Origin of the sequence: Marinimicrobium hydrolyticum (assembly GCF_030848505.1) — a bacterium.
Classification (GTDB): domain Bacteria; phylum Pseudomonadota; class Gammaproteobacteria; order Pseudomonadales; family Cellvibrionaceae; genus JAVDDU01.
Genome location: NZ_JAVDDU010000009.1, coordinates 57,672 through 145,227 on the forward strand (window position 1 = coordinate 57,672; position 87,556 = coordinate 145,227).

Here is an 87,556-nt window from a genome sequence, read left to right on the forward strand (position 1 = left end):
TCCGCGCAGGAAGGACGGAAAACAGTTCTGCTCAATCGTGAATTGGTGGAGTCCCTTGATAGCGAACTGACTTTGGGTGTTGACGTGATGACGGAACTGCGTGAGCAATCACAGCGCATTGGGTCCATCGTCTCCGTCATTCAGGATATTGCCGAGCAAACCAATCTACTGGCTCTGAACGCAGCCATTGAAGCGGCCAGAGCCGGTGATCAAGGCCGTGGGTTCGCCGTGGTTGCCGACGAAGTACGGGCCTTGGCCAGTAAGACCCGGGCTTCGACCTCTGAAATCAACAATATGGTGGAATCGCTTCAAGACTGCGCATTAAAGGCAGCCGATATCATGTTCCGCAACAAAGAAAAAGCCATACAATGCGTCGAGCAATCGGATCTCACGCGAGATTCCTTCCAAGGGATCCTGTCAGAACTACAACGCATCAAAAAAATGACTATAGGCATCGCAACAGTCGCTGAAGAGCAGAGCCGCGTCACCAGCGAAGTGGCCAAAAGTGTCGTGATCATTTCCTCCGTGTCAGACGGTGTGCAGAGGCACGCGGTGGACCTAGAGGAGTCCAGCCAACGGCTAACCACCATGGCCACAACTCAACAAAAACTGACCGCCAAGTTTTCAATGTAGTTACGGTCCCAGCAACTGCTTTTAGATGCAGTATTCTTTCAAAGGCGGAAAGCCGTTGAACTCAATCGCGCTGTACGAAGTGGTGTAGGCACCTGTGGACAGCCAGTACAAACGGTCACCTATGGCCAGGTTCAAAGGCATGGGGTACTTGTAGTTCTCGTACATAATGTCCGCACTGTCGCAGGTTGGACCGGCAATAACCGACTCCTCCACCTCGCCTTTCTTTTCCACGTAAATGGGAAATTTGATAGATTCATCCAGGGTTTCGATCAGCCCGGAAAATTTGCCTACGTCGGTAAACACCCACCGATGCAAAGCGGTGCGGGATTTTCGGGAGATCAGCACGACTTCACTTACCAGAATGCCCGCATTAGCGATCAGGGAGCGGCCCGGCTCGATAATAATTTCGGGAAAGTCCTTGCCGAAATCCTCTTCGATAAAACGGGTAATCTCCTGCGCATAGGTCTCTAGCGTATTGGTGCGGGTAATGTAGTTGGCCGGGAAGCCGCCGCCCATGTTGATCATTTTCAGTTCGATGCCGTCTTCTTCCCGAAGGCGCTCAAAAATGACCTTCACTTTGCCCAGGGCTGCATCCCAACTACTGATTTCACGCTGTTGAGAGCCCACATGGAATGACACGCCGTAGGGGATCAAGCCCAGGTCGCGCGCCAGAATGAGCAGATCCATGGCCATGTCGGTTTGGCAGCCGAACTTGCGGGACAGGGGCCAATCAGCCGTGAGCGTACCTTCCGTCAGGATGCGCACATAGACACGTGAACCTGGCGCGGCGCGCGCAATGTTGCGCAGATCCGCCTCGGAGTCGGTGGCGAACATGCGCACGCCCCGCTCGTAAAAATAGCGAATGTCTTTGCTCTTCTTAATGGTGTTGCCGTAACTGATCCGATCCCCCGTAACCCCCAGGTTCATTACCTTGTCCAGCTCGTAAATGGAGGCAATATCAAAATTGGCGCCCCGGTCTCGCAACAGAGTCAGGATATCCACCGCAGGGTTAGCTTTAACCGCGTAGTAAATGCTGGCGTAGGGGAAGTTATCTTCCAGCTCCTGATAGGCCCGGCTGATAGTGGCCGTGTCGATGACCACAAACGGAGTGTCCTTTTGATCGGCGAAAGACTTCATCCGGGCGAAGGTGTCGGCCGCAAAATAGTCATCAATCTGGATGTTTGGCGCGTTGTGGGTCATGAATAGGCCTCGGGGATTAGAGCGGAGGATGGGGCCGACGGAACGCCAGGCCCGGAAAACCGCGGATTTAACCTCGCCAATGAATAATCGGCAAGCACTATTTTGGCTTTTTTTGAGGCCCTCCGCAAAGTCCGTATGAAGCGGTCCGGCCAAAAAAAAGCCCGACCATAAAGATCGGGCTTTTACTGCGTTAGAACCGAAGCAAGTGCTTACAGTTTGTCGCCATGGGTGCTCAGGTAAGCCGCTACACCTTCGGGCGAAGCGTTCATACCTTTGTCACCTTCCTGCCAGCCGGCGGGACATACTTCGCCGTGCTCCTGATGGAAGGCCAGAGCGTCAACCATGCGCAGCATTTCGTCCACGTTGCGGCCCAGCGGCAGATCGTTAACAACCTGGTGACGAACAGTGCCGTCTTCGTCAATCAGGAAGGAGCCGCGGAACGCCACACCACCTTCAGACTCAACGTCGTAGGCCTGGCAGATGTCGTGCTTAACGTCGGCCGCCAGAGTGTAGCGAACCGGGCCAATACCACCGTCGTTGACCGGGGTGTTACGCCAGGCGTTGTGGCTGAACTGGGAGTCGATAGATACACCCACTACTTCCACATTGCGCTTTTTGAACTCTTCGATACGGTGGTCGAAAGCAATCAGCTCAGAAGGACATACGAAGGTGAAGTCCAGCGGGTAGAAAAACAGTACCGCTTTCTTGCCTTTGATGGCCGCGTGAAAGTTGTAATCGTCGACGATTTCGCCATTTCCCAGTACCGCTGAAACCGTAAAATCCGGTGCGGGTTTGCCTACTAATACGCCCATAGTGTTTCTCCTAAAGGGTTGGTTTGTGGGTAACTACTCTACATAGAGCCGAATGGTAAAAGATCAAGGGGTCGCCCCAGGTAAAACCAGGCTCGAAGAGTGACTTCCGAACCAACAACAAGGTTTTACCAATTAAACTCTGTGTCGCTGATAGCAGTTAGCTATGATACACGTCTGTGTCTAGGTGTCCTATTGATTTTGTATATAGCTACGAAAGGTTCACACTATATAGACTCACCCTATTAGCCTGACTTTACTTATAGCAACAAAGATACAAATCATTCTCAACAGTTATTGACATAGATTCTCATTATCGATATCGTTTGGACGTTCCCGCGACTTTTCTCCGAGGTCATCATGTACGTCTGCATCTGCAAAGGCATTACCGATCATCAAATCCGTTCAGCGGTTAATGAAGGCGCCACATCCATCGGCCAGTTGCGCCGGGAGCTGGGCGTGGCCAGCCAGTGCGGCAAATGCAGCTGCCTAACCCGGGAAATTGTTCAGGAAGCCCTCAGCGAGTCAATGCCAACGGCCGAAGGTCTGTTTTATTCAGCCGTCGCCTGATTCCATCTCCGCCAGGATGCAAATGGAAATAACTCGCCATTGCATTCTCTTTTTTCTTTAAAGTCAATAACTTAGCCTTGACAGGCTAGGTGCCTGTACTCAGAATGTGGCCAAGTACGACCTCCCTGGGCTTCAGCCCACCCCGAACAAGGAGCCACATCATGAAAGGCGACGCTAAAGTAATAGCCACACTCAACAAAATATTGGGCAATGAGCTCGTAGCCATTAACCAGTATTTTTTGCACGCCCGTATGTATAAGGACTGGGGCTTGAAGGAGCTGGCCGAGCATGAGTACGAGGAATCCATCGACGAAATGAAGCACGCCGATCAATTGATTGAGCGGATATTGTTTTTGGAGGGGCTGCCGAATCTTCAGGATCTGGGCAAATTGATGATCGGCGAAAACACGCAGGAAATGCTGGCATCCGATCTTAAGCTGGAATTAAAGGCCCTTCCCGATCTGCGAGAAGGCATTGTTTACTGCGAATCCGTTAAGGACTTTGTCAGCCGGGATTTGCTCAAGGATATTCTGGAGTCTGAGGAAGAGCACGTGGATTGGCTGGAGACTCAACTGTCTCTGATCGACAAGGTGGGCTTGCAGAACTACCTACAGTCAAAAATGAGTTAAACCGGCGATGGTGGTTTAGGTACAGCCCGGTAGCAGCATGATCAGCAGCGTACCCATGACCACCACTAGGGCCAGCGCCCAGGGCAGCACCGTACCCAATCGAGAGGCTTGTCCTCCTTCGGGTTCGATGCGATCCTCTGGCTGGGCCGCCAGGCCCGGCTCCGCCACATTCAGCTCATCCACTTCCGCCACGTCCAGCTTCTGTCCTTCGGCTTCCGGCATATCCAAGTCGAAAGGCGGAACCTCTTCCTGAGCCTGGGTCTGATCCGGGGTCTCGCCTGGCACTTGCTCCCCGGCGGATTGCTCTTCCCGGCTGGCTGACTTGGACCTATCCTCCTCCCCCTCGCGCATCAACGCCTCTTCACAAGCGCTCATGACCGCTTGCAACTGAGTTAGGGTAATCGTCGACAGGGCGTGCGCAAACTCAGCGCAAGACCCGTAACGATCTTCGGGATTCGGGGCCAACGTACGGTCAATCAAGGGCTGAAAGAACTCCAACTCCGGGCGCAGCTGGGGGCTTTCACCTGGCCGCATGGGCGGGTGTGGCAATAAATCATGCAGGAGTAACAGCAGCACCCGACCGAGGCTGTAGACATCGGAACGCTCATCCAAAGCGCCGCCTTCACGCTGCTCGGGGCTCAAATAGGTGTTCCAGTCAGCATCGGTGCCCGCCGACCAGCCCATGCCAAAGTCCAGAACCATCGGACGGCTGTCCTCGGCATGCAAGATTATGTTCTCGGGTTTGAGGTTGCCGTGTACGCAGCCTTGCAGATTGGCCGCATCCAGCGCGCGCGCGACCTCCTCTAGAATGCTCAGCTGTTCGGGCAGATCCAGCTCGAAGCGCTTGTGCCTCAAGTTTCGGCCTGGAACATACTCCATGGCCAGGTAGAATCGCCCACCGTGGCTGCCCTGCTCATACACTGAGGCGATGCTGGGGTGTTCGAGTTCACTCAGTAGCGACGCCTGGCGCGCAAACTGCTCACCGAAGGCCTTGTCGGCAGAAACCTGTGCGGAAAAAACTTTGAGCGCTACTTCCCGGTCGGCGTTTTCCACAAACGCCAGATAAACCGTCGCCGAACGCCCCTCTCCCAAAGTGTCAACAATGTTATAACCCGGTATTTCCATGGCACCACCTGCCGCTGCCGACTCAGGTTTTTTCAAGCATGTTTACCAAATTGCGAAAGGTTTCCCGGTTGTTTTCGTTTAAGCTCATCAAAATTTTGTGCGCCTCCAGAACCTTGTCTTTTACCCTACTCTCTTCAATGGCCTTGTCGGGCAAGGGCGTGTCCGCGCTCACAGGCGGTTCTAAATCATTCACTATCTTTAAAATTTCGTCAAACCCCATCGTTTCCAGCAGGCGGTTGATACTGGGGTTCGAGGAATACACAACCGGTATGACGTCTCGCTGCTCCCTTCCCTGCAAAGCAATTTTCGCCATCAGCCCCAACGTTGTGCTGTCTATGGCTTCTGCCTCGGTCAAATCAAATAACACGCCGGAGAAGTCAGCCTGGCTGAACATGGCATCAATAAACTGATCGAACGAGATACACAGGGTCAAGCGAACATCGCCAACCATTTTGATGACGTAAACACCTTGGTGGTCTGCAACCAAAATCTGACCGGGGCGCATACAGACTTACCTCTTAACGATGGTCAACACTGCAATGTCGTCAGGTGTGTCGCTTACATCCCTGATGCCCAAAACGTTGCATACACTATCAAGGCTAGCACTGTTTTGAGCCACAAGCTCGAGTAACCGAGTTTCTTTTTCCTGCAAGCTCTTGGCGGAGATTAATTCCAGCACGCCATCGGAAAAACACACCAGAGAAAAGGCATCCGGCAAGGTCCGGCTGTGCACTTGCCATTCCACGTCGCTAAAAATGCCCACGGGCTTACCGCTCCCTGCGAGAAATTCCGCACCCTGTGATGTCACCAGTATCGGCATAGGTAAATGACCCGCCACCACGTAGCGCATTTGCTGAGTGTGGGTGTCTACTACCCCGACAAAAAAAGTAAGGTGGTGGTTCAGCCTAGTTTCGTTAAGTTCTTCGTTAATTCGCTGCAGCATGATATTGGTGCCATGCTCGAAGGACTGTTGGTCACCAAATAACCCTTCTTCGCGCACCATTCGACTGACCAAGTGCTTTAACCATATGGTGACGAATGCCGAAGAGGCGCCGTGGCCCGAAACGTCCGCTAAATAGAACGCCAGATAACGTTGATTCAGATAGGCGTAATCGACGAAATCGCCGCTGAGGTACAACGAGGGAGCGATGTGGTGAGCGGCATGGTAGCCTTCTGGGGTGGCCAGGGGTTTGGGCATGAGGCGCTGTTGAACCTGGCGACCCGCCAATTGATCCCGCTCCAGTACACGCAGGTTCTCTTTCAGGCCGCGGTTGGCATACTCCAGCTTGTCCCGGTAGCGCTGATTTTGCAGTAGTAAATCCCGCCGCTCCAGGGCCTTGCGCACTGAGTGCACCAGTACTTCCATGTCCACGATTGGCTTAATGAGGTAATCACTGGCCCCCAGGCGCAGGGCTGACACCACATCGCCCATCACGCCAGCGCCGGAAACCACAACAACCGGGGTATCGGGGGCTTGCTCGTGAATCGCTTTGAGCACTTGCAGCCCATCAAAGCCGGGCATGCGCAAATCGGTAATGACAAGCTCGGGGAGGTGGTCACGAAAGGCTTCCAGACCGGAGGGGCCGTCTACGGCTTCAAGCACGTCAAAGCCACTGTCCTCCAAGTACGCCACAATACTTTGGCGAACAGGCGCGTCATCGTCGATGATCAGCAGTTTTCTGCTTTCGTCGGTCATTCGCTCTGTCCAGCGGCGGAAAAAAGGGGGGTCATTTAAGGCGCATTACACTACTCTCTTCCCTTCGCCGGCGCAAGTTCACATGCCAGAATCCGCACCTGTTTCAAGCCCGCACCGAGCCCCAGGCCCGGCACGGACTTTTCTCGACCGACCACCTGTTCAAGCCTCAGTTTTTGGCGTAGATTTGGAATTGAGAGCGGTTTGGTACCTCTCTGCGGATTTCCGTCTGGAACTGCGAACAATGCCAATGGATCAAGGCTGAATGATAGGAGTTAGCTATGAGCTTAGGTGATCGAGCCTTCAGCGAGAAGCGAGACTTTATTCGCATGAAAATTGATACTCCCCTCAGAGCACAAATTACGGGAGACGGCATAGCAGTGGACGGCTTGTGTCATGAACTCAGTGGCGGCGGCATGCGCCTGGAAACCACCCACAGCCTGCCTCCCGGCACCGAGCTGGACGTGACCATCTCCTCGGAGCATGGCCACAACCCCACCCTGCGGGCCAAGACGCGCGTAACGCGCGTACATGCAGAACACAGCGGCTATGTATTGGGAATGGAAATTCTCGAAATCCTTGGCTAACGGCTGCTCGGAGAAGGGCCGCTGCGCGGGCATGGCGACTTAGAAGTCGTCATCGTAGTCCCCATAATCGCCAAAATCACCGTAATCACCAAAGTCACCACCAAAGTCATCTTCGACTTCCCCGTCGTGAATCAGGTACTCCCGACGCTGCAGGTAGGCATCGCGAATAAACACGTATCGATCCCCGATCACGTGCTCCTCCAACTCCATTAACTGCAAACGGTTGTCGATGTGGTAAAAAGCCACCACGCTGTAGCGCGTTCTCGTATGGTCAATATAGAAAAGCGGATCGGTAGCCCACTCCACGGGCAGCGCCACGGTGTCGCGCACGGTACTCGGCCCCAAGAAGGGCAATACCAAATAGGGCCCCTGACTGACGCCCCATACCGCTAGAGTCTGACCAAAATCCTCTTGGTCACCATTTTCCAGCCCCATGTGCTGAGCAACGTCCCACAACCCTCCCACACCCAAGGTCGAGTTAATCGCAAAGCGGCCCAAATCCCTTCCTGCCGAACCGGGCTTGCCTTGTAGCAAGCCATTGAGGGCACTGGGCACCTCCATAATGTTGGAAAACGCATTGGATACCCCCCGCTGTACAAAACGCGGCGTTACGAACTTGTAAGCGTTGGTAACAGGGCGCAAGACAAAACGGTCCGCCGTTTCATTAAACGCAAAAACTTTCCGATTGAAGTTTTCCCAAGGATCAACGTCCTCTTCTGCCCAGGCAGGACCGCTGGCGAGCACGAGCCCGACGCTCAGGAGCAACATCCTTAGTCGGCAGACCATTAAGCTATTCACCGGGGCTCACCTCGCAAAAGTGGAGAAACGCGCTATTCTGAAGGAACAGCCCTATTCCGTCCAGCATTCACGGCCTAGGCTAAACCGCTCCGGCGGGTAAAGTTTTACAAAATTTGTCGCCCGAATCCCAATTGTCGCCCCTATGATGCTTTGGGCGCCAAAGCGACAAAACCTCTGCTGCCCAACAATACAAAAGAGTCGCTTTTTTATGCCTTAGCCACTACATTTAACTACGACCTTCTGGTTTGCCTTGTACACTTACAGGCCTTACGACTTCGTTTATCCAGGTTGATTTCAGGTTGTCGAGCAGACGACCGATCACCGCAGTTGGCAATACGTGGAACGCTACATGGGAATACCACTTAGAGTGTTATTCATTGAAGACTCGGAGCTGGATGCGGAATTAACCGCCGCAGAACTGGCCCGTGGCGACTTCGAGCTCCAGATGGAGAGAGTGGAAACCGAAGATGACATGAGCGCGGCACTGGCCGACGCCGACTGGGATCTGGTTATCTGCGATTACCGTCTGCCGCGCTTTAGCGCAGAAGATGCCCTTTCAACTCTGAAAAACAGCAACAAAGACCTGCCGTTCATTATTACCTCCGGCGCCGTGACCGCAGAAGACGTCGTCAGCCTGCTCAAGCAGGGCGCGCACGACTTCATGGACAAAAACGCACTAGCCCGGTTGGTGCCGGCAGTGGAACGCGAGCTGCGCGATGCGAAGATCCGCGAGCAGCGCCGAGTGGCCGAGCAGCGCGTACGCGTCTTGTCTAGAGCCATTGAGCAAAGCCCAGTATCCGTGGTTATTACCGATCCCAAAGGCCACATTGAATACGTCAATCCCCGCTTCGAAGAAACCACCGGTTACACGTCCAGTGAAGCCATGGGGCGATCTCTCGGCTTTACCCTGCTGGACGAAGAAAGTGCCAGCGCCATGGATGAACTTTGGTCCACAGTCAGCAGCGGTGTGGAGTGGCGAGGCGAATTTTGCAATGTGAAGCGTGATGGCCAGCTCATCTGGGAAGCGGTCAATGTCTCTCCATTGACCGATCCCCAAGGCACCTTGACGCACTACGTGGTCATCAAAGAGGACATCACCGTCCGACGCAGTTACGAAGAACAACTGCTTCGCCAAGCGCACTACGATCATCTGACCGGCCTGGCAAATCGCGTACTGCTGATGGACAGGCTGACCGTCGCCCTGGAAAATGCCGCGCGCACGGGTCAACAAACCGCCTTGCTGGGTATTGACCTGGACCATTTTAAGAACGTCAATGACAGCCTTGGCCACAGCGTCGGGGACAACCTGCTGAAAGAAGCGGCGCAGCGCTTAAGCAGCTGCATTCGCGGCGGTGATACCCTCGCCCGCATGGGGGGTGACGAGTTCGTCGTGGTGCTGCCGCAAATCACCAACTTGCGGGATGTACACAAAATAGCGGAAAACATTGTTCGCCAGTTCGAGCGCCCGTTCACCATTATCGGCAAAGATTACTTTGTCACCAGCAGCGTGGGCATAGCGTTGTACCCGGAGGACGGCGGCAATCCGCATTTGATTTTGCGCAATGCTGATTTGGCCATGTACAAGGCCAAAGATTTGGGGCGTAACCAGTACCACTTTTTTACCGAAGACATAAACCAGAGATTAATGCAGCGCCTGGAGCTGGAAACCCGCATTCGTCACGTCATTACCAAAGACGAACTGCTGCTGCACTACCAACCGATTTATAACCTTAGCGACAACAGCGTCGCGGGCTTCGAAGCTCTGGTACGTTGGCGCCAAGCCGACGGTAGCTTACGTATGCCGGGCGACTTTATTCCCGTCGCTGAGGACATAGGCATTATTCAGGAAATAGACAGCTGGGTGCTGCAAGCCGCCTGCAAGGAGACATCGAGCTTACTGAACCAGCAACCTGGCGAACTGCGCTTGGCAATCAATATCTCGCCCCGGCAGTTGGAGGCACCCGGCTATGCGGACTTTGTCCGCCGCCAACTTTCCCTCAATCATCTCAAGCCGAGCCAATTGGAGCTGGAAATTACAGAGCGGGTATTGGTGAACGATGCTGAAGCCACCCGCACCAATATTGAGGCTTTATGCAATCTGGGCGTGCGGCTTTCCATTGACGACTTCGGCACCGGCTACTCGTCTCTTGGCTATTTGCAGAAATACCCGTTTCATACGCTCAAGATTGATCGAAGTTTTGTTTCCAACATTTCAGAAAATCCCAATGCTCGGCGGCTGATCGAGACGATCATCACCATGGCGCACGGTTTGGATATGGAAGTGGTCGCCGAGGGGATTGAGTCGGAACAGGAGCGACGCTTTTTAATGGAGCACGGCTGCGACCAGGCACAGGGGTTTCTGCTCAGTCGTCCGCTACCGCTACACGACGTTATCAGCAATATGTAATTGGGTGGTAAAAAAACTCCCGCCGATTCGGCGGGAGCTGGAGTGTTGCGAAAGCAACGAAGGTTTCTTTTAACTTATGCCTGGTGCGTGTCTAGGCCGGCATCACCACTCGCCAACCGAGTTCTCGAGCGTGAGACTCTAAACCGCGTCCCCCACCGACCACTGTGGCATTGCCTACGGCTTTGAGCATCGGTAGATCCGACAAATCATCTCCGTAGGCGTAACAAGTTTCGGCGGAAACTCCCTGTCCCGATAAGAACTGCTGGATCGCCTCCACCTTGCCATCACCAATCGTCTGCGGTGCCAGTATCTCCCCCGTGTAGCGGCCGTCTCGAACCTCAAGACGGGTACAGAGAATATGGCGTACTCCAAGCTCCTCGGCGATGGGCTTCAACAACGCCGGAAACGAACCCGACACAAACACCACTTCTCTTCCGGCTTTTTGGTGTGCGCGCAACTCCTCAACCACGGGGATGTGATAGAAGCTTGGGTGCTGTTCCTGCGCCCAAACAAACCACTCTTTCCCACGGCGAGTGACTTCCAGCTCCGCCCGACCGGCAAAGTGCTGATAATACAGCCGGTTGAGGGCATTCCAACAAGCCTGCTCGTGCATGTGCTCTCGCAGATCCGCCCGGTACCGCGCTTCGGCTTCACTATCGCCGGTTACTTGGTACCAGTAGTCCTGAAAGCTCAGCATGCTTTTCACTGAGATCAGGGTATCGTCCACATCAAAAAACACATAACTTCGATGCGTGACTTCAGCTTTCTGAATAACTGTCATGGTAAAACTCCCTAGTCAATCGTTATACGTTTTCCACGTGCCGCATGGGCTCGTCATACTCTTCGATGTTGCTTGCCAGGCTCGACAAGAACTCCCCTTGAGTTTTTGAAGCCTGCATGCCCTCACGCTTGCTAATTCTGGCTCTTTCCATAGCGCCAAACGACATGGTGAACTCAGACACAGTTTTGCCACATTGCTCCACGAAGGTCTCCGCGGCGAAGCTCAACCGACGAGGGTTATCCACCGATCGCTCCGTAATACGAGTGCGAATCACTGCACTTACCGGAAACGTATAGTGGCTGTAACTGACCGACAAGGCATTAAAGATAAAGGCATAGTCAATGCCGTTGTCCGGCATCAGGAACTGCTCAGTAACGGCGAGCATGGCCTGACGGGCCGCCTCGATCAAAACCATCCCCTGCACATGCTGACCACTGAGGTGGTCATTCATCAGCTCGCAGTCTTCGTCAATCATCAAATGCAGCTCAAAAGTATCCTCCGACAACTGCCTGGGCTCGGAAATCAGAGTGTTTCTCGGGTTGCGTTTATGAGAGACCTTGGATGAAGCCCGCTGGGGCAGGCTATGCCAGAGTGAGAAGTCAAAGTGGGACACGTTGGGAGAGGCCGCCGCATCCTGAAGCAACTGATTCACACAGTCATCTCCCATGCCCTGCCCCGGAACCAGCACAGTCCGGCTCTGGCTCGGCAACATGTGCACCGGCAAGCTCAAAAGACCTCGGAGCTGCGATACGGTAATCGCGTCCTTATTCTTTACATAGCTAGCAAACTTATCGCCTACAACTAATAGGATTCGGTTGTTCATAGGTATTTCCTCTAGGTTTTTGTTTTTGAGAGTTGGCCGGTCACCGCGGGAGCGGATCGCGTACCGCCCGAGTCCATCCGGAGTGGGATTCCCAAGGCGCTCCGCCAGTGCAAAAAGTATTCGCGAGAACGCCTTCACAGATTTATACTGTCAATGGTCACGCGTGACTAGCTTTCGGCTTGCCGACTGGAGTGAGCCCAAAAAACCAAGAAGAATTGAAAAGGGAGCAACCGTGCGCGCCCAGATGATTTGAGCGCCATGCGAAGTGAGTGCGTGAACTTGTGGGCTGTAAAAGGGCCTGACGACGGCGACCCGCCACTAAATCCAGTTGAAACGTTTAATCGCCCGATTTAGTCAGCGAATGGACCACCAATAAAAAAGTTTCGATTATTTGAGATAGGTTATGTTTAAAAGTTTTTCCCGCCCTCCGGCAACGCGACTGACGGCACTATTGATCGCGCTGTTAACCTTGAGCTCTAGCGGTGCTCTTCTTGCGCAGGACCCCGATACTCTGGAGTTGAGATTCATTACCATCGAAGTCGCTCCTTGGGCATCACACAATGAGCAGACTCAAAACCTGGAAGGTGCCTTCTTCGATATCATTCAGGCACTGGAGCAACGCACCGACTTTCGTATTCATGCCTCCATTACGCCTTTTGCTCGAGTTGACCGTGAACTGGAATCTGGCAACCACGACTGCACAATTTTGGTTCCTCGACCAAAGTCTCTGGTAGTTCCCGGCGCACTGGTGTTCAACCACGCACTGGGTGCCATTGCGCGTAAGGAGTTTGTTCTGGAATCGTACGACGACCTTCAAGATCTGCGCATCTCAGTTTTGCGCGGTGGTTCTTTGAATGAACAATTCGACACCGACGATAGCTTGATTAAAGAGTTCGATACCGATTACGTCATTGGCCTGAGAAAAATGGCTCGAGGGCGTATCGATGCCATCGTGGGCGCTATAAGCACACTGCTGTACGTGGCTGAAGAAGAAGGTTATTTAGATATTCTCGGTGAGCCTTTAGTCCTGCAAGAAATGTCGTTGTACTTCCAGTGCTCCAGAAGGTCCGAACACCTGAACGCTATGCCAGTTATCAACCGCGCCATCGAGGAGATGAGACAAGACGGAACCCTGGACGCCATTAAAACGAAACATCGCCTTTAAGAAACAGGCTTCATTATGAGCTTAGTTCGCTACCCAACCGCACTGGCTTCCGCCTTTGGTAAGCCAAGCATTGCCAAGCGGTTGCTGATTTCCATCATTCTATTCAGCTCATTGGTGACGCTGGTCGCCACGGCGATCCAGCTTTATACCGACTTCCGTCGTGACGTTAGCTCCATTGAGAGCCGGCTCACTGAAATCGAAGGCAGCTACCTTGCCAGCGTTAGCGCGAGCCTATGGAACCTGGACATCAATCAATTACAGATTCAGCTGGAAGGCATTTTGCAATTGCCGGACATTAATGCGGTGTTGGTGAGGGAGAATTCTGAGAACGTCGCCAGCCCCTTGGAGCTGAGCCTGGGCTCCTTGCGTGAGAGCCAAACCATCACTCGGAACTATCCGATATTTCATCAACTCGGCAACGAGCAACGGATGATAGGCACGCTTGTCGTACAGGCATCGCTCACGGAAGTCTATGCCCGCTTGTGGGATAAAGTTGTGGTCATCCTGTTCAGCCAAGGGGTAAAAACGTTCCTGGTATCGCTGTTTATTTTGTACATCTTTTACCGCTTGGTCACCACACATCTGACCAGCATTGCCCAGCATGTGAGCCAGTATCAATTGGGGCAACCAGCACAGCCGTTGCAGCTAAACCGGGAGAATCCCTCTCGCGAAGACGAACTGGATCAGGTGGTGAACGCATTCAACGGCTTGAGTAAAAATTTGCACCAAGCCTACGAGCACATGCGCGACGTCAACCAGGCGTTGGCCGAAGACATTATCGCCCGCCGCGAAGCCGAAGAGGAAGTGAGACAACTTAACGCTAAACTGGAACAACGGGTGCGTCAGCGCACGGCGGAACTGGAAGCCGCTAACGGCGAGTTGGCCAGCTTCTGTTATTCCGTCTCCCACGATTTGCGCGCGCCCCTGCGTCGCATCGAAGGTTTCCGGCGTATGCTAAATGACGAAGTGGCACCCAACTCTTCAAAGCAGGCTACGCACTACTTAGGCCGGATTGAAGCTGGCACAAAGGAGATGGCCGATATGATCGACAGCTTCCTAAGCCTATCCCGATCCACCCAAGGCGAATTGACGGTGGAGAAGATCAACGTCTCCGAGGAAGCTACGCGCATTGTGGACAGCCTTCGTGATCGCGACCCCGATCGTCAAGTGGAAGTCATCATCGAGAAGGACATTTACGCGGATGTGGATCGACGTTTCTTCGATATGCTTCTAGGTAACTTGCTGGATAACGCCTGGAAGTACACGGGGCAAAAAGAACACGCGAAGATTACTTTTGGTCACCGTAAACATAAGGGAAAAAGTATTTACTTTGTCGAGGACAATGGCGCCGGTTTCGACATGAAGTACGCAGACAGGCTGTTTTCACCCTTCACTCGCCTGCATAAAAACTCGGAATTTGAAGGAATCGGTATCGGACTGACTACCGTTCAGCGTATTATTAATCGACACGGGGGCCGCATCTGGGCCGAATCCAGCCCGGGCGAAGGCACCGTTTTTTATTTTAGTCTTTGGGAGAGGGACACGGAAGGTGGAAAGGAAGACGATTTTACTGGTGGAAGACAACCCCGACGAAGCGGAGCTGGCCCTGTTGGGGTTTGAACGGGTTAACGGACCATACGATGTGCAGGTGGTGAATAATGGCGAGGAAGCGATGGACTTTCTGCTCGCCTGCGGCCGCTTCTCCAAGAGGCAGCCTAACCATAAACCCAACCTGATTCTTCTGGATGTGGATCTTCCCAAAGCAAACGGCTTCGACGTGCTTAGGCGTTTGCGGCAGGAAGACGCTTATAAAACGACTCCCGTAGTGATGCTAACCACATCCGACGAACGCGCCGACTTACTGAGGGGCTATCAGTTAGGTGCAAACAGTTACCTGTGTAAACCCATGGACTTTGACAGCTTTACCGACCTTCTGAGTCAGATTACTCAATACTGGTTGGGGCCCAAGCCCGACCCGGAAGCGAACTCTGCATTGAACCGCGCTGTCGATGTCTCTGGCGGACGACGTTTTTAGTGGCTGACCTGCTCCCAAAGCTTGTTTAATCGCTTACTGGAAACGGGTATCCGGGTTTTCAATGTTTGAGCAAACAGTGATACCCGGAACTCTTCAATCGCCCACCGGTATTCCTGCAAAGCGTCATTCGTTTCCATTTGCAGCTCCCCTTCACGCTCCAGGTAGTTCTCCAGCCTCTCCCAGTGCGGCGCCACCTCCTCCAGTAATTGTCGATCTTTGCGGGGGTTGAGGGGCGCTTTCTCCAAGCGCTGATTCAAAGCTTGTAGATAGCGCGCGTACTGTCGCAGCCACTCTTCAGGCGTTCGATACACCAACCCCGGGTAAAACAAATTCTGCAACTGATGGTTGATGTCACTGAGGGTAAACGCCAACGGCAAAGTACGCCGGTGTTCCTTGAGGCGCTTTTTCACCGTCACCAGTTCTGCCAAGCTTGCGGAAAGCACCCCCGCCAGATCCTGAGCGTAAGCCACCAAGTCCGTTTTTACGCGTGCGTTCACCGCCGTAAACTGCTCATGGGTTCTCGGGAAAACAGCACCCTCGGGCAGCGCCAGCTGAGCCGCGCTGGCCAACAAGAGATCGTCCACCACCTGGGCTCGATTGCCTATGCCGGCAACCGACAACGCCAACTCATCGCCTTTCAACAGTTCCTTGTGAAGATACTTGGTTGTTTGCGCGTTTTCCAAAAACAGCAGGCGAGCCAATCCGCGCCGACTTTGTTGCTTTGCCTCTCGCTCGTCATCAAGTACTTGCAGCGCTACCGATGAGCTCTGGTCAACCAGCGCCGGATAGGCGCGGATACGAATGCCGCCGCGCTGCAGTTGTACGGCCTCAGGCAACTCGTCTATATCCCAACGGACTATGCCCTCCCGCTCCCAACCGCTGGCAGCGGATTGAATATTTTCCTGCACCCGCTCCCGGTAGCGAGTACGCAACTCGGGTAAGTGACGGCCGCGTGCAATCACCTTGCCCGCTTCGTCCAGCACCTGAATATTAAAACGATAAAAGTCATCCACTTCGCTGTCGCGCCAGGCGTCTTCTGGCACTTCTACCAGCGTTTGACGCTTCATCTGTTGGGCCAGCGCTTCGGTCAGAGGCGTATTGTCAGGCTTCATGGCCGCCAGGGCCTTGTCTACCACATCCGGTACCGGCACAAAGTGTCGACGCAGGGATTTGGGCAAACTTTTGATCAGACTGATGCATTTGTCCCGCAGCAAACCGGGCACCAGCCAGTCCAGGCGGTGCTCGGGCACCTGATGCAAAAGGCTTACAGGTACTTGCAGGCTCACGCCATCGTCCGGGTGGCCCGGCTCAAAATGGTATTTGAGGGGAAACACCATGCCCTTCCATTCCAGCTGGTCCGGGAACTGCGCCTGGGTAATATCCTCTGCCCCATGCTGCATCAAACGCTCGCGATCAATAAACAAAATACGCGCGTCTTGCTGCTCGGCCTGCTTTCGCCATTTATCAAAACTCGCGCGGCTGACCACGTCCTCGGGCAACCGCTCGTCGTAAAAGGCATACAGCTCTTCGTCATCAGCCAGGATATCCCGGCGCCGGGACTTGGCTTCCAAGTCGTTCAGCTCTTTAACGATTTGCTGATTGTGGGTAAAAAACGCCGGTACTTTCCGTCCCCGCTGGTCGGCGCCTCGTCCCTTTTGCTCACCCCCCTGCCCTTTTTGCAAATACCGGCCTTCCACCAGCGCCGAGCGGATAAACACTTGCCGACACACGGCGGGGTCAATGGTCGTAAAATCAATGCGCTGCTTTTCGACCAAGGTTAAGCCATAGAGCGTGATCTTCTCGTACGCTTTAACCCGGCCACTGCGCCGATCGTAGTGGGGCTCGAAGTGATTGCGCTTGACCAGGTGTTGCGCGGCCTCCAGCGCCCATTCCGGCTCAATCTTCGCCACCGTGTGGGCAAACAGCCTGGACGTCTCCAGCAGCTCGGCCGCAACCAACCACTTGGGGCGCTTCTTGAACTGGGACGAGCCGGGAAAAATCGTGAACTTCCGGTTGCGCGCACCTAAATATTCGCGCTCCTCCGTGTTAAAACCCAGATTGCCCAGCAAGCCGGTGAGCAGCGCCCGGTGTACGGTTTCATAGTCCGCCGGCTGAGTGTTTTCTTTCAGGTTCAAGCGCCGGGCAATCAGATGTAATTGCCGATGCACATCCCGCCACTCGCGCCACCGGAGGTAATTGAGAAATTCCTTCTTGCACTGTTTGCGCAATTGGTTCTGCGATAGCTCCTGGCGCTGCTCCTCGAAGTAGTCCCACAGTTTCACAAACGCGAGAAAGTCCGAGTGCTCATCCCAAAAGCGCCGATGCATTTGATCAGCGGCCTGCTGTTTATCCGCTGGCCGCTCGCGCGGATCCTGGCTGGACAAGGCACTGGTGATAATCATCACCTCACGCATACAGCCCAACTCGGCCGAGGCCAACAACATACGCGCAAGCTTCGGGTCCACGGTCAGCTGCGCCAGCTGCTTGCCCGTGCTGGTCAGACGCTGCTGAGGCGTAACCGCGTGCAATTCCTGCAGCAACTTGATGCCGTCGTTAATAAGACGGTGGTCCGGCGGGTCAATAAACGGGAACTGGTGAATATCGCCCATGCGCATTTGCAGCATTTGGAGAATCACCGCCGCGAGGTTGGTACGCAGTATTTCTGCATCGGTAAATTCCGGGCGGGAGAGAAAATCCTCTTCGCTGTACAGGCGAATACAAATGCCCGCACTGACCCGACCGCAACGCCCTTTGCGCTGGTTGGCACTGGCCTGGGAAATGGGCTCGATGGGCAAGCGCTGAACTTTGGTGCGGTAACTGTAGCGGCTCAAACGCGCGAAGCCTGGATCAATCACATAGCGGATACCCGGCACAGTAATGGAGGTTTCCGCTACGTTAGTGGCAAGCACCACGCGCCGGCCTTTATGCGGTGAAAACACTTTTTGTTGCTCCGCCAGACTCAGGCGTGCATAAAAAGGCAGGATTTCCAAATCCCTGAACTGGGCGTCCCTAAGGGCTTTGGCCGTTTCACGGATTTCCCGCTCACCGCTCAAAAAGACCAAAATGTCTCCGCCACGAGGTAGCTTCGCCTCGCGCTCGTGCTGATCCAGCTCCTCAATGGCCTGAATGATGGGCCGATGCGGATCGTCATCGTTGTCGTCCTCAACGGGAGGACGGTACCAAACATCCACATCGTAGGTTCGACCCGACACCTCCACGATGGGCGCCTGGCCGAAGTGCTGGGAAAATCGCTCCACATCAATAGTGGCGGAAGTGATAATCAGTTTCAGGTCGGGCCGTTTCGGCAACAGTTGTTTCAGAAACCCCAGCAGAAAATCGATATTGAGACTGCGCTCATGCGCCTCATCAATAATGATGGTGTCGTACCGGTTGAGGAACCGGTCATTTTGGATTTCCGCCAGCAAAATGCCATCGGTCATGACCTTGACCAAAGTCCGATCGCTGGATTGATCGGTAAAGCGAACCTGATAACCCACACGCTCGCCCAAGGGACTCTCCAGCTCCTCCGCGATGCGGTTGGCGACGGTGTGGGCGGCCACACGCCTGGGTTGGGTGTGACCAATCATGCCCGCCACGCCACGGCCCAATTCCAGGCAAATTTTGGGCAACTGGGTGGTCTTCCCGGAGCCGGTCTCCCCGGCCAGTACCACCACTTGGTGGTCACGAATCAGCTCAGCGATCTCATCCCGCTTTTGGGAAACGGGCAAATCCGGGTAGGTAATACGGGCGGGCAGTAGCGCCTGACGCTGCTGATACTGGTGCTGGGACTTCTCCAGCTGCTCGCGCCAGCGATCCAGTGCCGGATCACGCTTTTCCGGCGCAAGCTGTTGTATTTCTTGCCATCGACGCGCCAGACGATACCGGTCTTGGGCCATGGCGTTTTGCAGTTCTTGCTCAATGTTGGCGGGTAATGCAGTCATGCCTGTGGGGCCTCCTCGAGGGGACGCATGATACCAGATCTGCGCCCTACCCCGCCTGGCGCCAAAACTTGCAATCTGTCTCAGGATGCCTTTTCTGTTGGAAAAAGATAAATCACTTGATCCAATGGAGGTTCGATCGTTCACTTGGCGTAGCGACGACGCATCATCTCGTCGATGACTTTTTGGAGAAATGGCGATTGGCGCATAACGTAATATAACTACAACCAAAACACGATGGTTGTGATCAATTTTGAGCAGCAGCTCAAGCCCGGTACTAATGACCCCTCAATAAACTCATTGATCACCATATCGACCTCAGCGCTTTCTATGAAAATTACAAGAATGACAATGGCGGTCCCTCCGCCTATGATCCGTAAAGTACAAAAGGACACACTGGTTCCATGAAAAACCGCGCACCAGTTTGAGGTCAAAAGATTTTGCATAAAAAACAAAGAGTTAGCCGCCGACTCGCAACGGGTGAGGGGAAAAGGGGTATATCGCATAAGGTGACTTTTGCACGAGTGGCATTTTCTGCTGAAACATCGAATAAAATTCGTTAAATCAAAGGGTTAGCAACCAGCAGCACCCCGACCACTTAGAATATATACCGACACCTGTCCGAATTTTCCTGCAAAACAGACACAGTGCCCCAAATCCCGAAACAAAGAAATGCGCCATCCAGCGCAAGATGAGTGAAATCGCGCCTCTGCCATGCTATAAAGATTTTATTTACCAAATAAACGGACAGATGTCGGGTGATCCGGGCATACCTCGCTTGATGTCGTAGATTCAAATGTTACATTTCATAAGGTACCGATGGACACTGAGGCGTTAGTAAAACGAACACTGGAAGAGCACTTTAAGCTCAATGTCGAGAAAATACCTGAGTCGGACGCAAGAACACCAGATTTCCTTGTGCGCGACGGCACAAACGAATATTTGGTAGAGGTTAAGGAGAAAGAGGCAAATCCAGCACTTGCTGAAGCAAGAGAAGAGGCATTTTCCAGAGGCGAAATATTCGAAGTCTCTGAATCGCTTGCAACGAAAAGTGTGCTTCAAAATGTAGTGCGAGACGGCCGCAGACAAATCAAAGCGCATGTTACTGACGAATCAACTTTTAGGATAATTTGGGTTCATTGTGTTGGCCTTGCTTATGACGCAACACTAGAGCAAATAAATGCAGGGCTTTATGGTAGTGAAACCGTTGTAGACTTTAGCTCCGATGATGCTTTTGCTGTAATCTGCTATTACTTTGGCTTTAGTCAGTTCTTTAAGTATCGGGATTCAATAGATGCTGTAATGGTTACTGGTCGCAAAGGCGAGGCGACTCTCTGCATAAATAATCATTCGCCTCGGTATGAGAAATTAAAAGCATCAGCACTAGTCCACGCTATGCCAGTTGGTGTTAAAGATCCAATACATGAAGAAATGGAAGGCTGTGCATTTGTAGTCGATGGCGAAGTGGATCGTAGCAAGCCGGATGAAGTATTGAGTTATCTCCGGAAAAAGTACAAAACCGAGAAACTCAACGTAATGAACATGCGCCATATGGAGGTTCATATGGCGGCCCCACATAAATAAATGTAACAAGCGCAGGCACTGGGAAAAAATTTACGCTGCGCTTCAATTTCGCCCGTGCTGCGGGTGTTACGTGCGAATTAACTAGGAGTATATATGGACGAAATAGAATTTAGAGGTAATAAAATAGAAGAGCTTCCGGACGGAGGCGTTAAGATTACTACGGCCGATGGTCGTTCCTTCGTTATGAACAAAGATGGCAATATGAAGATCGACCTCCAGTCCATCAAAAGCGTAGGTTTCGAGAACATCGTCGACCTGAAGTCCCATGTGATTATGCGGGATGGAGATCTTACCGTTCATAAAGCAGAATTTCATGATGGAGGCCGCGTCACGCTGGCGTTCACTTCCCAGGGTAAGCTTGTTGAGTTTACAGGTTACAAAATTGGTCAAACAATTACGAAAGACAACGAAATTATAATTCGTAGCAGCACGGCCGCGAAAACCACGTAACAAGTCGCGCCAATCTGACAGCCGTGAGCATCGGCCTAAAAAGCAGGCCAATGCTCACGGCTGCAGCTGCGCTCTGCGTTAGGCCAGGAGGAGCGATGTCCGACTTCACGACGCAAGGCTTTCTTTCTGACGATGCGCGGAACGGTGTGAAGAGGCTCGAAACGGACTTTTCGGCTCTCTGGGCCGAAGCGCGTGTCGTGAATGAGTTTGCTCAAGCGTTCCAGTATCAACTAGAGATACATAAGCGATCTCTGGTTGAGATGCTGGCGGCAGTTATGTATGCGCGCGCTCTCTCGACTTACCAAGGAGTCCTGGTTGTGCTGGAGCGCGGAATGGAGCAACAGGCGAAGATGCTCCTGCGCTGTGGGTTTGAAAGCGTGTTTCCTCTAGTGGCGATTTCTAAAGACGCGGGATTCGCTGAGAAGCTGCTCGTGTCCGAGGAGCTGGAAAGGCTTAAGGGTCTCAACAAGCTAATACGATACTGGGAACGTTCTGGCGACAAAGACGGCCAGCTTGAGGACGCAAGGGCACTCGCTGCGGAGCTCAAAGGACAACTAGCCAAGGTAGATGGCAAAAAAATGAGCATAGTGGATGCGGCGGAGGCTGCAGGGCTGGTCGATTGGTACGACACCGCATACTCTTTCCTTAGCAATACAGTACATTCCTCTATCCGCTCGCTTGAAGAGCATCTGCACATCGGCACGGATGGCGACGTTGAGGCTGTGAAGAACGAACCTAGTTTTGAGGAAGCTGGCAAGCTCCTTGTCACAGGAATGGAGTCCATGTTTCACGCCTTGCGGGCGGCTGCTGAAGTCTTCGGCAAGGATGTCGGCGAGTTTGTAGAGCGCTCCTCGGAGCGTGTACGCGAGGCGCATCCCGCTAGTTAGAGCAGCGGGCGAGGAGATCAAGCCTAACTTCAAGTTGCAGCCGACGGCTTCGCCGCGGCTGAACTTCGCGTTATACCGAAGGGGACATATGCCAGACATTGCGGGTGACATTGAAAACAGACCAAAAGAACTATGGGATATTCCCAATTACGGCTGTTTGCCGGATCGACCTTTTGAGATCGACCTAGAAAGTGCCGTTGGGGAGTTCTTGGCGCAAGATATTTTCGATCTAGATGGAACTCAGCCGATTGAAGCTAAAATCATTGGCATATCCAAGAAATTTTTTGAGGGTCATCCGGTAATAGAAGTCAATCCATCCGAGGAGGCGATTGATTTCTATAGAGAACGTGGTGATACTTTCAAAATGATCAACGTTGTTGTATGTTGTCACTCGTTTCAGGAGAGGGATGGGAAGCTCTACGGGTTGCCTTATCATATTTCTTTGCGCCCAGCTCAGAAACGAGGAAGGCTAGCTAGTGTCGGCGTCGATTGGATAAAGAACTTTGACCTGGCTGGAGTGTTGCAGGGTAATCCACATTACATGGGGTATAACCCTTTTTCTGATGCTTTTGGCCTTTACGCTGTTGGCCCGGCACCCATAAACGAAAATATTTGTTCTGACACAATTGGTTTAGTCTATAACACGTACTTTCTAGCAGCAAAATATGACAAGAAAGATGTTTGCGACCCAGGGATGTGCACTTTCCTCATTGGCGAGAACAGGGCGTTGCTGGCTGACTATCGGAAGTTCCGTTTTTCCCGTTATTTTAAGGACTTCGAAACGACTAAGCCAATAAAAATCTGGGGCTGTGATTCGCCAATTGAGCTATTTCTCTTACAGGCCATGAGTCAGCTTGACCTTAATCCCAGGATTCAAACCCTAATATTTCCTGACGGATCAACGTTTCCATCTCTTCAGTCCATGTGGGAGGGTGGTCTACGAACGAAAAAGCAGGCCAAGATCATCACAGAGGCCGATTTCTTCTTCGAAAACGAAAAAGTAGCTGTCTTTTGTGATTCGGTGGCACACCACACCGCTGATCATGCTGTTGCTAAGGATTCCGCCATCGACCAGAAACTTGCCAATTTGGGGATTCGCTCTATTCGGATATCTGGAGCAGACATCATGGCTTCTCCGACCGAGTGTGCAAAAAAGGTACGAGAGTGTGTCGATGAAATGGTATAACCAAGCCATGCACCGGATGCAAAAACCTTCGCTACGGTTTTGTACCGGTGATGGCCGGCGTTATGCATAAAGGTGCTCGATGAAGCAGGAGCAGAAATACTACAAAGATCGTGCCGTTGGCTTGCTAACTAACTTTCAGCTCTTGGAGTTATCTCTAAAGCTGTATATTGGAACGTCCTATGACTACATCCGTATGCTTGTAGTAGACCATATTCACTTTGACTTTTCTATAAGCGATGTGGAGAACTACCCCCTAGAACGGCTTCTGAACATTTTTGGAAAGCTCAATGGCAATGAGGCGCTAAAGAAGCGCCTCAACAAGCTCAGGAATGAGCGGAACTACGTTGCACATGAAGCGCTTTTAGTCACTATCGGTTCGAATCCAAACATGGATACTCTTAACCAAAAAGCGAAAGACTTCTTCTACCTTGAAGATGAGCTAACAGAATGCTTAAAGCTAGTAACAGAAGAGTTCCGTAAGTTAAAAGTTAAGGGTGAACTGAGTAGGCTCATTTAAATGCATAACAAAGCCATCAAGTACGCGCACTTCGTGCGCCGGAGACCTCCCCCTGAACCTGCATCACCTTTCACGGACAGTAATTAACTGTCAACCTAAGTGGTGATAATATGGGAATAACAAGAAAAAAGCATTACGACAGCTATACGCTGGTGTACAAAGTACATGCGATCAAGATGACCCAACAGAAGGGCGTTAAGGCTCCAGGTTCCCCAAAAAAAGTAGACACATGCGGCGCCTGTACTCGTCATTAGGGTTTAATATCCCGAGTGAATATGAAAGTATGGTCGCATGAACAAACACTTGTCGGACGTCTATTTTTCGGGGGGAGGTTTCTTGCCATGAGCACAATGAGTGCGGCCGCCAGTCCCGTGCGCCTCGGTATCATCGGGCTCGGGAATATTGGCCAACAGCATATCCAGCACGTCCAGACAGGGGTCACCGGTTGCGAGATCACCGCCACCTGTTCCCGCCAGTCTAAAGTGATCGCGGGCCTTGATAAGGCCCAGCATTTCAGCGACTACCGCCAACTGATTGATTCGGGGCTGGTCGATGCTGTCTTAATCGCCACGCCCACCATGGCGCACTTTGAGCAAGCGAGCTATGCCCTGGACAAGGGGCTTCACCTGTTGGTGGAAAAGCCCATTGGGCTGTCCTGCCAGGAGGGTGAGCAACTTATCGCCAGGCATCAACAAAAACAACAGATCTTTGCGCTGATGCTCAATCAGCGCACCGACCCACTGTTTGTCGCCATGAAGGAGCAGGTTGATAGCGGCCGCATTGGCGCCATCCAGCGCACCCATTGGACCATGACCAACTGGTTCCGCCCCGAAGTGTACTTCCAGGTCAGCGACTGGCGCGCCACCTGGAAGGGCGAAGGCGGCGGACTGCTGGTGAATCAGTGTATTCACAACCTGGATATTTTTCAGTGGATCTGCGGCTTGCCTGTCTCGGTGCAGAGCTTTTGCAGCTTCGGCAAATACCACGACATTGAAGTAGAAGACGAAGCCACTGCCTACCTGCGCTACAGCAATGGCGCCAGCGGCTTGTTTGTCGGCTCCACCGGTGAGGCCCCCGGCATCAATCGCTTTGATATTGTGGGTGATCGCGGCACCCTCAGTTTTGACGGCGACCGACTGCAATTGCTCACCAACAACGAATCCACCAGCACTTTTTCAAAAGCCACGCGCGATATGTTTGGTATGCCGGCCACCACACGTCAGGACATCACCCCGGATCGTCAGGTCAACCAACACGCCCGGGTAATTCAGAATTTTATCGACGCTATTCGCGAGCAAACGCCACTGATTGCCCCTGCTGAACAGGGCCTGCATTCACTCGCGCTGGCCAACGCCATTTTATTGTCGAGCTGGGAGAATAAAGCCGTCGATCTGCCTCTTGACAGCGCCCATTACCAACAGGCGCTTGAGCAGCGCATCGCTCAGTCCAGTCTGCGCAAAAAAGCGGATATTGAAGTATCAATCGACATGACCAAGTCCTACCGGTAACACGCATTGATAAAAAGATGCGTCAATTAACACACTAATAATAATTTCGGTAATTTATGACTCACACATCGACAGCATCTACACCCGCCGATCAACTTTCCGAAGAGCGGGATCAACTGCACGCGGACATTGCCCAGCGCCCACCCGTGAGGCGAGCCTTTGCCTATCTTCGCCTCAGCGGCCCGGGCTGGCTGCAGGGGGCAATGACGCTCGGGGGCGGCAGTGCCATTGCCTCGCTGACCATTGGTGGCGTTTATGGTTACGAACTGCTTTGGGTGCAGCCCCTGGCTATGTTGATTGGCTGCATCATGTTGTTTGCTCTCTCCCACCAAACTCTGAGCACCGGCGAAAGGCCCTTTAAGGCGATGTGTCGTATTCATCCCGCCCTCGCCTGGAGCTGGGCCCTGGCAGCGCTGGCATCCAGTATTATTTGGGGGTTTTCACACTACCCGTTGAGTGCGGGTATGGCCGAAGAGGTCATTTCCGTCACCACCGGTTTTCGAGTTGGGGACGGTGGCGCACGGGAACTGTATTTGTTTGCCCTCGCTGTCATCGTCTGGGCCTTCTGCGCCTATACGGCCTGGCACTATGGTAAAGGTGGTAGCACGGTACGGCTGTTTGAAAACGGCATTAAATGGTTGAGTATTTTCACGGTACTCGCCTTTGCCTTCGTGGTGGCGACGGCCAGTTGGAACGGGCAAGTCGATTGGCTTCGGGTATTGCGGGGTTTTGTACCCGGCAGGCTGCCCACAGATTCGGAAGGCGTCACTACCGTAATGGCCGCACTGGGTGCCGCTGTGGGCATTAACATGACCTTTGTATACGGCTACACGCTACTGAATCGTGGTTGGGGCAAGGTGCAGCGGGAGCTGTCGCGCTACGACATTATCATGGGGTTGGTGCTCCCCTATTTACTGGTGACGAGTCTTATTTCTATTGCGGCCGCCGGTGCGTTGAGCAGTATCGACACCGATATCAGTGGCAGGCTCAGCCCCGCCATGGCGAGCCAGATTTTTGTGCAGGCAGGGCTCGGTGAAGTGCCGGCCCGGCTGATTTTTTCCATGGGTATTCTGGGTATGGCGGTGGGGTCATTGGTCATGCATATGCTGACCTGTGGTTTTGCCGCCAGTGAAATGTTTGGTTGGCCGACCAATAGCCTGCGCTATCGGCTGGCGTTGTTATTGCCCACCCCCGCGGTCCTCGGCGTGTTTGTCTGGAGCACCATGGGGGCCTATGTGGTACTGCCGACCTCGGCGATCTGCGGGGTACTCTTACCCATTGCCTATGTTGGCTGGCTGATCCTGAACAACCGCCGGGACTACCTGGGTGAGGATATGCCTCGCGGGGCTAAGCGCGGCCTCTACAATGCGGCAATGCTGCTGTGTATTCTCACCGTCGTTGCCAGTGTCATCTATACCACCTCCGTAAGGCTGGGTTGGTTGTGATCAACAGCAAAAGATTGAGAGTCGTGCAATGAAAAAGAATGTCGACGTCAAGGACGGTGCCAACTATGCGCCGTCTGCCGACAGTGTCAAAGTGGTGAAAGAAGGCGAGTTTTACTTTGCGGTCGCTCACCTGGACCACGGCCATATCTACGGGCAAACCAATGGCCTGATTGATGCTGGTGCCAGCCTGAAGTATGTCTACGACCCGGACCCGGCACGGGTGGCCGAATTTGTTCAGCGCTACCCCGGAGTAGAGGTCGTCAGCGACTTTCAAACCCTGCTCGATGATCCGAGCATACAGTTGGTGGCCGCTGCGGCGATTCCCAATCGGCGTGCCGACATTGGTATTGAGGTGATGCGCGCCGGCAAGGATTATTTTACCGACAAAAGCCCCTTCACCAGCCTGCAGCAACTGGAACAGGCGCGCCGCGTGGCCGCGGAAACCGGCCGTAAATACATGGTTTACTATTCCGAGCGGCTGCACAACGATGCCGCCTGGCGAGCGGGCGAAATGATCAGCGAGGGCGCCATCGGTCGGGTATTGCAAGTCTTAAACCTGGCCCCTCACCGATTGGCCAAGCATTCGCGGCCCGAGTGGTTTTTTGACAAACAGCAATATGGCGGCATCCTCACTGACATAGGCAGCCACCAGGTTGAGCAATTTCTCACCTATGCGAACTGCCGTGATGCCACCCTTAATTTTGCCCGGGCCAGTAACTTGAATAATCCGGACCGACCCGGCCTGCAGGATTTTGGTGAAATGTCCCTGACCGGTGATAACGGCTGTTCTTTTTACACCCGTGTTGATTGGTTTACGCCAGAAGGGTTAAGTAGCTGGGGAGACGGCCGCACCTTTATTGTCGGCACCGAGGGCAGCCTGGAACTGCGAAAATATATGGATGTCGCCCGGCAAACACCCAGCTCAAAACTGATTTTGGTCAACTCAAAAGAAGAACAGGAAATCGAGTGCCTTGATCAAAGCGGTTTCCCCTTCTTCGGGCAATTAATTTTGGACGTTATACACCGCACTGAAAATGCCATGACCCAGGCGCACGCCTTTAAAGCAGCCGAGCTGAGTTTGCGTGCCCAGTTGTTGGCGGACTCCTCCTGAGCCCGGGCGCGGGGTCAGGTTGGCACGTCGAGGGCCTTCAGTTGTAGCTGGCACAACCAACCATTAGTTTCGCGCTCTTCGCGCGCCGAACCTCGTTTCACTCGGCAACCAATGGCCGCCGTTATTGCAACCAAGGAGGATTTAACAAGGCAATGCACGCGGCAAACGCGTGATTGCGACGTTACATTACCTTCAACACCCAAGGAACAAAAATGACTGATGAAGTACAGCAAAATTGGATAGCTGGATTTTGGAGACGAATCGGTGCGCTTTTTATCGATACATTGATTCTTGGGCTAGTAGGTTTCCTATTGGGGCTAGCTCTTGGGAGTACGTTCGTTCAAGTCGGTGGTTGGGGACGCTTAATAGGCTTTGTAATCGCGCTAGTCTATTTCGGAGCAATGAACAGCAAGCTATTCAAAGGTCAAACTATTGGCAAAAGAGTACTTAACCTGAGGGTAGTTGATTCCGACAACCAGACAATTTCCTTGGTCAGGTCTGTTATTCGATACATTGTTTTAGCTGCTCCGTTTTCTTTAAACGGGGCTCAGTTCTCCAATGAGGCGTTACTTTCGTTTTTGATATACCCGCTATCGTTGATAATTTTCGGCGGGCTATTCTCGATAATTTACTTGTACATATTCAACAGGATCACCAGGCAGTCGCTCCATGATCTTGCGGTGGGGACATTCGTGGTCAATGCCAATATTGAAAAGCAAGAAGTCGGCAAAATCTGGAAAGGCCACTTAGTAGTAGTCGCAGTCTTTTTCATCGCTGCTGCGATTGTCCCGGTTTTTACAAGTAAATTGGCTCAAAATGAACCATTTAAAGATATGCTAGCGGTTCAGTCTGCTCTCTCAGATGAGCCGGGAGTAAATTATGCCACGGTAACTACCAGCACGACGACCTTCAGTTCAAAAAATGAAGGAGCAAAAACAACTACGTATGTAACTGCTCAAGCCTTTATCTCCTCCAATAACGTTAGTGATGTTGAACTTGCCCGAGAATTGGCCATTATTGTTATCAAAAACTTCCCCGAAGCCGTGAGAAGAGACGCTCTTAGAATTACACTAACATACGGCTATGACATAGGTATTTGGTCTCAGTGGTCAAACCATGCACATGATTTCAATCCGAGTGAGCTTGCAGGTGAAGAGCAAGAATAATCTAACAAACAGCTGTTGCCGGACGTTAAAGGGGCGGAGAGAGAAAAGTGAAATCATTCAGTAATATTCAGGCTATCTCTGTTTCGGTCGTTTTATTTATAACATTACATTTTTTATTGACGTTAGTATCAAATTATCTCTCTAAAAATTCAAGCAGTTTCTTGACATTGCTTCCTTGGCTAAATCTTCTAGCGTACTTGCTTTATCTATTGACAGGCTTCATTTCTAGCCTATTGGCAAAAAGCCGACTTATTATCACTGGTCTGGCAGCTGGCCTACTATCTGCGTTTATCGCAGTTTTGGCATTCGGTGTTGGCGGTGATATTTTTTGGGGGCTCCTTACTCTAGCTTTTGGTTTTATTTTGGGCGGTATCGGTGGCGGCATATCTATGTTGCTTAAAATGATAACTAGCGAAGCCCTTTAACAAATTGCTCAAATACACTCCGGGCTTTCGGCCCCTTGCGACGGCCTACACTTAGTTCCGGCCGGCCCTTAGCAAAAATTTATGTAACAAAGGAAGTCTAGTGCTAACTCTCAAGTGTACTAAGAAAGTTCAAGCTTATCTAAAATTGAAAGAAAGCGATCTTGCTGAGCCTGTAGAAGGTGAAGAAGGTTTTGGAGCTTGGTATGTAAATCAGTTCTACGTGGATCGGCGAAAATGCCTTATCTTCATGAATGAAAAGACTCTCTTATCGTTTTTCTTGTATGGTGTAAAGAAGACAAACACACGAAAAGATACTTTTCCAGAGCTCTGTCTTAACGGAGTATTTCAACTACTGAAGATTGAAGGCTTCTCAGGTAAATCTATTAGTCAATTTATGGATAACTCACAGGATTTTCGTTACATGAAAACTACTGATAGGAAAGCTTTGGGAAATCTTAACGATCTGATGTTTATGTATGAGCATATGATTTTGTCGGAAGGTGGCCTTGAGTACTGCGACCTTACTGAGATCATAAGAAAAATGAACAGAACTCCTCAGAAAAATATTGGCTGGGGATATTCTATTGATAAGGCTAGAGAAATATTAGGTGAAATTTCGTCATAACAATCGCAAGCAGTTCGGCCCCACGGGCCCGGACGTCGCTTCGCTCCGCCGCCGTTGCACGCGTTACATTCCTCGCATATGACAGACGATGCTGAAAAATTCTACTTTTTTGGGCGCATGAGATTGCCTCTTGCTATCTTGGTCGCCAGTCTATACTTACTTTTTGCTTGGCTTGTTTGGCCCGACGTCACTATGACGTTAGGGCTCATATTTGCCGGGAGTTTGTGGGTTTATACTATTGAAATTGGCGCGGTAGTTGAGATTAGTCCAAATGGAATATCGATGGGTAAGTTTTTCGAGCTAAAGTGGTCGGACATTAAGGCGGCGCGAAAAAGATCGTTTTTTGGTTTGCGATATCTTTATATTACTCCCTCGCGTGGACTTGCATGGTGGTTTCCACTCTATTACGGAGGTGACAGAGACGTGCTAAAGGCGATAGTTAAGAGCGCACCCGAAGGAAACCCCGTAAGGGAGTTGGCGCATACAGACGTTTGAGGCGGCGTTGGCGGTAACCCGCCAAAGTAACCAAGGCGCTGAACAACACAAAACCAGCGGGAGATAGCGAACCGCCACGTTTTGATGATTTACCTCCACCGGCACGATCATAGCCGGGCGTATCGCCACCACTATCACTGCCGCTGCTATCGGGTGTCGGTTCCGTTAGGGTTGGCGGCCCTGCAAATAAAGCTTCCGCTTGTGCAAACGCGGACTCCCCTACTCTAATACCTATTAAGCGGCCAGGTATGTCGTCGAGGGGAGGATGAATACCGCCCCAAATTCGGGAAAGACTGGTTTGGTCTGAAGCATCGCGGTAGGTGGCCCACTGTAAAACCACGTCAACGCTGGGGCCTTGTTCAAACACCAAATACTCGTTTTGACGGGCCACGAACTCCCCCATTCCGCCGGGAAAGTATTCATCGCCGGTAATTATTGTCAGCAGCTCGGCCGCGGCACGCGAAAATGTGGAGTGTCCGGAAATATAACCGGCGAAAGGCGGCGTGACAAACGTCGGGCGCTGATAAGGCCACCAGTTTTCCGCAAGAATCCACCCTACCCCCGCCATGTCCGTTTCGGGGTCTTGGATATAATCCGGACCTCGCCAAGCAAAGAGTTTTACCTTACCCACGTGCTCATTATCCTCGCCCGCCAGTGGATCACCTTCCTCAACCAGCTCAACGTAGCCCTCTTTCAAGGTGACGCCATCAATATGGTAATTCGGTAAGTTGGGATCGCTACTTTGACCCATTGAGCCCATGTACCGTATGGCGGATACCGGCCGAATATAGTCGTACCAACCCTTGATGCTCCAGGCGGCGATAGCCGCATCGTGGAGCGCCCCGCTCAATGCGAAGTAGGCTTTCACATCCCACTCTAGGTCATCCAACACTGGTCCTACGCCCATAAACCGTTTTTCGAACTGTGGATGATCATTCACCGCCTTGTTGAGTATTTCAAACCAGTGGCCAGGTGGCGTATAGGAATTAGGACCATCCGCCCAAAACTCGGCGAGCACCCGCGTGTAGTCGCCTCGTGGCACCCGTTGTTCCTCGTACGGCATGCCGGTTACCGGATTAATAGCATGCCCCTGGCCTAAACTGCTGCCATCATCCTCGTAGAATGAATTTAGCTCATCTATCGTAGTGGGTAACGGACCGGTGTTGCCGATGGTGCCCGGTGAAACATCCCACATGACCTCATCGGAAGGATCCAGATGAGAGGACCAGATCGACACGAGGAGGTGATTCCACTTATAGGCATCGGAATAGGATGATCCAAGCAAAGCGGGCTCGCCGGGATCATGATAAACCGCATAATCAACACCGTCGCGGGTATAAACGGTTCTGTCTTCGGGCTGCAACGCAAAGGGAGTCACATCGCCCCAATTAGCGCCCAAAAACGTTGGCGTATCGGTTTCGTTGCCGGATTGGTCAATGGTTATGTCTAAGCTCAACGGCTGCCATCGATTAGGGTCCACGATGCCGTGCACACCCGGCTCAACGGGGTTCAAGGAGCCATTGACAGGTTCATAACCTGAATTGGCGTAATCAGCCTGCTCATTGGCACCATCAGCGAGGCCGAATTCAATAATGCAATCGGCAAGATAATTTCCTAATGCCGCACCCGACCCGGTACTGAGGTCCGTGGACGTAAAGTTTCTGTCGTGGTCCATTGCCGAAAACATAGTGCGAATTCCCTCAATGGATTCTTCCGCTCCAGGGGAATTAGCAAAGCGATGTTCTAACACTCTAAATACCGCATAACTCAGTGCAGTTTCACGCGCCGCTTGCTGATCAGTTGCATTGTCCAACAAAGTTTCGCGCTGCTCCCATGTCAACCTACAATCGGTTTCGGCATGGGTTTTAGCCAACAGATAGGTATCGGCATTATCGTCATAGATTGCCCATGTGTCGTACATGGCGATGGCTGTGTGAAAGAGGTTCCGAGCATGCACAGTTGGGCGAGCAAAATCGCGGGAAATTGCCGCCAATGTCGCTTCGTTCCAATTGCGCGCTACCGACTGCGTAGGATCGTATTCGGGGAATGGGGTAAGGTGGTGGTCAGCATGTGCAGGAAGAGGTGCGCTCACTAAGCCGATAGCGCCCCAAAAAGGCAGCGTCGCCAAGACACGCACTGTGCTCTTAAGCGTGAAAAGAGGCATGAGTTAATTCCCTTTCGTCAATGCTCAAAAGAGGGGTTGGTAAACAAGGTGGCGCACGACTTCCACCCAGCAACCTCACTCTCAGAAAAAGTCCTTTTGGATGTATTCTCTCGCAGTGTGACGACGATCAGCCCCGAACCCTATTAGGTTCGGGGCGTATATCTAACGCTTTTTGACTCCACGCTGGTGCTTTTATTCCAACAAGCTACGCAGCATCCAGGCGGTTTTTTCGTGCAGCTGAATGCGCTGGGTGAGCAGGTCGGCCGTTGCCTCATCACTCACTTCTTCCGCCGCTGGAAACAGCGAGCGCGCCGTGCGCACTACCGATTCGTGACCTTCCACGGCGCGACGAATCATGCCTTTGGCGTCGGGAATGTCCTGCTCTTCTTTAATGCTGCTCAATTCAACAAACTGGCTGTATGTGCCCGGCGCGGGAAAGCCCAGAGCACGAATGCGCTCGGCGATTACGTCCACGGCTTCGGCCAGTTCCTGATAGTGTTCTTCAAACATGATATGCAACGTTTGGAACATTGGGCCAGTCACGTTCCAGTGAAAGTTGTGCGTCTTCAGGTAGAGCGTGTAGCTGTCCGCCAGTAAACGAGACAAACCGTGGGCAATGTCTTTGCGATTGCTTTCGCTAATGCCAATATCAATTTCCATTTCGTGCTCCTATCTGTCGAAACATAATGGGACTCTTACTCAATGCTAACACCAAGCTGAGAAAACGAATAGCTCAGGCAAAGCCGGGCGTAAAAGTCATCACTCAAGAATAATCATCTGGGTGCGGGAGCGAAATTTCAAGGGGCGAGTCACTATGACGCCCATAGTAACTTTTAATTTTGACCGCCTCGTCTGCGAAAAACACGTTGTTTGCTGGGCAGGCCGGCAAGTCAGTGGTTACTATTAAGGCTTATCCTTTTCCTGCTCTTGCTCCGGTGGCGCATCTGATTCTTCCTCGTCCAACTCCGCGCTGGCCCAGTCGTCCTCATCCAAGGGGAAGAGGGGCTCATCGGCGTCCTGATATTCAGGTTCGGATTCTGACTCGGTTTCCATCTCCGCATCAGGCGGTGGCTCTGCCTCGTCCTCAGGGGGCTCGTTCGACTCATCAGAATCGATGTCCTGCATGGGCGGCATCGCCACACCGCCCTGCTCAAGCTCTGGAGGTGACTCGGAGTCTTCAAAGACATCGGCATCCTCATCGTCCTTGCTGTTCATGAACATTCGGTAACCGAAGGCTATGAGAGCAAGCACCAGCAGATTGGCAACCAGCACGCTGCCGTAAATTAAAACTCGTGTAACGGCCTGCATGGCGCCATCGTTGGAAGGGGGAGCGCTAGGGGCAGAGGTGCGCTCTACAGGGGTGACTGGCTCGGGAAGCGGAACGGATGGCTCTTCAGCGTCCTGCTCAAGCCCTTGCATCAACGCCGCCAGAGCGCGCTCTTCAGGGCTTGTGTAGGGATCGCCGGGCTCTGGAAACTGGAAGTATTGGCTATCCAGACTCAGGCGCAGGGGCTCTTGATTCGGTGTTTTGCCGCTGACTTCCAGATCGATCCGATAACGCGCCGGCTCTTCCGGTGACAGGGTCAGATGCCAACGATTCTGGTCGTCCAGGGGCAAGGTGTGAACCGCGGAAAAACCGGCGGAATTTCTGATATGGGCGACCAGAGTGGTGTCGGCGACGCTCACCTGATCGCTATCGGCATGGACCAAGAGCTGGTAGTGCACCCGGTCTTCAGTGATGTTTTTTTGCAGGTTAACCGTAAAGGGGCTCTGTTCTAGCGTATCGGCCTGCCCTGGCGCGGCCATCAGCGCCAGGCAGAGCAGAGCCAGACTAATCAAGCCCCCCGGGCGCAGGCGCTTGCCCTGGCCCCACATGATTTAAACCAGCATATCCAGGCTGCGACGTCCTTTTTCGGTCAGATACCAACGAACCCCTTTCTTGGTGTTGATCCGGCCCGCTAGCTGCCGGTTGACCAGGACCTTCAGGGATTTCTCAAGGGTGGTTTCGTCCGCTTCCGCTTCTCGGCACAGGCCCGCCATAGAGCGGAAAATATGCCGGCCGCAACCCAGGGTTTTCAACACTTTGGTGCCGGCAATGTCCAGCTCTTCCTGGGGATCCAGTGGCCCGACGTTGTCGTCGATATCCAGGTCCTGCTCAGTTTCGGTGTCGATGAGGGGCAGAATTTCATCCTGCAATACGCGCAGCTGATGCTGTACGCCTTCCGCCTGAGAGCGCGCCATGGCGGCTTCACGCAAAATGCGCTTGGGAGTGCTTGTGAGCGCCAGACGCGAGGCAATGGCGACAATCAAGCAAAAACCGGTGTAAATAAGCAGTTTGGAAGGGTCAGACTGGATGTCGGTGATCAAGTCACTCTGAACAAAGAACAGAATCACCGGGACCAGAAACGACGCCCCTATGCCCATCACGATGCAACGCGGCAACGCAGCCTCGTCGTCCCGGTCCTGATTCATCTGATAGTAATTGATCAGGCCGCCAAAAACCCCGGCGATGCTCATCACTGCTGCCAGAATGAAAATAAGGTATGCCATGTGGATCTCCTGAATTGCCGGCCACACTGTGATGTGGCCAGCTTAACCGTTTTATTTGTTATTGCCGTTTGTTATAGAACAGTTATAGCATCTTTTGCGCCATTGGCAATCCAGATCGACGTGGAACCGCTTAGGACTGGGGGCTACGCTTGGGTGGGCGAACGCAGAATTGGTAAATCAGGGAGAGAATCAGCCCGACTAGCCACACGCCGAGAATCAGCATTCCCGCGTGCAGAGCGCCGCCGACATCGTCAAACAGCCCCTCCAGGACCAGCACAAACAGTGCGGGCACCAACACCAGCTCATCCATACCCGACAAAGCGGTAGGCGTCAGCAGCAGTGCGGCCACTGACACTAACAATAAGTGGCGCCAATCCCGGGGCATGCGGCGAGTAATGCGCCAACCGGTCAGTAGCAACCCGACTGCACCCAATAAATAGGCCCCCCAGGCCCACATGAAGCTGGCCGCTAAACCCTCTTCCATTGTCGTTACCTCTCTTCGTTAATTGTCGGCCAAACCGCAGGCCATCAAAGTCAATATACCCAGTGTACGATATGTTCTTCCCAATCCTGCTCTGGGACGTCAGTCTCTGAGCGGATTCGGCCCGCGACAGACACGCCCGCCGCGTGAACGCTGGCCGGGTCTCCCGACACAAGCGGGTGCCAGTCGTATAACGGTTGGCCTTCGGCGATCAGCCGATAGGCACAGGTGGACGGTAGCCATGGGAAGGCTTCAACGTCTTCCGGGCGCAGGACCACGCAATCGGGTACCCGCTCCTTGCGCTCACTATAGGCGCGGCATTGGCAAGACCCAGCATCCAGCAACTGGCAGGCGATATCCGTAAAATACACATCGCCCGTGTCCTCGTCTTCCAGCTTGTGCAGGCAGCATTTTCCGCAGCCGTCACAAAGCGATTCCCATTCTTGGGGAGTCATTTCAGCCAGCGTTTTGCGGCGCCAGAAAACGGTTTGGGACATGAAAGTGCCCGCCCCTACAGTTTGGAGTTGTGTTGGTGAATGAGTTGCTGCTCCGTGTCATGCGGGCCGCGCGGCGGCAATTGCAGGTAGTACCCGGGCTCTTCCAGGCTGGCCATAACTCGCTCCACGGGAACTCGCGCCAGCTTTCGCTCGGGCGTGAGCAATAGCACCATGGCGGGCTGGGGTGTACCAAAACGCTTCAGCAATTCTTCCGGCACTCGCTCCAGGCCTTCTTCTTTAGTCACGTACAGATACATGCCCTCTTCCCGGGGGCTGCGATAAATCTGGCAAATGATTTTCTTTTCAGTCATAAGTCTTCCGTAGGCGCAGAGTCCGCCGCATTTTCAGTACCCGTATCCGCCGGGCGTGTGGCCTCATGCTCGCTGGCTAACGCCAGCAAAGCTTCACCCACCACTGGATGGCGCCAGCCTTTCAAACGTTCGGGCAAATGGTAATCGCCGGAATCAAAGCCGGAGCGCACCAGCGCTTCGTATTCACGTTTCCGGACCAGCAACTCGGGCGGTACTTGCAATTGCTGGGCGCGTTCACGCACCAGGCGCTTCAAGGCTTTTAACAGCGACGTGTGTTCGCGCCCCAGCGGCGCTGGCAGGCGTTCCGGCCAGGCGCTCTCGTCGTCTTCTTCCAGGCCATTTTTCACAATCGCCAACAGTTGCTCGCCGTATCGGTCGAGCGTGCGGCTAGGTAAGTCATTAACTCGCTGCAAGGCGGCCAGCTCAGTGGGTTGCCAGCGGGCAATTTCCCAGAGCGCGTTTTCTTTGGCCAAGCGGTTGCGGGGAAGATCCCGGGCACGGGCCTCGACCTCCCGCCAATGACACAGTTGTTGCAGTATGGCCAACTCGCGGCGACGCAACTTCCAGGCGGAGCCCACTTTGAGGTAGTAGCTCAGAAAGTCCGGCTCTTGCCGGGCGTTGCGCACCAGTTCAGCACAGTCGTCGGCCACCCACTGCAAACGCTCTTTTTCGCGCAGGGTTTGTACTAACTTACCGTAAACGATTAGCAGGTGTGCCACATCCAGAGCGGCGTATTTCAGCTGAGCGACCGCCAACGGGCGCTGTAACCAGTCCGATCGGGTTTCGCTCTTTGGGATTTCGATATTCAGTAAGGCTTTGACCAGACCGGCGTAACCCAGGGAAAACCCCAGGCCGGCGAAAGCCGCCGCGATCTGAGTATCAAAGAGGGGTTCGGGCACTACGCCCAGCAGGCGTTGAAAGACTTCAAGATCTTCCGAGCAGGCGTGTAATACTTTGGTGACGGCCGGATTCAGCATTAATTGCCGGAAAGGCTCAAAATCCGTGATGGCGAGAGGGTCAATCAGGTAACAGCCCTTTCCATCCCCCACCTGTATTAGGCCAGCGATCGGGTAAAAGGTATCGCTGCGCATAAACTCTGTGTCTACCGCGATGGCCGCCTGTTGACTCCAGCGCTCACACAGCTCTGCCAAGTCGGCGTCCTGATCAATCCATATGGGGTCTGTGGGGATAATGCTCATAAACGAATTTGGCTACTATTGGCTACTAAATAACATGGTGCGCGAAGAGGTAGTGGTGCGAGGAAAGGGTGCCCGATGTTTGAATTACGCGCCGAGGGCAGGGGGCCCGGCGTTGCGAGACCCTCGGAGGCAGGACGCCGACGCGGAGCGTACAGGGAGGTATCCACAGCGTGTCTCGCAACGCCGGGCCCCCTGTCCTTCCCGCTTCGGAAGTCACAAACCATCACTTCTTGCTCTTGAAAAGTAAAATTGTTCAAAGCGCTTTACGGCTGGAAAAAGCGTGCGCGAGCGTGCCGCCATCGACGTACTCAAGCTCCCCACCCAAGGGCACACCATGAGCGATGCGGGAAACATTGACACCCAATTCGCGGGCACGTTCGCTGATGTAGAACGCCGTGGTTTCGCCTTCCACGGTCGGATTCGTGGCGAGAATTAACTCCTCCACCGGCTCCTCCTGTAGCAAACGGGTCAACTCCCCCATGCCGATTTCTTCCGGCCCTACCCCATCAATGGGGGACAGGCGACCCAGCAGCACAAAGTAGCGGCCCTGATAACCGCCCGCTTGCTCAATGGCCAGCATGTCAGCCGGTGTCTCCACCACGCATAACAGGGTTTGATCCCGCTTGGGGTTGGCGCAAATGCCGCACAGAGGTTGTTCGGTCAAGGTCCGGCAGCGCTGGCACCTGCCTACGCCTTCCACGGCTTGACTCAAAGCTTGAGCCAGGCGCCCCGCTCCGGGACGATCGTGCTCCAATAACTGCAGCACCATACGCTGGGCGGATTTGGGGCCCACGCCCGGCAGGCAGCGCAGAGCGGACATCAATTCGTCGATCAAGGGGCTAAACATAGGGTGCTTCTGCTATCAAAAATAGAGCGCCGGGGTCACCCGGCGTACACAAGGCTCGAACTTAAAACGGCATTTTGAAATCTGGGGGCAGGTTCATGCCGGACGTCATACCGGCCATTTTTTCCCGGCTGTTGGCTTCCACTTTACGTACCGCATCGTTAACGGCGGCGGCCAAAAGGTCTTCCAGAATTTCCTTGTCTTCACTCATTAAGGAGTCATCCAAGGACACTTGTTTTACATCGTAGCGACCGGTCATTACCACGGTCACCAAGCCGGCGCCGGACTGACCCGTTACTTCCGCCTGCGCCAACTCTTCCTGTGCCTTTTGCATATTGGCCTGCATTTCCTGGGCCTGTTTCATCAAATCGCCAAGACCTTTCATGGTAAAAACCTCATGTCTATTTAGTCAGGGGCTCTACGGTGTCTTCCCGCAAAGTCGCGTCGAACTGATCCATCAGCTGTTGTACCAGTGGATCGTTTTTAATGGCACTCACGGCGCCAGCTAAATTTTCCTGCCGAAGCCGAATTGCCATGGCGGCCGGAGTCTCACCCGGCACCGAGCCGGGCTGAATACGCACTCGGACGGGTTCGCCAAAATAATCGCTCAACTGATCACCGAGTCGTTGCTGATGACCTTCGTCAAACAGTGCGCTGTGTGCTTCGTCCAGAATAAAATCCAGCGCGTTGCCCTGGCGACCGACGAGTACGCAATTGGCGACCGTCGCCTGGAGCAAGCCGCCCAATTCCAGGCCGGCGTAAATCTGAACCCACGTGTCCGGCGCCGCTTGTTCCAGTGACAGGCGCGGAGCCCGAGGTTTGGCCGGCACTGGCGCCGCAGGCGCTTCAGGCTTTTTTGCCGGTTCGCCCTCCCCCATTTGTATCGGGGAGTTGGTCTGGTTTTCCGTCACCGTTTGGGGGCGCTCTACGGTTCTTTGAGCGTCAACCGCTGGGCGATCATAAGGCCCATCGAACGGTGCATCCTGCGCGTCTTGAGATTCATACTGAGGCGCGTCCGAAACCGTTTGAGCGGGTTTAGACTCTGCGTCGTCCGCTAGATTCCGAGCCGGCTCTGAAGCAACTTCAGGAGGAGTAGTTTCTTGGGGCTTAGCCGCAGGCGCTGAGGTCTGCGGTTCTGCCTGCGACTCCATGGGAGGCGCCGGCGGGCTTTCAGGTTCGGCAATGCGGTCCGCCAATTGGCTGCCGGGGGATTGGGGCTGAGCTTTGGGTGTTCCGCCCGAGGGCAAAGGTTTTGTGGGAACCTCCACGACACCTTGCGGCTTGAATGCCAACATGCGCAGCAGCACCATCTCCAATCCGGCGCGGGGGTCCGGCGCCAGGGGCAGGTCGCGCCGGCCCAGTAACGCTGTTTGGTAAAACAACTGTACATCTTCCGGCGCCAGCTGCTGCGCCAATTCCAATACCCGGTCCCGATCGCCGTGACTGTTATCCACTGCTTCGGGCAATGCTTGGGCAATGGCTATGCGATGCAACAGGGTGAGCAATTCCGCCAGTACGCCGGCGTAATCGGGCGCTTGTTCGGATACCTGCTCCACCGCTTCCAGCAGGGCCTTGCCGTCCAAATTCGCCAGGGCCGTGATCAGCGCGCCGATGGCGCCTTGATCAATGGTGCCCAGCATGGCGCGCACTTCGGCTTCAGTGATTTTGCCCGACCCGAACGCGATGGCCTGATCCGTCAAGCTCATGGCGTCGCGCATGCTGCCATCCGCGGAGCGACCCAACAGCCAAAGCGCGCTTTCCTCGAACGGCACCAGTTCTTTTTCCAGCACAAACTGCAGATGTTGAACGATGCGTTCCGGATTCATGTTCTTGAGATTGAACTGCAAACAGCGGGACAACACCGTCACCGGCAAGCGCTGAGGATCGGTGGTGGCGAGGAGAAATTTGACGTGCGGTGGCGGCTCTTCCAGCGTTTTCAACAAAGCGTTGAAACTGTGGGTGGAGAGCATGTGCACTTCATCGATCAAGTAGACTTTGTAGCGGCCTCGCGTGGGCGCGTACTGCACGTTTTCCAACAGCTCGCGCGTATCTTCCACTTTGGTGCGCGAAGCGGCATCCACTTCAATCAGATCCACAAAACGGTTTTCAGCAATTTCCACGCACGCTGAGCACTGGCCGCAGGGTTCGGAACTTACGCCGGTTTCACAATTCAGGCACTTGGCCAGAATACGCGCGATGGTGGTTTTACCCACGCCACGGGTGCCGGTAAACAGGTAGGCATGATGCAGACGATTGTGATCCAGAGCGTTGATCAACGCCTGAAGAACATGCTCCTGCCCGACCATTTCTCGGAATGTGCGCGGACGCCATTTGCGGGCCAGGACTTGATAGCTCATGCCTTCCTCTGATGGGGTGTTATCGAACGTGAGGGGATTATACCTGACAACGGAATCATCCGCCTGCGATGCGGCGAAAGCAGATCAAAAGGACTTCAAGGGGAAGAATGGAGGCGACCTAACCAGCCACACCCCGGCACACGACTGACTGCTACCGTTGCTCCCTTCCGGGCCTGGCGGGGTTCACAGCTGATCATTGCGAGGGGACCGGAAAGGCCACCATTTCAGCTCGACGGGTAGTGCTCCCGCCGGACCGGCATTATCCGTAGTTTGCTCAGCTAATGCAAGCCGGCGCGGCGGGCAAAACGCTCGCGTGTTGAAAGAGTAGCCAACACCGAATGTTTCAGCCAAGCAACATGGGCGCCCCCGGCCCCAGGGGCCATCCCAACCAAAACCAAGTGATTAGCAAACCGCTCCAGGCCACCAAAAACGCCAGGCTGTACGGCAGCATCATGGCCACCAAAGTGCCTATGCCGAAATCCGACCGATAGCGCTGCGCGAAGGCGATGACTACACCAAAATACGGCATCAGTGGCGTGATGATATTGGTGCTGCTGTCGCCGATCCGATAGGCCATTTGAGTCGCTTCGGGGCTGACACCCAACAAGTACAACATGGGTACAAACACTGGCCCCAGCAACGCCCATTTAGCCGAGGCACTGCCCACAAACAAATTGATCACCGCCGTAATCAGCACCAGCAACAGCAACAGCAAGCCCGGGTTGAGCTCTAAGCCCTGCAGCAATTGGGCGCCGGTAGCGGCCATAATCGTTCCCAGCTGGCTCCAGGCAAAGTAGTTTACAAACTGGGCGGCGAAAAACATCAGCACCAAATACGTTGCCATGGTGCTCATGGACGTTTCCATGCCTTGAACCGCGGCCCGGCTGTCCCGATACCGACCACTGACACGCCCGAACAGCCAGCCGGCGATTCCGGCGTATAAGGCGATCACCACCACAATACTCTGCAGCACGGCCGATGCTAAAAAACCGGGCCGCTCCGGATCGCGCAGCCAGCCACCCTCCGTGGCCGAACCCGCTGCCAGGAGCAGACCGAGCACCAGAGTCCAGGCCAGCACCGCCCATAACCCGCGCCGATCGGCCGCTGACAGTGGCGCAATAGAATCAACCGGCTTCTGGTTCTCGGCGCCCAAGTAAGGCACCACCAGTTTCTCAGTGACCCAAACACCGATTCCGCTCAACAACAACGTCGATACGGCGGCGAAGTAATAGTTGCTGGCGATGCCCACCTGATAGCCCTCGGCCACCAGAGCCGCCGCCTCCGTGGTCATGCCCGCCATTATGGCATCCACTGGGCCCAGAAGCAGATTGGCGCTGTATCCGGCGGAGACGCCCGCAAAAGCGGCGGCAACCCCGGCCAAGGCGGGCCGACCCGCCACGGCGAACAACATGGCCGCCAAAGGAATCAGCACCACGTAACCCGCGTCCATGGCCAGATTGGATAGAATCCCGGCCAGCACCACCACCCAGGTCAGCAAAACGCGCGGCGCCGCCAGCACCAGCCTTTCCAGCAGCACTTTGAGCAACCCGGAATGTTCCGCCACCCCCATGCCCAACATCACCACCAGCACCGAGCCCACCGGCGCAAAGCCAATAAAGTTGTCCACAGTGTTGGTTAACATCCAGCGCAGCCCTTCGGGGCTTAACAAACTTCTGGCGACTACGGGCTCGTCTCGTCCCGGCAAATACGCCTGGGTACCCATGAGCGTAAACAACCAGGAGAGCACCACCAAAAACAGACACAGCCAAATAAACAGCACGGCCGGAACCGGCAGCCGGTTGCCCGCGCGCTCCAGGCCACTCAGAAAATGCTGCCACCGGGAGATGTTGTTAGAAGTCTCGGTCATGATTATTCCGAACGATGAATGACTGGCCCGCGTTTGCGGGGTGCACATGGGCGCCCGCCTGGGTTAGACTGCGCCATGTCCAACCCCAAGGCCCTATTGGCCTGATCTTTGGTTTTCGCTATCGAAGCGGGATGTTTCAAAACACAGCTTCATTCTATCAAAGCGAAAGGAAAGGATAGCCTGCGGCAACCGCCGGACATCCTTTCCAAACACTCGAAAGCAACCTGCTTACATCACCCCCAGGAGCGCAACATGGCAACAGTGACATTGAAAGGAAATCCGTTCCAGACCAGTGGCGAACTTCCCTCCGTCGGCAGTCAAGCGCCGGATTTCACGCTCGTTATCTCCGATTTGTCCGAAGTAACTCTGAGTGACTTCAAGGGTAAACGCATTGTGTTGAATATCTTCCCCAGCGTTGACACCCCCACCTGCGCACAATCCGTGCGCGAGTTTAACGCCGAGGCCAGCAAGCTGGAAAGCACCGCCGTTATTTGCGTCTCTCAGGATCTTCCGTTTGCCCTCGCCCGCTTTTGTGGCGCTGAAGGCTTGGATCAGGTCGTTACCGCCTCGGCGTTTCGCTCCACCTTCCCGGAAGACTATGGGGTACGCATGGTCGACGGACCACTGACTGGCCTGGATGCCCGCGCCGTAGTGATTATCGACGAGCAGGGCAAGGTGCTTTACAACCAACTGGTCTCGGAAATTTCCGAAGAACCCAATTACGACACAGCGCTGAAAGCTCTGACCTAAGCGCGGAATGTGCTCACTTCTGAACTGGCCTGACACCGGGCAATTTGTTCAGGCAGTGAGCACGCACCAAAGCCAAAAAATCCTGCACAAAGGGCAGCCCGGACTGCTCTTCCCGCACGGCGGCGTATAGGCGTGGCCAAACGCCGTCCGGGCCGGCGGGACGCACGCAAATTAACGCTTGATCCACATACTCCGCCAACACCCAGTTTGGCAGAGCGCACACCCCTCGCCCACTGGCCACCAGTTGCACCATCATAAGTGTCAGTTCCGACTGTCGCACGGCGGCAGGGCTGATTCCCGCCGGATCCAAAAAATACTGGAAAATATCCAAGCGCTCCCGCTCCACGGGATAGGTAATGATGGTTTGATCGCGCAAATCCTCCGGCCTTAAATAGGCGCGACTCGCCAAAGGGTGATCCTTTGCCAAAGCAATTTGCATTTCATAACTAAACGACGGCTCGTACTCGATACCCTTCAGAGGTTGAGGGTCTGAGGTAACCACCAGATCCACCTCCCCCTGCACCAGAGCCGGTAGTGGTTCAAACATAAAGCCGCCGGAAAAATCCAACTCCACCGCCGGCCATTGGTTGCGAAACTCATTGACCGTGGGCATCAGCCAGTTAAAACAACTGTGGCACTCAATGGCCATGTACAGTCGGCCGGCTTCACCGTGAAACAGCTTGCGCAGATCCCGCTCGGCGGTATCAATCTGCTTGAGTACTTCCTCCGCCAGACGCAAAAGCCGCTTGCCCGCCTCGCTGAATCGCAGTGGCCGACTTTTGCGCACAAACAGCTCGCCCCCCAAACGCGCCTCCAGCTCTTTCAACTGATGGGACAGTGCCGACTGGGTAACACAGACCCGGTCGGCGGCCTCCACCAAACTGCCGGTGTCCCGCAGGGCGATCAGGGTCCGCAAATGTCGAATTTCCAGCATGGTGGCACCCCCAAGAAAAACATTAATCTAATTCATGATAATCCTGAACACAATCAGTTTGATTCATGTTACCACCAAAGCCACACTGTCCTCACCTTTTGAACTAGTGCAAACGTGATTACGAAGACAGGAGATCTTATGCACCCCATCACCACACACTGCCTCGGCTTTCCCCGCATAGGGGCGGACCGAGAGCTGAAAAAAGCTCTGGAGGCCTACTGGCAAGGCGACATTGACGAAATCGCCCTACAAAACACTGGCCGGGAGTTGCGCCACCGGCACTGGCGTTTACAAAAGCAGGCCGGGCTGGACTGGGTCGCCACCGGCGATTTTGCCTGGTACGACCAAGTACTCACGCTGTCCGCCACACTCGGGAATGTGCCCTTGAGGCATCGCCGGGAGGAGGAACAGGCAACAGCGCAAGAGCCGTACACGGACGTGGACCTGGACACGCTGTTTCGCATGGCCCGTGGCCGCGCTCCCACAGGCAACGCCACCAGCGCCAGCGAAATGACCAAATGGTTCGATACCAACTACCACTACCTGGTGCCGGAATTTCATCCGGACCAGAACTTTACTCTTAGCTACCAACAGATTATCGAGGAAACACGGGAAGCTGTGGCCCTGGGCTACGCCGCCAAGCCAGTCATTCTGGGGCCACTGAGTTACCTCTGGTTGGGCAAAGAAACGGGCGCTGAGTTTGACCGTCTGACGCTGTTGGACAATCTGCTCCCCGCATACCAGGAACTGCTCCAGTCGCTGGCGGATGCCGGCGCGTCCTGGGTGCAAATTGATGAACCGATTCTGGTCCTGGACTTACCGGTACAGTGGCAACAGGCTTTTGAGGGAGCCTATCACCGCCTGCAGAACCGCCAGCTGAACCTCTTGCTGGCCACCTATTTCGATGGCTTGGAGGACAACCTGTCCACAGCGCTGACACTGCCCGTGGCGGGGATACACATTGATTTGGTGCGAGCGCCGGAGCAATTGGCACCGGTGCTGGACCGGTTACCCGCTCATAAGGTGTTGTCGCTGGGTGTCGTGGACGGCCGCAACATCTGGCGGCATGATCTGCGCCGCTCCCTTACGCAACTGGCCGAGGCTCGCGAACGGCTGGGTAACCGGCTCTGGCTGGCGCCGTCGTGCTCACTGCTGCACGTACCCGTGGACCTGGCTCGGGAAGAAACCCTGAACCCGGAATTAAAAAGCCTACTGGCATTTGCCACTCAAAAGCTTACGGAGGTGTTCAGTTTGGCCCGGCTGCTGGAAGGCCGAGCCGGCGCCGGCGCCAAAACGGCGCTCGCCAGGAGCGATCAGGCTTTAAAGACCCGCCGCCAATCAGCCCGAATTCACAAGCCAGAGGTGCAAGCACGGTTGGCGGCCGTCACGCCCGCTGACGCCCAGCGACACAGCCCCTTTGAAGCTCGAATCGAACAACAGCAAACGGCGCTGAACTTGCCCCTGTTTCCTACCACTACGATTGGGTCCTTTCCCCAAACGGCGGACATTCGCCGGGTCCGGCGGGATTACAAAGCCGGCCAATGTACCCTGGAAGAATACCAACAGCGCATGCGTGCGGAGATCGCCCATGCCATCGCGCAGCAAGAAGCGTTGGGGTTGGATGTATTGGTGCACGGGGAGCCCGAACGCAATGACATGGTGGAGTATTTCGGCGAGCAGTTGGACGGCTACGCCTTCACGCGTTTTGGCTGGGTACAGAGCTACGGCTCCCGCTGCGTGAAACCGCCCATTATCTACGGGGACGTGACACGACCGGCCGCCATGACGCTGGACTGGTGGCGTTATGCTCAATCCCTAACCCAGCTGCCGGTTAAAGGCATGCTAACCGGCCCAATCACTATGCTGTGTTGGTCTTTCGTGCGCGACGATCAACCTCGGGAAATCACCGCCCGGCAGTTGGCGTTGGCATTGCGGGAGGAAGTGGTGGATTTGGAACGCGCCGGTGCGCGCGTCATCCAAATTGACGAGCCAGCCCTGCGCGAGGGCTTGCCCCTGCGTCGGAGGGCGCGCAGCCACTACCTGAATTGGGCCGTGGAGGCCTTCCGCTTGTGTGCCAGCGGGGTACGGGACGACACCCAAATCCACACCCACATGTGTTATTCGGAGTTCAACGACATTATTGAAGCGATAGCCGCGTTGGATGCGGACGTTATTACCATTGAGACGTCCCGCTCCCACGGAGAGCTGTTGCGAGCCTTTGAGGATTTTCACTACCCCAACGACATTGGGCCGGGCGTCTACGACATCCACTCCCCCAATATTCCGGAGATCACCGCCATGGTGGAAGTGCTGAGTAGAGCCGCGCGGGATTTGCCAGTGGAACGGCTGTGGGTCAATCCCGACTGCGGATTGAAAACCCGGAATTGGCCGGAAACGGAGGCCGCCTTGAGCCGCATGGTGGCAGCGGCCCGGAAGATGCGGCGACTATATGAAACGCGGGACGGAGCGCGGGCGTTGGGTGGGGATGAACTACTGGCACGACAGCCAGCATCGCTCCCCCGGGTAGGCGCCTAGTACTAACGGTGCCGAGCGTGAGACTCCATGGATTGGACGTGGGTCTCCCCCTCAAGCAGAGACAGCAGCGCCGCTTGGGTTCCGGCGCTGTTCACCCGCTCGCTGCGCGGGGCGAGCGGCGAGCGGCCCACCCAGTTGAAACGCCACCGCCAGAACTCCGGCGCCTCATCAGGTCCGCGCACCTCGATCAAATCCAGGCGTTCGGGCACCAGTGGGAGAGCTCTCAACAACTGAAAAATAAACTGGTCGGCATTCTTACCAAAGAAGCTGGAAGCTTGCTGTTGCGGAGCGCGCACAAACAAGGTATCGCGTTTAACCGCAGGCTGGTATTTGATGCCCAATGCCACTGGCTGACCCAGGCGATTGGTCAAATTAAGTTGTTCAAAAGTGTCGAGGGGCATAACCCGCATTCCCACAGTATTAGTCAGAAGGTCGATCGGCCGCGCAGTCTACCCCGCCGGGCGAGAACTACAAGAGTCGAATGTGCCAAAATCCAGATTTTCTCCCCAATCCCATACAGTTTTGCCTGAGGTGCGCGATTCAGTGTAGACCAATGCCGGGAGTGCACAGGTTTTTCTTACTCCTTTGCTGAGCTAGGGAATTTTAGAGGCCAATGGCGTGTCCAACCTCCTCTCTACTCCAACCCCGCGCGGGCCAAGATTATTTGACACAGCGCCCGCAGACCAACAGAATCGCGGGCTACAACGACTAACCTCAGGTGTAACGCTGCATGATCACCCATAACAACAAAGGCTGGCCGATCAAACATGCCTGTCTTACCTCCCTTTTTTCCGCTATTTTACTGTTGAGCGCCTGTGGCGGCGGGCAGAGTGATGCCGAAACACCACCGCCCGAGGACAGTTCTTCACCCCCTCCCAGTGAAAGTTGGCAGCCAATTGAAACGAATGCCGAGTGGCCAGACGTAAATGTCTATTCGCTTGAGCCCAAGGTCCTACAGTTTTCCTGGACACCCGTGGACGGCGCCACCCACTACCGATTGTTGAAAGATCCAGACGGCAGCAGCGGCTTCACCCAAGTCGGTGACGACCTCACTGAACCGAGCGCGCAAGACGCTATCAGCGTACACCGGCACGATTGGGCCAACGCCCGTTATATCGTTGAGGCGTGTGACGCCGACGACGACTGCCAGGAGTCTTCTACCACTTACACCAGCGACGTCATGCTGCATAGCATCGGTTACTTCAAGGCCTCCAACGCCAGCCGCGACGACTGGTTTGGCTGGAGCCTGGCCCTGTCTGGCGACGGACAGACCATGGCGGTAGGCGCTCCCCGCGAAGCCAGCAATGCTCAGGGCATTAATGGCGACCAAGACGACGACTCCGTTTTCGGCGCCGGCGCCGTGTACGTGTTCACCTTGGAGGATGGCCAGTGGGCCCAGGAGGCTTACGTGAAAGCCTCCAATACCGACCGGCGCAATGACCGTTTCGGCTTCAGCGTCTCATTGTCCGATGACGGTAATGTGATGGCGGTAGGCGCCATTCGGGAAGACAGCAACGCCAGCGGTATCAATGGCAATCAGGACAACAACCGCGGCACCGATTCAGGCGCCGTGTACACCTTTGCCCGCGCTGACGGCGACTGGACTCAAACGGCTTACATCAAGCCCTCAAACACCGCCGCCGCCCCGGGCGAAGATGATGATGAAGAAGAAAACGGTAGCGAGACTGAAGCCGAAGACACTACGGTGCCGGCCAACGTCGGCTTCCGCTTTGGTCACAGCGTGAAGCTGTCCGGCGACGGCCTGACCCTGGCCGTGGGCGCCATCGGCGAAACCAGCGCCGCACGCGGCATTGGCGGCAACCAGAGCAATCGGGAAGCGCCCGCCTCGGGAGCGGTCTACGTTTTTACCCAAGGGGGTGAGAACAACTGGTCCCAACAAGCGTACGTTAAAGCCTCCAATACCGATCGTCTCGATTTGTTTGGCTGGAGCCTGGCACTCTCGGAGAACGGTAACACCCTGGCGGTAGGCGCAATTGATGAAGCCAGCCTTGCCACTGGCATCGGCGGTGATCAGGCCAACAACCGCGCGCCTGGTACCGGTGCAGTCTATGTGTTCACTCGCAGCGATGGCACTTGGAGCCAGCAGGCGTACGTCAAACCCGGACACACCTATTCCGGCTTCCCGACCTCCGTGCGCAAGCACTTTGGTCGCAGCATTTCCCTCTCTGCCGACGGTCGGACCCTGGCCGTAGGCGCACCGGGAGATTTGAGCCTGGCCACGGGTGCCAATGCCGACCCGGAAGACTACGATCGACGCCGCATTGAGACTTTGGCCTTGAACAGCGGTGCCGCTTACATATTTAGACGCAGCAACAGCCGCTGGAGTCAAACGGCCTACCTCAAAGCCTCCAACAGCAGTACAGGCATACAATTTGGGCGCAGCCTGGCACTGTCAGGCGATGGCCAGGAGTTGCTGGTTGGCGCCTGGAGAGAAAATGGCAACGCAACAGGAATCAACGGTGACGAAACCGACCAGGAGCGTAACAATTCCGGATCGGCCTATTTGTTTAGCCTCAACGATGGCAGCTGGCAGCAAGACGCCTACATTAAGGCACCCAATACCGGTTTGGCCGACAACTTTGGTATCTCGGTGGGCATTTCCACCACTGGTGATACGCTTGCCATCGGCGCCCATCGGGAAAAAAGTAATGCCACGGGTATCAACGGCAACCGGAACAACCGCAGCGCGAACTATTCTGGCGCCGTTTATCTGTACTAATGACCTGTAGAAGTACGATTGTCCGGGGCACCACGCCCCGGACTCCCCCGCAACTGCTCCTCTCGTCTTCGCCATCTGATTTTCCGCATATCCAAGCTTTAGTTACGGCTGAATGCCAGTGCTGATACTGGTATCATGAGTGCTTTGCTCACAAACGAGGCCGGTATGTTACTGTTCGTCGATAACCTGACCAACGTGGATTTCAGCTTCCTGGAAGAGCGCCGTGGCCTTTTGGGGGAAACCTGGCTCGCCAACGTGCAGCTGCAGGGCGACCTGGACGATCAAGGTATGGTGTGTGACTTTGGCATCGTCAAAAAGCGCCTGCGCGAATGGTTGGATAAGGAGTTGGATCATCGCTTGCTCGTCCCCAGCCGCTCTCACAATCTTACCCTTACCGAAAAAGGCGACAATGTAGAGTTGCGCTGGCGCTTCGGCATTAATGAAGAGTTTGTGCACTGCGTGGCGCCACGTGAGGCATTGGCGCTGGTGGATGCCGAAGAGCTCACTCGCGAGAGTGTGGCGCGCTGGTGTGAGCAACAATTAAAAGACCTGTTTCCGGAAATTGACGGTTTACAGGTGAGCTTCAACCCAGAGTTCATCGATACCGCGTTTTACCACTACAGCCACGGCTTGAAAAAACACGCGGGCAACTGCCAGCGCATCGCGCACGGGCACCGTTCACGCATCGCTATTTGGGCGGACGATCTGCCCTCGGAATCACTTGAGAATGAGTGGGCCAATCGCTGGCGGGACGTTTACCTGGGTACCCGGCAGGATATGAAAGAAGAGTTTCAAAGCGGCGGTCACGACTATTACCGCTTTGCCTACACGTCCGAGCAGGGGTATTTTGAGCTTAGCCTACCTCAGCGGTGCTGCGAACTGATTGATACCGACACCACGGTGGAATGCCTCGCCCAACACATTGCCAAGCAGCTGAGCGATGAGTATCCCCACAGCAAAATTCGCGTTAAGGCGTTCGAAGGCTATAACAAAGGCGCCGTTGCCGAAGCCTAGAAGAGCTCAGTAAATGGGCTCTTCCCCTGGCGGGCGGGTTTTAAAGCGGGGCTGCGCCCAAAAGTATTGTTCCGGACAGCGCGACACTTCCTGCTCCATGAAAGCGTTTACGCGCCGGGCATCTTCGTACTCATCCCCGGTGGGATAATTTTCAAACGGTGGGTGCACCACCAACTCATAACCGCGACCACCCGGCAAGCGCCACTGAGTGTAGGGAATCACCTGGGCGCGTCCCATCTGAGCCAGTTTGCCGGTGGCGGATAAGGTCGCCGCCTTGACGCCAAAAAACGGCACGAAAACACTGTTCTTGGGGCCCAGATCCCGGTCCGGGGCGTACCAAATAATCCGCCCCTGGCGCAACCGACTAATCAGGGTGCGCACACTGTCGCGGGGGATTGTCACGCCACCGGGCGCATAGGCGCGCCGCCGCATTTTTTGCAGGTAGTCGTAAACCGGATTACTGTGCGGGCGGTACATTCCATCGTAATTTATATACTCACCCAGCATGGCACAGCCAATATCCAGCGTCGTGAAGTGCATACTCAACAACAGCACCCCCTGCCCTTCTCGCCGAGTCTCGTCCAAATATTCCAGCCCTTTGACAGTGTACAGGCGCCGCAAGCGCCACTTGGGCCAGAACCAGGCAATCCCAGTTTCGAACAGCGCCATGGCTGTGGAGGCCATGTTCTCCTTTAGAAGTTTGTCTCGCTCGGCGTCGGTCAACTCCGGAAAGCACAGCTCCAAATTGCGCTGAGCTTGGTGTAAACGCTTTTTATTCAGTTTCAACAGCGGCGCCAGGATTCGCGCCAGCCACCACTGTAAACGGTAAGGCAACTGCGCGAGCAAATACCAAAGACCCGCCAACAGCCAGGCGGGCCAATGGCGCGGAGCAAGCAAATGACGGGGGACGCGGGAGTCAGACATAAATCAGAGAGTCAGCCTTGTAGCAGCGCAAAATGGATCGGCATTATAGCAGGCGCTAAGCGCATGGGTTCGGGGGTATGCAGAGCGCGCCATTATGACTCACGCCCCTGTTCACGCTCGCGCATGGAATCGAGCCAGGCATCTTTTTCCCGCCAAATATCATTGACCCAACTCTGAAAGTGCATGCGAAATTCCCTGTCGTGCTGATAATCGCCCAATAGATCTTCAGTCAAGGTACGCTGAACCACGCGTAACTGCACGCGCCGCACCCGACCGCAAGAGTAGTCCCAAAAGCTGGGCACGCCGTCGGGATAATTAATGGTTACGTCGACCATTTTCCGCAGGCGCCCTTCCATGGCCGACAAACTAAAAGCCATGCCGCCCGCGTGGGGACGTAACAGGTGCCGATACACCTCTCCTTGCGCTTTATGCTTCGCTGGTCGAAAACGGGTCCCCTCCGGAAAGGTCACCACGGTGACCGGATTGTAGCGGTAGACCTGGCAGGCTCGGCGGGTTTGCTCCATATCCTGCTCGCGCAGACCGGGATTGCGCTTGAGCTGCGTGCGGCTGTGGCGACGCATCATGGGGAAGTCCAGCACCCACAGGGCGAGCCCGAACAAGGGGACCCACAACAATTGCTTTTTGAAGAAAAACTTTACGTAGGGAATACGACCGTTGAACAGCCGGATCAAAATCAGAATATCGACCCAAGACTGGTGATTGCAGATCAGCAGGTACCACTGCTCCCGACTCAGGGATGACAGGTCACCCTCAATCTGAAGTTCGGTACCGGTAATCTGACGCTGGTGGAAATTACTGAAGTCAATCCAGGCACTGGCAAGTGCGTCCGCGCGCCGGCCGATGGCCGCCCGCCAGGGCGGCACCAGAAACTTAAGCAGCGCCAGAGGCAACAGCAGTGTAAAGGTCACCACTGTCGCCACCGAATAGAGCACAAGGCTCAAGGCACCTTTTAAGGGACCCATACCCATTCCCCGTCAAAGTCCATTTTAGAACTCGGTCTTCACCAGGGGGCTGATGTCCGCGTCGTAATCGACACCCTCTACCCCAAATCCAAACAGCTTCAAAAAGTCCTCGTGATGCCCTTTATAGTCCGTGATTTGGAACAGGTTTTCCTCGGTCACCTGAGCCCAAATCTCTTCCACTTCCGCCTGTACACTGGGCTCAAGCTCGAAATTATCCACGCGCGCCCGACCGTCGGCATCCAAACGGGGGTTGGCGCTGTACAAGCACTCCACGAACAAGCGCTGAATCTGTTCAATACAGCCCTCATGGGTTCCGCGCTCTTTCATTACCTTAAACAGGATGGACAAATACAGCGGCATTACCGGGATGGCAGAGCTGGCCTGAGTCACCACCGCCTTGAGCACCGAGACCATTGCCCGGCCGTTGACGCCGGCCAGTTTCTCGTTCAACGCTTTCGCGGCGCGGTCCAGATCTTCCTTCGCCTTACCAATCGTAGCCTTGCCGTAGATGGGCCAGGTGAGCTTGTCGCCCAGGTAGGTGTACGCGGTGGTCTGGCAGCCCTCGGCCAGCAGATCGGCCTCGGCCAAAGCCTCAATCCACAACTCCCAATCTTCACCGCCCATGACTTTAACGGTGTTGGCAATCTCTTCCTCGGTGGCCGGCTCAATGCTCACTTCATTGATTTTCAGCGTATCGGTGTTCAGCCCTTTGGTGGTGTAGTGCTTGCCAATGGGCTTCAGTACCGAGCTGTACACTTCGCCGGTTTTAGGATCGGTGCGGCGCGGTGCGGCTAGGCTGTATACGATCAGGTCCACCTTGCCCATGTGGGCCTTTAAGGTATCGATCACCTGCTGCTTGCACTCGTTAGAGAAGGCATCGCCGTTAATGCTGTGAGCGAACAGGCCCTCCGCTTGAGCGGCTTCCTGAAAGGCGACGGTGTTGTAGTAGCCAGCGGAGGCGGTTTTGCGCTCGGTGGGCGGCTTTTCGAAGCACACACCCAACGTAGCGGCACCAGAGCCGAAGGCCGCCGTGATTCGGCTGGAGAGGCCATAGCCAGTGGAGCAACCCAGAACCAGCACATTTTTGGGGCCCTTGGCGAGCGCGCCCTGCTGCTTGGTGTACTCAATCTGCTCGCGCACATTGGCCGCGCACCCTTCGGGATGGGAGTTGGTACAGATAAACCCACGTACTTTTGGCTTGATAATCATGTAAAGTCCTATTCCAGATCTTGTGACGGCGAACACAATGGCTCCGCCGGCCTCGGCTCCGCCCCGTCCGCTACCGCGACCGGGCTTAAAGGGGCTGTATTCTAACAGCAGTTCCACTTCTGAGCTAAAAGGAGATTAATCCATGCTTTACCCCATGCTTAGCCTTATGGCGCTAACCTTTTTGGTGTCAGTCTATTTACTGACCCTGCGGGTGCTGGCCGTGCGCCGCCGAGAGGTGTCGATTGGCTATTTTCGGGTTTATGCGGGCGCCGAGCCCCCAGCGCGTATGGCCGCCGCATCGCGCCACTACAGCAACTTGTTTGAAGTGCCCCTGATCTTCTATATCGCCTGCATCACGGCTCTGGTGCTGGGCGCGCAGTCCGGCACCCTATTGGGGCTCGCCTGGGCTTACGTTCTCACTCGGCTAGCACACAGCGTTATTCACCTGAGCTACAACAACGTAATGCACCGGCTCGCAGCCTTTTTACTCAGCAATCTACTGCTATTGGCTATCTGGGTTATTTTAGCCCGTCACTACGCCGCGGGCTAAACACCGCTAGCCGCGTGGCCCACTGTTAACGCAGTAGCGGCCACGCTCGACTGGCGGGAGACCGCCGGCGCCGAGAGAGTTTTTCAATACTCTGCTAGAGGTGAGGGCGACAAACCCGTAAAATGGCCCCTCCACTCATCGAGTTGTCGGCAGTTCATGATTCCCAGCATTCGTCACACATCCCCCGTTCAAGCTCAGTACTTGGCTTTTATCGACGCCCTGCGTCAATCCGGCTTTGCGGGCGACCTCAACCCGGACTACGCCAACCGAACAGTGCTGGCCACGGATAACTCCATCTATCAGGTGCTGCCCCAGGGGGTTATTTATCCCCGTACAGTGGAGGATCTGATCCTGATCGCCCAACTGGGCCATCGGCAGGAGTATCGCGACATAGTGCTCAGCCCCCGCGGCGGCGGCACCGGCACCAACGGTCAGTCGCTCACTGACGGTCTGGTGGTGGACACCTCCCGGCACATGAATGAGATCCTGGAAATCAATGTGGAAGAGCGCTGGGCGCGGGTCCAGTGTGGCGTGGTGAAAGATCAGCTCAATGCCGCTCTTAAACCGCACGGGTTGTTTTTCGCGCCGGATCTTTCTACCAGCAACCGCGCCACTATTGGCGGCATGATCAACACTGACGCCTCGGGCCAGGGCTCCTGCCGGTACGGCAAAACCCGCGATCATGTGCTGGAATTGCGCACCATCTTACTGGACGGCAGCGACTGGACCTCACAGCCGGTCACAGACGTGGAGTTGGCGGACATCAGCCAGCGCGAAGACCGGGTGGGCGCCGTGCACCGACTACTGGATCAGGTGCAGCGTGATCACGCCGACCAGATCGCCGCCACCTTCCCAAAACTCAACCGCTGCTTGACCGGCTATGACCTGGCGCATCTGCGGACCGCTGAAGGGTTGTTCGATCTCAACAGCGTCCTGTGCGGCGCCGAAGGTACCCTGGGTTTTGTGGCTGAAGCCAAACTCAACCTCCTGCCCATTCCCAAAGTGTCCGCACTGGTGAACGTCAACTACCGGGACTTCAACGCGGCGCTGCGGGACGCCACCCGCCTGATGAAAGCCGACCCCACGTCCATCGAAACCGTGGATTCCAAGGTGCTCAATCTGGCGATGGGCGATATCGTCTGGCACAGCGTAGCGGAGTTTTTCCCGCAGCCGGAAAACGGTGAAAAAATCCAAGGCATAAACCTCGTGGAGTACACCGCGGACAGTGAAGAAGAGCTGATCGCCGAGGTACAAAAACTCACGCAACGCCTGGATGACGAAGGTTCAGACAGTGGCCGTATGGGCTATAGCCTCGCGTGGGGCACTGACGCAGTGAACAAAATCTGGGCCATGCGCAAAAAGGCGGTTGGCCTGTTGGGGAATATTCAAGGCGAGGCGCGTCCGATTCCTTTTGTGGAGGACACCGCCGTACCGCCAGAGCATTTGGCCGACTTTATCGCCGAGTTTCGTGAGATTCTGGATCAGCGCAACATGACCTACGGCATGTTCGGCCACGCCGACGCCGGTGTGTTGCACGTGCGCCCCGCTATCGATATGAAAGACCCCAAACAGGAACCGCTGATTCGGGAAATTACCGATCAGGTGGTGGCCCTGACCCAGAAGTATCACGGGCTGCTGTGGGGCGAACACGGCAAAGGTGTGCGCGCGGAATACGCACCGAAATTTTTTGGCGAACTGTATCCGCAGTTGCAGCGCATCAAGGCGGCGTTTGATCCGCACAACCAACTCAACCCGGGCAAAATCGCCACCCCTGCCGCCGACCTGGAGCTGTTGAAAATCGATGGCGTCACCACGCGTGGCCAGGAGGATCGGAAAATTCCGGTGCAAGTGTGGGAAGCCTACAGCGAGGGCATGCACTGCAACGGCAATGGCCTGTGCTACAACTGGAATCCCAACGACGCCATGTGCCCCTCATGGAAAGGCACCCGGCAGCGCGTCCACTCCCCCAAAGGCCGCGCCTCTTTGATGCGCGAATGGCTCAAGCAGTTGAGTGAACGCCAGGTGAATGTAGTTGAGGAAACGCAAACCTTGCGCACCAAAGGCTTTCTCTCCAGCCTGCCCACGCGCATCAAAAACACCTGGCAGAAAAAGCGCGGCGAGTACGACTTCTCCCACGAAGTGCACGAGTCCATGATGGGCTGCTTGGCCTGCAAGTCCTGCACTGGTCAGTGCCCCATTAAAGTGGACGTACCGGAGTTTCGCAGTAAATTTTTGGAGTTGTACTACGGCCGCTACTTGCGCCCGCTCAAAGACTATTTTATCGGTGGGCTGGAGTTCGTGATGCCCGCTTTAGCCAGAGTACCCTGGCTATACAACGGTCCCATGAAACTGCGCCCCGTGCAGAAGCTGTTGGCCAAAGTGGCAGGCATGGTGGACAGCCCTCTGCTAACCGGCATCTCCCTTGATGCCGCTTTGATGGAGCGTGGCATTCGCTACGCCAACCCCGCCAATATCGACGCGCTCAGCGCCGAGGAAAAAGCGCGTGCGGTTATTCTGGTGCAAGATGCTTTCACCAGCTACTTTGAAACCCGAGTGTTGCTGGACAGCCTCACCCTGCTGCAGAAACTGGGCTTCACACCCATGCTGGCGCCCTACAAGCCCAACGGCAAACCCCTGCATGTGCACGGCTTTCTCAAAGCCTTTGCCCGCACCGCGGCCAAGAATACCCTCATGCTCGAAAAGCTCGCGCAATCAGGTATACCCCTGGTGGGGCTGGAGCCGTCCATGACCCTGGCCTATCGCGCCGAGTACAAAAAAGTGCTGGGTGCCGAGGCGCCCCATGTGCTTCTGCTGCAAGAATGGCTGGCCACCCAGGCCGAGTTTCTGCGCGATCATGCCGAAGCTTTTGAAGCTGGCACCTTTTCCCTGCTTGCCCACTGCACGGAAAAAACCAACGCCGCCGGCTCCATCAAAGACTGGCAAACCGTATTCGCTGAGTTGGGTCTGAACCTGGAAGTGATCGCCACCGGCTGCTGCGGCATGGCCGGCACTTACGGGCATGAAACGGTCAATGTGGAGACGTCGAAGCGCATTTACAGCCAGTCCTGGACGCAGGTGGTTAATGATCCGAAGTTACAGGGGCGCCTGACGGCCAGCGGTTACTCCTGTCGCAGCCAAACCCAGCGCATTGACCAGGTAAAACTGCCGCACCCGTTTCAGGTGCTTTTGGGGCAATTACGTGAGTCCTCCTAAGGGTTGCTAGCGAGTGCTGGCAGCCGCCTTGGTATCTGGTATGATTTCGACCTTACAAACCCCAAGCTCCAGCGCGCTGGAGCCTTCCGGATTTATCTTATCCTTCAGTCTCTAACACCCACCGGACACTGACTATGAGTCTTGCGGACAAAGTATTGGCGGCCAACAACGATCTTCCCATCCGGACCCGCGAACCGGTGCACAGTGGCAAGGTCCGCTCCGTGTACTGGTTGACCCCGGAAGACAGCGCGCGCCTGATCAAAGAACGGCACTACCCAGTGGCCGCCGATGCACCCCTGGCGATCATGGTGATCAGCGACCGCATTTCCGCTTTTGATTGCATCTGGCGCGGTGAAGGCGGCCTGAACGGTGTGCCCGGCAAAGGCGCCGCTCTGAACGCCATTTCCCACCACTGGTTCAGTTTGTTCCGCCAGCACGGGCTGGCGGACAGCCACATTCTGGATGTGCCGCACCCGCTGGTTTGGATTGTGCAAAAAGCCCGGCCCATCAAAATTGAAGCCATTTGCCGGCAATACATCACCGGCTCCATGTGGCGCGCCTACAGCAAAGGCGAGCGCGAGTTCTGCGGCATCACCCTACCCGATGGTTTGGAAAAAGATCAGCGCCTGCCGGAGTTGTTAATCACACCTTCCACCAAAGGCATTTTGAAAGGCATCCCCGGCGTACCTGAAGCCGACGATGTGAACATCAGCCGCGCTGATATTGAAGCGAATTACCAAGCGTTCAATTTCTCCCGGCCGGAGGACATCAATCACTACGAAACCCTGCTGAAAGAAGGCTTCAACGCCATCAGTCAGGAGCTGACCAAGCTGGATCAAATATTTGTCGATACCAAATTTGAATTTGGCTACGTGACCGATGCCCAAGGCCAGGAAAAACTTATTTATCTGGACGAAGTGGGCACGCCCGACTCTTCCCGTATTTGGGACGGCCCCGCACACCGGCAAGGCAAAATCATCGAACAATCCAAAGAGGCCTTCCGGCAGCTTTTGTTAAACCACTTTCCGGACCCGGACATATTGTTAAACAAAGACCGCATGCCCGAGCGTGAAGCACTGGCCCGCGACAACCTACTGCCCAGAGACGCCTTGCTGGCCGTCTCGGAAACCTATGTGGGCATGGCGGAAAAAATACTCGGCACCAAGCTTGTGTTGCCGGAAAACCCCAAAGACGAAATCATCCAGCGGTTACGGGATGACTACGGTTTAGTTGATTAATGGCCATGAAATTTCTTAAAGGTTTACGCAAATCCAAAAGTCAGCCACCGAGCTTGGAATCCCAGCTCGAAACACTGGTGGATAAACCCGAGGCCGAACTGCAGGCCCTGGCCCAAAGCGATGCTCAGGAAGCGCTGCGCGAAGCGGCGATCGCACGGTTAAATTATTGCCCGGCACTGTTGGAACTGGCTCAAAACTCCAGCAGCGGTCGACTGCAACAAGCCGCGCGCAAACGGCTGGGCGAGTTACTGGAATCCGAACAGGTGTCTCTGCAGCAATTGCGTCAGGACCTGCCGGACCCGCAACTGTGGCTCACCATCGGCAGCTACTCCGTTCGCACCAGCCAGCAATTGCTGGCGCAAATCAGCGAGCCGGCGGAATTTTTACACCTGGCCATTCACGGCGCCACGATTACTATTCGCCAAGCGGCTGCGGAAAAACTACACACCCGGCCCGAGCTGGAGCAGTTGTGCCAAGCCGCCCAGGGACGGGACAAAACCGTTTACCGGCTGGCCAAAACGCAGCTGGATCAGTTTAAAGCCGAGGACGCACGCCAGGCGGAGCGGGAAGCCCAAGGCCGAGTGATCTGCGAAAAACTGCAGCAGCTGGCCCGAGTGCCCAGCGACCCGTTGTACGCTGCGAAACTCGAGAAGCTGGAACAAGACTGGCAAGCTCTGGCTCAAGAGTTACCGCCCGAACTGCACAACCAATACCGTGACGCCCTAAGTGAATGCCAGGCACCCCTGCGCGCCGCCGCTGAAGCTCACGCCGAACAACAAGCCCAAGAGGCCCTGCGGGAGGAGCGGAAAAAGACCGCACGCGCTGCCAAAAACCAGGCCAATACTCTACTGCGTTCACTGTATGACGCCGATCAGGAAGCGTTAAGCGGAGAAATTTTTCCAGCACAGATCCAAACCTTGCAACAGCAAGTTGAAACTCTGACTGAACTTCCAAAGCCGGAGCGGGAATCGCTTCAAGCCCTAATTGTCAGCGCTGAGCAACTGTTGGAGCTGATGCGTGAACACGGCACTTTAACGACACTCACCGAAGCACTAGCCAAGACAGAACCCGGCGCCGACGAGCACGAAAAAAAGACACTGCGGCGCGCGCTCCACGCTAGCCGAAGTTTAGAAGCGCCTTTGCCAGAGTCCGTACAAATGGCGAGTGGCGTGTTGGAGCAGCGCGAAGCCAGCGCCAAGGAAGCTGGCCGTGCCAAGCGCCAGCAGTTGCGCGAGCTGGAGCAACTGGCACGGCGCGGCTTGGCCGCTGCTAACGGTGGCCGAGTACGCCAAGCGCGCGGGATTCATCACGCCAGTTTGGAACAGCGCGCCACCGTGAGCGACTTGCCCAGCCACCTCAGCGCTCAATTGGAAAAACTGGATGAAGCCGTTGAACGGTTAAGTGACTGGCACGAATTCGCCGTCACACCCAAAAAACACGCACTCATTGAACAGATGCAGCAGCTCACCGAGAGCACCTTGGCGCCGGACGATCTGGCGCGCAAAATTCACGATTTGCAGGACGACTGGAAGCAACTCAGTAAAGGCGTACCCCACGCGGACGAAGAACTGTGGCAGCAATTTCAGGCGGCCTCAAAAAAAGCGTTTGCACCTTGCCGGGAATTTTTTGAAGCTCAGGCAAAGGAGCGTGAAGAAAACCAAGCGCATCGGGACCAGCTCATTGAACAGCTACAAACCTACTTAGACGGTTACGACTGGGACAATCCGATTTGGAAGGATGTGGAACGCACCTTTAAGCAAGCAAGAGAGGAGTGGCGCCGTTACTGGCCCGTACCCCGCCAAGCCGCCAAAGCCCAGGAAGCGCGTTTTGAACCGCTCATGGACCAACTGCACGGCAAGCTGACAGAAGCCTACGACCGCAACAAGTCCGCCAAGGAACAATTAGTGGCACAGGCACAACAGTTAGCCCAGCAAGATGACCTGAATGCGGCCATCGAAGGCGCCAAGCAGCTGCAATCACGGTGGAAGGACATTGGCAAATGCCGTCCCCGTGACGACACCCAGCTGTGGAAAACCTTTCGCCAGCACTGCGACGCCATTTTCGCCCGCCGCCAGGAAGAGCACGCCGCGGCGGATCAAGTGCGCCAAGAGCAGCTTGAGCAGGCTCAGTCCATTGTCACCCGCTTGGAATCACTGCTCGAACAGGACGCAGCCGAATTGCGCCGTGAGCGGGACACCATCCGCACGCTAAAAGCGGAATTCGACGGGCTCACCCAACTGCCCCGCGCCCAAGCGCCGAAGGTAAAAACCCAACTGCAAAAACTTCTAAGCTCCATCGACCAAAAACTGGATCAGGAGCGGGCTCAAGCTAAAGAGCGCCAATGGCAAAAATTGAATCAAGCCAACGCCGCCCTGCACCAGGCCGAAGTCGCCGTGTTACAAGGCAAAGATACCGCGCCTGCGCTGACCAAAGCACAAACCGCCCTGGAAGAAGTCGAGCAATGGCCGGGCAACAGCCGGGAGCTATTACACGAACGCTTGAACACGGCGCCACAGATAACCCCAGAGGTGCAAAAAAACAGCGTGCAAAGCCTGCAGGAATTGTGCATCCGCGCCGATATTTTCGCCGGAGTGGAGTCGCCCGCAGAAGAACGCCCGGCGCGCATGAACTATCAAATGCAGTTGCTACAGAAGGGACTGGGGCAAGCCACGCAGGACAACCCGGACGCCTTGCTGGTGGACTGGCTATCACTGCGCGGCCTGGACAATGAGCAATATGAAGCGGGTTTGAAAAGGCTTAAGCCAGTGCTTTTTGGAGGTCGTTAGACCTCCCGTTGCCTATAAGCTGAAAAACACCGTCAGCATTGTTCCCATGATAATATGCCTGCCAACCGGTCGTCGCGACGAGTGGACCGCCTTGGACAAATGGACCTAGTCATGAAAGAAATGTTGTTACTCTTCAGTGCCCTTTTCCCCTCATCGGACTACGAATTCCAACACTTTTCCGTCGAAGCGCTCTTACTTTATGACATTGAGAAGGGGTGGTTAAAGGGCACTCAAAGCCACCGAATTCCCCGTGGCTACCGGGCTGCCTACGCTTTTAACTCTTTCGTGGCAGTTGAACTATCCGACCTGCATTACGGCCGCTACCGAAAGACCACCGACGACGGTCATACGCGCAGAGTTTGGAACGAGAAAGCATCGGCCCTAACGGGGGGCATACGAGTGAGCCTGCCACTCAAAGCACGCTTTTCCTTGGTTGGCCGAGTCGGCGCTGCACGCAGGAAGGAAGAAGCTCAATGGAATTACCGGTACGTTGGTGAGGGCTGGCACTACGAAATGCCAGCTTCCTCTCAATCCAGGAAGTTTCGGACCCATGGGTATTATGGAGCGGGCCTACAACTGGATGTCGCGAGTCGGGGTTTTGTTGGAATCGAGTATACAGCGACCATTAATTCGAGTGATCTTGGCTCCAGCAAATCTGCGTTGTCCGTGGGGGTCAGGTTTTAGTCGTAAACTACAACCTAAACTTCCTGCGGCAACGGCGGCCCATGCTCTTTTAGAACCGCCATTAAAGTGCAACAAGAAGAGCAGCTTGAGCAGGCTCAGCCGCTTGGAGTCATCGCTCGAACAGGTCGCGTCCAAATTGCACCGCGAGCATGGTGCATCCAGCGCTCCTGATCAGGCCAGAGTGGAATAGTAGGTACCTAAAAATAAGATAATGACCAGTAAATTTTTCATGACAATATCCGCCACTTGATCATACAATACGGAGTCGCCACCACCCAAGGATTAAGGCATTGAAGAAACAAATCATCCTAGCCACTCTGCTGTCTCTACTGGTGGTTTCGGCCCATGCGGATCAGAACATTTCGGTGGAAGGGCTTTGGATCTTTAACGCAGAAAAGGGCCGCTTCGCCGATGCTTCGAATAAACGAACTCCCCTTGGCTTAAGAGCCACCTACACCTTTAATCCCACCGTAGCCGCTGAACTCGCTTTACAAGACTACGGCCGCTACCAATCGGTTAGAGAATACGGAACTACGCAAACCCTTCGGAACGAGAAGGCCTCGGCACTGATGGCGGGATTACGCTTGAGTTTGCCACTAAGCGAACGCTTGACTGTGGTAGGGCGTATCGGGGCGTCGCGCTGGGAACGGGAGGTCAAATGGACCCCTACGAACCTCGGCTATGGTGAAGCCCCAGACAGAGCAGTCCCCCGGAATATCAAGGAGTACAGCATCTACGGCTACCAAGGCATAGGCTTACGGGTGGATATCACCCAGCAGTGGTTTGCGGGCGTGGAGCATACGACAACCAAAACCTTCCATTCGCATAATCTAGGCTCCAGACTTTCCGCTGTGTCTGTGGGCTATAACTTTTAGTTGTAGCCTAGACCTCCCGAGGCAACGGCGGCCCATGTTCCTTCAAAATATGCTCTGACACCCAATAGCCCAGGGCCATAATGGTGAGCACCGGGTTAAAGGCGCCGTTGGTGACATGCAGGCTGCCATCGGCGATGTACAGGTTATCGATACCATGCACTTGGCCGTATTTATTGGTCACCGATGATTGGGGGTCATCCCCCATACGACAGGTGCCCGCCTGGTGCTGCGATGCACCGACACCCAACCCCGGCAGACTTTTCCAGATATCCACGGCACCGGCCGCCTCCAACCATTGCGCCGCTTTGTCGGCGATAAACTTGGCGGCTTCCATATCCTGATCCAACCGATAGCCGGACAATTTGACCACCGGGATTCCCCAGTGGTCGCGCACCTCATCACTCACTTGCACTCGCGATTCGAAATTGGGCATTTCCTGAATCGGGCCGCGTATGCTGGCCCGGCGGTGGAAGTTCCGGCGCTGAAATTCTTTGTGGTCCCTACCCCAACGGGCACTGCCCGGCGGGCGCACTTTGGTGAAGGCGTACGGGAGAGGGATAAAATCGTTGGCCAACATGGCGCCACCGACAATGCCCGGATTGTTGTGGGCAAAATCGCAGATGGCCACGCTGGCGCCCGGGCCCACATCATCGTAGATGTCCTCGGCAAACAAACCATCGGCGCCCGTATAGGCGTGATCCTGAAGGTTGCGCCCCACCCAATCGTACTTATTGCCGATGCCATTGGGATGATGGGTTGAGGCGGAGTTTAGCAACAGCCGGGGCGTTTCCGTTGCCGATGCGGCCAACACGACAATGTCGGCAGTTTGCTCGCGCAACTGATCGTGCTCGTCAAAGTAGGACACGCCGGTTACCCGACCCTTACTGTTGGTGAGAATTTTGGCCACCTTGCAGTTCACCCGAAGGTCGCAATTGCCTGTGGCCAGCGCAGTGGGAATCACCGTGTTGTGAGTCCCGTTCTTAGCGTTGACCCGGCAGGCAAAGCCGACGCAATTGCGCACATGAATGCACTGCCCTCGGCCTTGGTAAGGTTCGGAATTCCTTAACATGGGAATGGAAAAAGGATGGAAGCCGGCTTTGCGAGCCCCGGCCTCCAGAATCCGCGCTTCGCGGTTATGGCCAAAGGCCGGCATGGGGTGCGGCTTTTTTCGCGGCGGCGCGAACGGGTTTTTGGAGTCATCCCCGGAAACGCCAATCTCCCACTCGGCCTTTTCGTAATAGGGTTCCAGATCCTGGTAGCCGATCGGCCAATCCGCGAGGCTGGAGCCCTCCACTTCACCGTAGGTGGACTTCATGGTGAAGTCTTCTTGCATAAAACGCCAGGCCATGGCCCCGTAGGCCACCGTGCCGGAACCCACGCAGGCGGCAATGTTTCCGTAAGCCCACTCATTGGGGTACACGATGCGTTCAGTACCGTCGCGATCCACAGCCACGCGCCGGTAGCGCTGCATATCCGGGCCGAAAAACGGCTTGAGCGGAAAGCCGCGCTGCGAAGTCAATTCATCATCCCGGTGATCGGAATAGTTCACCCAATCACCGCGCTCAAACAGTACTACCGACAGACCCGCGGCACTCAGCTCCTTGGCCACCACACCGCCACCTGCACCCGCGCCTACGATCACAACATCTACGTGTTCATTTGCCATACACAAAAACTTCCAAAATCAGGAGGATCGCGGACGCATGGGCACTTGTTCTACAAACAGCCCAAGCATTTTGTAACTCGCGTAGTTTTTATTGCCACCGTGTTTCGGGCTGCCGTAATAACCCATCATGCAGTGATCCACCAGCACCGAGAAAAACAGCGAAGGGGCAAAATGGCCCCACAAACGCCGCTCCGGCCCGGAATCGTAGACTCCCGCTTCAATGTCCGTCAGGTAGAGGATCTGCTCCTGCTCACCCAACTCAGTGAAAATGACCTCGTGGCGGGATTTGCAGGCCTCGTTAAGGGCCGGCAGGCAGGCTTGGTACATCTCCAGCGAATCACTGAGATGTTTGCCCAGCTGTTGATCAATAAAGTGCGGCACCCGGGCGTCTTTGCCACCTGGATTACGGGAATCGGGCGGAATTATGCGGTCGGCCAGGATTTCCACCAGCTGGCCTTCACGGCGGGTCAGCGTCTGGTACGGGGAAATAAGGCCATTGGAGCAGCCCGACATCACGGCACTGCCGGAGACCATCACACCGCTCAGGGCGGCAGAAGATTTTAAAAAACCGCGTCGGGAAACTGATTTGCACTGCACTCGGATCACCACAGGCTGATTGCGAATCCGCGCCTTGGCGGATAGTCCACCCGACTATACGCAAGGGCTTAATGTGCCGCAATACTCGGCAGGGTGTGTTGCGAACTGTCCCTCGCCTTCGCATTGACTGGCCAGGGTGGCTCCCAAACGCCAACTCTGTATACTTTACCTTCCGAACCACCTTAATCAGCGAGGTAATGTCGCATGCGAACTCGAATCACTGCCGTTACCCTTGGAACCGCCCTGGCGAGCCTGCTGTTGTGGGCATCCAGCGCGGCGGGTCATCACGGCTGGGCCTGGACGGAAGAGGAACAGGTTGAAATGACCGGCACCATTACGGAAGTTTACATCGGCCCCCCGCACCCGCGCCTGATGATTGAAACGGAAGATGGCCCTTGGCAAGTGGATCTGGGCAATCCTCGCCAGACCCGCAATGCCGGCTTTGTGGAAGGCGAAGCGGAGGTTGGCGATGAGGTTCTGGTGCGCGGACATCGCTCGGCGGACAGTGACGAGCGCCTGATCAAGGCGGTGCGTGCCACTATTGATGGCAAGCAGTACACCTTCTACCCGAACCGGGTGCGCGAGGACTGATGCTGATGGCAGTGCTGCTGAGCCTGGGCGATACCGCCCTAGCGTCGGCGCTGCGCCAGTCAACCATCGCCTACCCACTGGTCAGCTCGGCGCACATCCTGGGCCTTGGCCTGCTGATTGGCGCCGTGGTCACCCTGGATTTGCGCCTGTTGGGCGCCATCCGACGGGGCACGCTGAGCGAACTGGCGCCATTGATGAGCCGTCTCGCAGCAGCCGGTCTGCTGCTGGCCCTGGTGACCGGCCCTCTGCTGTTCAGCGTGCAGCCCGCGCATTATCTGGATAACCGTGCATTCCTGCTCAAGGTGATATTCATCAGCCTGGGCTTATTGAACGTGTTGGTGGTTCACCAATTGCCGCACTGGAAAGCCGTGCTGGCTGGCCAGCCCGTCGCTCCCATCCTAAAACTGAACGCTTCTCTATCGCTAGCGCTGTGGCTGGCTGTGCTCTTGTCCGGGCGGTGGATCGCTTTTGTATAAACCTTTGCACTTCTACACCGCCAGCCGTATGGGAATGGTGGAGCACACGTATTGAAAGCCCGTCAGGGACGCTAAGGACGTCAGCCTGCAGATCATCAAAAAATCCGAGTTTGCATACTAAGTTTGTATCGCAGAACTGTCACAACCGCCGCCCCTCGGGCGGCGGTTGTGTTACTGATCAGCACTTCTTAGCCGAACCAGAGATGTTCTTTCCAGGGGATTAATGGCTCAACTCCGTCGGATCAAACCAGAGATCGCTCTGATCCACAGGGGTGGCTTCAGGCAAGGTGGGATTCTCGAGGCGAATAATGGTGCGGTTCTCTAAATTGGCTTTGTTAACCACATCCTGAACGGTGGAGTCATTGAAAAAGTATTCATTAAAGCTGCCGTCTTCCATGGCAATGCGAAACCCTTGTTCCAGGTTGCGTGCTAGCTCGGGGTTAGCTCGGCTGACAAAAAAGTAAAAGGGATTGGTGTAGACCAGCAGAAGATTCCTCTCAACCTCCAATTCGAGATCAGGCCGCTCTTGTATTTCTTGCCAGGGCTCGTGTGCGCCACGGGGAAACGCATCAAATCGGTCGCCGTCCAGCATAAAAAACAAGCCTTCATACTTGATCACCTTGACCACATTGAGACCATTGGCGGTGAGCACTTCGGTATCAGCCCAGAAGCGCCCCTGGCCAAGAGAAATCTCCTGCAAGTCTTCCAGGGTTTCGATGTGGTCGAAACGGTGTTGTGTGCCCCGCTTGATCATCAAAACGCGGTAGCCAAGCAGGCCGCGATACATGGGTACGCGAATGGGCTGGAGGCTGGTTTCCAGCTCTTCGGTGGTGGCATACCAGACAATGTCCAGCTCGCCATCGTTGAGCATCTGTATGATGCGCGTCTCTGTAGTATTACCTGTGGATTCGTCCCACTCGTACGTTTGAGGCACCTTGGAGAGCACCAGCTCGAGCAACCCCTTGGCATAGGCGTTGATGCCTTCGCGTCCATCGACCATCCGCAGAGGCGTCGCTTGGGCACTGACGGAAGCGAAAACCAACCCGGCGACCGAAAGGTATACGAGCCGACGGATGAGCCGCTGAGTGGAGGTGAAAAGCGTTGCCGAAAGCATTGATAGGCCCTTTAATTATTTTCCAGCACTAACTATAGTAAATTTTACGCCATTATCTGGCTCTACACCTCCCTACGTCGGAAAACTACCCTCTATTTATCCGGTTAAGTACTGCATGTGTATTTTGGCGCCACCCTCCTTCCTTGAAACGCTCCGTGTGAGTCCAACTCCCTTAGCGAGAACGGCAATAAGTGGCTTATCGGCCGTTAATCAAATTACCTGAGCGACTCCCGCCCTCGTCTTACTAATTACGGCGCCAATTCGTCCGCGATAACTTAGCCATATCACTTTGGGAGAGAGTGCAGGAATGATAGCGCTATCAGCGCGCCCCGCAGTTGATTTTCCACGGCACCGCGTATTGATCAATCACTATTGCATAACACGGTGACCAAAACGTTTTTTGGGGCGGCAGGATAACGTTCCCCCCAACGGCTAATTTCTCAAACGCTGCATTGACTTTGTCTTCCGTACTGGCGCCCAGCAAAAGGTAAAAGCCCCTGGGCTGATGGTACTGCTCAGGAACAACGTCTGCGCCAGCCAGCTCTACCCCTTCGAGAGATACATTGCCATGAACAATTTTGTGCTGCCAGTTCGCGGGCACGCTTGATGAAGCCGGCGAGTCTTTATACTCCAACATAAGTCCAATATTGCCGCCAAGGTGTTCAGCATAGTACTCAAACGCTTCTTGGCATTGGCCATTGAAATATATATGAAACGATATACTCATTAGTTGTCCCTACTATCTACTGTTGTCGCACTGATTGGAAACCGCCCTGTACACTCAAGGCTGGGCAATATTGGATGCTAGTGTCGCGTCGTATGAAGCACGGCGACGAACAACCTTACCGAACCATTTAGACAATGCTCGCAAGGCTCAGCTCTTCTTCCGTTGGGCGTTGAAACTCATTTTCCATAAAGTCGAACATCATCGGGGTTACCTCAAAGGCAAAGGTTTCACCCTTTTCGCGATTGCGCTTCACGACCCGTTCTTTGCGGACCGCATAGGGTGCGTCCAGCACGTGGAGCTGCACTTCGGCACCGATGTCCGCTGCCAGTCGGCGAAAGTTGTTGCGGCTTTCGAGCTTCACAAAACTTAGATCCAGAACGACGACACCACCGGCCTGAGATATCTGGGACGCGGTAGCCCAGATTCGAGCCTCGCATCGTTGAACGCGCTCCATGATCCATGGCAGGCTCATGGTCTTCGGTAAGTCTGGGCCAAACAGGGACTGCATCCACTCGTCGATGGAAAATCGTACGGCCGATTCCTGCTGGGCAAGTTGTAGTGCATAGGTGGACTTCCCGGATCCTTGTGGACCAAGCACTAAATGAATCTTTCCCATATTTTATTCCTTAATTTTAAACTTCCTACCGCCCTCGCTGGCGTGGGTGCGCAGGAGAAAAGCAATACTCCAGTACAACAAAAACGATATGACAACAGGCACCTGGCCGTAGAACACTGAGGTGTACGGAAAGATACCCCACTTTGCTCCACTGATCGACTGATACTAGCCATCCTCCCACGTAATTTCCGGATGGATTGAGACAATGCGCATAAACCTACCTCGGGGATAGTGTTACTATCCCCCGGAAGGCCCCTTACTGGCCAGCCAACACCCGTTTTAAGCGCAGGACAGACCCTTCATGTTATCCCTTACTCCCGCCCTGCAAGGCCGTGCCACTCGCCTGGTCGATTTGGTGAAAAAGCATCCCGGCCTGATTGCCATTTTTGGTTTTCTGTCCGGTATGGCGAGTTTTTTCCTGGTGGAGCGCAAAGAGTCGCTAGCCCAGGTCATCGCTCTTATCATGCTGGCAGGCTGGGCCTGGTTGCTGCTGGAAAACTGGCTGCGCGCCGGGATATTCAAGCGCTTCGGGTTTGAGATGCCGCCAGCGGTGATGCGCTTTGCCACCCAGCTGATACATCAGGAAAGCCTGTTCTTTACCCTGCCCTTTTTCCTGGCCGTGACCACTTGGGACCATGGGCAGGCGGGGTTCACGCTGTTGCTAGTGGGCTGTGCGCTGGTCTCCCTGGTGGACCCCATCTACTACAACTGGCTGGCGCCGCGCCGCTCGCTCTTTGTGGCGTTTCATGCACTGACGCTGTTTGCGGTGCTTTTGGTGGTCATTCCGCTGATTTTACATCTGAGCACCAGCCAAAGCCTGTGGCTGGCGCTCATCCTGGCGCTACTGTTCAGCCTACCCAGCCTGGGTGGGCTTGTGCCCAATGGTTATTGGTGGCGCATCCCGGTATTGGTACTCATGCTGAGCGCCATGGCGTTGGGGACTTGGAAAGCACGGGAGTGGATTCCGCCGGCAGCCTTGCGTGTAACGGGGATTACCCTTTCCCATCATGTGGATCGGGAGAAACGTGAACCCGGTGAAAGCATTAACCGGATTAGCGCCCAAAGTCTGCGCCAGGAAGGTCTGTACGCCTGGACATCGGTCCGTGTGCCGCGTGGCCTGCGCGAGAAAATTCACCATGTGTGGTTAATGGATGGCAAAGAAGTGGACCGCATAACGCTGGATATCAACGGTGGCCGGGATGAGGGTTACCGGGCCTGGACGCACAAGCGCAACTTCCCCGCCAACCCGGTCGGCCGGTGGCAGGTGCGCGTGGTAACCGACTCGGGCCAGCTGGTGGGACTGACCCGCTTTACCGTCACCGAATCGCCGCCCGAGGAAACTACTTTTACCGAGACGCTAGCGGCGCCCGAACAGACTGCTGAAGTACTGCTGGAAGACGTGGAGTTTGGGTTAGATTTTGAAGTGGAGATAACCCCAGAATAGCAGCCACACGCAGCCTGAGCAGGGAACGGATTGCCATGGGGTTTCTGGGGCAACGGCATTACACTCATCGTATTAAGTGGCACCCTCACCGTCGACTTAGCTATAAATAACTCGCCCTCCTTTCTAAGAATTAAGATCTAATTCCCCCGCATGGGCTTCGGTCCGGCGCGCTTTTCGCTGTAATGCCGTTACTGGCACACACAAGCTTCGCAACAGTTCTCGAGAGGGAGAATCCTCATAGAGAGGAAGTCTAAAAAAGATACGTCCCGTTTTGCAGCTATTACACCCTGGAGCTGATGCTGTCGCGCCGCCAGTGGCGCCGGCGGAACATGTATCTAGAGACACCGAAAGACTTCTAACGGAGGACTTTATGATGAATAACGCCTCGCTAGAACAATTTGAGACAAAGCTGCGTGGGCCCTTGCTGCGCCCAGAAAGCGACGACTACGACAATACGCGCAGGTTATGGAATGCCATGGTAGACCAAAAGCCAGCACTCATTGCCCGCTGCACGGGCGTGGCCGACGTTGTCGAATCAGTTAATTTCGCACAGGAGCACAGCCTTCCGTTAGCCGTGCGCGGAGGTGGGCACAACGTCGCCGGACTCGCCAGCGTGGACGATGGACTCATGATCGACCTGTCATTGATGGATTCCGTCCATGTCGATCCTGAGGAGCGCACAGCCCGGGTGCAAGGCGGCGCTACTTGGAGTGCCGTGGACCACGAAACGCAATTGTTTGGTCTGGCTACCCCAAGTGGCATTATCTCGACGACCGGCGTGGGCGGATTAACACTCGGAGGGGGCTTCGGTTGGTTGAGCCGAAAACATGGGCTAACGGTGGACAATCTTCTCTCGGCCGATCTTGTGACGGCTGGCGGAGAAGTAGTCAAGGCGAGCCCGAACAACAACCCCGATCTCTTCTGGGCGATCCGTGGTGGCGGAGGAAACTTCGGCATCGTCACCTCTTTCGAATTCCAACTTCACGACGCGGGTCCACAAGTGCTTTTTGGGCCGACAATCTACCAACTGAAAGATGCTGCCGAGGCGTTACGACACTACCAGGCGTTTGCGAGCGACGCGCCTAATGAGTGTACTGTCTATGCGGACTTTATGACGGCACCACCTCTACCTTTCATACCGAAAGAGGTACAGGGTACAACGGTGCTCTTCATGATTCAGATGTACGTCGGCAGCATAGAGGAAGGCCTGGAAACGTTAAAGCCACTGCGTGAGTTCGGCAATCCCGTCGCTGACGCCGTTGCACCGACCCTGTACAAGGAAGCCCAGTGCAGATCCGACCCGTTGTTTCCCAAGGGCAGGCGTTACTACTGGAAATCGCACAACATAACTGCACTTTCTGACGAGATTATCGACGAGCTCGTAAGTTGTGCCAAAAAGTTGCCGACAGCGCAGTGCGACATTCTGATTCAGCAGTTGGGCGGACGTATCAATGAAGTCGCGCCGGACTCAACGGCTTACCCACACCGCAAGTCCGGGTTCGTAGCGACACTGGGTGCACAATGGGAACAGGAGGCCCAGGACGACGAACCCGTCGCCTGGGCAAGAGACTGTCATGCGGCATTGGGTGAACATGTTCAGGGCAGTGCCTACGTGAACTTCCTTAGCCACAATGAAAACCAGGAGTGGCTTCAAGCTGCCTATGGCAACAACGCCGACCGATTGCGGCGCGTCAAAGCGCAATATGACCCAAATAATTTCTTCCGTAGAAATCACAACATAGTGCCGTCTGCCGCGGGCTAGGCGTTCGACCATGACGACTGTCGGCCAGGACCCGGCATGCGATTGTCCACCCAAAAACGAAGCAAGCAACGGGGTAAAAAAAAAGAGGGGCGCCCCCTTCGGGACGCCCCTCTTTTTATCTGCCGTCATCCGGGCAGTCGTTACCAGTAAAGCGACATATCCTGATCAATGCAGAACATGCCGTTTCGGCCTTGGCCCTCGTAATAGCGTAGCCGGCCATTCCGATTACCGGTCCCGAAACATACGACCCCGTCACTGCGCTCTTCGGCACTTCTCAAATAGAGAAGACCGTTGTTCTCATGATCATCAATGACAAACTCAGGAATCAAGTTGCCCGAGACTCCATCCAGCAGCGCATAGCCATTTCGCGGCACACCATCAACTTCGTCGAAGCTTCCTGAGACGAAAACCCCCATCGAAGTCGCGCTCAACATCTGACCAGCATCGCCCTTTTCCAAACCGGGATTCCAAGGCTGAAGGTCACCGTTCGTGTCGAAGGCGGCAAAGCCGTTCCGGGGCGTCTCATTGGCATTTTCGAAATCACCCGCCACATAGACGATGCCGTTGTGATAGTCGACATACCGGACACTACCATCCAACGTCGGCGCCCAGTCAGTCACGTTGCCGTCGGCGTCAACAGCCGCCAAATAGTCCCGGCTCTCCTCACCAAAGCCATCGAAGTCACCGCCCATATAGAGGACCTCATCGGTCCCGCTCATACTTCGGATCCCTCCATTCTGCGGTTCCGGGAAGTGTGGCAGTAGCGTAGCGGTCGAATCCAGTGCCGCGAAGCCCGCGCGATCACTGCCGTTCACGGATTGAAAGCTGCCGCGCACAATCAGTGCATCCCCCAGTCGATGGAGGGCATAAACAACCGTGAAGTCCAGCGGGCTCGTGTCTGAAACCTCAAGGTCAGGCTGCCAGGAGAGATCAAATTCGCCGGTGTCGGGATCAAACCGGGCAACCCCATCCACCCGAATGCTTTCGCCAGTTCTTTGCCCCCGAAAGCCCACATAGATATGATCATGGGCCTCAGCGAATGCTTCCACCGTGCCACTTACGCCGAGGCCCCAGTCACGAAATTGACCTTCACTGTCCACAACGCCGAAGCTCCAGGGATCCTGGCGATCCCAAACCGGATAAGTCAGGCCGAACAGCAGCCGGTCCTCTTCTGGTATTACCGACTGCCCGCCTCTTGGCAAGCGATAATCCGGACCATCCAGCAGTGCTCCGTCTTCGGAAAACAGAGCCGAGCCATTGCGGAATTCGCTACCGACAAAAGCAAATTGGCCACCTACCAAGATCCGGCCATCAACTTTGTGTATCGAGTGAACGATAGTAGTCCAACCAAGGTTGCCATAACCAGGCTGCGACTCGGGCCAGGCCAATACTTCACCCGTTTCACGCTCGAAGGCTTTCAGGTACTCCGAAGGGTTAGGGTTATGACCTTCTCCCACATAGATTCGGTCATCGGTCACCAACATGGAGTTGGGCCGTAAAAACCCGTGGTCAAGGGTCAAGTCGGAGAGATCGCCGTTTGCATCGGCTCGGGCGAAGCCATCGCGGGATTCGCCGTTGACTTCGTTGAAGGAACCGGCCATGTACACCGCTCCGGCTTCATCGATGCTCATGGAAAAAACCTGTCCATCTTCGTCAAATCTGGCAATCCAGTTCAGGAATTTCCCATTTTCATCAAAACGCGCAACGCCGCGCTCCTCCTGCCCCTCAGTTATTTCCAAACGGCCGGCAATGTAGAGTTCCCCTTCATGTAAGGCCCAATGATTGATCCAAATGACGTGCTCAAGATCCCACGCCAGAACATCACCTTGGAGATTGAGCTTGGCGGCACCATCCACCGAGACACCATTCAACCCGTTCACTCCGCCCCTGACGTAAAGCCGGTCCCCATCACGAAGTAGTCCAAAAACAGCATAGCCATCAACATCCACCTGCCAGTCAGTGTCCAGTTGCCCATTTTCGTCGATTCTGGCAAGAAACTTCTGCGGCTCGCCATCAATGTATTTGAACTGCCCCCCTAGGAAGTAACCGCCGTTGCCATCCTCGACCATATCATTCACTCGGCCTGCGACCATGGCCGTCGGCAGGGGCGTGAGAGTTTCACGATCCAGCGCCACGAACCCGCCACTCATGCGTGCAGCGCCGGTCATGGATCCACCAAAAAATAGGTTGTCGTCGCTATCGAACATCAGGGCACGGGCACTCATATCTGATACTGGCGCCATGGGGCGAGTCCCGAACAGAGGCCCGAAGCCAGCGCCACCGGACTCGAGAGCGAAGTAGTACTGTTGATCGTTAGTGAGGCCTTCCACCAGAAATGGGGAGCCGATGTCATTGGCAGCGCCGCTGCCCTCGTAGGCAGAATAATTTTCCGGATCCATCTCCGGGTCCGTTGACCAAACGAGGTTGTAATCCGTGGAATCTACGCTGTTCCAGCTCACAAGTACCGCCTGATTGCGTGGTTCAGCTCGGCCCTGAGTCACGCTTAAGTCGCTGCAGGTCACCAAAATATTATCCGCATCGGCGCTCTCGACGGTGCCGCTTTCGTTTTCCAACGCGCAGTACTGCCCATCGGGCTGGCTATTCACGGCAACGGCGAAGCTGTTGCCATCATCAATTTGGGTATCAAAAGAAAAACTGCCGTCTTCCGACAGCGCCAAAATTTCATCGTCATTGAGAATCAGCTCCACACTACCCTGCGCGAGTCCGCTCAGACTGCCTCCGACGGAGAATTCTAGCTCAACCACATCGTCATCGTCGTCCGAACCGTTTCCGTTTCCATTTCCACTACCGCTTCCATCACCATTGCCGCCTGTGCCGGGGTCATCACCACCTGACGAACCGCCGCAGCCAGACAATGCCGCGGCTACCGCTAGCAAGAGCGTCGCGACCAGTAGACGCAGAAGAATATTGATATTGAGCCTTATCATAGTTTGTCTCCCTTCAACTTTTGGGCGTTTTATTTTTTTTGCCACTACTTAGCAATTTGGCGCGGAATTTTTGAGAACGAAATGTAGAGGAATCGCGGATCAAGCGGGATTCGAATTTCCGAAAGATACCTTCAATTTTTATCGCTTCTTATAACATTTTTAAGAAGGTGGCGTCATTCTTACCTTAGAACGTATAGATATAACGCGCACTAGAGAGTAAACACCGAGTCTTCGAGATAATCGGCGCGATGAGCTCGATTTTGTGAATTCGAGATCTCCAAAAGCAGGGCTCCCAAAGTAAAAATTGCCCGCTCTTCTGGCCATACTAAATACTCTTATTTCATTCTCTTGCTAACAAAACGATTTAACTCAGAAACCGATCGAATTACATATAACGATTTGTCATTCGATAGTTTTTCTAAATGTTGCACAAAGTCATCATTCCAAAACCTTGGGCAAAGTTTTAATGTTCGATAACTTTCCACAGTGCCTTTTAGTATTGAACTGCCCTCAGGCCAACCTTCGGGTTTGACAAACAACCCTTTTAACAATCGCTTCGTTACTAACCAGTAACTGACAACGTAAGGCAAATCTATATAGATCAGCGTATCCGCCACCTTCAATCGCTCATTAAAGGAATCAATAGGCCCGAGGCCGTCTATGATCCAGCTGTCGGAGGACAATAGTGTTTTATGGGCCTCATCGTACGTCTTTCGATCCACGCGATCGCCATTTTTCTTAAACGCAATTGAATCCAATGGATGCAATGGTATGCCTGTCGCTGAGGCCAGACGTTTACTTAAGGTGGACTTGCCACTTCCTGGTTTTCCGAACACGGCTATTCTTTTCACACTACCTCCATTCACTGAGACGAATCCCATGAGGCAGAAACAAAAAACCCGCCTCTTGGGCGGGTTTGATCACTTACAAACGCATCAACAGTCCCACCACTCCTATGGAACGATGGTAATAATTCGAGCTATCTGTTGCGTGCGGTTCGTATGCATTCGCTTATGTTGATAGATGGGTTGACCAATGTCAACGGCCAACCCGTTGGCCGCAACGCCTGCGCACGGGCGCCCGCTTTTTTACATTGAGGCAAATTGCCGCTCGACAGCTTTGTGATCCACACGCCATTGATCGTAAACCGCTTGGGCCATAGGCATCGGAAAAATATCTTCCTCCCCAGAACCGATACCCCGAATGATGTTGCTGGCGACCAGCTCGGGAGTATCTTTCTCGATGGGTACGTCGGCAATCATGTCCGTATCTATGGCACTCGGAAAAGCCGCTTGCACGGCAATGTTTTTACCCTGCAAACTGGCGCGCAGAGATAAGTGCGCGGACCAGGCGGCCGCCTTGGATAGATTGTAGGCGGACAACCCCGGCATGCTCGCCAGCGACAACACCGTGAGCACATTACACAGTGCGCCCTGCCCGCTGCGCTCCAAGTGAGGAACAAAAGCACGCGCCACCCGCCACAAGCCCTTGAGATTAACATCCAGACAGTGGTCCAGGGACTCTTCGCTCACCTGCAAAATATCGCCAAAGGCGATCACACCGGCATTATTAATCACCAGGTCCAGCCGCTCTATGCTGGCCGCTAGAGCGGCGACGCTAGCCGGGTCGGTTACATCCAGGCACACGGGGAGAATACGCGGGTCGGTTGCGTTCACCTGCTGTAGATCCCGGGCAGCGGCATAAACGCGGCTTGCTCCGGCCTCCAGCAGCTGTTCTACCAGGGCTTTACCCAGTCCGCGATTGGCGCCGGTTACCAGCACATGAGCATTGTTCAATTGCATGTCAGTTCCTCCTATTTAATGGAAGCGCCATGCTATTGCCCGGCCTACCCGCAATAAATAGGTTGTAAAACATTTTATTAATGCAAATAATGCACGAATGGATATTGGCAACTTACAATTACTGATACAGGTGGTGGAGACCGGCAGCTTTACCGGCGCCGCTCGCCGCCTGGGCGCCGACCCTTCCCAAGTATCGCGCAGCATTGCCGGCCTGGAACGTGAGTTAGGGATTCGGTTGTTTCACCGCAGCACACGCAAAATTGCCCTCACCACAGCGGGCGCCGCTTATGTGGAACGCCTCTCACCACTGCTGGAAGAATTGCAGCTGGCCGGGGAAGCCGCTCGGGAACAGCAGTCTCAACCTACCGGACGCCTGACATTCACCGCTTCTACGGCTTTTGGTCAAACTTGTGTTCTGCCCTACATGGCAGAGTTTCAGGAGCGCTACCCGGAAATACAACTGGATCTACGTTTTACGGACGCCGTGCTGGATATTATCAGCGAGCAGATTGACTTGGCCTGCCGCCTTACCTCCAGTGCCGACCCCAATCTGGTGGGGAAAAAACTCTTTCCAACCTGCTTTTGGGTTTGCGCCAGCCCCGCGTATTTGCAAAAAGCGGGTACGCCCCAACACCCTCAAGACCTAGCCGACCACAAAGTGTTGGCCATGAATCTGCCTGGGTATCGCGAGCGCTGGCTATTTCAATCAACTAAAAATGACTCGGTGTGCAAGGTACCACTGCATCCTGCCGTGCTGGTTTCCAACGCCCTCGCGTTACGCGAAGCCGCCCTGCAGGGTCTCGGCATTACTCTACTCGCTAGCTGGCTGGCGGAAGGGCCACTCAGAAGCGGTGAGCTGGTAAGCCTGTTCCCAGGCTATCGGTGTACCGCTAGCGACTTCCAATCCGCCGCCTGGCTACTCTATCCATCGCGGCTTTACATTCCCGCCAAAACTCGAGCCATGGTAGATTTTCTTTACGAAGTTCACAGCAAGCGCGAGAAACCCGTGATTTAAGCGAGCCTTGGCACTGAACGAATTAACCCTTGGGGCTACTGCTTACTCAGCCTTCGAAGCAGCTCTATCGAAGCATGGACCTCTACTTTTCCAATCGCCACGCGTTCAATGTTGCAGCCAATAGGTACCCCTTTTCCCTAAGCTAAACTTTTAACTCCACCCTACTTTGCGCAGGTGTTTAGCATTGACCTGTTAGCGCCCCGAATAAGACCCAAACTGTGTTCAATAGCGGCCACTACGGCATCACTTTCGGTAATTTGAGGAAAATGCCCGCTATGCTCGCAAACGAATTGTTTAGACTGGCCAGAAAGCTCAAGCAGCTTGGCCTGGAAGTTTACGTGAAGATCAAAAGCCTGTTGGGGTACTATCGGCATTTTCTTCCCACCAGTAACCACGGAGACCGGGATATCCGGAAACTCGCCCGCGGCCTCCAGCTGATGAATAGTCTCATAAATGCATTCATCTTCCGAAAACTTGTACTTGTCAAACAGTTTTTCAAGTCGCTTCGCTCCATCATTCAGCGCACGAAGCAACAAAGGTGGTTGTATTTTCTTCTGCTCAATTATTTCCAATGGATGCGGGGCTTCTACGAATACCACGCCGGCCACTTCAGCAGGGAACAGGCGAGCATATAGATTTGCGAAGATACCGCCCAAAGAATGAGAAACCAATACATACGGAGGCTTCATACCGGCCTGAGATGCTGTATTTCTGATGCTGTCAGTTACGACATTCCCAGTCTGAGGCACCTGCGCCTTGGCGGACGACCCTACCCCAGCGCGGTTGAGCAAAAGGACCTTGCTCGATTCAGCGACACTCGGATACACTTTGTCCCAGCTGTCATAGCGCATCCGAAATCCATTTAAGAAGATGACGTTCGTGTCACCGTCTCCGATCAACTTATGCTCCAAAGAATCCATCCCCGCTTCCTCTAGAAGTTACCCCATTGACCCAAACCTAGCCGCTATCGATTATCCCACTTTCACCAATTTCCATACATAGCAAACTTAGATAAAACTTCGGCTGCAGCTCTGGGTAAGAGGTAAGCAAGACAAGAGCAAAGCATGATTCTGCTATTGAATAACGAGAATGCCGCCCCCATACTTGGGGAACGCTGATCCTTTCCTTGGAGCAACCGCCCTGAACACGCCAGCCAGCCTACCTGCTAGCCCCTCGACAGCGCCCCTGTGGCGGTGGTCGCTGGCGTTTGTGCTGGTATGTGGTTTTGCGTTTTTAAGCAATGCTATACCTCAGGCTCAGGGTACCGATGGGCGCCTGGGGCAGGGTCTGGCGAACAATGGCGATGACTGGGTTCTTATCGGCCAGCAGGATCAACCTGCTCCGGTTAAACGCGCGCCGGCATCCAATCATTCCGGTGAGGGCGAAGCATCCTCCCCACCGGCCGACTTTCTGGCTGTTGTTCCACTGCTGCTTTTGGGCCTGCTGCTGGTCCGGCTGCGCCAGTATCTTCGCTTTCAAACCCACCTGACTCCCTCTTTATTCAATTGCTCCCCCTGTACTCCCCGCGCTCCACCGCTTTCACAATCCTTCGTTTAGTTTCTCTATAACTTTTAACTTTTTGGCGCGGCTGCGTTTAGGCGAGCTGTGCCTTGGGGATTGTGATGAAAAATTTTACCTCCCGGGCTGTAACCTGCAGCCTGGTCATTTTGTTGGGCCTGCTCAGCGCCCTGCCCAATGTTTTACCCGATACCACACTGGAAAAACTGCCCGACTGGTATGCCGCCAATCAACTCGCCCTGGGCCTGGATCTACGCGGCGGTTCGCATTTGCTGTTGGCGGTGGACACCAGCGAGATATTGCCAGAAGAAAGCCTCGATGAAGTGATGGAACGCAGCCTGGAAGTGGTGCGCCGACGCCTGGACGAAACCGGCATGGTGGAACCCACCATCACCCGCCAGGGGCAAGACAGCATTCTGATTCAACTGCCGGGAGTGAACGACCCCGGGCACATTCGCGACTTGCTCGGTACCACCGCCAAAATGACGTTCCACTGGGCCGCGAACGACAGCAGCCTCTCGGTCCAGAGAGTCCCAGGGCAGAACGAAGGCGAATATTACCAACTGGAAAAACGGGTCGCCCTAAAAGGGGAACACATACGCGACGCACGCTTAGCGTTTAATCCGGATAGCAACGAGCCAGTGGTCAACTTCAAGCTCGACCGGGAAGGTGCCCGCGCCTTTGGTGAAATGACCCTGGCCAATGTCGGCCGGCCTCTGGCCATCGTATTGGACGACACGGTGCTCACCGCCCCGGTCATACGCACCCCAATCATGGGCGGCAGCGGGGAGATAAGCGGCGGCTTTTCCAGCCGGGAAGCTCATGACCTGGCACTGATGCTGCGAGCCGGCGCCTTGCCGGTACCCCTGACAGTAATCGAAGAGCGCACCGTAGGCCCGGATCTAGGTAGCGACGCCATTGCCATGGGTATAAGTACCGGCCTGATGGGCGCCGGACTGGTACTGGCCTTTATGCTTGCCCTCTACGGGCGCTGGGGCTTGATCGCGTGTGCCGGTTTGAGCATCAACATCGGTTTGGTATTCGGCACGCTCAGCCTGCTCGGAGCGACCCTCACTCTGCCGGGCATCGCCGGTATCATTCTTACCATCGGCATGGCGGTGGATGCCAATATCCTGATTAACGAACGCATCCGCGAGGAAGCCCGTAAGGGGCTCAGTGCCCGTGCGGCATTGGCAGCGGGTTTCAATCGGGCCTACGGCACGATTCTGGATTCCAGCATCACAACCCTAATTGCCATCAGCTTGCTGTTCCTGTTCGGCGCAGGCCCCATTCGCGGCTTTGCTGTCACCATTGCCATTGGCTTGCTGATGTCTCTGTTCACCGCCATTACCGTTACACGTTTGTTGATGGAATGGCGCACCCGCCACCTGGGGCGCGCTCCGCTGGAAATGTCCGGCCCGCGTTTTCTCCAGCGCCTAGCTGCATGCCGGCCACTGAACTTCATGGGCACACGCTTCTGGGGCTTGGCGCTATCCGCATTGCTGTCGCTGGGCGCTCTGGGGCTGCTCGCACAACCGGGCCTGAACTACGGCATCGATTTCAGCGGCGGCAGTCTAGTGGAGGTGAGAGCGGATGTGGACGTCGAGCAACTGCGCGCGGGCTTCCGCACCCAAGGGCTGGAACAGCTAGCCATTCAGGAATTCGGCGGAGCGGGCCAGTTTTTGGTGCGTTTGCCGGAACAAACGGCGGAGCAAGTGGCCAGCGGCGCGCCGGTTCAGGAACTCAAAGACGCCGTGCTGACGCTGGCGCCCGAAGCGGAATTCCCCCGGGTTGAAATGGTGGGCCCTCGAGTCAGTGGCGATTTTGCCGATGCAAGCATCTTAGCGGTACTGCTGGCCGGCACCGGCATGTTGCTGTATTTGTGGTTTCGTTTCGAGTCCCACTTTGCTTCAGCCATCATCGCCACTCTAGCGCTGGATCTAGCCAAAACTCTGGGTTTTTTCGTGCTCCTGGGAATTGAATTTAACCTGACCGCCATCGCCGCCCTGCTGGCCCTGATCGGCTATTCCGTGAATGACAAAGTGGTGGTGTTCGACCGCATTCGCGAGAACCTGCGCTTAACACCGGATCGACCACTGAAAACGGTACTGAACGAAAGCATCACCTCCACACTGAGCCGAACTCTGTTCACCTCAGTAACCACCTTTCTTGCAGTATTGCCCATGGCCGTCGCTGGTGGCAGCGCCGTAGCCAGCTTCGCGTTACCCATGTTGTTTGGGATTGTGGTGGGCACCAGCTCCTCCATCTACATCGCCGCGCCCATCTTAATGCTCTTGGGAGAACGACGAGACAAAAAAGGGCTGCCGCAATTGCGGGCAGAGTTGGTGGACGATAGACCCTAAGGAATGTTGTTTTACGTTGCCATTGAGTTCGCGCCGCCCGTCGCGGTGCAGCGCGAGCGCTGATGGGCCGCCGGATGCTATAGTGCGAGTAATTAGGCCTTGAAGCCGCGCGCACTATGCATTCGACTTCACTGTATTCTGGCACCCACAGGTGCCTTTTTGAGACTTTGCCTTATGAGTTTGTTCGAAGCCTCCACCAACGAAAACGCCCTACAGGTTTCGCGCCTGAACCCTGACGAGGTATTGGGCTGCGCGATTGCGCGGCAATTTTTGCTGGATGGCCACCCCTGGCCAACCGCGGAGCACTATTACCAGGCGATGAAATACCCCGGTCAAGACCGGGCTCTGGCCATTCGCGACGCGCCCAGCGTTGAGCAGGCGCGCAAGCTTGGGCGCGGCTGGTTTAAACGCCCGCGTTCCGACTGGGACAAAGTGCGCGTGGTGGTAATGACCCGCGCCATTTATACCCAATGCCGAACCTGGCCCGAGTTCGCCGAGGCCCTACTGGCCACCGGAGACCAGGAGATACTGGAGGTTTCCAGCTACGACCATTTCTGGGGCATAGGCCGAGATCAACGTGGCGATAATCACTACGGCAAGGTTTTAATGGACGTGAGAAACAAACTTCGCGAAGAGAAAGCTTAGGTAGCCCCACAAGCTGGGCTATCAGAGGCTCCCTAGCTTCCGGAACGCATTGTAGAGTAACCTGTTAACAAGGAAGCCTAGCCGTCAGGGTCAAGCTGGCATTCAGTTCCTCGGGAATTGGCGCCGCCGCCTTTACCTAAACGGTTAAGGTGGGACTAACGAACAGACAAAAACCAGGAATGAAACGGAGTAATGCGTGATAGGTGACCGCACCGTAACAGTATTTTATGACGAGGTCATGCTGGGTCATGACCCCAAAGTGGACCTCCCCTTTATACCCAGCCGGGTGGAAAAGCGTGTCAGAAATCTTCTCGGCACGCTGGACTTCAAATGGAGCTACCCGGAACATCCGGGGCGACTGACAGCCATCCTGGAATTGCTGGAGAAGGAGCCGGTCCCTGGCGTTCAGTGGCAGGCCGGCCCCAGTGCCACTTACGAGCAATTGGGCCGTGTTCACACCAGTGGCTATCTAGACGATATCTTTTCCCTTGAGGGCAAACCGGCCTGGCTTGACCGTGACACCACGGCCGTTTCCGAGGGTAGCATCAAAGCGGCCACTGCCGCCGCCGGACAGGCTATTGCCGCCGTTGAATGTGTAGTCAAAGGCGAGGCGCAGAGCGCATTCGCCCTTGTCAGGCCACCGGGCCATCATGCCGAGCCGGTGCGCGCCCGGGGCTTTTGCCTATTCAATAATGTCGCGGTAGCGGCGGCCCACGCCCAGGCGAAACTGGGGTGCGAACGCATTTTGATCATTGACTGGGATGCTCACCATGGCAACGGCACTCAGGAGATATTCTGGGCCGATCCCGATGTACTGTTTTTCGATATACACGGCGCAGCACCTTTTTATCCGGGCTCCGGCCACCTCAGTGAAGTGGGTGCCGGTTTCGGCGAAGGTTATACCGTGAATGTTCCCGTTCCCGAAAATTCCGGCGATATCGCCTTTGAAAAGGCCTTCCGGGAAATACTGATTCCCGCGGCCGAACGCTTTCAACCGGATTTGGTGCTGGTTTCTGCGGGTTTTGATCCCCATCACAATGACATGGCACTGAACCTAAGTTACGACGGATTCGCGGTGCTCACGGGCACTGTTCAACAAATTGCCGATCAGCATTGCGATGGTAAGGTGGCCATGGTGTTGGAAGGCGGCTATAACCTGACGTCACTTGCCCGGGGCACACGCACTGTTTTAGAAGTGCTGGCGGGAGGCGATGTCCCGATACTGAAAGAGTGCGGCGTAGACGCCGTCAATGAGGCGGCGGAGTTTCACCGTGACGCTTTTTCCGATGACTGAGACAATAAACAACCGCCACCCCAAGAACAAAAACTTGCTTTAAAACCACAAAAGTCCCGACCGACTGATGCTTTTAGTTAGGCGATTATGCCAGAGTGCGCAGCTACGACTTGCCACTGCCCCTTTGGCGATAGAGCCCATACGCGTGTAAACCGAAAGTCTCCTCCCGCTGGTTGGCCGGCATACGTACCGGCAACCTGTACGCGTACTGAAACGACGGCCACATCGCGGCCCACCAGTTTAACTTGCTGCTCAGAAGGTTCCAGCTTGGAGATACCAAGAGCGCCAGATTTATGAGCAGAAAGATCAGCCTCCTTACCGAGAGATTGCCCAAGGTGATTGGTGAAAAGCAAGTCTGGAGCCAGCAGTTCGTCCAGCACGCTCACATCTGATGCAAGCATGGCACGCCGCAATTGCTCTTCCGCAGCGTTGATCTGTGCTTCTAGTTCTGTATTCATGGGGTTCCCTCAGGTTTGCCCACCGCAGTGCACTGCGGTGCGAACTCGCGACCACTCGAAGGGCGCGTACTGGTACACACTATTTCTGTGAAGGTGCAGCAGCGCTGCCTGCCAATATTCCTTGCGAAATTCCTGTTACGGCCAAATACAGCGCAGCATAGGCAACGACAGCCAGCATGCGCGGCTACGGAATGGAGTCGAAGCCGCAATACAACAGGCGTCGCGTACCTAGCCTTGTTAGGCATCACTTTGCGACCAATACCAAAATTACCAACAGCACAAAAATAGCGAGGCCAATAACTGAAGGCGTATTTTCTTTGGCGATCTCATCCAATCTCATTTTCATGAGTTGCCGTTCACCATCGCAAATTTCATCACCGCACCCTCTACAGTACGCATCCGTAACAGCTACATGCTCTTCGCAGTGAACACAGCGGTAAACATCTCTCAAGTTCCACGGCAAGGCACCTACCACAGACCGGATATTCTTCTTCATTTGATCCACATCGAGCGCAGTAAACCGCACCCCACATCCACGGCAATGCCTATTCCCATGAGCCGCAACGGCGTTGCATATAGTACATCGATATATGTCGTGCAGGGTTTTCATTTTTTCTGCTGATCTTCCTCGCCAAAAGTAGACACAGGTTTAAGCGCACATTTGCGCATACTCATGCTCGTAGACATTCGGGCTTCTATAGCCGAGCGAGCTGTGCCGGCGGTGGCTGTTTAAAATAGTTCAACGTACTCGAACACACAGGAGTACGCCTCTTGTTTGGTGGTGACGTCCTCAGCATTGAGGGCTTCAACCTTAAAGTGCGAAGAACGATTCCATTGCAGCGTTATCCCAACAGTTTCCTTTCGGCTCATACTAGGCCGTATGCCTTAGCTCAGCAATAGAGCCCGGTATTCCCCTGAGCGTCGGCAGGAGAATATTGTTATCTGTCTTCCTATTCATGCGATATCAAATTCAAATAGTTCGCAATTTTTAATCTCTAGCCTCCAAACTTCTAAGTCTGGAAGCGCTTGAAAGTAACCGGTGATTATTCTAGCAGGGTCCATGTGTGTAACTATAAGAATACAATCATCAGATCTTTGAATGAGATCCTCTATGAAGGAATGTACCCTGTTCTTCAAATCGTAAAATGACTCCCCTCCAGGTGCCCTTTGGAAAAACTTATCTACTGCAATGTACTCCATGTAATCACTCACAGGTTTACATTCAAATCCAGTTTTAATATCTGAAATTCTGGAATCTTGAATTAGTGGCACGTTTTTAGACATACAGTAACGAGCTGTTTCGTGAGTTCTAGGCAAATCAGAAACGTAAACCTTTTTTACTGAAAAACGCGAAAGCTTAGCTCTTAGTTCCTTGGCTTGCTCTATCCCATGTTGAGTCAGATAAACATCGACTTCAGGGTCGGAATTGCATAACCCCAAATCGTTGTAATTTGTACGTCCATGCCTGGTGAGAAGAATCTTCATACTTTTTCGTTTAGTACCAGATAGCGCCGTGCTCTGCGGAAATTTAGGAGCGCCAGCGAGTTAATTTTCCGCAGCAGAACCTTGTTAGTTTCACATTTCAAACACATTTTCAAAGCTCTCTCCGTTTCGAACCCGTTCTAGTTTTTCATAAAGCTGTAGCGGATCGAAATTATTAACCGCCATTCTTGATGCAACATAGTTTTCATGTGTGTTTGTACCACCAAAAAATTCTCTGCCGGTTTTCAACTGTTTGACGGAGTCAATTGCTTCTTGGCTGATATCAATATTTTCAATTAAGAATGGCTTTCTGTGATCCACGATTAAGGCCACCCCTTCATTAAACCAAACTGGAATGTCTAACCAATGAGTTAGCCATCCAACTCTTTGTCCAACTTCTGCATGCACCAGCTCATGGGCGGCAACATCTACATTTTGCCCTTTAGGGCCAAGGATTATGCAAGAACCCATTGGAGTATAGTAAGCTCTTGCAGTTGAGTTAGCTCCAAAGTTGCTTGCTTCAACTTTATTACCAACAATTACTATTTTGGGAATAGCGATCATTTCGCCAAATGTTGTATCTACTCTTTGTCTACCGTCTAGGATGCTTCTTAGAACTTCCTCTATATTTTCCACGCTGGGTGATACAAAAACATTTGGTGCGACTTGCTCATAACCTGTAAGTCCCACAGCTTCACATGCCAGAGCATGTCTCTGAGAAAAAACACCAACGAGTACAACTAACAAAAAACAGGCGAAGACAACAATTTTAATTCTTTGCATGATGCTCCCTCGTGAAACTAACGTCGCAATCACGCGCTTGTTTCGTGCATTGCTTTGTTAGCATCTATCGCTGCTCGATTGGAACCAATGCCTTTAGCGCATTTGATATGAGCAGCGGAAATGCGCTTGAATGATCAGCCCCCTCTAAAACCACGGCTTTAACGTCTAAGCCATCATAATTTCTTGACTTAAGGGCTTTTTCGTAACGGAGTAAATCTTGAACCATATTGCCCCGCCGGCTCTTGCTCTCTTCCTGTCCTATATACAGTAAAACCTTCGCCTTCATCATGGTGTGTTGTTTTGAATAACCCTCTTCTAAACGAAACATTACTCTTTCGTCATACCACAGTGAGGGACTGCTGATTATATAGCTATCAAAAAGTTCAGCGTTAACCAAGAGAATATACGCACCTAGAAGGCCGCCAAATGAATGTCCAACAAAGATCTTATTGTTAGTTTTGATGCGATATTCTTTAGATAAAAGAGGAATCACCTGATCACCAAGAAAACGTATGTACTCATCGGCAGCGCCAGAGTGTGCTTGCGCCTCAAGCGAGTGAGCGCCCCTCTCATTCGGAGCATGCGTTGGGGTGAAGTCACGCGTCCGACTAATTTCTGGCGAGACATCTTTAGAATACGACATGCCCACAAGGATGAGATCCTCTATTTCTTTCCCGGCCATCAAATTCACAGCGTTCTCAGTCACTGCGGACGTAACACCAATGTCCTGTAGAATTGCTATGGGGTAAGCTTTGGTGGATGTCTTGTAGTTAATAGGTAGCTTTATATATAGCTCGTACTCTTGGCCACTTTCCGTAGACGTAATATTTATCGTTTCGGTGTCTCTGTGAAGAGCACCTGAGCTCTTCTCTGCATGTACCGAAAGCGAAGTAATCACAAATAATATTACAATCAAACGTTTCAAAGAATTATCTCCTGTATGGGGAACTTGGCATGC

78 protein-coding genes, 1 other RNA gene and 1 pseudogene (1 of these 80 running past the window's edge) are annotated in these 87,556 nt (G+C 54.5%); 38 read left to right on the forward strand and 42 right to left on the reverse strand.

Annotated features, from left to right (window positions below):
* Positions 1 to 633, forward strand: the 3' end of a protein-coding gene (locus RBH33_RS14455) for a methyl-accepting chemotaxis protein (protein ID WP_306732924.1). It extends 1,371 nt beyond the left edge of the window; 633 of the gene's 2,004 nt are visible here — the last part of the coding sequence; the start codon falls outside the window, past its left edge; its stop codon occupies positions 631 to 633.
* Positions 634 to 654: 21 nt separating this feature from the next.
* On the opposite strand, the gene RBH33_RS14460 is transcribed toward RBH33_RS14455, so the two are convergent.
* Positions 655 to 1,833, reverse strand: coding sequence for a type III PLP-dependent enzyme (locus tag RBH33_RS14460; RefSeq protein WP_306732925.1), 1,179 nt, complete (start codon positions 1,831 to 1,833; stop codon positions 655 to 657).
* 209 nt (positions 1,834 to 2,042) lie between these two features.
* The gene (locus RBH33_RS14465; protein ID WP_306732926.1) at positions 2,043 to 2,645 is read right to left on the reverse strand and encodes a peroxiredoxin; all 603 of its coding nucleotides are present in this window, start codon (positions 2,643 to 2,645) and stop codon (positions 2,043 to 2,045) included.
* Between the two features lie 357 nt (positions 2,646 to 3,002).
* Between RBH33_RS14465 and RBH33_RS14470 the strand changes: the two genes are divergently transcribed.
* Positions 3,003 to 3,212 carry a bacterioferritin-associated ferredoxin gene (locus RBH33_RS14470; protein ID WP_306732927.1) on the forward strand — a complete coding sequence of 70 codons (210 nt, stop codon included), beginning with the start codon at positions 3,003 to 3,005 and terminating at the stop codon, positions 3,210 to 3,212.
* Between the two features lie 161 nt (positions 3,213 to 3,373).
* Positions 3,374 to 3,841, forward strand: a complete 468-nt coding sequence (gene bfr / locus RBH33_RS14475; RefSeq protein ID WP_306732928.1) for a bacterioferritin — start codon at positions 3,374 to 3,376, stop codon at positions 3,839 to 3,841.
* A gap of 15 nt (positions 3,842 to 3,856) precedes the next feature.
* Here bfr and RBH33_RS14480 read toward each other — a convergent pair whose 3' ends face one another.
* The 3 genes from RBH33_RS14480 to RBH33_RS14490 are packed head-to-tail and all read right to left on the reverse strand — an operon-like array spanning position 3,857 to position 6,662.
* A complete protein-coding gene (locus RBH33_RS14480) occupies positions 3,857 to 4,966 on the reverse strand; it encodes a serine/threonine-protein kinase (protein ID WP_306732929.1) in 1,110 nt (369 codons plus the stop codon).
* A gap of 22 nt (positions 4,967 to 4,988) precedes the next feature.
* Entirely contained in the window at positions 4,989 to 5,471 is a 483-nt protein-coding gene (locus RBH33_RS14485) for an STAS domain-containing protein (protein WP_306732930.1), read from the reverse strand.
* Positions 5,472 to 5,477: 6 nt separating this feature from the next.
* Positions 5,478 to 6,662, reverse strand: a complete 1,185-nt coding sequence (locus RBH33_RS14490; protein WP_306732931.1) for a SpoIIE family protein phosphatase — start codon at positions 6,660 to 6,662, stop codon at positions 5,478 to 5,480.
* A 278-nt stretch (positions 6,663 to 6,940) separates the two neighbouring features.
* Between RBH33_RS14490 and RBH33_RS14495 the strand changes: the two genes are divergently transcribed.
* Positions 6,941 to 7,246 carry a PilZ domain-containing protein gene (locus RBH33_RS14495; RefSeq protein ID WP_306732932.1) on the forward strand — a complete coding sequence of 102 codons (306 nt, stop codon included), beginning with the start codon at positions 6,941 to 6,943 and terminating at the stop codon, positions 7,244 to 7,246.
* Between the two features lie 39 nt (positions 7,247 to 7,285).
* On the opposite strand, the gene RBH33_RS14500 is transcribed toward RBH33_RS14495, so the two are convergent.
* Positions 7,286 to 8,044, reverse strand: a complete 759-nt coding sequence (locus RBH33_RS14500; protein WP_306732933.1) for an MlaA family lipoprotein — start codon at positions 8,042 to 8,044, stop codon at positions 7,286 to 7,288.
* A 349-nt stretch (positions 8,045 to 8,393) separates the two neighbouring features.
* Between RBH33_RS14500 and RBH33_RS14505 the strand changes: the two genes are divergently transcribed.
* Entirely contained in the window at positions 8,394 to 10,451 is a 2,058-nt protein-coding gene (locus tag RBH33_RS14505) for a putative bifunctional diguanylate cyclase/phosphodiesterase (protein ID WP_306732934.1), read from the forward strand.
* A 91-nt stretch (positions 10,452 to 10,542) separates the two neighbouring features.
* On the opposite strand, the gene RBH33_RS14510 is transcribed toward RBH33_RS14505, so the two are convergent.
* Together RBH33_RS14510 and RBH33_RS14515 are read right to left on the reverse strand one after the other, a co-directional pair.
* A complete protein-coding gene (locus RBH33_RS14510) occupies positions 10,543 to 11,232 on the reverse strand; it encodes an HAD family hydrolase (protein WP_306732935.1) in 690 nt (229 codons plus the stop codon).
* A gap of 22 nt (positions 11,233 to 11,254) precedes the next feature.
* The gene (locus RBH33_RS14515; RefSeq protein WP_306732936.1) at positions 11,255 to 12,055 is read right to left on the reverse strand and encodes an AfsA-related hotdog domain-containing protein; all 801 of its coding nucleotides are present in this window, start codon (positions 12,053 to 12,055) and stop codon (positions 11,255 to 11,257) included.
* A gap of 403 nt (positions 12,056 to 12,458) precedes the next feature.
* Between RBH33_RS14515 and RBH33_RS14520 the strand changes: the two genes are divergently transcribed.
* From RBH33_RS14520 to RBH33_RS14530, 3 genes are read left to right on the forward strand one after another with little or no spacing between them, the layout of a single operon-like run.
* Complete coding sequence (locus RBH33_RS14520; protein ID WP_306732937.1) at positions 12,459 to 13,220, forward strand: substrate-binding periplasmic protein; 762 nt, start codon at positions 12,459 to 12,461, stop codon at positions 13,218 to 13,220.
* Between the two features lie 15 nt (positions 13,221 to 13,235).
* Positions 13,236 to 14,840 carry a sensor histidine kinase gene (locus tag RBH33_RS14525; RefSeq protein ID WP_306732938.1) on the forward strand — a complete coding sequence of 535 codons (1,605 nt, stop codon included), beginning with the start codon at positions 13,236 to 13,238 and terminating at the stop codon, positions 14,838 to 14,840.
* A complete protein-coding gene (locus tag RBH33_RS14530) occupies positions 14,794 to 15,255 on the forward strand; it encodes a response regulator (protein WP_306732939.1) in 462 nt (153 codons plus the stop codon). The genes RBH33_RS14525 and RBH33_RS14530 overlap by 47 nt, the downstream gene beginning before the upstream one ends.
* On the opposite strand, the gene hrpA is transcribed toward RBH33_RS14530, so the two are convergent.
* On the reverse strand, positions 15,252 to 19,196 hold the full coding sequence (hrpA, locus tag RBH33_RS14535) for an ATP-dependent RNA helicase HrpA (RefSeq protein ID WP_306732940.1): 3,945 nt from the start codon (positions 19,194 to 19,196) through the stop codon (positions 15,252 to 15,254). The two genes, RBH33_RS14530 and hrpA, sit on opposite strands and share 4 nt — an antisense overlap.
* A gap of 234 nt (positions 19,197 to 19,430) precedes the next feature.
* Here hrpA and RBH33_RS17805 point away from each other — a divergent pair.
* The 12 genes and pseudogenes from RBH33_RS17805 to RBH33_RS14590 form a co-directional block, all read left to right on the forward strand.
* A pseudogene (locus tag RBH33_RS17805) lies at positions 19,431 to 19,570 on the forward strand (transposase); the annotation flags it as partial.
* 442 nt (positions 19,571 to 20,012) lie between these two features.
* The gene (locus RBH33_RS14540) at positions 20,013 to 20,777 is read left to right on the forward strand and encodes a hypothetical protein (RefSeq protein ID WP_306732941.1); all 765 of its coding nucleotides are present in this window, start codon (positions 20,013 to 20,015) and stop codon (positions 20,775 to 20,777) included.
* Positions 20,778 to 20,870: 93 nt separating this feature from the next.
* Positions 20,871 to 21,227, forward strand: a complete 357-nt coding sequence (locus RBH33_RS14545; protein WP_306732942.1) for a hypothetical protein — start codon at positions 20,871 to 20,873, stop codon at positions 21,225 to 21,227.
* Between the two features lie 95 nt (positions 21,228 to 21,322).
* Positions 21,323 to 22,114: a DUF5677 domain-containing protein gene (locus tag RBH33_RS14550; protein WP_306732943.1), complete on the forward strand. Its 792-nt coding sequence runs from the start codon at positions 21,323 to 21,325 to the stop codon at positions 22,112 to 22,114.
* Between the two features lie 88 nt (positions 22,115 to 22,202).
* Positions 22,203 to 23,300: a PDDEXK family nuclease gene (locus RBH33_RS14555; RefSeq protein WP_306732944.1), complete on the forward strand. Its 1,098-nt coding sequence runs from the start codon at positions 22,203 to 22,205 to the stop codon at positions 23,298 to 23,300.
* A 79-nt stretch (positions 23,301 to 23,379) separates the two neighbouring features.
* Positions 23,380 to 23,817 carry a hypothetical protein gene (locus RBH33_RS14560; protein ID WP_306732945.1) on the forward strand — a complete coding sequence of 146 codons (438 nt, stop codon included), beginning with the start codon at positions 23,380 to 23,382 and terminating at the stop codon, positions 23,815 to 23,817.
* A gap of 341 nt (positions 23,818 to 24,158) precedes the next feature.
* The gene (locus RBH33_RS14565) at positions 24,159 to 25,325 is read left to right on the forward strand and encodes a Gfo/Idh/MocA family protein (protein WP_306732946.1); all 1,167 of its coding nucleotides are present in this window, start codon (positions 24,159 to 24,161) and stop codon (positions 25,323 to 25,325) included.
* Between the two features lie 56 nt (positions 25,326 to 25,381).
* Positions 25,382 to 26,770: a hypothetical protein gene (locus RBH33_RS14570; RefSeq protein WP_306732947.1), complete on the forward strand. Its 1,389-nt coding sequence runs from the start codon at positions 25,382 to 25,384 to the stop codon at positions 26,768 to 26,770.
* Positions 26,771 to 26,798: 28 nt separating this feature from the next.
* Positions 26,799 to 27,881, forward strand: coding sequence for a Gfo/Idh/MocA family protein (locus tag RBH33_RS14575; protein ID WP_306732948.1), 1,083 nt, complete (start codon positions 26,799 to 26,801; stop codon positions 27,879 to 27,881).
* Between the two features lie 212 nt (positions 27,882 to 28,093).
* Positions 28,094 to 29,047: an RDD family protein gene (locus tag RBH33_RS14580; protein WP_306732949.1), complete on the forward strand. Its 954-nt coding sequence runs from the start codon at positions 28,094 to 28,096 to the stop codon at positions 29,045 to 29,047.
* A 47-nt stretch (positions 29,048 to 29,094) separates the two neighbouring features.
* Positions 29,095 to 29,472 carry a hypothetical protein gene (locus tag RBH33_RS14585; protein ID WP_306732950.1) on the forward strand — a complete coding sequence of 126 codons (378 nt, stop codon included), beginning with the start codon at positions 29,095 to 29,097 and terminating at the stop codon, positions 29,470 to 29,472.
* A 100-nt stretch (positions 29,473 to 29,572) separates the two neighbouring features.
* A complete protein-coding gene (locus RBH33_RS14590) occupies positions 29,573 to 30,097 on the forward strand; it encodes a DUF6933 domain-containing protein (protein WP_306732951.1) in 525 nt (174 codons plus the stop codon).
* Positions 30,098 to 30,536: 439 nt separating this feature from the next.
* On the opposite strand, the gene RBH33_RS14595 is transcribed toward RBH33_RS14590, so the two are convergent.
* From RBH33_RS14595 to RBH33_RS14655, 13 genes are all read right to left on the reverse strand, one after another.
* Positions 30,537 to 32,756 carry a vanadium-dependent haloperoxidase gene (locus RBH33_RS14595; RefSeq protein WP_306732952.1) on the reverse strand — a complete coding sequence of 740 codons (2,220 nt, stop codon included), beginning with the start codon at positions 32,754 to 32,756 and terminating at the stop codon, positions 30,537 to 30,539.
* A gap of 192 nt (positions 32,757 to 32,948) precedes the next feature.
* Positions 32,949 to 33,416: a Dps family protein gene (locus RBH33_RS14600; RefSeq protein ID WP_306732953.1), complete on the reverse strand. Its 468-nt coding sequence runs from the start codon at positions 33,414 to 33,416 to the stop codon at positions 32,949 to 32,951.
* Between the two features lie 243 nt (positions 33,417 to 33,659).
* Positions 33,660 to 34,631 carry a hypothetical protein gene (locus tag RBH33_RS14605; RefSeq protein ID WP_306732954.1) on the reverse strand — a complete coding sequence of 324 codons (972 nt, stop codon included), beginning with the start codon at positions 34,629 to 34,631 and terminating at the stop codon, positions 33,660 to 33,662.
* A gap of 3 nt (positions 34,632 to 34,634) precedes the next feature.
* A complete protein-coding gene (locus tag RBH33_RS14610) occupies positions 34,635 to 35,306 on the reverse strand; it encodes a YEATS-associated helix-containing protein (RefSeq protein ID WP_306732955.1) in 672 nt (223 codons plus the stop codon).
* A 130-nt stretch (positions 35,307 to 35,436) separates the two neighbouring features.
* A complete protein-coding gene (locus RBH33_RS14615; RefSeq protein ID WP_306732956.1) occupies positions 35,437 to 35,790 on the reverse strand; it encodes a hypothetical protein in 354 nt (117 codons plus the stop codon).
* 50 nt (positions 35,791 to 35,840) lie between these two features.
* Complete coding sequence (locus RBH33_RS14620) at positions 35,841 to 36,284, reverse strand: YcgN family cysteine cluster protein (RefSeq protein ID WP_306732957.1); 444 nt, start codon at positions 36,282 to 36,284, stop codon at positions 35,841 to 35,843.
* Positions 36,285 to 36,298: 14 nt separating this feature from the next.
* A complete protein-coding gene (locus RBH33_RS14625) occupies positions 36,299 to 36,595 on the reverse strand; it encodes a YcgL domain-containing protein (protein ID WP_306732958.1) in 297 nt (98 codons plus the stop codon).
* Positions 36,592 to 37,794: a ribonuclease D gene (gene rnd, locus RBH33_RS14630; protein ID WP_306732959.1), complete on the reverse strand. Its 1,203-nt coding sequence runs from the start codon at positions 37,792 to 37,794 to the stop codon at positions 36,592 to 36,594. The genes RBH33_RS14625 and rnd overlap by 4 nt, the downstream gene beginning before the upstream one ends.
* Before the next feature lie 253 nt (positions 37,795 to 38,047).
* The gene (gene recR / locus RBH33_RS14635; RefSeq protein ID WP_306732960.1) at positions 38,048 to 38,641 is read right to left on the reverse strand and encodes a recombination mediator RecR; all 594 of its coding nucleotides are present in this window, start codon (positions 38,639 to 38,641) and stop codon (positions 38,048 to 38,050) included.
* 61 nt (positions 38,642 to 38,702) lie between these two features.
* Positions 38,703 to 39,023, reverse strand: coding sequence for a YbaB/EbfC family nucleoid-associated protein (locus tag RBH33_RS14640; protein WP_306732961.1), 321 nt, complete (start codon positions 39,021 to 39,023; stop codon positions 38,703 to 38,705).
* 16 nt (positions 39,024 to 39,039) lie between these two features.
* The gene (dnaX, locus tag RBH33_RS14645; RefSeq protein ID WP_306732962.1) at positions 39,040 to 40,995 is read right to left on the reverse strand and encodes a DNA polymerase III subunit gamma/tau; all 1,956 of its coding nucleotides are present in this window, start codon (positions 40,993 to 40,995) and stop codon (positions 39,040 to 39,042) included.
* Positions 40,996 to 41,112: 117 nt separating this feature from the next.
* Positions 41,113 to 41,208: signal recognition particle sRNA small type (gene ffs, locus RBH33_RS14650), an RNA gene on the reverse strand.
* 130 nt (positions 41,209 to 41,338) lie between these two features.
* Positions 41,339 to 42,862, reverse strand: coding sequence for an AbgT family transporter (locus tag RBH33_RS14655; RefSeq protein ID WP_306732963.1), 1,524 nt, complete (start codon positions 42,860 to 42,862; stop codon positions 41,339 to 41,341).
* Between the two features lie 252 nt (positions 42,863 to 43,114).
* Here RBH33_RS14655 and tpx point away from each other — a divergent pair, with 252 nt between their 5' ends.
* The gene (gene tpx / locus RBH33_RS14660; protein ID WP_306732964.1) at positions 43,115 to 43,612 is read left to right on the forward strand and encodes a thiol peroxidase; all 498 of its coding nucleotides are present in this window, start codon (positions 43,115 to 43,117) and stop codon (positions 43,610 to 43,612) included.
* A gap of 13 nt (positions 43,613 to 43,625) precedes the next feature.
* On the opposite strand, the gene RBH33_RS14665 is transcribed toward tpx, so the two are convergent.
* On the reverse strand, positions 43,626 to 44,546 hold the full coding sequence (locus tag RBH33_RS14665; RefSeq protein WP_306732965.1) for a LysR family transcriptional regulator: 921 nt from the start codon (positions 44,544 to 44,546) through the stop codon (positions 43,626 to 43,628).
* Between the two features lie 138 nt (positions 44,547 to 44,684).
* Here RBH33_RS14665 and metE point away from each other — a divergent pair, with 138 nt between their 5' ends.
* On the forward strand, positions 44,685 to 47,081 hold the full coding sequence (metE, locus tag RBH33_RS14670) for a 5-methyltetrahydropteroyltriglutamate--homocysteine S-methyltransferase (RefSeq protein WP_306732966.1): 2,397 nt from the start codon (positions 44,685 to 44,687) through the stop codon (positions 47,079 to 47,081).
* A 2-nt stretch (positions 47,082 to 47,083) separates the two neighbouring features.
* On the opposite strand, the gene RBH33_RS14675 is transcribed toward metE, so the two are convergent.
* A complete protein-coding gene (locus RBH33_RS14675; RefSeq protein ID WP_306732967.1) occupies positions 47,084 to 47,482 on the reverse strand; it encodes a hypothetical protein in 399 nt (132 codons plus the stop codon).
* A gap of 329 nt (positions 47,483 to 47,811) precedes the next feature.
* Here RBH33_RS14675 and RBH33_RS14680 point away from each other — a divergent pair, with 329 nt between their 5' ends.
* The gene (locus RBH33_RS14680) at positions 47,812 to 49,821 is read left to right on the forward strand and encodes an FG-GAP repeat protein (protein WP_306732968.1); all 2,010 of its coding nucleotides are present in this window, start codon (positions 47,812 to 47,814) and stop codon (positions 49,819 to 49,821) included.
* A gap of 165 nt (positions 49,822 to 49,986) precedes the next feature.
* Positions 49,987 to 50,835, forward strand: coding sequence for a 6-pyruvoyl trahydropterin synthase family protein (locus tag RBH33_RS14685; protein ID WP_306732969.1), 849 nt, complete (start codon positions 49,987 to 49,989; stop codon positions 50,833 to 50,835).
* Positions 50,836 to 50,841: 6 nt separating this feature from the next.
* On the opposite strand, the gene lpxL is transcribed toward RBH33_RS14685, so the two are convergent.
* From lpxL to fabV, 3 genes are all read right to left on the reverse strand, one after another.
* On the reverse strand, positions 50,842 to 51,759 hold the full coding sequence (gene lpxL, locus RBH33_RS14690) for an LpxL/LpxP family Kdo(2)-lipid IV(A) lauroyl/palmitoleoyl acyltransferase (RefSeq protein WP_306732970.1): 918 nt from the start codon (positions 51,757 to 51,759) through the stop codon (positions 50,842 to 50,844).
* Positions 51,760 to 51,851: 92 nt separating this feature from the next.
* Positions 51,852 to 52,742 (reverse strand): acetyltransferase, encoded by an 891-nt coding sequence (locus RBH33_RS14695; RefSeq protein ID WP_306732971.1) that lies wholly within the window; start codon positions 52,740 to 52,742, stop codon positions 51,852 to 51,854.
* Positions 52,743 to 52,766: 24 nt separating this feature from the next.
* Positions 52,767 to 53,951 carry an enoyl-ACP reductase FabV gene (gene fabV, locus RBH33_RS14700; protein WP_306732972.1) on the reverse strand — a complete coding sequence of 395 codons (1,185 nt, stop codon included), beginning with the start codon at positions 53,949 to 53,951 and terminating at the stop codon, positions 52,767 to 52,769.
* A gap of 142 nt (positions 53,952 to 54,093) precedes the next feature.
* On the opposite strand from fabV, the gene RBH33_RS14705 reads away from it, so the two are divergent.
* The 6 genes from RBH33_RS14705 to RBH33_RS14730 all read left to right on the forward strand — a co-directional run bounded on the left by RBH33_RS14705 (position 54,094) and on the right by RBH33_RS14730 (position 63,297).
* Complete coding sequence (locus RBH33_RS14705) at positions 54,094 to 54,501, forward strand: MAPEG family protein (protein WP_306732973.1); 408 nt, start codon at positions 54,094 to 54,096, stop codon at positions 54,499 to 54,501.
* 156 nt (positions 54,502 to 54,657) lie between these two features.
* Positions 54,658 to 57,714 (forward strand): D-2-hydroxyglutarate dehydrogenase YdiJ, encoded by a 3,057-nt coding sequence (gene ydiJ / locus RBH33_RS14710; RefSeq protein ID WP_306732974.1) that lies wholly within the window; start codon positions 54,658 to 54,660, stop codon positions 57,712 to 57,714.
* A gap of 134 nt (positions 57,715 to 57,848) precedes the next feature.
* A complete protein-coding gene (locus RBH33_RS14715) occupies positions 57,849 to 58,952 on the forward strand; it encodes a phosphoribosylaminoimidazolesuccinocarboxamide synthase (RefSeq protein WP_306732975.1) in 1,104 nt (367 codons plus the stop codon).
* Between the two features lie 5 nt (positions 58,953 to 58,957).
* Positions 58,958 to 61,738, forward strand: coding sequence for a DUF349 domain-containing protein (locus RBH33_RS14720; protein WP_306732976.1), 2,781 nt, complete (start codon positions 58,958 to 58,960; stop codon positions 61,736 to 61,738).
* A gap of 111 nt (positions 61,739 to 61,849) precedes the next feature.
* On the forward strand, positions 61,850 to 62,422 hold the full coding sequence (locus tag RBH33_RS14725; RefSeq protein WP_306732977.1) for an outer membrane beta-barrel protein: 573 nt from the start codon (positions 61,850 to 61,852) through the stop codon (positions 62,420 to 62,422).
* A 290-nt stretch (positions 62,423 to 62,712) separates the two neighbouring features.
* Entirely contained in the window at positions 62,713 to 63,297 is a 585-nt protein-coding gene (locus tag RBH33_RS14730; protein WP_306732978.1) for an outer membrane beta-barrel protein, read from the forward strand.
* A gap of 7 nt (positions 63,298 to 63,304) precedes the next feature.
* On the opposite strand, the gene RBH33_RS14735 is transcribed toward RBH33_RS14730, so the two are convergent.
* Together RBH33_RS14735 and RBH33_RS14740 are read right to left on the reverse strand one after the other, a co-directional pair.
* Positions 63,305 to 64,963, reverse strand: coding sequence for a GMC family oxidoreductase (locus RBH33_RS14735; RefSeq protein ID WP_306732979.1), 1,659 nt, complete (start codon positions 64,961 to 64,963; stop codon positions 63,305 to 63,307).
* Between the two features lie 18 nt (positions 64,964 to 64,981).
* Positions 64,982 to 65,560 carry a gluconate 2-dehydrogenase subunit 3 family protein gene (locus RBH33_RS14740; RefSeq protein ID WP_306732980.1) on the reverse strand — a complete coding sequence of 193 codons (579 nt, stop codon included), beginning with the start codon at positions 65,558 to 65,560 and terminating at the stop codon, positions 64,982 to 64,984.
* 204 nt (positions 65,561 to 65,764) lie between these two features.
* Here RBH33_RS14740 and RBH33_RS14745 point away from each other — a divergent pair, with 204 nt between their 5' ends.
* A complete protein-coding gene (locus RBH33_RS14745) occupies positions 65,765 to 66,151 on the forward strand; it encodes a DUF6152 family protein (protein ID WP_306732981.1) in 387 nt (128 codons plus the stop codon).
* Positions 66,152 to 66,156: 5 nt separating this feature from the next.
* A complete protein-coding gene (locus tag RBH33_RS14750; protein WP_306732982.1) occupies positions 66,157 to 66,627 on the forward strand; it encodes a DUF6644 family protein in 471 nt (156 codons plus the stop codon).
* 220 nt (positions 66,628 to 66,847) lie between these two features.
* Here the strand turns inward: RBH33_RS14750 and RBH33_RS14755 are convergent, their stop codons facing one another.
* The 3 genes from RBH33_RS14755 to RBH33_RS14765 form a co-directional block, all read right to left on the reverse strand.
* Positions 66,848 to 67,741, reverse strand: coding sequence for a diguanylate cyclase (locus RBH33_RS14755; RefSeq protein WP_306732983.1), 894 nt, complete (start codon positions 67,739 to 67,741; stop codon positions 66,848 to 66,850).
* A gap of 319 nt (positions 67,742 to 68,060) precedes the next feature.
* On the reverse strand, positions 68,061 to 68,468 hold the full coding sequence (locus tag RBH33_RS14760; protein ID WP_306732984.1) for a VOC family protein: 408 nt from the start codon (positions 68,466 to 68,468) through the stop codon (positions 68,061 to 68,063).
* Between the two features lie 127 nt (positions 68,469 to 68,595).
* Positions 68,596 to 69,084 carry a P-loop nucleotide/nucleoside kinase family protein gene (locus RBH33_RS14765; protein WP_306732985.1) on the reverse strand — a complete coding sequence of 163 codons (489 nt, stop codon included), beginning with the start codon at positions 69,082 to 69,084 and terminating at the stop codon, positions 68,596 to 68,598.
* Between the two features lie 301 nt (positions 69,085 to 69,385).
* On the opposite strand from RBH33_RS14765, the gene RBH33_RS14770 reads away from it, so the two are divergent.
* Both RBH33_RS14770 and RBH33_RS14775 read left to right on the forward strand, forming a co-directional pair.
* Positions 69,386 to 70,528, forward strand: coding sequence for a DUF5924 family protein (locus RBH33_RS14770; RefSeq protein WP_306732986.1), 1,143 nt, complete (start codon positions 69,386 to 69,388; stop codon positions 70,526 to 70,528).
* A gap of 370 nt (positions 70,529 to 70,898) precedes the next feature.
* Positions 70,899 to 72,290, forward strand: coding sequence for an FAD-binding oxidoreductase (locus tag RBH33_RS14775; RefSeq protein WP_306732987.1), 1,392 nt, complete (start codon positions 70,899 to 70,901; stop codon positions 72,288 to 72,290).
* Positions 72,291 to 72,430: 140 nt separating this feature from the next.
* On the opposite strand, the gene RBH33_RS14780 is transcribed toward RBH33_RS14775, so the two are convergent.
* The 3 genes from RBH33_RS14780 to RBH33_RS14790 form a co-directional block, all read right to left on the reverse strand.
* A complete protein-coding gene (locus RBH33_RS14780; RefSeq protein WP_306732988.1) occupies positions 72,431 to 75,238 on the reverse strand; it encodes a ligand-binding sensor domain-containing protein in 2,808 nt (935 codons plus the stop codon).
* Positions 75,239 to 75,573: 335 nt separating this feature from the next.
* Positions 75,574 to 76,089, reverse strand: coding sequence for a P-loop NTPase family protein (locus RBH33_RS14785; protein WP_306732989.1), 516 nt, complete (start codon positions 76,087 to 76,089; stop codon positions 75,574 to 75,576).
* 237 nt (positions 76,090 to 76,326) lie between these two features.
* Entirely contained in the window at positions 76,327 to 77,040 is a 714-nt protein-coding gene (locus RBH33_RS14790; protein ID WP_306732990.1) for an SDR family NAD(P)-dependent oxidoreductase, read from the reverse strand.
* A 97-nt stretch (positions 77,041 to 77,137) separates the two neighbouring features.
* Between RBH33_RS14790 and RBH33_RS14795 the strand changes: the two genes are divergently transcribed.
* The gene (locus RBH33_RS14795) at positions 77,138 to 78,055 is read left to right on the forward strand and encodes a LysR family transcriptional regulator (RefSeq protein ID WP_306732991.1); all 918 of its coding nucleotides are present in this window, start codon (positions 77,138 to 77,140) and stop codon (positions 78,053 to 78,055) included.
* A 161-nt stretch (positions 78,056 to 78,216) separates the two neighbouring features.
* Here RBH33_RS14795 and RBH33_RS14800 read toward each other — a convergent pair whose 3' ends face one another.
* Together RBH33_RS14800 and RBH33_RS14805 are read right to left on the reverse strand one after the other, a co-directional pair.
* Positions 78,217 to 78,975: an alpha/beta fold hydrolase gene (locus RBH33_RS14800; RefSeq protein ID WP_306732992.1), complete on the reverse strand. Its 759-nt coding sequence runs from the start codon at positions 78,973 to 78,975 to the stop codon at positions 78,217 to 78,219.
* A gap of 313 nt (positions 78,976 to 79,288) precedes the next feature.
* Positions 79,289 to 79,534, reverse strand: a complete 246-nt coding sequence (locus tag RBH33_RS14805; RefSeq protein ID WP_306732993.1) for a hypothetical protein — start codon at positions 79,532 to 79,534, stop codon at positions 79,289 to 79,291.
* 143 nt (positions 79,535 to 79,677) lie between these two features.
* Here RBH33_RS14805 and secD point away from each other — a divergent pair, with 143 nt between their 5' ends.
* The 3 genes from secD to RBH33_RS14820 all read left to right on the forward strand — a co-directional run bounded on the left by secD (position 79,678) and on the right by RBH33_RS14820 (position 83,875).
* Positions 79,678 to 81,936 (forward strand): protein translocase subunit SecD, encoded by a 2,259-nt coding sequence (secD, locus tag RBH33_RS14810; RefSeq protein WP_306732994.1) that lies wholly within the window; start codon positions 79,678 to 79,680, stop codon positions 81,934 to 81,936.
* Positions 81,937 to 82,110: 174 nt separating this feature from the next.
* Entirely contained in the window at positions 82,111 to 82,581 is a 471-nt protein-coding gene (locus RBH33_RS14815) for an NADAR family protein (RefSeq protein WP_306732995.1), read from the forward strand.
* Between the two features lie 196 nt (positions 82,582 to 82,777).
* A complete protein-coding gene (locus tag RBH33_RS14820) occupies positions 82,778 to 83,875 on the forward strand; it encodes a histone deacetylase family protein (RefSeq protein WP_306732996.1) in 1,098 nt (365 codons plus the stop codon).
* Positions 83,876 to 83,952: 77 nt separating this feature from the next.
* On the opposite strand, the gene RBH33_RS14825 is transcribed toward RBH33_RS14820, so the two are convergent.
* The 5 genes from RBH33_RS14825 to RBH33_RS14845 all read right to left on the reverse strand — a co-directional run.
* The gene (locus tag RBH33_RS14825; RefSeq protein WP_306732997.1) at positions 83,953 to 84,333 is read right to left on the reverse strand and encodes a nuclear transport factor 2 family protein; all 381 of its coding nucleotides are present in this window, start codon (positions 84,331 to 84,333) and stop codon (positions 83,953 to 83,955) included.
* A gap of 244 nt (positions 84,334 to 84,577) precedes the next feature.
* Entirely contained in the window at positions 84,578 to 84,829 is a 252-nt protein-coding gene (locus RBH33_RS14830; protein ID WP_373568273.1) for a hypothetical protein, read from the reverse strand.
* Positions 84,830 to 85,287: 458 nt separating this feature from the next.
* Positions 85,288 to 85,818, reverse strand: a complete 531-nt coding sequence (locus RBH33_RS14835) for a histidine phosphatase family protein (RefSeq protein ID WP_306732999.1) — start codon at positions 85,816 to 85,818, stop codon at positions 85,288 to 85,290.
* A gap of 90 nt (positions 85,819 to 85,908) precedes the next feature.
* Positions 85,909 to 86,598, reverse strand: a complete 690-nt coding sequence (locus RBH33_RS14840; protein ID WP_306733000.1) for a hypothetical protein — start codon at positions 86,596 to 86,598, stop codon at positions 85,909 to 85,911.
* 64 nt (positions 86,599 to 86,662) lie between these two features.
* A partial coding sequence (locus RBH33_RS14845; RefSeq protein WP_306733001.1) for an alpha/beta hydrolase occupies positions 86,663 to 87,556 on the reverse strand: 894 nt, incomplete at its 5' end.

Bases quoted from the DNA above. Each gene is read 5' to 3' on its own strand.
- RBH33_RS14460 (WP_306732925.1), bottom strand. From the start codon at position 1,833: ATGACCCACAACGCGCCAAACATCCAGATTGATGACTATTTTGCGGCC.
- RBH33_RS14465 (WP_306732926.1), bottom strand. From the start codon at position 2,645: ATGGGCGTATTAGTAGGCAAACCCGCACCGGATTTTACGGTTTCAGCG.
- RBH33_RS14470 (WP_306732927.1), top strand. From the start codon at position 3,003: ATGTACGTCTGCATCTGCAAAGGCATTACCGATCATCAAATCCGTTCA.
- bfr (WP_306732928.1), top strand. From the start codon at position 3,374: ATGAAAGGCGACGCTAAAGTAATAGCCACACTCAACAAAATATTGGGC.
- RBH33_RS14480 (WP_306732929.1), bottom strand. From the start codon at position 4,966: ATGGAAATACCGGGTTATAACATTGTTGACACTTTGGGAGAGGGGCGT.
- RBH33_RS14485 (WP_306732930.1), bottom strand. From the start codon at position 5,471: ATGCGCCCCGGTCAGATTTTGGTTGCAGACCACCAAGGTGTTTACGTC.
- RBH33_RS14490 (WP_306732931.1), bottom strand. From the start codon at position 6,662: ATGACCGACGAAAGCAGAAAACTGCTGATCATCGACGATGACGCGCCT.
- RBH33_RS14495 (WP_306732932.1), top strand. From the start codon at position 6,941: ATGAGCTTAGGTGATCGAGCCTTCAGCGAGAAGCGAGACTTTATTCGC.
- RBH33_RS14505 (WP_306732934.1), top strand. From the start codon at position 8,394: ATGGGAATACCACTTAGAGTGTTATTCATTGAAGACTCGGAGCTGGAT.
- RBH33_RS14510 (WP_306732935.1), bottom strand. From the start codon at position 11,232: ATGACAGTTATTCAGAAAGCTGAAGTCACGCATCGAAGTTATGTGTTT.
- RBH33_RS14515 (WP_306732936.1), bottom strand. From the start codon at position 12,055: ATGAACAACCGAATCCTATTAGTTGTAGGCGATAAGTTTGCTAGCTAT.
- RBH33_RS14520 (WP_306732937.1), top strand. From the start codon at position 12,459: ATGTTTAAAAGTTTTTCCCGCCCTCCGGCAACGCGACTGACGGCACTA.
- RBH33_RS14525 (WP_306732938.1), top strand. From the start codon at position 13,236: ATGAGCTTAGTTCGCTACCCAACCGCACTGGCTTCCGCCTTTGGTAAG.
- hrpA (WP_306732940.1), bottom strand. From the start codon at position 19,196: ATGACTGCATTACCCGCCAACATTGAGCAAGAACTGCAAAACGCCATG.
- RBH33_RS14540 (WP_306732941.1), top strand. From the start codon at position 20,013: ATGGACACTGAGGCGTTAGTAAAACGAACACTGGAAGAGCACTTTAAG.
- RBH33_RS14545 (WP_306732942.1), top strand. From the start codon at position 20,871: ATGGACGAAATAGAATTTAGAGGTAATAAAATAGAAGAGCTTCCGGAC.
- RBH33_RS14550 (WP_306732943.1), top strand. From the start codon at position 21,323: ATGTCCGACTTCACGACGCAAGGCTTTCTTTCTGACGATGCGCGGAAC.
- RBH33_RS14555 (WP_306732944.1), top strand. From the start codon at position 22,203: ATGCCAGACATTGCGGGTGACATTGAAAACAGACCAAAAGAACTATGG.
- RBH33_RS14560 (WP_306732945.1), top strand. From the start codon at position 23,380: ATGAAGCAGGAGCAGAAATACTACAAAGATCGTGCCGTTGGCTTGCTA.
- RBH33_RS14565 (WP_306732946.1), top strand. From the start codon at position 24,159: ATGAGCACAATGAGTGCGGCCGCCAGTCCCGTGCGCCTCGGTATCATC.
- RBH33_RS14570 (WP_306732947.1), top strand. From the start codon at position 25,382: ATGACTCACACATCGACAGCATCTACACCCGCCGATCAACTTTCCGAA.
- RBH33_RS14575 (WP_306732948.1), top strand. From the start codon at position 26,799: ATGAAAAAGAATGTCGACGTCAAGGACGGTGCCAACTATGCGCCGTCT.
- RBH33_RS14580 (WP_306732949.1), top strand. From the start codon at position 28,094: ATGACTGATGAAGTACAGCAAAATTGGATAGCTGGATTTTGGAGACGA.
- RBH33_RS14595 (WP_306732952.1), bottom strand. From the start codon at position 32,756: ATGCCTCTTTTCACGCTTAAGAGCACAGTGCGTGTCTTGGCGACGCTG.
- RBH33_RS14600 (WP_306732953.1), bottom strand. From the start codon at position 33,416: ATGGAAATTGATATTGGCATTAGCGAAAGCAATCGCAAAGACATTGCC.
- RBH33_RS14605 (WP_306732954.1), bottom strand. From the start codon at position 34,631: ATGTGGGGCCAGGGCAAGCGCCTGCGCCCGGGGGGCTTGATTAGTCTG.
- RBH33_RS14610 (WP_306732955.1), bottom strand. From the start codon at position 35,306: ATGGCATACCTTATTTTCATTCTGGCAGCAGTGATGAGCATCGCCGGG.
- RBH33_RS14615 (WP_306732956.1), bottom strand. From the start codon at position 35,790: ATGGAAGAGGGTTTAGCGGCCAGCTTCATGTGGGCCTGGGGGGCCTAT.
- RBH33_RS14620 (WP_306732957.1), bottom strand. From the start codon at position 36,284: ATGTCCCAAACCGTTTTCTGGCGCCGCAAAACGCTGGCTGAAATGACT.
- RBH33_RS14625 (WP_306732958.1), bottom strand. From the start codon at position 36,595: ATGACTGAAAAGAAAATCATTTGCCAGATTTATCGCAGCCCCCGGGAA.
- rnd (WP_306732959.1), bottom strand. From the start codon at position 37,794: ATGAGCATTATCCCCACAGACCCCATATGGATTGATCAGGACGCCGAC.
- recR (WP_306732960.1), bottom strand. From the start codon at position 38,641: ATGTTTAGCCCCTTGATCGACGAATTGATGTCCGCTCTGCGCTGCCTG.
- RBH33_RS14640 (WP_306732961.1), bottom strand. From the start codon at position 39,023: ATGAAAGGTCTTGGCGATTTGATGAAACAGGCCCAGGAAATGCAGGCC.
- dnaX (WP_306732962.1), bottom strand. From the start codon at position 40,995: ATGAGCTATCAAGTCCTGGCCCGCAAATGGCGTCCGCGCACATTCCGA.
- RBH33_RS14655 (WP_306732963.1), bottom strand. From the start codon at position 42,862: ATGACCGAGACTTCTAACAACATCTCCCGGTGGCAGCATTTTCTGAGT.
- tpx (WP_306732964.1), top strand. From the start codon at position 43,115: ATGGCAACAGTGACATTGAAAGGAAATCCGTTCCAGACCAGTGGCGAA.
- RBH33_RS14665 (WP_306732965.1), bottom strand. From the start codon at position 44,546: ATGCTGGAAATTCGACATTTGCGGACCCTGATCGCCCTGCGGGACACC.
- metE (WP_306732966.1), top strand. From the start codon at position 44,685: ATGCACCCCATCACCACACACTGCCTCGGCTTTCCCCGCATAGGGGCG.
- RBH33_RS14675 (WP_306732967.1), bottom strand. From the start codon at position 47,482: ATGCCCCTCGACACTTTTGAACAACTTAATTTGACCAATCGCCTGGGT.
- RBH33_RS14680 (WP_306732968.1), top strand. From the start codon at position 47,812: ATGATCACCCATAACAACAAAGGCTGGCCGATCAAACATGCCTGTCTT.
- RBH33_RS14685 (WP_306732969.1), top strand. From the start codon at position 49,987: ATGTTACTGTTCGTCGATAACCTGACCAACGTGGATTTCAGCTTCCTG.
- lpxL (WP_306732970.1), bottom strand. From the start codon at position 51,759: ATGTCTGACTCCCGCGTCCCCCGTCATTTGCTTGCTCCGCGCCATTGG.
- RBH33_RS14695 (WP_306732971.1), bottom strand. From the start codon at position 52,742: ATGGGTCCCTTAAAAGGTGCCTTGAGCCTTGTGCTCTATTCGGTGGCG.
- fabV (WP_306732972.1), bottom strand. From the start codon at position 53,951: ATGATTATCAAGCCAAAAGTACGTGGGTTTATCTGTACCAACTCCCAT.
- RBH33_RS14705 (WP_306732973.1), top strand. From the start codon at position 54,094: ATGCTTTACCCCATGCTTAGCCTTATGGCGCTAACCTTTTTGGTGTCA.
- ydiJ (WP_306732974.1), top strand. From the start codon at position 54,658: ATGATTCCCAGCATTCGTCACACATCCCCCGTTCAAGCTCAGTACTTG.
- RBH33_RS14715 (WP_306732975.1), top strand. From the start codon at position 57,849: ATGAGTCTTGCGGACAAAGTATTGGCGGCCAACAACGATCTTCCCATC.
- RBH33_RS14720 (WP_306732976.1), top strand. From the start codon at position 58,958: ATGAAATTTCTTAAAGGTTTACGCAAATCCAAAAGTCAGCCACCGAGC.
- RBH33_RS14725 (WP_306732977.1), top strand. From the start codon at position 61,850: ATGAAAGAAATGTTGTTACTCTTCAGTGCCCTTTTCCCCTCATCGGAC.
- RBH33_RS14735 (WP_306732979.1), bottom strand. From the start codon at position 64,963: ATGGCAAATGAACACGTAGATGTTGTGATCGTAGGCGCGGGTGCAGGT.
- RBH33_RS14745 (WP_306732981.1), top strand. From the start codon at position 65,765: ATGCGAACTCGAATCACTGCCGTTACCCTTGGAACCGCCCTGGCGAGC.
- RBH33_RS14750 (WP_306732982.1), top strand. From the start codon at position 66,157: ATGGCAGTGCTGCTGAGCCTGGGCGATACCGCCCTAGCGTCGGCGCTG.
- RBH33_RS14755 (WP_306732983.1), bottom strand. From the start codon at position 67,741: ATGCTTTCGGCAACGCTTTTCACCTCCACTCAGCGGCTCATCCGTCGG.
- RBH33_RS14760 (WP_306732984.1), bottom strand. From the start codon at position 68,468: ATGAGTATATCGTTTCATATATATTTCAATGGCCAATGCCAAGAAGCG.
- RBH33_RS14765 (WP_306732985.1), bottom strand. From the start codon at position 69,084: ATGGGAAAGATTCATTTAGTGCTTGGTCCACAAGGATCCGGGAAGTCC.
- RBH33_RS14770 (WP_306732986.1), top strand. From the start codon at position 69,386: ATGTTATCCCTTACTCCCGCCCTGCAAGGCCGTGCCACTCGCCTGGTC.
- RBH33_RS14775 (WP_306732987.1), top strand. From the start codon at position 70,899: ATGATGAATAACGCCTCGCTAGAACAATTTGAGACAAAGCTGCGTGGG.
- RBH33_RS14780 (WP_306732988.1), bottom strand. From the start codon at position 75,238: ATGATAAGGCTCAATATCAATATTCTTCTGCGTCTACTGGTCGCGACG.
- RBH33_RS14790 (WP_306732990.1), bottom strand. From the start codon at position 77,040: ATGCAATTGAACAATGCTCATGTGCTGGTAACCGGCGCCAATCGCGGA.
- RBH33_RS14795 (WP_306732991.1), top strand. From the start codon at position 77,138: ATGGATATTGGCAACTTACAATTACTGATACAGGTGGTGGAGACCGGC.
- RBH33_RS14800 (WP_306732992.1), bottom strand. From the start codon at position 78,975: ATGGATTCTTTGGAGCATAAGTTGATCGGAGACGGTGACACGAACGTC.
- secD (WP_306732994.1), top strand. From the start codon at position 79,678: ATGAAAAATTTTACCTCCCGGGCTGTAACCTGCAGCCTGGTCATTTTG.
- RBH33_RS14815 (WP_306732995.1), top strand. From the start codon at position 82,111: ATGAGTTTGTTCGAAGCCTCCACCAACGAAAACGCCCTACAGGTTTCG.
- RBH33_RS14825 (WP_306732997.1), bottom strand. From the start codon at position 84,333: ATGAATACAGAACTAGAAGCACAGATCAACGCTGCGGAAGAGCAATTG.
- RBH33_RS14830 (WP_373568273.1), bottom strand. From the start codon at position 84,829: ATGAAGAAGAATATCCGGTCTGTGGTAGGTGCCTTGCCGTGGAACTTG.
- RBH33_RS14835 (WP_306732999.1), bottom strand. From the start codon at position 85,818: ATGAAGATTCTTCTCACCAGGCATGGACGTACAAATTACAACGATTTG.
- RBH33_RS14840 (WP_306733000.1), bottom strand. From the start codon at position 86,598: ATGCAAAGAATTAAAATTGTTGTCTTCGCCTGTTTTTTGTTAGTTGTA.